The organism is Pseudomonas sp. S44 (assembly GCF_016624805.1).
GTDB classification, from domain to species: domain Bacteria; phylum Pseudomonadota; class Gammaproteobacteria; order Pseudomonadales; family Pseudomonadaceae; genus Aquipseudomonas; species Aquipseudomonas machongensis.
Window position 1 is genome coordinate 1 of record NZ_JACVTY010000015.1, and the last position, 106490, is coordinate 106490.

General features: G+C 62.1%; 133 protein-coding genes and 2 tRNA genes (1 of these 135 running past the window's edge). 53 read left to right on the forward strand and 82 right to left on the reverse strand.

The window, feature by feature from the left end; all coding sequences use genetic code 11:
* Nucleotides 1–250: 250 nt before the first annotated feature.
* Nucleotides 251–1534 carry an NAD(P)/FAD-dependent oxidoreductase gene (locus IAE40_RS13025; protein ID WP_200603304.1) on the forward strand — a complete coding sequence of 428 codons (1284 nt, stop codon included), beginning with the start codon at nt 251–253 and terminating at the stop codon, nt 1532–1534.
* 100 nt (nt 1535–1634) lie between these two features.
* On the opposite strand, the gene IAE40_RS13030 is transcribed toward IAE40_RS13025, so the two are convergent.
* The gene (locus IAE40_RS13030; protein ID WP_200603305.1) at nt 1635–2372 is read right to left on the reverse strand and encodes a peptidase C39 family protein; all 738 of its coding nucleotides are present in this window, start codon (nt 2370–2372) and stop codon (nt 1635–1637) included.
* 159 nt (nt 2373–2531) lie between these two features.
* Here IAE40_RS13030 and IAE40_RS13035 point away from each other — a divergent pair, with 159 nt between their 5' ends.
* Complete coding sequence (locus IAE40_RS13035) at nt 2532–2711, forward strand: hypothetical protein (RefSeq protein ID WP_197891267.1); 180 nt, start codon at nt 2532–2534, stop codon at nt 2709–2711.
* 62 nt (nt 2712–2773) lie between these two features.
* Here IAE40_RS13035 and IAE40_RS13040 read toward each other — a convergent pair whose 3' ends face one another.
* A complete protein-coding gene (locus IAE40_RS13040) occupies nt 2774–3526 on the reverse strand; it encodes a TerC family protein (protein ID WP_054892071.1) in 753 nt (250 codons plus the stop codon).
* A 15-nt stretch (nt 3527–3541) separates the two neighbouring features.
* Complete coding sequence (locus IAE40_RS13045; RefSeq protein WP_063545324.1) at nt 3542–3781, reverse strand: hypothetical protein; 240 nt, start codon at nt 3779–3781, stop codon at nt 3542–3544.
* 137 nt (nt 3782–3918) lie between these two features.
* On the opposite strand from IAE40_RS13045, the gene nhaR reads away from it, so the two are divergent.
* The 3 genes from nhaR to IAE40_RS13060 all read left to right on the forward strand — a co-directional run bounded on the left by nhaR (nt 3919) and on the right by IAE40_RS13060 (nt 6871).
* Nucleotides 3919–4812: a transcriptional activator NhaR gene (nhaR, locus tag IAE40_RS13050; RefSeq protein ID WP_063545325.1), complete on the forward strand. Its 894-nt coding sequence runs from the start codon at nt 3919–3921 to the stop codon at nt 4810–4812.
* Between the two features lie 132 nt (nt 4813–4944).
* Nucleotides 4945–6156 carry a serine/threonine transporter SstT gene (gene sstT / locus IAE40_RS13055; RefSeq protein WP_200603306.1) on the forward strand — a complete coding sequence of 404 codons (1212 nt, stop codon included), beginning with the start codon at nt 4945–4947 and terminating at the stop codon, nt 6154–6156.
* A gap of 67 nt (nt 6157–6223) precedes the next feature.
* The gene (locus tag IAE40_RS13060) at nt 6224–6871 is read left to right on the forward strand and encodes a YceH family protein (protein WP_063545327.1); all 648 of its coding nucleotides are present in this window, start codon (nt 6224–6226) and stop codon (nt 6869–6871) included.
* Nucleotide 6872: 1 nt separating this feature from the next.
* On the opposite strand, the gene IAE40_RS13065 is transcribed toward IAE40_RS13060, so the two are convergent.
* From IAE40_RS13065 to IAE40_RS13120, 12 genes are all read right to left on the reverse strand, one after another.
* On the reverse strand, nt 6873–7064 hold the full coding sequence (locus IAE40_RS13065) for a hypothetical protein (RefSeq protein ID WP_054892076.1): 192 nt from the start codon (nt 7062–7064) through the stop codon (nt 6873–6875).
* A 166-nt stretch (nt 7065–7230) separates the two neighbouring features.
* Nucleotides 7231–8793 (reverse strand): alkyl hydroperoxide reductase subunit F, encoded by a 1563-nt coding sequence (ahpF, locus tag IAE40_RS13070; protein ID WP_054892077.1) that lies wholly within the window; start codon nt 8791–8793, stop codon nt 7231–7233.
* Between the two features lie 125 nt (nt 8794–8918).
* Complete coding sequence (gene ahpC / locus IAE40_RS13075; protein ID WP_004375926.1) at nt 8919–9482, reverse strand: alkyl hydroperoxide reductase subunit C; 564 nt, start codon at nt 9480–9482, stop codon at nt 8919–8921.
* A gap of 152 nt (nt 9483–9634) precedes the next feature.
* On the reverse strand, nt 9635–12091 hold the full coding sequence (locus IAE40_RS13080) for a fimbria/pilus outer membrane usher protein (protein ID WP_200603307.1): 2457 nt from the start codon (nt 12089–12091) through the stop codon (nt 9635–9637).
* Between the two features lie 4 nt (nt 12092–12095).
* Complete coding sequence (locus IAE40_RS13085; RefSeq protein WP_063545329.1) at nt 12096–12839, reverse strand: fimbrial biogenesis chaperone; 744 nt, start codon at nt 12837–12839, stop codon at nt 12096–12098.
* Between the two features lie 58 nt (nt 12840–12897).
* Complete coding sequence (locus IAE40_RS13090) at nt 12898–13422, reverse strand: fimbrial protein (RefSeq protein ID WP_153774851.1); 525 nt, start codon at nt 13420–13422, stop codon at nt 12898–12900.
* 215 nt (nt 13423–13637) lie between these two features.
* Nucleotides 13638–14993 carry a glutathione-disulfide reductase gene (gene gorA / locus IAE40_RS13095; RefSeq protein ID WP_153774852.1) on the reverse strand — a complete coding sequence of 452 codons (1356 nt, stop codon included), beginning with the start codon at nt 14991–14993 and terminating at the stop codon, nt 13638–13640.
* A gap of 102 nt (nt 14994–15095) precedes the next feature.
* A complete protein-coding gene (gene galU, locus IAE40_RS13100; RefSeq protein ID WP_054892082.1) occupies nt 15096–15935 on the reverse strand; it encodes a UTP--glucose-1-phosphate uridylyltransferase GalU in 840 nt (279 codons plus the stop codon).
* A 48-nt stretch (nt 15936–15983) separates the two neighbouring features.
* Entirely contained in the window at nt 15984–17345 is a 1362-nt protein-coding gene (locus IAE40_RS13105) for a UDP-glucose dehydrogenase family protein (protein WP_200603308.1), read from the reverse strand.
* A gap of 95 nt (nt 17346–17440) precedes the next feature.
* Nucleotides 17441–18355, reverse strand: coding sequence for a c-type cytochrome (locus IAE40_RS13110; protein WP_200603309.1), 915 nt, complete (start codon nt 18353–18355; stop codon nt 17441–17443).
* Complete coding sequence (locus IAE40_RS13115) at nt 18352–19002, reverse strand: c-type cytochrome (protein WP_153774855.1); 651 nt, start codon at nt 19000–19002, stop codon at nt 18352–18354. The genes IAE40_RS13110 and IAE40_RS13115 overlap by 4 nt, the downstream gene beginning before the upstream one ends.
* A 145-nt stretch (nt 19003–19147) precedes the next feature.
* Nucleotides 19148–19507 carry a hypothetical protein gene (locus tag IAE40_RS13120; RefSeq protein ID WP_054892086.1) on the reverse strand — a complete coding sequence of 120 codons (360 nt, stop codon included), beginning with the start codon at nt 19505–19507 and terminating at the stop codon, nt 19148–19150.
* Between the two features lie 163 nt (nt 19508–19670).
* On the opposite strand from IAE40_RS13120, the gene IAE40_RS13125 reads away from it, so the two are divergent.
* The 7 genes from IAE40_RS13125 to csrA all read left to right on the forward strand — a co-directional run bounded on the left by IAE40_RS13125 (nt 19671) and on the right by csrA (nt 24381).
* Nucleotides 19671–19973 carry a DUF1883 domain-containing protein gene (locus IAE40_RS13125; RefSeq protein ID WP_153774856.1) on the forward strand — a complete coding sequence of 101 codons (303 nt, stop codon included), beginning with the start codon at nt 19671–19673 and terminating at the stop codon, nt 19971–19973.
* A gap of 8 nt (nt 19974–19981) precedes the next feature.
* On the forward strand, nt 19982–20152 hold the full coding sequence (locus tag IAE40_RS13130) for a hypothetical protein (RefSeq protein ID WP_172964765.1): 171 nt from the start codon (nt 19982–19984) through the stop codon (nt 20150–20152).
* A gap of 167 nt (nt 20153–20319) precedes the next feature.
* Nucleotides 20320–21078, forward strand: coding sequence for a molybdate ABC transporter substrate-binding protein (modA, locus tag IAE40_RS13135; protein WP_200603310.1), 759 nt, complete (start codon nt 20320–20322; stop codon nt 21076–21078).
* The gene (gene modB, locus IAE40_RS13140; RefSeq protein ID WP_063545336.1) at nt 21078–21758 is read left to right on the forward strand and encodes a molybdate ABC transporter permease subunit; all 681 of its coding nucleotides are present in this window, start codon (nt 21078–21080) and stop codon (nt 21756–21758) included. The genes modA and modB overlap by 1 nt, the downstream gene beginning before the upstream one ends.
* 1 nt (nt 21759) lies before the next feature.
* The gene (gene modC, locus IAE40_RS13145; protein WP_153774858.1) at nt 21760–22851 is read left to right on the forward strand and encodes a molybdenum ABC transporter ATP-binding protein; all 1092 of its coding nucleotides are present in this window, start codon (nt 21760–21762) and stop codon (nt 22849–22851) included.
* A gap of 54 nt (nt 22852–22905) precedes the next feature.
* Entirely contained in the window at nt 22906–23919 is a 1014-nt protein-coding gene (locus tag IAE40_RS13150; protein WP_197891252.1) for a DNA topoisomerase IB, read from the forward strand.
* Nucleotides 23920–24183: 264 nt separating this feature from the next.
* On the forward strand, nt 24184–24381 hold the full coding sequence (gene csrA / locus IAE40_RS13155) for a carbon storage regulator CsrA (protein WP_054892092.1): 198 nt from the start codon (nt 24184–24186) through the stop codon (nt 24379–24381).
* Between the two features lie 71 nt (nt 24382–24452).
* Here csrA and IAE40_RS13160 read toward each other — a convergent pair whose 3' ends face one another.
* The 3 genes from IAE40_RS13160 to IAE40_RS13170 are packed head-to-tail and all read right to left on the reverse strand — an operon-like array spanning nt 24453 to nt 27441.
* Nucleotides 24453–24812: a response regulator gene (locus IAE40_RS13160; protein WP_065862479.1), complete on the reverse strand. Its 360-nt coding sequence runs from the start codon at nt 24810–24812 to the stop codon at nt 24453–24455.
* Between the two features lie 12 nt (nt 24813–24824).
* Nucleotides 24825–26270, reverse strand: a complete 1446-nt coding sequence (locus IAE40_RS13165; protein ID WP_063545338.1) for an ATPase domain-containing protein — start codon at nt 26268–26270, stop codon at nt 24825–24827.
* A gap of 22 nt (nt 26271–26292) precedes the next feature.
* On the reverse strand, nt 26293–27441 hold the full coding sequence (locus IAE40_RS13170) for a two-component system sensor histidine kinase NtrB (RefSeq protein WP_200603311.1): 1149 nt from the start codon (nt 27439–27441) through the stop codon (nt 26293–26295).
* A gap of 136 nt (nt 27442–27577) precedes the next feature.
* On the opposite strand from IAE40_RS13170, the gene IAE40_RS13175 reads away from it, so the two are divergent.
* The 3 genes from IAE40_RS13175 to IAE40_RS13185 all read left to right on the forward strand — a co-directional run bounded on the left by IAE40_RS13175 (nt 27578) and on the right by IAE40_RS13185 (nt 28499).
* Nucleotides 27578–27790 (forward strand): hypothetical protein, encoded by a 213-nt coding sequence (locus tag IAE40_RS13175; RefSeq protein ID WP_197891244.1) that lies wholly within the window; start codon nt 27578–27580, stop codon nt 27788–27790.
* A gap of 106 nt (nt 27791–27896) precedes the next feature.
* Nucleotides 27897–27981, forward strand: a tRNA-Leu gene (locus tag IAE40_RS13180).
* Nucleotides 27982–28085: 104 nt separating this feature from the next.
* Nucleotides 28086–28499 (forward strand): DoxX family protein, encoded by a 414-nt coding sequence (locus IAE40_RS13185; RefSeq protein WP_054892097.1) that lies wholly within the window; start codon nt 28086–28088, stop codon nt 28497–28499.
* A 1-nt stretch (nt 28500) separates the two neighbouring features.
* On the opposite strand, the gene IAE40_RS13190 is transcribed toward IAE40_RS13185, so the two are convergent.
* Together IAE40_RS13190 and IAE40_RS13195 are read right to left on the reverse strand one after the other, a co-directional pair.
* Nucleotides 28501–28695, reverse strand: a complete 195-nt coding sequence (locus IAE40_RS13190) for a hypothetical protein (protein ID WP_054892098.1) — start codon at nt 28693–28695, stop codon at nt 28501–28503.
* Between the two features lie 112 nt (nt 28696–28807).
* A complete protein-coding gene (locus tag IAE40_RS13195) occupies nt 28808–28945 on the reverse strand; it encodes a hypothetical protein (protein ID WP_153774860.1) in 138 nt (45 codons plus the stop codon).
* Between IAE40_RS13195 and IAE40_RS13200 the strand changes: the two genes are divergently transcribed.
* Both IAE40_RS13200 and IAE40_RS13205 read left to right on the forward strand, forming a co-directional pair.
* Nucleotides 28932–29606, forward strand: coding sequence for a polysaccharide lyase family 7 protein (locus IAE40_RS13200; protein ID WP_151926200.1), 675 nt, complete (start codon nt 28932–28934; stop codon nt 29604–29606). The two genes, IAE40_RS13195 and IAE40_RS13200, sit on opposite strands and share 14 nt — an antisense overlap.
* A gap of 74 nt (nt 29607–29680) precedes the next feature.
* The gene (locus IAE40_RS13205) at nt 29681–29860 is read left to right on the forward strand and encodes a DUF2388 domain-containing protein (RefSeq protein ID WP_153774861.1); all 180 of its coding nucleotides are present in this window, start codon (nt 29681–29683) and stop codon (nt 29858–29860) included.
* A gap of 7 nt (nt 29861–29867) precedes the next feature.
* On the opposite strand, the gene IAE40_RS13210 is transcribed toward IAE40_RS13205, so the two are convergent.
* Together IAE40_RS13210 and IAE40_RS13215 are read right to left on the reverse strand one after the other, a co-directional pair.
* The gene (locus tag IAE40_RS13210; RefSeq protein WP_065862473.1) at nt 29868–30737 is read right to left on the reverse strand and encodes an AraC family transcriptional regulator; all 870 of its coding nucleotides are present in this window, start codon (nt 30735–30737) and stop codon (nt 29868–29870) included.
* Nucleotides 30738–30968: 231 nt separating this feature from the next.
* On the reverse strand, nt 30969–31262 hold the full coding sequence (locus IAE40_RS13215; RefSeq protein WP_153774862.1) for a hypothetical protein: 294 nt from the start codon (nt 31260–31262) through the stop codon (nt 30969–30971).
* Nucleotides 31263–31586: 324 nt separating this feature from the next.
* Here IAE40_RS13215 and IAE40_RS13220 point away from each other — a divergent pair, with 324 nt between their 5' ends.
* Nucleotides 31587–32369 (forward strand): EAL domain-containing protein, encoded by a 783-nt coding sequence (locus tag IAE40_RS13220; RefSeq protein WP_153774863.1) that lies wholly within the window; start codon nt 31587–31589, stop codon nt 32367–32369.
* Between the two features lie 1095 nt (nt 32370–33464).
* Here the strand turns inward: IAE40_RS13220 and IAE40_RS13225 are convergent.
* The 38 genes from IAE40_RS13225 to IAE40_RS13405 form a co-directional block, all read right to left on the reverse strand.
* A complete protein-coding gene (locus IAE40_RS13225) occupies nt 33465–33788 on the reverse strand; it encodes a hypothetical protein (RefSeq protein ID WP_200603312.1) in 324 nt (107 codons plus the stop codon).
* Nucleotides 33788–34081 (reverse strand): hypothetical protein, encoded by a 294-nt coding sequence (locus IAE40_RS25730; protein WP_234465136.1) that lies wholly within the window; start codon nt 34079–34081, stop codon nt 33788–33790. Before IAE40_RS25730 ends, IAE40_RS13225 begins: the two co-directional genes overlap by 1 nt.
* Before the next feature lie 143 nt (nt 34082–34224).
* Complete coding sequence (locus IAE40_RS13230) at nt 34225–34431, reverse strand: hypothetical protein (RefSeq protein WP_200603313.1); 207 nt, start codon at nt 34429–34431, stop codon at nt 34225–34227.
* 17 nt (nt 34432–34448) lie between these two features.
* Nucleotides 34449–34658, reverse strand: a complete 210-nt coding sequence (locus IAE40_RS13235; RefSeq protein WP_200603314.1) for a hypothetical protein — start codon at nt 34656–34658, stop codon at nt 34449–34451.
* A gap of 273 nt (nt 34659–34931) precedes the next feature.
* On the reverse strand, nt 34932–35201 hold the full coding sequence (locus IAE40_RS13240) for a hypothetical protein (protein WP_200603315.1): 270 nt from the start codon (nt 35199–35201) through the stop codon (nt 34932–34934).
* Nucleotides 35198–35560, reverse strand: coding sequence for a hypothetical protein (locus IAE40_RS13245; protein WP_200603316.1), 363 nt, complete (start codon nt 35558–35560; stop codon nt 35198–35200). Before IAE40_RS13245 ends, IAE40_RS13240 begins: the two co-directional genes overlap by 4 nt.
* On the reverse strand, nt 35557–36183 hold the full coding sequence (locus IAE40_RS13250) for a glycoside hydrolase family 19 protein (RefSeq protein WP_200603317.1): 627 nt from the start codon (nt 36181–36183) through the stop codon (nt 35557–35559). The genes IAE40_RS13245 and IAE40_RS13250 overlap by 4 nt, the downstream gene beginning before the upstream one ends.
* 59 nt (nt 36184–36242) lie before the next feature.
* Nucleotides 36243–37151 carry a phage tail fiber protein gene (locus tag IAE40_RS13255; protein ID WP_234465137.1) on the reverse strand — a complete coding sequence of 303 codons (909 nt, stop codon included), beginning with the start codon at nt 37149–37151 and terminating at the stop codon, nt 36243–36245.
* A gap of 11 nt (nt 37152–37162) precedes the next feature.
* Nucleotides 37163–38233, reverse strand: coding sequence for a hypothetical protein (locus IAE40_RS13260; protein WP_200603318.1), 1071 nt, complete (start codon nt 38231–38233; stop codon nt 37163–37165).
* The gene (locus IAE40_RS13265; RefSeq protein ID WP_200603319.1) at nt 38233–41334 is read right to left on the reverse strand and encodes a phage tail tip fiber protein; all 3102 of its coding nucleotides are present in this window, start codon (nt 41332–41334) and stop codon (nt 38233–38235) included. The genes IAE40_RS13260 and IAE40_RS13265 overlap by 1 nt, the downstream gene beginning before the upstream one ends.
* Nucleotides 41331–41729, reverse strand: a complete 399-nt coding sequence (locus IAE40_RS13270) for a DUF6950 family protein (protein WP_200603320.1) — start codon at nt 41727–41729, stop codon at nt 41331–41333. The genes IAE40_RS13265 and IAE40_RS13270 overlap by 4 nt, the downstream gene beginning before the upstream one ends.
* 2 nt (nt 41730–41731) lie before the next feature.
* Nucleotides 41732–42334, reverse strand: coding sequence for a hypothetical protein (locus tag IAE40_RS13275; RefSeq protein ID WP_065862450.1), 603 nt, complete (start codon nt 42332–42334; stop codon nt 41732–41734).
* Nucleotides 42334–42918, reverse strand: a complete 585-nt coding sequence (locus IAE40_RS13280) for a hypothetical protein (protein ID WP_200603321.1) — start codon at nt 42916–42918, stop codon at nt 42334–42336. The genes IAE40_RS13275 and IAE40_RS13280 overlap by 1 nt, the downstream gene beginning before the upstream one ends.
* A 55-nt stretch (nt 42919–42973) precedes the next feature.
* Nucleotides 42974–46198: a phage tail tape measure protein gene (locus IAE40_RS13285; RefSeq protein WP_200603322.1), complete on the reverse strand. Its 3225-nt coding sequence runs from the start codon at nt 46196–46198 to the stop codon at nt 42974–42976.
* Nucleotides 46199–46252: 54 nt separating this feature from the next.
* Complete coding sequence (locus IAE40_RS13290) at nt 46253–46888, reverse strand: hypothetical protein (RefSeq protein ID WP_200603323.1); 636 nt, start codon at nt 46886–46888, stop codon at nt 46253–46255.
* A 291-nt stretch (nt 46889–47179) separates the two neighbouring features.
* Nucleotides 47180–47518, reverse strand: coding sequence for a hypothetical protein (locus IAE40_RS13295; protein ID WP_200603324.1), 339 nt, complete (start codon nt 47516–47518; stop codon nt 47180–47182).
* A gap of 11 nt (nt 47519–47529) precedes the next feature.
* Nucleotides 47530–48027, reverse strand: a complete 498-nt coding sequence (locus IAE40_RS13300) for a hypothetical protein (RefSeq protein ID WP_065862445.1) — start codon at nt 48025–48027, stop codon at nt 47530–47532.
* A 54-nt stretch (nt 48028–48081) separates the two neighbouring features.
* A complete protein-coding gene (locus tag IAE40_RS13305) occupies nt 48082–48468 on the reverse strand; it encodes a DUF3168 domain-containing protein (RefSeq protein ID WP_200603325.1) in 387 nt (128 codons plus the stop codon).
* Nucleotides 48461–48961 carry an HK97 gp10 family phage protein gene (locus IAE40_RS13310; protein ID WP_065862444.1) on the reverse strand — a complete coding sequence of 167 codons (501 nt, stop codon included), beginning with the start codon at nt 48959–48961 and terminating at the stop codon, nt 48461–48463. The genes IAE40_RS13305 and IAE40_RS13310 overlap by 8 nt, the downstream gene beginning before the upstream one ends.
* 3 nt (nt 48962–48964) lie before the next feature.
* Entirely contained in the window at nt 48965–49147 is a 183-nt protein-coding gene (locus IAE40_RS13315) for a hypothetical protein (RefSeq protein WP_200603326.1), read from the reverse strand.
* An 8-nt stretch (nt 49148–49155) separates the two neighbouring features.
* Nucleotides 49156–49482, reverse strand: a complete 327-nt coding sequence (locus tag IAE40_RS13320) for a phage head closure protein (RefSeq protein WP_200603327.1) — start codon at nt 49480–49482, stop codon at nt 49156–49158.
* Entirely contained in the window at nt 49482–49781 is a 300-nt protein-coding gene (locus tag IAE40_RS13325; RefSeq protein ID WP_054902589.1) for a head-tail connector protein, read from the reverse strand. Before IAE40_RS13325 ends, IAE40_RS13320 begins: the two co-directional genes overlap by 1 nt.
* Nucleotides 49782–50138, reverse strand: a complete 357-nt coding sequence (locus tag IAE40_RS13330; protein ID WP_200603328.1) for a hypothetical protein — start codon at nt 50136–50138, stop codon at nt 49782–49784.
* Between the two features lie 49 nt (nt 50139–50187).
* The gene (locus IAE40_RS13335; RefSeq protein WP_065862439.1) at nt 50188–51387 is read right to left on the reverse strand and encodes a phage major capsid protein; all 1200 of its coding nucleotides are present in this window, start codon (nt 51385–51387) and stop codon (nt 50188–50190) included.
* Complete coding sequence (locus IAE40_RS13340; protein ID WP_065862438.1) at nt 51384–52025, reverse strand: HK97 family phage prohead protease; 642 nt, start codon at nt 52023–52025, stop codon at nt 51384–51386. The genes IAE40_RS13335 and IAE40_RS13340 overlap by 4 nt, the downstream gene beginning before the upstream one ends.
* Entirely contained in the window at nt 52012–53226 is a 1215-nt protein-coding gene (locus tag IAE40_RS13345) for a phage portal protein (RefSeq protein ID WP_200603329.1), read from the reverse strand. Before IAE40_RS13345 ends, IAE40_RS13340 begins: the two co-directional genes overlap by 14 nt.
* Nucleotides 53227–53228: 2 nt before the next feature.
* On the reverse strand, nt 53229–54914 hold the full coding sequence (locus tag IAE40_RS13350) for a terminase large subunit (RefSeq protein ID WP_200603369.1): 1686 nt from the start codon (nt 54912–54914) through the stop codon (nt 53229–53231).
* Nucleotides 54914–55459, reverse strand: a complete 546-nt coding sequence (locus tag IAE40_RS13355) for a terminase small subunit (protein ID WP_065862436.1) — start codon at nt 55457–55459, stop codon at nt 54914–54916. Before IAE40_RS13355 ends, IAE40_RS13350 begins: the two co-directional genes overlap by 1 nt.
* A gap of 154 nt (nt 55460–55613) precedes the next feature.
* Nucleotides 55614–55952 carry an HNH endonuclease gene (locus IAE40_RS13360; protein ID WP_065862435.1) on the reverse strand — a complete coding sequence of 113 codons (339 nt, stop codon included), beginning with the start codon at nt 55950–55952 and terminating at the stop codon, nt 55614–55616.
* Entirely contained in the window at nt 55952–56275 is a 324-nt protein-coding gene (locus IAE40_RS13365; RefSeq protein WP_200603330.1) for a phage holin, lambda family, read from the reverse strand. The genes IAE40_RS13360 and IAE40_RS13365 overlap by 1 nt, the downstream gene beginning before the upstream one ends.
* Before the next feature lie 142 nt (nt 56276–56417).
* A complete protein-coding gene (locus IAE40_RS13370) occupies nt 56418–56759 on the reverse strand; it encodes an antiterminator Q family protein (protein WP_054892293.1) in 342 nt (113 codons plus the stop codon).
* Nucleotides 56760–56769: 10 nt separating this feature from the next.
* Nucleotides 56770–57105 (reverse strand): hypothetical protein, encoded by a 336-nt coding sequence (locus tag IAE40_RS13375; protein ID WP_234465138.1) that lies wholly within the window; start codon nt 57103–57105, stop codon nt 56770–56772.
* Nucleotides 57099–58391 carry a tyrosine-type recombinase/integrase gene (locus IAE40_RS13380; RefSeq protein WP_200603331.1) on the reverse strand — a complete coding sequence of 431 codons (1293 nt, stop codon included), beginning with the start codon at nt 58389–58391 and terminating at the stop codon, nt 57099–57101. Before IAE40_RS13380 ends, IAE40_RS13375 begins: the two co-directional genes overlap by 7 nt.
* Complete coding sequence (locus IAE40_RS13385) at nt 58388–58801, reverse strand: VRR-NUC domain-containing protein (protein ID WP_200603371.1); 414 nt, start codon at nt 58799–58801, stop codon at nt 58388–58390. Before IAE40_RS13385 ends, IAE40_RS13380 begins: the two co-directional genes overlap by 4 nt.
* A 10-nt stretch (nt 58802–58811) precedes the next feature.
* The gene (locus tag IAE40_RS13390; RefSeq protein WP_065864970.1) at nt 58812–59108 is read right to left on the reverse strand and encodes a DUF1364 domain-containing protein; all 297 of its coding nucleotides are present in this window, start codon (nt 59106–59108) and stop codon (nt 58812–58814) included.
* Nucleotides 59109–59134: 26 nt separating this feature from the next.
* Nucleotides 59135–59818 (reverse strand): replication protein P, encoded by a 684-nt coding sequence (locus IAE40_RS13395; RefSeq protein ID WP_200603332.1) that lies wholly within the window; start codon nt 59816–59818, stop codon nt 59135–59137.
* Nucleotides 59815–60543 (reverse strand): helix-turn-helix domain-containing protein, encoded by a 729-nt coding sequence (locus IAE40_RS13400; RefSeq protein WP_200603333.1) that lies wholly within the window; start codon nt 60541–60543, stop codon nt 59815–59817. The genes IAE40_RS13395 and IAE40_RS13400 overlap by 4 nt, the downstream gene beginning before the upstream one ends.
* A gap of 827 nt (nt 60544–61370) precedes the next feature.
* The gene (locus IAE40_RS13405; RefSeq protein ID WP_200603334.1) at nt 61371–61610 is read right to left on the reverse strand and encodes a hypothetical protein; all 240 of its coding nucleotides are present in this window, start codon (nt 61608–61610) and stop codon (nt 61371–61373) included.
* Between the two features lie 38 nt (nt 61611–61648).
* Here IAE40_RS13405 and IAE40_RS13410 point away from each other — a divergent pair, with 38 nt between their 5' ends.
* From IAE40_RS13410 to IAE40_RS25735, 6 genes are all read left to right on the forward strand, one after another.
* A complete protein-coding gene (locus IAE40_RS13410) occupies nt 61649–62395 on the forward strand; it encodes a helix-turn-helix domain-containing protein (protein ID WP_234465139.1) in 747 nt (248 codons plus the stop codon).
* 691 nt (nt 62396–63086) lie between these two features.
* Entirely contained in the window at nt 63087–63938 is an 852-nt protein-coding gene (locus tag IAE40_RS13415) for a ParB/RepB/Spo0J family partition protein (RefSeq protein WP_200603335.1), read from the forward strand.
* Nucleotides 63939–63941: 3 nt separating this feature from the next.
* A complete protein-coding gene (locus IAE40_RS13420; RefSeq protein WP_200603336.1) occupies nt 63942–64325 on the forward strand; it encodes a response regulator transcription factor in 384 nt (127 codons plus the stop codon).
* A 20-nt stretch (nt 64326–64345) separates the two neighbouring features.
* Nucleotides 64346–64606: a hypothetical protein gene (locus tag IAE40_RS13425; RefSeq protein ID WP_200603337.1), complete on the forward strand. Its 261-nt coding sequence runs from the start codon at nt 64346–64348 to the stop codon at nt 64604–64606.
* Nucleotides 64603–65061 carry a hypothetical protein gene (locus tag IAE40_RS13430; RefSeq protein ID WP_200603338.1) on the forward strand — a complete coding sequence of 153 codons (459 nt, stop codon included), beginning with the start codon at nt 64603–64605 and terminating at the stop codon, nt 65059–65061. Before IAE40_RS13425 ends, IAE40_RS13430 begins: the two co-directional genes overlap by 4 nt.
* Nucleotides 65062–65142: 81 nt before the next feature.
* The gene (locus IAE40_RS25735; protein WP_234465140.1) at nt 65143–65304 is read left to right on the forward strand and encodes a hypothetical protein; all 162 of its coding nucleotides are present in this window, start codon (nt 65143–65145) and stop codon (nt 65302–65304) included.
* A 186-nt stretch (nt 65305–65490) separates the two neighbouring features.
* Here IAE40_RS25735 and IAE40_RS13440 read toward each other — a convergent pair whose 3' ends face one another.
* Nucleotides 65491–65775, reverse strand: a complete 285-nt coding sequence (locus tag IAE40_RS13440) for a hypothetical protein (RefSeq protein ID WP_200603339.1) — start codon at nt 65773–65775, stop codon at nt 65491–65493.
* A 106-nt stretch (nt 65776–65881) separates the two neighbouring features.
* Between IAE40_RS13440 and IAE40_RS13445 the strand changes: the two genes are divergently transcribed.
* Nucleotides 65882–66520, forward strand: coding sequence for a hypothetical protein (locus tag IAE40_RS13445; protein WP_200603340.1), 639 nt, complete (start codon nt 65882–65884; stop codon nt 66518–66520).
* A 28-nt stretch (nt 66521–66548) separates the two neighbouring features.
* Here IAE40_RS13445 and IAE40_RS13450 read toward each other — a convergent pair whose 3' ends face one another.
* Nucleotides 66549–67112 (reverse strand): hypothetical protein, encoded by a 564-nt coding sequence (locus IAE40_RS13450; protein ID WP_200603341.1) that lies wholly within the window; start codon nt 67110–67112, stop codon nt 66549–66551.
* A gap of 41 nt (nt 67113–67153) precedes the next feature.
* Here IAE40_RS13450 and IAE40_RS13455 point away from each other — a divergent pair, with 41 nt between their 5' ends.
* Complete coding sequence (locus IAE40_RS13455; RefSeq protein ID WP_200603342.1) at nt 67154–68077, forward strand: DNA cytosine methyltransferase; 924 nt, start codon at nt 67154–67156, stop codon at nt 68075–68077.
* Between the two features lie 62 nt (nt 68078–68139).
* Here the strand turns inward: IAE40_RS13455 and IAE40_RS13460 are convergent, their stop codons facing one another.
* Complete coding sequence (locus IAE40_RS13460; protein WP_200603343.1) at nt 68140–68712, reverse strand: hypothetical protein; 573 nt, start codon at nt 68710–68712, stop codon at nt 68140–68142.
* Between the two features lie 78 nt (nt 68713–68790).
* Between IAE40_RS13460 and IAE40_RS13465 the strand changes: the two genes are divergently transcribed.
* A complete protein-coding gene (locus IAE40_RS13465) occupies nt 68791–69153 on the forward strand; it encodes a hypothetical protein (RefSeq protein ID WP_200603344.1) in 363 nt (120 codons plus the stop codon).
* A gap of 69 nt (nt 69154–69222) precedes the next feature.
* Here IAE40_RS13465 and IAE40_RS13470 read toward each other — a convergent pair whose 3' ends face one another.
* On the reverse strand, nt 69223–69504 hold the full coding sequence (locus tag IAE40_RS13470) for a hypothetical protein (protein ID WP_200603345.1): 282 nt from the start codon (nt 69502–69504) through the stop codon (nt 69223–69225).
* A 118-nt stretch (nt 69505–69622) separates the two neighbouring features.
* On the opposite strand from IAE40_RS13470, the gene IAE40_RS13475 reads away from it, so the two are divergent.
* The 9 genes from IAE40_RS13475 to IAE40_RS13515 are packed head-to-tail and all read left to right on the forward strand — an operon-like array spanning nt 69623 to nt 73000.
* The gene (locus tag IAE40_RS13475) at nt 69623–69997 is read left to right on the forward strand and encodes a hypothetical protein (protein WP_200603346.1); all 375 of its coding nucleotides are present in this window, start codon (nt 69623–69625) and stop codon (nt 69995–69997) included.
* Entirely contained in the window at nt 69994–70245 is a 252-nt protein-coding gene (locus tag IAE40_RS13480) for a hypothetical protein (RefSeq protein ID WP_200603347.1), read from the forward strand. Before IAE40_RS13475 ends, IAE40_RS13480 begins: the two co-directional genes overlap by 4 nt.
* The gene (locus tag IAE40_RS13485; protein ID WP_200603348.1) at nt 70242–70430 is read left to right on the forward strand and encodes a hypothetical protein; all 189 of its coding nucleotides are present in this window, start codon (nt 70242–70244) and stop codon (nt 70428–70430) included. Before IAE40_RS13480 ends, IAE40_RS13485 begins: the two co-directional genes overlap by 4 nt.
* Nucleotides 70427–70822 (forward strand): phage protein NinX family protein, encoded by a 396-nt coding sequence (locus tag IAE40_RS13490; protein WP_200603349.1) that lies wholly within the window; start codon nt 70427–70429, stop codon nt 70820–70822. Before IAE40_RS13485 ends, IAE40_RS13490 begins: the two co-directional genes overlap by 4 nt.
* The gene (locus IAE40_RS13495) at nt 70819–71058 is read left to right on the forward strand and encodes a hypothetical protein (protein WP_200603350.1); all 240 of its coding nucleotides are present in this window, start codon (nt 70819–70821) and stop codon (nt 71056–71058) included. Before IAE40_RS13490 ends, IAE40_RS13495 begins: the two co-directional genes overlap by 4 nt.
* Before the next feature lie 42 nt (nt 71059–71100).
* Nucleotides 71101–71292: a hypothetical protein gene (locus IAE40_RS13500; protein ID WP_028698342.1), complete on the forward strand. Its 192-nt coding sequence runs from the start codon at nt 71101–71103 to the stop codon at nt 71290–71292.
* A 49-nt stretch (nt 71293–71341) separates the two neighbouring features.
* On the forward strand, nt 71342–71656 hold the full coding sequence (locus tag IAE40_RS13505) for a hypothetical protein (protein ID WP_200603351.1): 315 nt from the start codon (nt 71342–71344) through the stop codon (nt 71654–71656).
* Nucleotides 71657–71695: 39 nt separating this feature from the next.
* A complete protein-coding gene (locus IAE40_RS13510; protein WP_065863443.1) occupies nt 71696–71932 on the forward strand; it encodes a DUF4224 domain-containing protein in 237 nt (78 codons plus the stop codon).
* Nucleotides 71933–71935: 3 nt separating this feature from the next.
* Nucleotides 71936–73000 carry an integrase gene (locus IAE40_RS13515; protein ID WP_200603352.1) on the forward strand — a complete coding sequence of 355 codons (1065 nt, stop codon included), beginning with the start codon at nt 71936–71938 and terminating at the stop codon, nt 72998–73000.
* Between the two features lie 102 nt (nt 73001–73102).
* Here IAE40_RS13515 and IAE40_RS13520 read toward each other — a convergent pair.
* Both IAE40_RS13520 and sohB read right to left on the reverse strand, forming a co-directional pair.
* Nucleotides 73103–73176: transfer RNA gene (locus tag IAE40_RS13520), tRNA-Cys, on the reverse strand.
* Between the two features lie 145 nt (nt 73177–73321).
* Nucleotides 73322–74347 carry a protease SohB gene (gene sohB, locus IAE40_RS13525; protein ID WP_151926198.1) on the reverse strand — a complete coding sequence of 342 codons (1026 nt, stop codon included), beginning with the start codon at nt 74345–74347 and terminating at the stop codon, nt 73322–73324.
* Between the two features lie 199 nt (nt 74348–74546).
* Between sohB and IAE40_RS13530 the strand changes: the two genes are divergently transcribed.
* The 4 genes from IAE40_RS13530 (at nt 74547) to IAE40_RS13545 (ending at nt 77692) form a co-directional block, all read left to right on the forward strand.
* Nucleotides 74547–75260 carry a histidine phosphatase family protein gene (locus IAE40_RS13530; protein WP_153774865.1) on the forward strand — a complete coding sequence of 238 codons (714 nt, stop codon included), beginning with the start codon at nt 74547–74549 and terminating at the stop codon, nt 75258–75260.
* Between the two features lie 53 nt (nt 75261–75313).
* A complete protein-coding gene (locus tag IAE40_RS13535) occupies nt 75314–75631 on the forward strand; it encodes an SCP2 sterol-binding domain-containing protein (RefSeq protein WP_027920549.1) in 318 nt (105 codons plus the stop codon).
* A gap of 201 nt (nt 75632–75832) precedes the next feature.
* Nucleotides 75833–76900, forward strand: coding sequence for a phosphotransferase family protein (locus IAE40_RS13540; RefSeq protein ID WP_197891167.1), 1068 nt, complete (start codon nt 75833–75835; stop codon nt 76898–76900).
* A 24-nt stretch (nt 76901–76924) separates the two neighbouring features.
* Nucleotides 76925–77692, forward strand: coding sequence for an SDR family oxidoreductase (locus tag IAE40_RS13545; protein WP_063545458.1), 768 nt, complete (start codon nt 76925–76927; stop codon nt 77690–77692).
* Here the strand turns inward: IAE40_RS13545 and IAE40_RS13550 are convergent, their stop codons facing one another.
* A complete protein-coding gene (locus IAE40_RS13550; RefSeq protein ID WP_151926195.1) occupies nt 77693–78514 on the reverse strand; it encodes a class I SAM-dependent methyltransferase in 822 nt (273 codons plus the stop codon).
* 83 nt (nt 78515–78597) lie between these two features.
* Here IAE40_RS13550 and IAE40_RS13555 point away from each other — a divergent pair, with 83 nt between their 5' ends.
* Nucleotides 78598–78969, forward strand: coding sequence for a GFA family protein (locus IAE40_RS13555; protein ID WP_153774867.1), 372 nt, complete (start codon nt 78598–78600; stop codon nt 78967–78969).
* 39 nt (nt 78970–79008) lie between these two features.
* On the opposite strand, the gene IAE40_RS13560 is transcribed toward IAE40_RS13555, so the two are convergent.
* Nucleotides 79009–81102 (reverse strand): TonB-dependent siderophore receptor, encoded by a 2094-nt coding sequence (locus IAE40_RS13560; RefSeq protein WP_200603353.1) that lies wholly within the window; start codon nt 81100–81102, stop codon nt 79009–79011.
* A 150-nt stretch (nt 81103–81252) separates the two neighbouring features.
* On the opposite strand from IAE40_RS13560, the gene IAE40_RS13565 reads away from it, so the two are divergent.
* On the forward strand, nt 81253–82326 hold the full coding sequence (locus tag IAE40_RS13565) for a helix-turn-helix domain-containing protein (protein WP_153774868.1): 1074 nt from the start codon (nt 81253–81255) through the stop codon (nt 82324–82326).
* Between the two features lie 18 nt (nt 82327–82344).
* Nucleotides 82345–83043 carry a YoaK family protein gene (locus IAE40_RS13570; RefSeq protein ID WP_153774869.1) on the forward strand — a complete coding sequence of 233 codons (699 nt, stop codon included), beginning with the start codon at nt 82345–82347 and terminating at the stop codon, nt 83041–83043.
* 1 nt (nt 83044) lies between these two features.
* Here IAE40_RS13570 and IAE40_RS13575 read toward each other — a convergent pair whose 3' ends face one another.
* Complete coding sequence (locus IAE40_RS13575) at nt 83045–83395, reverse strand: hypothetical protein (RefSeq protein ID WP_125929493.1); 351 nt, start codon at nt 83393–83395, stop codon at nt 83045–83047.
* A gap of 91 nt (nt 83396–83486) precedes the next feature.
* Nucleotides 83487–84407, reverse strand: coding sequence for a LysR family transcriptional regulator (locus IAE40_RS13580; protein WP_054892115.1), 921 nt, complete (start codon nt 84405–84407; stop codon nt 83487–83489).
* Between the two features lie 187 nt (nt 84408–84594).
* On the opposite strand from IAE40_RS13580, the gene IAE40_RS13585 reads away from it, so the two are divergent.
* The 4 genes from IAE40_RS13585 to IAE40_RS13600 are packed head-to-tail and all read left to right on the forward strand — an operon-like array spanning nt 84595 to nt 90646.
* On the forward strand, nt 84595–84837 hold the full coding sequence (locus tag IAE40_RS13585; protein WP_200603354.1) for a hypothetical protein: 243 nt from the start codon (nt 84595–84597) through the stop codon (nt 84835–84837).
* A gap of 36 nt (nt 84838–84873) precedes the next feature.
* A complete protein-coding gene (locus IAE40_RS13590) occupies nt 84874–86031 on the forward strand; it encodes an efflux RND transporter periplasmic adaptor subunit (RefSeq protein ID WP_325167278.1) in 1158 nt (385 codons plus the stop codon).
* Nucleotides 86032–86046: 15 nt separating this feature from the next.
* Nucleotides 86047–89226: an efflux RND transporter permease subunit gene (locus tag IAE40_RS13595; RefSeq protein ID WP_200603355.1), complete on the forward strand. Its 3180-nt coding sequence runs from the start codon at nt 86047–86049 to the stop codon at nt 89224–89226.
* The gene (locus tag IAE40_RS13600; RefSeq protein WP_200603356.1) at nt 89219–90646 is read left to right on the forward strand and encodes an efflux transporter outer membrane subunit; all 1428 of its coding nucleotides are present in this window, start codon (nt 89219–89221) and stop codon (nt 90644–90646) included. The genes IAE40_RS13595 and IAE40_RS13600 overlap by 8 nt, the downstream gene beginning before the upstream one ends.
* Nucleotides 90647–90696: 50 nt before the next feature.
* On the opposite strand, the gene IAE40_RS13605 is transcribed toward IAE40_RS13600, so the two are convergent.
* The 10 genes from IAE40_RS13605 to IAE40_RS13650 form a co-directional block, all read right to left on the reverse strand.
* A complete protein-coding gene (locus tag IAE40_RS13605; protein WP_200603357.1) occupies nt 90697–92028 on the reverse strand; it encodes an OprD family porin in 1332 nt (443 codons plus the stop codon).
* A 111-nt stretch (nt 92029–92139) separates the two neighbouring features.
* The gene (locus IAE40_RS13610) at nt 92140–93495 is read right to left on the reverse strand and encodes an MFS transporter (protein WP_197891157.1); all 1356 of its coding nucleotides are present in this window, start codon (nt 93493–93495) and stop codon (nt 92140–92142) included.
* Between the two features lie 61 nt (nt 93496–93556).
* Complete coding sequence (gene dmpG / locus IAE40_RS13615) at nt 93557–94570, reverse strand: 4-hydroxy-2-oxovalerate aldolase (protein ID WP_197891155.1); 1014 nt, start codon at nt 94568–94570, stop codon at nt 93557–93559.
* Nucleotides 94571–94574: 4 nt separating this feature from the next.
* On the reverse strand, nt 94575–95510 hold the full coding sequence (locus IAE40_RS13620; protein ID WP_200603358.1) for an acetaldehyde dehydrogenase (acetylating): 936 nt from the start codon (nt 95508–95510) through the stop codon (nt 94575–94577).
* Between the two features lie 16 nt (nt 95511–95526).
* The gene (locus tag IAE40_RS13625) at nt 95527–95724 is read right to left on the reverse strand and encodes a tautomerase family protein (protein ID WP_054892124.1); all 198 of its coding nucleotides are present in this window, start codon (nt 95722–95724) and stop codon (nt 95527–95529) included.
* 14 nt (nt 95725–95738) lie between these two features.
* Entirely contained in the window at nt 95739–96542 is an 804-nt protein-coding gene (gene dmpH / locus IAE40_RS13630) for a 2-oxo-3-hexenedioate decarboxylase (protein ID WP_112898682.1), read from the reverse strand.
* Between the two features lie 12 nt (nt 96543–96554).
* The gene (dmpE, locus tag IAE40_RS13635; protein WP_065861828.1) at nt 96555–97337 is read right to left on the reverse strand and encodes a 2-oxopent-4-enoate hydratase; all 783 of its coding nucleotides are present in this window, start codon (nt 97335–97337) and stop codon (nt 96555–96557) included.
* Nucleotides 97338–97347: 10 nt separating this feature from the next.
* Nucleotides 97348–98808: a 2-hydroxymuconic semialdehyde dehydrogenase gene (locus IAE40_RS13640; protein ID WP_200603359.1), complete on the reverse strand. Its 1461-nt coding sequence runs from the start codon at nt 98806–98808 to the stop codon at nt 97348–97350.
* Nucleotides 98809–98828: 20 nt separating this feature from the next.
* Nucleotides 98829–99536 (reverse strand): class II aldolase/adducin family protein, encoded by a 708-nt coding sequence (locus tag IAE40_RS13645; protein ID WP_197891149.1) that lies wholly within the window; start codon nt 99534–99536, stop codon nt 98829–98831.
* Nucleotides 99533–100396, reverse strand: a complete 864-nt coding sequence (locus tag IAE40_RS13650) for a VOC family protein (RefSeq protein WP_200603360.1) — start codon at nt 100394–100396, stop codon at nt 99533–99535. Before IAE40_RS13650 ends, IAE40_RS13645 begins: the two co-directional genes overlap by 4 nt.
* A 106-nt stretch (nt 100397–100502) precedes the next feature.
* Here IAE40_RS13650 and IAE40_RS13655 point away from each other — a divergent pair, with 106 nt between their 5' ends.
* Nucleotides 100503–101402, forward strand: coding sequence for a LysR family transcriptional regulator (locus tag IAE40_RS13655; RefSeq protein ID WP_153774876.1), 900 nt, complete (start codon nt 100503–100505; stop codon nt 101400–101402).
* A 126-nt stretch (nt 101403–101528) separates the two neighbouring features.
* Nucleotides 101529–102308 (forward strand): TSUP family transporter, encoded by a 780-nt coding sequence (locus IAE40_RS13660; protein ID WP_112898686.1) that lies wholly within the window; start codon nt 101529–101531, stop codon nt 102306–102308.
* A gap of 69 nt (nt 102309–102377) precedes the next feature.
* Here IAE40_RS13660 and nudC read toward each other — a convergent pair whose 3' ends face one another.
* Nucleotides 102378–103208 carry an NAD(+) diphosphatase gene (nudC, locus tag IAE40_RS13665; RefSeq protein WP_054892132.1) on the reverse strand — a complete coding sequence of 277 codons (831 nt, stop codon included), beginning with the start codon at nt 103206–103208 and terminating at the stop codon, nt 102378–102380.
* Nucleotides 103209–103244: 36 nt separating this feature from the next.
* Entirely contained in the window at nt 103245–104057 is an 813-nt protein-coding gene (locus IAE40_RS13670) for a crotonase/enoyl-CoA hydratase family protein (RefSeq protein ID WP_054892133.1), read from the reverse strand.
* Nucleotides 104058–104256: 199 nt separating this feature from the next.
* Here IAE40_RS13670 and IAE40_RS13675 point away from each other — a divergent pair, with 199 nt between their 5' ends.
* The 4 genes from IAE40_RS13675 to IAE40_RS13690 form a co-directional block, all read left to right on the forward strand.
* Nucleotides 104257–104874 carry a dihydrofolate reductase family protein gene (locus IAE40_RS13675; RefSeq protein ID WP_200603361.1) on the forward strand — a complete coding sequence of 206 codons (618 nt, stop codon included), beginning with the start codon at nt 104257–104259 and terminating at the stop codon, nt 104872–104874.
* Nucleotides 104875–104951: 77 nt separating this feature from the next.
* Nucleotides 104952–105917 (forward strand): MBL fold metallo-hydrolase, encoded by a 966-nt coding sequence (locus IAE40_RS13680; protein WP_200603362.1) that lies wholly within the window; start codon nt 104952–104954, stop codon nt 105915–105917.
* 103 nt (nt 105918–106020) lie between these two features.
* Nucleotides 106021–106449: a DUF2231 domain-containing protein gene (locus IAE40_RS13685; RefSeq protein WP_197891139.1), complete on the forward strand. Its 429-nt coding sequence runs from the start codon at nt 106021–106023 to the stop codon at nt 106447–106449.
* Nucleotides 106446–106490, forward strand: the beginning of a protein-coding gene (locus IAE40_RS13690) for a PQQ-dependent sugar dehydrogenase (protein WP_197891137.1). It continues 1248 nt past the right edge of the window; the window shows 45 of its 1293 coding nt (coding positions 1–45); it begins with the start codon at nt 106446–106448; its stop codon lies beyond the right edge, outside the window. The genes IAE40_RS13685 and IAE40_RS13690 overlap by 4 nt, the downstream gene beginning before the upstream one ends.

Sequence of the window (106490 nt, forward strand, 5' to 3'; positions counted from 1 at the left end):
CCCCCACCATGTCAAGGTGGTGCTCTAACCAACTGAGCTATGTGCCTGTCGATGAGGGCGCATTCTACGCGCTAGAAAATCCCTGTCAACAGTTTTTTTCGAGCTAACCTACTGATTCTAAAAATGTTTGCGCCCATGGGTGGCAGTAACGCTCCTGTAAAGGATTTTCACCATACGACTAGCGGGTGTTTATTATTATTGATAGCATCGGTACATTCGTTAAAAATATAAAACACGAGGTTTTCCGAGCATGGCTAACACCCCCTACCCCCAGTCCTACTACGCCGCCTCGGCCAACCCGGTGCCGCCACGTCCGGCGCTGCAGGGCGAGGTGGAGACCGATGTATGCATCATCGGTGCCGGCTACACCGGCCTGTCGAGCGCGCTGTTCCTGCTGGAGAACGGCTTCAAGGTGGCCGTCGTCGAAGCCGCCAAGGTCGGCTTCGGTGCATCGGGCCGCAATGGCGGGCAGATCGTCAACAGCTACAGCCGCGACATTGACGTCATCGAACGCACCGTCGGCCCCAAGCAGGCACAACTGCTGGGCGAGATGGCCTTCGAAGGCGGACGCATCATCCGTGAGCGCGTGGCCAAGTACAACATCCAGTGCGACCTGAAAGACGGCGGCGTATTCGCGGCCCTGACCAGCAAGCAGATGGGCCACCTGGAGTCGCAAAAGCGCCTGTGGGAACGCTTCGGCCACACCCAGCTGGAGCTCATGGACCAGAAGCGCATCCGTGAAGTGGTGGCCTGCGACAGCTATGTAGGCGGCATGCTCGACATGAGCGGGGGCCACATCCATCCGCTGAACCTTGCCTTGGGCGAGGCCGCTGCGGTCGAGTCGCTGGGCGGCGTCATCTATGAGCAGACGCCTGCCGTACGCATCGAGCGTGGCGCCAACCCTGTGGTACATACCCCACAAGGCAAAGTGCGCGCCAAGTTCATCATCGTCGCGGGCAACGCCTACTTGGGCAACTTGGTGCCGGAACTGGCCGCCAAGTCCATGCCCTGCGGCACCCAGGTGATCACCACCGAGCCACTGGGCGAGGAACTGGCCCGCACTCTACTGCCACAGGACTATTGCGTCGAAGACTGCAACTACCTGCTCGACTACTACCGCCTGACCAGCGACAAACGCCTGATCTTCGGCGGCGGCGTGGTCTACGGTGCACGCGATCCGGCGAACATCGAGGCGATCATTCGTCCGAAGATGCTCAAGGCCTTCCCTCAGCTCAAGGACGTGAAGATCGACTACGCCTGGACCGGCAACTTCCTGCTGACCCTGTCGCGCCTGCCGCAGGTCGGTCGTATCGGCGACAACATCTACTACTCCCAGGGTTGCTCGGGCCATGGCGTGACCTACACGCACCTGGCGGGCAAGGTACTGGCCGAAGCCCTGCGTGGCCAGGCCGAGCGTTTCGACGCCTTCGCCGGCCTGCCACACTACCCGTTCCCGGGTGGTCAGATGCTGCGCGTACCGTTCAGCGCCATTGGTGCGTGGTACTACAGCCTGCGGGATCGCCTGGGGTTCTGATGTAGCACCGTATTGTTCTTTTCGCGGGTAACCCCGCTCCCACAAACGTGCATCTGTGGGAGCGGGTTTACCCGCGAAATGGAATCAGTACCGCCAGCAACTACTGCCCTAAGCTGCGCAGCGCCTGTTTCGCGGCAATCTCCTGGCCATCGCGCGCCAGCTCGTCGGCGGCCTTCAGCCAGCGCTGGCGATCGACCTGGGCCGGCAGGCGCTGCGGCGGTTGTACCAGCACAGCCCAGCTCCCCTCCTTGGCCCAGGCACTCTCGAAAGTGTCGAAGTCCAGCAGATGCCGCCGGGCCATCCCTGAACGCAGCAACACCCGCTGCTTGTAACGGTCGTAGCCAATCAACACCGCATAGCGTGGCTCGCCCCAGAGCGCCGAGCCGTCGTGATAACGCAACAGTACTGGATGACCGGCGGCCACCTGGGTGAGCAAGGCATCCAGGCGCTTGTCCAGCGGATAGACCACCATCCCGTACTCGCGGGCGACCCGGGGGATGCCGGTCTCCAACGACGCCGCGTCCTGCGGCAGGTTCAGTGACTTGTCCAGCAGGCCAGGCGTGATCGGCGCGCCCTGCTGCGAAAGCACGGCGGCCAGGGCCATGGAGCCGCTCAAGTTGGCATTGCCACGATAGAACGGCACGCTGCTGATCTCGACCCGCTGCGGCAGTTTGTCGAGCGCCGCCGGTGGAGAACCGGCGCAACCGGCAAGGCTGGCGGCCACCAGGCAGGCCGCCAGCAGGCGGCGCGGGCTCAGGGAGGTGAAGAAATGCTGCGACATGGACACTCGCTTGTTTCGACGCCCGGCAGACAGCGCCCGGCACTGGGCTCCGATCATAGGCGCCTGCGCGGCGCGGGTATAGCCCGCTTCGGGCTTGTAACGAAACGACCCAAGCAATAGACCTTCGGTCAATGGAACGTCACACGCCTGCGGCTAGACTAAGTAAGTGTCTGGAGGGAACAGCCCACAGCTGTCCCGAGAGAAGGAGGCACGCACATGAGCCTGACAATGGCAATCTTCATGCTGGTCGCGATGTGGTTGAGCGTCGCCACCGCCATGCTCTGGGGGGTACTGCGCATCGCACGACGCCATGCCCGACCGCATCACACCCAAGCGGCCACCATGCCCAAGCCGCAGCCGCTGCATCGCACCCGCCGGCACGCCGGGGCACATTGACCTGATCCGCAAAAGAACAAGGGGCTGCCTGGCAGCCCCTTCTCTTTTACCTCAGCCTGCTGTCAGCCTTGCGCCGCCTCGCGCTTCAGGCGTGCCCGGCGAACCATGATGTTGAGAATCTCGATCACCGTGGAGAAGGCCATCGCTGCGTACACATAGCCTTTCGGTACGTGGGCGCCGAAACCTTCGGCGATCAGCGTCATGCCAATCATGATCAGGAAGCCCAGTGCCAGCATCACCACGGTAGGGTTGTCGTTGATGAACTTGGCCAGCGGGTCGGCGGCCACCAGCATCACGATCACGGCACTGACCACGGCGATGATCATGATCGGCAGGTGCTCGGTCATGCCCACGGCAGTAATGATGCTGTCTACCGAGAAGACAATGTCCAGCAGCAGGATCTGGCCGATGGCCGCAGCAAAGCCGAGGGTCACGGTGGAGCCGGCCTTGGACTCTTCCTTCGCACCATGCGGGTCGACGCTTTCGTGAATCTCCTTGGTCGCCTTCCACAGCAGGAACAGGCCACCGGCGATCAGGATCATGTCCTTCCAGGAGAAGGCGTGGTCGAACACCTCGATCACCGGCTCCGTCAGCTGGACGATCCAGGCCACCGTAGAGAGCAACGCCAGGCGCATGATCAGCGCCATGCTGATACCGATGCGTCGCGCCTTGGAGCGGTAAGCCTCGGGCAGCTTGTTGGTGAGAATGGAGATGAAGATCAGGTTATCGATACCCAGCACGATCTCCATCGCCACCAAGGTAGCCAGGGCGACCCAGGCGGCGGGGCTCGCGGCAAGTTCCAGCAAGTATTCCATTTAGTGTTCCTTCGCTCAGATGTCCTGGGTGTCGTTCTTGTCTTGCTTGCTCTCGGGCTTTTGCCCTTCACCACCAAGAGTGTCGTTCAGCGCTTGCTGGGCCGCCTCGTTGGTCTTGTCGATCGCCTGCTTGGCCGATTCGGCAGCCTGGTTCAGCACCTGCTGCGCCGATTTCTCGGCCTGGTCGCACCCCGCCGTGGCCAAGAGCGCCAGCGCCAGTACCAACGGGGTGCCGATGGATTTCAGTTGTAGCATAGGGTCCTCGCTTATCGATATTCGGCTGGCGCGCGCACCGCGCCTGATGGAGTCGAATTCTAGAGAGGAGAACAGTTCAGGAAAATTCGTATTTTTAGCGGTTATACTTCGGTTTTTACGAATCGAGTAGCGTCTCCATGCTCAACTACCGGCAGCTTCACTATTTCTGGGTAGTAGCCCGCACTGGCAGCATCACCCGCGCCAGCGAGCAATTGAATCTCACGCCGCAGACCATCAGCGGCCAGATCAGCCTGTTCGAACAGACCTACAACCTGGAGCTGTTCCAGCGCGTCGGTCGCCAACTGGAGCTGACCGAAACCGGCCGCCAGACCCTCGCCTATGCCGAGCAGATGTTCCAGATCGGTAGCGAACTCGAGACCCTGCTACGGGCCGGCCCCCAGGAGCAGATCCTGTTCCGCGTCGGGGTCGCCGACGTGGTGCCCAAGTCCATCGTCTATCGCTTGCTGGCACCGACCATGGAGCTTGACGAAGTACTGCGCATCAATTGCCGTGAAGACAAGCTGGAGCGCCTGCTCGCGGACCTGGCGATCCAGCGCCTTGACCTGGTGATCTCCGACAGCCCCATGCCCAGCCACCTGGACATCAAGGGCTACAGCCAGAAACTCGGCGAGTGCGGCCTGAGCTTCTTTGCCACTGCGGCACTTGCCACTCGGTTGAAGCAGCCCTTCCCCGGTTGCCTCAACGACGCACCGCTACTGATCCCCGGCCAGGAAACGGTGGTGCGCAGCCGCCTGTTGCGCTGGCTGGCCGAGCAGCAGGTGCAGCCGCGTATCGTCGGGGAATTCGACGACAGCGCCTTGATGCAGGCATTCGGGCAATCGGGCAGCGGCATCTTCGTGGCACCAAGCGTGATCGCCGATGAGGTGTGTCGGCAATACGGCGTGGAGTTGATCGGGCAAACCGAGGCGGTGCATGAGTCGTTCTATGCGATTTCGGTGGAGCGCAAGGTCAAGCATCCGGGGATCGTGGCGATTACCGAGGGGGCACGCAGGGAACTGTTCAACTGGTGAGGCCATGCTGGCTTTTTCTGGCAGATTGCACCGCGATCGCTGCAGTGCGTCGGAGGAACAATACCGTCAGCCCTGTCCTACAGTGCCTGTGCTAAAGTCCGCGATTCGTTCAAACCCGAGACCCCGCTGCACATGAGCCCTGTTTTTCGCCTTCTCAACCGCACCAGCCTGGTGACACAGATCATCATTGGCCTGGCTGCCGGTATCGCCCTGGCGCTGGTCGCCCCGAGCCTGGCCCGGGATCTTGCATTCCTCGGCAAGGTGTTCGTCTCGGCCCTAAAGGCCGTGGCACCGATCCTGGTGTTCGTGCTGGTCATTGCCTCCATCGCCAACCACCAACAAGGCCAGCAGACCCATATCCGCCCTATTCTCTGGCTCTACCTGCTGGGCACTTTCGGTGCCGCGGTGGTCGCCGTGGTGGCGAGCATGGCGTTCCCTTCGAGTCTGGTGTTGAGCGCACATGAAGCGACGCTGAGCGCTCCCGGCGGCATTACCGAAGTGCTGCAGGGCCTGCTACTGAGCGCGGTGGACAATCCGGTGAGCGCACTGGTCAATGCCAACTTCATCGGCATCCTGACCTGGGCGATCGGCCTGGGCATAGTGCTGCGCAAGGCCGGCAAGGCAACGCGCGGTGTGGTCGACGACCTGTCCAACGGCATCACGCAGCTGGTTCGCGTGGTGATTCGCTTCGCCCCGCTGGGGATCTTCGGCCTGGTCAGCTCGACCCTGGCCGAGGCGGGCCTGGATGCCCTGCTCGGCTACCTGCACCTGCTGGGGGTGCTGATCGGCTGCATGCTGTTCGTGGCGTTGGTGATGAACCCGTTGATCGTGTTCTGGAAGATTCGTCGCAACCCTTACCCGCTGACCCTCCTGTGCCTGCGCGAAAGCGGTATCACCGCGTTCTTCACTCGCAGCTCGGCGGCAAACATTCCGGTGAACCTGGCATTGTCGGAGCGCCTGGGCCTGCATGAAGACACCTACTCGGTGTCGATCCCGCTGGGTGCGACCATCAACATGGCCGGGGCAGCGATCACCATTACCGTGCTGACCCTGGCGGCGGTGCATACCCTGGGGATCACCATCGACCTCCCGACCGCGGTGCTGCTCAGCGTGGTGGCTGCGGTATGTGCCTGCGGTGCCTCGGGCGTGGCCGGCGGGTCGCTCCTGTTGATTCCTCTGGCTTGCAGCCTGTTCGGCATTCCCAGCGAGCTTGCCATGCAGGTGGTTGCCGTCGGCTTCATCATCGGTGTGTTGCAGGACTCGGCGGAAACCGCGCTCAATTCATCGACCGACGTACTGTTCACTGCGGCTGCGTGCGAGGCCATGGAGCGGCGTGCTGCCTGAGCCGCAATTGCTTAAGCCAGACGCAAGGCCTAGGCTAATGGCCTTTTCCTAGTAACGAGACAGGGCCATGTCAGAACACGAAACCGCAGGCGAAGGCCGCCTGAACAGTATCGAGGTCCGTATCCTCGGCGCGCTGATCGAAAAGCAGGCCACCAGCCCGGAAAGCTACCCACTGACACTCAATGCGCTGGTCCTGGCCTGCAACCAGAAGACCAGCCGGGAGCCGGTGATGAACCTCTCCCCCGGCCAGGTCGGCCAGGCCCTGCGTGCACTCGAAGGCCAGGACATGGCCCGCCTGCAGATGGGCAGCCGCGCCGACCGCTGGGAGCAGCGGGTGGACAAGGCGCTGGAACTGGTGCCGGCACAGTTGGTACTGATGGGCCTGATGTTCCTGCGCGGGCCGCAGACTCTCAACGAATTACTGACCCGCAGCAATCGCCTGCACGAATTCGAAGACGTCGATCAGGTCCAGCATCAGCTGGAACGCCTGGTTTCACGTGGGCTGGCGTTGCACCTGCCACGTCAGGCAGGCCAGCGTGAAGACCGCTACACCCACGCCCTGGGCGATCCGGCCGAGATCGAAGCGATTCTTGCCGCGCGTCAGCAGGAAGGTGGTTCACGCAGTGCGTCAGGTGCGGCTTCGGACGAGCGGATCGAGGCGCTGGAAGCCCGGGTCGCGGCACTGGAAGCCCGGCTGGCTCAGCTTGAGGGCTGAGTCAGGGCTGGTCGGGTTCGGGGAAGTTACGGCAGCTCTTGCGCTCGGCCAACTCTCTGTCGCTGGGGCGCTGGTCGACGAACACGGTGCGGCCGTCGGGATAGATTTCCAGATAGCCCCAGTGCAGGTCCTGCTCCTGCTGGCCGGGCTTGGGTGGCACCAACCACCAGGGTTCTCGACTGATCGGGGTCATGACTGTACCTCCTGGGAGCGTCTGCAGTAATCATAGACACCCTCGGGTGATACTTGGTTTGGTCGGCCATATCACGGAAAAGCCCACCCCACCGGTAAAGCGCAGCTCTCGAGAACTTCGCTTTATCGGTGGGGTGGGCTTGTCCCGCGATGAGGCCCGCGCTGACTTACGCCGGCGCCGAAGTCCGGATCAGGTGGTCGAAGGCTGCCAGCGAAGCTTTGGCGCCCTCGCCCACGGCGATGACGATCTGCTTGTACGGCACCGTGGTCACATCACCGGCCGCGAACACACCCGGGATGCTTGTCTGGCCTTTGGCGTCGACGATGATCTCGCCGCGCGGCGACAACTCGACCGTGCCCTTGAGCCAATCGGTGTTCGGCAGCAAGCCGATCTGCACGAAGATACCTTCGAGCGCCAGTTCGTGGATCTCGTTGCTGGTCCGGTCTTCGTAGCGCAGGCCGGTGACCTTCTCGCCGTTACCCAGCACTTCCTTGGTCAGGGCGCTGGTGATCACCTTGACGTTCGGCAGGCTGTGCAGCTTGCGCTGCAGCACCGCATCGGCACGCAGCTGGCTGTCGAACTCGATCAACGTCACCTGAGCGACGATACCGGCCAGGTCGATGGCTGCTTCCACGCCAGAGTTGCCGCCGCCGATCACCGCCACGCGCTTGCCCTTGAACAGCGGGCCGTCGCAGTGCGGGCAGTAGGCCACGCCACGGGAGCGGTATTCCTGCTCACCGGGGACATTCATTTCGCGCCAGCGGGCGCCGGTGGCGAGGATCACGGTCTTGGCCTTGAGCGACGCACCGCTGGCCAGGCGTACTTCATGCAGACCGCCATCGGCGGCCGGGATCAGCGCTTCACCGCGCTGCAAATTCATGATGTCGACGTCGTACTGCTTGACGTGCTCTTCCAGCGCAGTGGCCAGCTTCGGCCCTTCGGTCTCCTGCACGGAGATGAAGTTCTCGATCGCCAGGGTGTCGAGCACCTGGCCGCCGAAGCGCTCGGCGGCAACGCCGGTACGAATGCCTTTGCGCGCAGCGTAGATGGCTGCCGCAGCGCCAGCCGGGCCACCGCCGACCACCAGCACGTCGAAAGCGTCCTTGGCGTTGATCTTTTCAGCCTGGCGGCTGCCAGCACTGGTGTCGATCTTTCCGAGAATCTCTTCCAGGCCCATGCGGCCCTGGCCGAACACTTCACCGTTCAGGTAGATGCTCGGAACCGCCATGACCTTGCGCGATTCGACTTCATCCTGGAACAGCGCACCATCGATGGCGACGTGCCGAATGTTGGGGTTGAGCACCGCCATCAGGTTCAGGGCCTGGACCACGTCCGGGCAGTTCTGGCAAGACAGCGAGAAGTAAGTCTCGAAGCTGAACTCGCCTTCCAGGGCCTGGATCTGCTCGATCACTTCGGCGCTGGCCTTCGAAGGGTGGCCGCCGACCTGCAGCAACGCCAGTACCAGAGAGGTGAATTCATGGCCCATGGGGATGCCGGCGAAACGCAGGCTGATATTGCCCCCGGGACGGTTGAGCGAGAATGACGGGCGACGGGCGTCGCTGCCGTCCTCGCGCAGGGTAATGAGGTTCGACAGGCCGGCGATCTCAACCAGCAGGTCGTGCATTTCACGGGACTTCGCGCCGTCGTCGAGGGAGGCAACGATCTCGATCGGCTGGGTGACCCGCTCCAGGTAGGTTTTCAGTTGCGATTTAAGCGTGGCGTCCAACATACGGGGCGATTCCTTTTTCAAAACTCGGATACAAAAACGCCCAGGCAAGGTCGCCCGGGCGTTTGACGGGGCAGTGAGTACTTCAGCTGTGGCGGCTGCTCACCGCCCTCGACTGGTGCATGGACTCAGATCTTGCCGACCAGGTCCAGCGACGGCGCCAGAGTGGCTTCGCCTTCTTTCCACTTGGCCGGGCAGACTTCGCCTGGGTGAGCGGCAACGTACTGGGCAGCCTTGACCTTGCGCAGCAGCTCGGCTGCGTCACGACCTACACCGCCGTCGTTCAGTTCGACGATCTTGATCTGACCTTCCGGGTTGATCACGAAGGTGCCGCGATCAGCCAGACCGGCTTCTTCGATCAGCACGTCGAAGTTGCGCGAGATGACGTGGGTCGGGTCACCGATCAGCGGGTACTGGATCTTGCCGATGGTGTCCGAAGTGTCGTGCCAGGCTTTGTGGGTGAAGTGGGTGTCGGTGGACACGCCGTAGATCTCGACGCCCAGTTTCTGGAACTCGGCGTAGTTGTCAGCGAGGTCACCCAGTTCGGTCGGGCAGACGAAAGTGAAGTCAGCCGGGTAGAAGAACACGACGGACCATTTGCCTTTCAGGTCGGCTTCGCTTACCTGAACGAACTCGCCTTTGTGGTAGGCAGTGGCGTTGAACGGTTTGACCTGGCTGTTGATGATTGGCATGAGAAACGCTCCTTCGAGGGTTAGTTAACTTGGGGTGGGTAACTTTCGATGGAGTAATCCTATCCAATGACCTCGACAATGGCTCATTGGTAAACCTCATGTTGGTGATTGGTTTTGGCTATAAGCTGCGCGACCGATAGATTTTTTCATTCCTATGCCTCGTCTGCCGGTCCTGAAGTGCAGGTCGAGGCTGCGCCCTCTGCGTAATCCAGCCAGCAGCTCGCATCTGCTTGCTCACCCCAGGAGACCCTTACCCGTCCTCGCGCGTCATGCGAGCGAAAATGCAGGCGGCTGCCCTGCCCCACCATCCCCACCTCGTCACCTTGCACATCGAATACCTGGGCACCGAACGGCAAGGCATGCCCGTGCTCGTTGCGAGCCTCCAGCATCAGCAAGCGACCGCTGCGCGTCGGATAGTGCAGCAGTGTCACCGCACCGGCTCGGGGCACCACCGACTGACCGCTGATCTGCAACTCCACATCCTGTGACATGCCCTTGGGATCCAGGTCGACGGTATTCACGCTGTAGGGGCTCAACGAGGGGACCACCGCAAAGCCCTGGGCATTCAGCCGCACACTCGGATGCTGTTCAATACGCGCCGCTTCAGCGAAGGGGGCATGGACGATAGCGAAACTTTCGCCCAACGGTTGCGCCAACAGTACACCTCCCGGATGGGCGACCACCGAGCCACGCGCGCCGAGTGCGAGCTGGCGGGATCCCTGGCGTTGGGCCACGACGCCGCTCAGCTCTCCCGTCGGGCTGCGATGCACCAGGTTGGCGTCGAGCCCTGCGCCGCCTTGCCTTCCCTCCTGGTACACACTGGACAGGCCATACCCCCATTGCCCATCCTCGCCGGCAGTCGCGCTCCAGCGCACATTCGTCCTGGCCCCGCCTTCGGAGTCGCGGCTCATGCTGGAGCTCAGCGATCCACGACGCTGCAGACCCAACGGCAAGCTCGCCGTCAGTGTCAAAGCGCTTACGGCCTGTCCGTTGCCTCGATACTCGCGCCCAAGCGTCATGCCGTAGGAGAGCGAGCGCAGATTGTTGTAATACCCCACGTTGTACTCACGATTGCCCACCCCAGATCCCCACTGCTTACCTGCGCTGGCCCTCAGGCTCAGACGACCGCTCCCGGGCAGGCGCTGCTGAAGTGTCAGCGCTGCCCGCCACTGCTGAGGCGAACGCTGATTTGTACGCTGCGTTTGCTGGCTGGTGCGGGCGAACTCGTCAAAGCTGTAGTAGCCAGCGTTATTGCGGTGGGTAAGGCTGGCGCTCAGGTCGGTGGCCGTTGCCTCCACCCGCTGGCGCCAACTGAAACGCAGCGCCTGCCCCTGCGCGGAGCGACCCTGGCCTAGCGATGCCTGCGCGTGGTATGCGGTCAATCCAAAAGCACCAAAGCGGCTGTTGATCGCCCCCCCCATGGCGCTGGCCAGATAGTCCTCTGCCAGCCAGGCGCCTCCATGTACGCTGAAGGTGTTGTCCACCCCTTGCTGCCAACTGCCTTGCACATGACCTGGGCCAGGACGCCCAAGGTCGTCGCGCCACACCCCCGCACTAAGGTCGAAACGGCTTGCCCCTTCTCGCAAGGCCAGTGGCGCGGCCTGATAGGGCAACGTGAAGCGTCGTACGCTGCCGTCAGCCTCCTCCAGGGTGACCTCCAGATCGTCGTTGAGGCCACTGGCATACAGATCGTCGATCTCGAACGGCCCCGGCGGCACCGTCGACTCATGCAGCAACATCCCTCGCTGGCGGATGCTCAACAGCGCCGTAGTATTGGCCACGCCCCTCACGACCGGCGCAAACCCCCGCTGTGCGCGGGGCAACATGCGCTCGTCGGTGGATAATCGCAGTCCGCGAAAGGCACTGCTGTCAAATACATCCCCAGCAGCGTAGCCATCGCCGAGAGTAAGCTGGGCCGACCACAAGGGAACATCGCGCCGTACCGACGTCGCACCCGGCTGGTACCGGGCTGCGCGCTTGTCGCTCATCTGCGCATTGCCTTCGTGGCGCCAATACCAATCCCCGGTATTGAATCCGGCACGCAGGCCGAGATAGCCCTGCTGGCTACGACTGCCTGCCTGCAGGTCGTGCTGCTCATGCACATTCAGGCGGTAGTCGACAAACCCTGCTGTGACACCTGCATCCCAGGTATGGAATGGCAAATTGTCCTGGGGTTGGCGACGCAGCAAAGACCGGTCAATTTCAAGGCGCAGTTGCAAGGCCCCAAAATCCAGGTCCTCGCTGGCGGCCACCAGCAGTTGAGGCAACATCATGCAGCTGTCGGGGATGATCAGTTGCTTGCGCGGCTGAGCCGCCAGCCTCGCTAGATCAAGCCCCAACTCTTCGAGCAGGATTCGGTCATAACAGGGCGCCGCCTGACCGGATGCATCCCGATTGCGCAGAAACACGGTGCGCCGCCCTATCCACTGCTGGTTGAGGATGATATCCAGGGCAAAGTCGCCCTGGGGAACCGAATCGCTGGCCTGGAAACGCTCGAGATTGATCGTGCTGCCCTGGCGCAACAGGCCGGGATCGAACTCCACGCCAGGTACAAGCCCGACATACCCTCCCGTCATACCGAGAATGGCCCACCACCGGCGAAAACTCATGGGTTTAACGGCCTTGAGGGAACTGCAGGATTGCAACAGCTTCTCGAGAGGCGCCGTAGTCATCCAGGTACTGATAGCGGACCTGGGAAACCGCATCGGGACGAGACGGCGCGGAGCTCAGCGCGAAACGGGCGCTGCTGAGGGGAGCAACATGGCCTACCGATGCTGGCAACGCCGAACCCGGATGGACAGCCTCGAGCTTGGCGAGATTGACGTGATAAGGCGTGGGATTGTCCGCATGCAGTACCCAGCCCTGGGATTCCCTGACCAGGCGCCAGGTAAGCCGAGCATGTGCATCGGCAGGTTTTGCGGCCAATCCCTGCGGCCGATAGAACAGTTTGATACGAGTCCTGAGGGAAATCTGCAGGCTGTTATCGCCACCACCTTTCGGCGGGACATCGAGTACATTCAGCCAGTACAGGCTCTCTCGATCCGTTGGCATGGCACGACTATCGTGAAACACCCTCAGGCTCTGGCGCTTGCCCGGGTCCAGGCGCAACAACCCAGGTGTCACGCTGAATGGCCCCTGTAACTCATCCTCGGCCTCTTCCGGCCCTCCCTCGTCGACCCAGACCTGCACCAGCGACGGATACCGTCCCTCGTTGCTCAACCTGACAGTGACCTCGGAGCTCTCGGCGGGATAGACGACCCGCGTGGTGGCAATCACCACACTGGCATTGGCCTGCGTGCACGACAGAAACGCGGCCAGCAACGATCCCCACCCCATGGCGCTGAGAGATAGCTTCATGATGTTCCACTCGAAAATTGGGAGCGGAGCAGCCCCGGACAGGGCTGCTCCATAGGACTCAGAGATAATCCAGCGAGTAGCGGATTCTGGAACTGACCAGGCCTGGGGTAGTGCGGCCTGTCGAGTAGTACTGGGCGTAGTAGCGCAGCGTCGCGTTACCGTCCACGAGGGTGACTTGCTGGGAGTTCTGCGAGCCTTTGGCTGCAGCGAGATTCATGACGCTCTTGGCGCTGTTGAGCAATTGCAGCTCGACGTTTTCACTGCCGCCGGCATCGACGATCAGACGCCCTTGATCACTGACGCTTGCACCTGGCTCGAAGTAAGTTGAAACTTGGCCGACATGGGTACAACCCGTCAGTTGCAATACGAAGGACGTTTCCCCTTCCACATCGCCTGGACGCACGAGTTTCGCGGCGTTGACATCCGGCAGGGTCACCGGAAGATTGCCGTCCCCCCCATTGATGATGCACGTCGGCGCCAGAACCCGCCCCTGAAAGCTGATTTCGCCATGGTCTGCCTGGGCCCCCCCAGCGATCAGTGACAAACCGCAGAGCGCAAAAACACTTTTGTAGAACCTGTCCATATCATCCTTCCTCAAGCTAGACGATCAGGCACATGCCGAACCGGCGCCGTAGAGCGGCGCGGCAACAGTATCTGCATCAGGCTTGGGAGGCTCTGTCGGTGATTGGTTGATCAGCGGCTAGCGACAACCATGACAGCGGTAGGATTCTCTACTATGCGATTGTGGGAACAATCCCCAGGCCTCATGCTTCGAGGCCCGGAGAATGCTGCGAACTATCAACGAGTTACAGTCCGCATCGTGACGAATTCCTCGGCGGCGGTCGGATGCACGCCGATAGTCTCGTCAAACTGCTGCTTTGTGGCGCCTGCCTTGAGTGCGATACCCAGCCCCTGGATGATCTCGCCTGCATCCGGCCCCACCATATGGCAACCCAGGACCTTGTCGGTCTCGGCATCGACTACCAGCTTCATCAGGGTCTTTTCCTGCAGGTCGGTCAGGGTCAGCTTCATGGCGCGGAAGCGGCTCTCGAAGATCTGGATCTTGTGGCCGGCAGCCAGTGCCTGTTCTTCGGTCAGGCCGACGGTGCCGATCGGCGGCTGGCTGAACACCGCCGTGGGGATGTTCTGGTAGTCCACCGAACGGTACTGCTCGGGCTTGAACAGGTGACGGGCCACCGCCATGCCTTCAGCCAGAGCGACCGGTGTGAGCTGGACACGACCGATTACATCGCCCAAGGCGAACACCGAAGGTTCGGTGGTACGGTACAGGTCGTCGACCCGGATGTAACCGCGCTCGTCGAGCTCCACGCCGGTGTTCTCCAGCCCCAGATTGTCGAGCATCGGACGACGACCGGTGGCGTAGAACACACAGTCGGCGATCAACTCCCGACCATCCTTGAGCGTCGCCTTGAGGCTGCCATCGGCCTGTTGGTCAATACGCTGGATATCAGCGTTGAACTGCAGGTCCAGACCACGCTTTTCCAGCTCCTCCTTCAGGTGGGTACGTACCGAACCATCGAAGCCGCGCAGGAACAGGTCGCCGCGATACAGCAAGGTGGTATCGGCGCCCAGGCCCTGGAAGATGCCGGCGAATTCGACGGCAATGTAGCCACCACCGACCACCAGCACCCGGCGTGGCAGCTCCTTGAGGTAGAACGCCTCGTTCGAAGTGATCGCCAGTTCCTTGCCCGGGATGTCAGGCACCTGTGGCCAGCCGCCCGTGGCGATGAGAATGTTCGCCGCGCTGTAGCGCTGACCTTCTACCTCAACCTCATGGGCACCGGTCATGCGCGCATGACCTTGCAGCAAGGTGACGCCGCTGTTGACCAGCAGGTTGCGGTAGATGCCGTTGAGACGCTCGATCTCGCGGTTCTTGTTGGCGATCAGGGTGCCCCAGTCGAAGTGACCTTCTTCGAGGGTCCAGCCGTAGCCGGCCGCCTGCTCCAGCTCATCGGCGACGTGTGCACCGTACACCAGCAACTTCTTCGGCACACAGCCGACGTTGACGCAGGTGCCGCCCAGATACCGACTCTCGGCCACCGCCACCTTCGCCCCGAACCCCGCGGCAAAGCGCGCCGCACGCACACCGCCGGAACCAGCACCAATCACGAACAGATCAAAATCGTAGGCCACTTTCCAGACTCCACAAAAAAAGCCACCCGAGGGTGGCTCTTTTCGTGACGCGCTGCAAGCGTCAGACAGCAAGAAAAGTGGCGCTGCAGCGCAGGCTCGGACTCAGTAGGCCTTGCCGGTCTTGTAGTAATTCTCGAAGCAGAAGTTGGTGGCGTCGATATAGCCTTCGGCGCCGCCGCAGTCGAAACGCTTGCCCTTGAACTTGTAGGCAATGACACAACCGTTCTGTGCCTGCTTCATCAGGGCGTCGGTGATCTGGATCTCCCCGCCTTTGCCCGGCTCGGTGTTGGCGATGATATCGAAGATGTCCGGGGTCAGGATGTAGCGGCCAATGATTGCCAGGTTCGACGGCGCATCTTCAGGCTTGGGCTTCTCGACCATGTTGGTCACGCGGAAGATGTCATCGCGGATCATGTCGCCAGCAATCACGCCGTACTTGTTGGTTTCCTGCGGATCGACTTCCTGGATGGCAACGATCGAGCAGCGGAACTGATTGAACAGCTTGACCATCTGCGTCAGTACACCGTCACCTTCAGGGTTGACGCACAGGTCGTCCGCCAGCACCACGGCGAACGGCTCGTCACCGATCAGGGGGCGACCGGTGAGGATGGCGTGGCCCAGGCCTTTCATTTCAGTCTGGCGGGTATAGGAGAACGAGCACTCGTCGAGCAGGCGACGGATACCGACCAGGTATTTTTCCTTGTCGGTGCCCTTGATCTGATTTTCCAGCTCATAGCTGATGTCGAAATGGTCTTCCAGCGCGCGCTTGCCGCGCCCGGTGACAATGGAGATCTCGTTCAGACCGGCGTCCAAGGCCTCTTCAACGCCATACTGGATCAGTGGCTTGTTCACCACCGGCAGCATTTCCTTGGGCATGGCTTTGGTAGCGGGCAGGAAGCGGGTGCCGTAACCGGCTGCCGGGAACAAGCATTTTTTGATCATATACATCCTTAAACAAGGGCTGGGCCTGTGGTATTCGGCGCAGTCTAATCAGGCGGCAGTCACCTTACAATGCCCCGCCTGTGGCCGACCGATGCCATGATAGAGATAACCCAGTGTAGATAGTTCCGATGGATCGTAAATATTACGCCCGTCGAACAGTACCGGCTTACGCATCAGGCCCCTGATCCGACGAAAATCCGGCTGGCGGAACTGCTTCCATTCGGTCACCAGTACCAGTGCATCCGCGCCCTCCACACAGGCATAGGGATCATCCCCCAACTGCAATTGACCACTTGCCAGCGCCTGCGGATAAGCCGCCGCGGCCCCCTCCAGCGCCGCCGGGTCACAGGCCCGCACCCGTGCCCCTGCCGCCAGCAGGGCGTCGAGCAGCACCAGGCTGGGTGCCTCGCGCAGGTCGTCGGTGCCAGGCTTGAACGCCAGGCCCCACAACGCCACATTGCACCCGCGCATGCTACCCCCGAAATGCTCCTGCAGTGCCTGGAACAACAAGGTCTTCTGCTGCGCGTTGCGCGCCTGGACCGCGCGCAGGATCGACGGCTGATAGCCATGCTGCTCGGCTGTGTGGATCAGCGCACGCACGTCCTTTGGAAAGCATGAGCCGCCATAGCCGCAGCCTGCGTAGATGAAATCGCTGCCGATGCGCCGGTCGCTGCCGATCCCGCGACGCACCTGTTCGATATCCACGTCCAGCTCGGCGCACAGGCCGGCCAGCTCGTTGACGAAGGAAATCTTGGTGGCAAGGAAGGCATTGGCGGCATACTTGCTGAATTCGGCGGCGCGCGGGCTCATGACCAGCACGCGCTCCCGGTTACGTACAAAGGGCGCATACAGGCGCTGCAAGCATTGAGTGGCGGCGTCACTGTCGGTGCCGATGATGATCCGCTGAGGGCGCATGAAGTCCTCGACGGCGCTGCCCTCCTTGAGAAACTCCGGATTGCTCGCCACCGACACCGTGAAACTGGCCCCGCGTGCGCGCAAGCCGCTGTTGACCTGGCGGGCAACCCGCTCGGCCGTGCCCACCGGCACGGTCGACTTGTTCACCACCAGGGCTGGGCGCAGCAGGTGCCGCCCGAGGCTGTCGGCCACCGCCAGCACATGCTGCAGGTCAGCCGAGCCGTCTTCATGGCTGGGCGTGCCCACGGCGATGAACGCCACATCGACCCGCGCCAACGCATGATCCCAGTGCTCGGTGAAACTCAACAGGCCACTGTGCAGCCCCTCCTGCACGAGCGCAGCAAGCCCGGGCTCGTAGATCGGACACTGTCCCTGACGCAACTGGGCCAGGCGCGCGCGGTCATGCTCCAGACAGACCACGCGATTGCCCATTTGCGCGAAACAGGCCGCCGTGACCAGCCCCACATACCCCGCCCCAATCACACAGAGTTCCATGGCCGCACTCCTTCAGGAAGATACGACATTGCAACCCGCAGGCGATTGCAGGGCCGTGACAGCGACACGGCGGGAATATGACAGGTGCTCGGTATTCAGCCGCCCGTGCCCTGCCCGATCAATACACCCTCGACCTTTTGCCCATACAGGTTGACGCCATCGTTGGCATGGAACTTCACCCGCGTCTTCTCGATGGAGCCCTCTACCAGGCGCGGATCCTGCGGGCGTTCGTGGCGGTTGATCCAGGCCGCGACATCCCATGCCTGCTGGTCACTCAGGCTGCCTGGCTTGCCCAGTGGCATGTTGTGCTTGATGAAGGACGCGGCGGTGTTGATCCGGTGCATCCCGGCCCCCCAGTTATAGGCATCGCGCCCCCACAACGGCGGCATGACGTACTCACCTGCAACTTTCTGCCCCTCGCCCTTGCCACCGTGGCAGATCGCGCATTGCTCGCTGTACACCTGCTCGCCACGCTTGAAGTTGTAGCCGTCCTTGGGTTGCGGCACCTCAGGATAACCGCGACCGGGCGTCTCCACGCCTGTGCGAGTGCCGGTCGCCAGCCAGTAGGCATAGACGCTGAGCGCGGTCATCTGCGGGCTGTCGGCCGCCGGGGGCTTGCCGTTCATGCTGAACTGGAAACAGCCCTGGATACGTTCGGCGTAAGTGTTGACCTTGTCGTTTTTCTTGCGATAGGCGGGATACATCGGGTAGGCGCCCCACAGCGGCGCGGAGTGGGCCATGCGGCCTTGGTCGAGATGGCAGTTGCTGCAGTTCATGCCATTGCCGACAGCCTCAGGCATCAAGCGGCGAGTATCAACGAACAGCGCATGCCCCTGCCGGACCATCTGGCCGAACGCGTTGTCCGGCAACTCGCTTTCTGCAGGAGGCACGAATACCGGAGTGGCCTGGCTGCCGGGCACCTTGAGCTGCGACTGGTCTTGCATGGCGATCTGCGTCGCCTGGGCGACGCCTGCGCCGAGCCACAATGCTGCGATCAGGACTTTTTTCATGGTGCGACCTCCTGGCGGGCGGCGTGGGCGAAGTAGTCGGCGATTGCCGTCACCTCGGCATCGGTCATGGCCTTGGCCACACCGACCATCAGTTGGTTAGGGTCGTTACGCCTGCTACCGTCGCGCCAGGCATTGAGCTGCGCAACCAGGTAAGCCGCCGGCTGTCCGGCCAGTGGCGGAAAGTGCTCGCCAACCCCCGCACCACCTGGGCCATGGCACTGCACACAACCGGGAATCTGCCGGCTCCAGTCGCCGTACAAGGCCAGGCGTTCGGTCGGATCGCTGGCCATTTGCTGACGGCGCGAACCCGTAACCGGGTCGGAAGGCTGCTCGGCCAGCCAAGCGCTGACCGAGCGGATCTCCTCGTCGCTCAGCGCCTTGGCAAGTGGCTCCATGACCGGCTGCTTGCGGCTGCCCGAGCGAAAGTCCTCGAGTTGCTTGCTCAGGTATCCGGCGGACAAGCCGGACAGGCGGGGAAAACCAGCGGCGGCGATACCCTTGCCGTCCGGGCCATGGCAACCGAGACAGGCCATGGCGGCGGGATTCTGCCCGCCCTGGGTGAAGATTTTCTGGCCATCGACGGCATGCGCCGCGGGCCAGGCCAGGATCAGCAGACTGCCGATCATGACGCGACTCATCGGGTTCATCAGGGACACTCCATTTCCTTGTTATAAGCTTAGTCTTAAAAGACATAAGGAAATGGATACTAGTCCGGATAACTAAAGCGGAACAATGTCCCTACAAGTCATAAGGTATTGAGCGGGCGTCTAACGACGTATTGCTTGCGCTGGATCAAGAACCGGAGATGCACTGGGTCGCTGCGGAGCGCACATCACCCAGACGCAGAGGGAAGTTGTTCAAGCGTTCATGCAGCTTGATGGCACTGCCACTGCCACGCTTGTCGACATCGACAAGCGCTGCCGGGCCGACACCGGCACTGAGTTTCTGCGGCACGATCAGGCGCAGGCCATCGCCACGCGCCTCTTCCACCAGCGGATCACGGCTGTCGCCCAGCTTCTGCTTGACACAATCGGCATACTCACGCGGCGTCTTGCCGGAGATCACATCCAGCGTCTCTCGCGACTGCTCCAGCTCCGAGACGCTGACGCAACCACCCAGTACCAGCGTCGCCGCCGCCATCACCCACTTCATCCGTTGCACCTCTGCCAATCAAAGAAATCGTTCGACAACGTCCGGGCGGTTTTGCTCCCTGCTTTGGCAGATTTCTCCCTGGCCCGGCCGTGCAGCCCGCCAGTGTACCCTGACATCGTGGTATCTTGGGCATTTGCAGAATCCCAACCTCGCGGAGCCCCACATGAAATTCGTCCACCAGCGCGAGCACCTCAACGAGGACGACATCGTCGTTATCGAGTGCTCCCAGCGCTGCAACATCCGCCTGATGAACGACGCCAACTTCCGCAGCTTCAAGAACGGCGGTCGCCACACTTACCACGGCGGCCTGTTCGACCGCTTCCCGGCGAAAATCACCGTCCCCAGCACCGGTTTCTGGAACATCACGCTCGATACCGTGACCGCCCGCCCGATCTCGGTGACGCGCAAGCCGACCTTCACCCACAAGATCAAGATCATCCGTCGCTCGTCGTCGAAACTCGGATAAGCCCTGCCATGACCCAGAACCTCAAATACGTGATCAAGTACAAGCTCGACGGCCAGCGCCGCTGGGACTTTGCCGTGATGCCCGATGCCTCTCAGGAACAAGCCCTGGAAGCGTTGCGCAAGATCCACGGCGAAGACGCCGAGAAAATCAGCGACATTCAGGTCAGCAAGGCGTTGTAATCCAACAGCCACAGCGCTCAGGGCGTGCCCGCCGCCCTGGGTGCCTGCACCGCCGATACAGGCCTGGTGCCCCGATAGCACCCTGCCATGATTTCACCTCTTCCCGGCGAACGGCTTATCGCTATATATTTCGCAATATAACGATAACCCTCCGAGGAGCCCGTTTCATGCGTATTCGCCTGTCCCACCTGGCCGCCAGCGCCCTGGCCAGCCTGATTTCCCTCAATAGCGCCTGGGCCGATGAAGTTCAGGTGGCCGTGGCGGCCAACTTTACCGCGCCGATCCAGGCGATCGCCAAGGACTTCGAGAAAGACACCGGACACAAGCTGGTCGCAGCCTTTGGCGCCACCGGACAGTTCTACGCGCAGATCAAGAACGGCGCGCCGTTCGAAGTGTTCCTCGCCGCCGACGACAGCACCCCTGCCAAACTTGAGCAGGAAAAGGAAATCGTCGAAGGCTCGCGCTTCACCTACGCCATCGGCACCCTCGCCCTGTGGTCCGCCAAGCCTGGTTATGTCGACGACAAGGGAGAGGTGTTGAAGAAGAACGACTTCAAGCACCTGTCCATCGCCAACCCCAAGGCCGCGCCCTACGGCCTGGCCGCTACCCAGGTGCTGGACAAACTCAAGCTGACCGAAGCCACCAAGGGCAAGATCGTGGAAGGGCAGAACATCACTCAGGCCTTCCAGTTCGTCTCCACCGGCAACGCCGAACTGGGCTTCGTCGCCCTGTCGCAGATCTACAAGGATGGCAAGGTCGAAAACGGTTCGGCGTGGATCGTCCCGTCCACCCTGCACGACCCGATTCGCCAGGACGCGGTGATTCTCAACAAAGCCAAGGATAATCCGGCGGCCAAGGCCTTGGTCGAGTACCTCAAGGGTCCGAAAGCCGCTGCGGTGATCAAGTCCTACGGCTATGAAATCTGATGCCACTCGACGCCAGTGACCTGGGGGCGATCTGGCTGACCGTCAAACTGGCCAGCCTGACCACACTGATCCTGCTGGTGGTGGGCACGCCCATCGCCTGGTGGCTGGCACGCACGCGCTCATGGCTGCGCGGGCCCGTCGGGGCAGTCGTGGCACTGCCCCTGGTGCTGCCACCGACAGTGATCGGTTTCTACCTGCTGATCGCGCTCGGCCCCCACGGCTGGCTTGGTCAGGCTACACAGGCGCTGGGCCTAGGCACCGTGGTGTTCAGCTTTACCGGGCTGGTGATCGGCTCGGTGGTGTACTCCATGCCGTTCGTGGTCCAGCCCCTGCAGAACGCCTTCAGCGCCATCGGCCAGCGCCCGCTGGAAGTGGCCGCAACGCTGCGGGCAAGTCCGTGGGACACCTTCATCCACGTGGTGCTGCCGCTGGCCAGGCCGGGCTTCATCACTGCCAGCATCCTCGGCTTTGCCCATACCGTCGGCGAGTTCGGTGTGGTACTGATGATCGGTGGCAACATCCCCGACAAGACCCGCGTGGTTTCGGTGCAGATCTTCGATCACGTCGAAGCCATGGCCTATTCGCAAGCGCACTGGCTGGCCGGTGCGATGCTGGTGTTCTCCTTCCTGGTGCTGCTGATGCTCTATGCCGGCCGCCGTGGCAAGGCTGGCTGGAGCTGAGATGAGTTCACGCATGCACGCACGCCTGAAACTGGCGCGCGACGACTTCACCCTGGATGTCGACCTCGACCTGCCGGGCCGCGGGATCAGCGCCCTGTTCGGTCATTCGGGCTCAGGCAAGACTTCCTGCCTGCGCTGCCTGGCCGGCCTGGAACGCGCCAGCGAAGCCTACATCGAGATCAATGGCGAGGTGTGGGAAGACAGTCGCCACGGCACTTTCCTCGCCCCGCATCGACGCCCGGTGGGTTATGTGTTCCAGGAGGCCAGCCTGTTTGCGCACCTCTCGGTGCGCGGCAATCTGGAATTCGGCTGGCGGCGGGTCTCAGCCGGCGAACGCAAGGTCGGACTGGACCAGGCCTGCCAGTTGCTGGGGATCGGGCACTTGCTCGAACGCAAGCCCATCACCCTCTCCGGCGGCGAAGCGCAGCGTGTCGGTATCGCCCGCGCCCTGCTCAGCAGCCCCCGGCTGCTGCTGATGGATGAGCCCCTGGCCGCCCTGGACGGCCCGCGCAAGCGCGAGATCCTGCCCTACCTCGAACGCCTGCACGACGAGCTCGACATCCCTGTGGTGTACGTCAGCCACTCCCAGGACGAGGTCGCACGCCTGGCCGATCATCTGGTACTGCTGGAGCAGGGCAAGGTCATGGCCAGCGGCCCGATCGGCCAGACGCTCGCGCGCCTCGACCTCTCGCTGGCGCAGAGCGAGGAAGCGGGTGTGGTGCTCGAAGGTGTGGTGATCGGCCACCAACCCGACTATGGACTGTTCGACCTGCGCTTGCCGGGCAGCGACGGTGCGCTGCTGCGCATCGCCCATCCCGACCTGCATGTCGGCAGCACCCTGCGCCTCAAGGTACACGCCCGCGATGTCAGCCTGACCCTCGCCCACGACGGCGCCTCGAGCATCCTCAACCGTTTGCCGGTGACCGTGCGTGAATGTCGCCCGGCCGAAAACCCGGCGCACGTGCTGGTCAGCCTCGACGCTGCCGGCAGCGCCTTGCTCGCGCGCATCACCCGGTACTCGGCAGACCAGCTCGGGCTGCAGCCGGGCCAGATGCTGTGGGCGCAGATCAAGTCGGTGGCGCTGTTGGCCTGAGCAACTCAGGCACTGTCGTTGTCCACAGATGACAACTGGTCGATGGACTGCGCCATGCCCGAGATCACCCTGCCCCGCACCCTGCACTATGTCGACGACACCCAGCCAGGCCTGAGCCGACGCCTTTGGCGTGGGCGCTTCATCTACCTCAGCCCTGATGGGGTGCGGGTGCGCGACACGGATACGCTGGCGCGTATCGCGGCGCTAGTCATCCCGCCCGCCTATACCGATGTGTGGATCTGCCTCGACCCACAAGGCCACCTGCAAGCCACCGGTCGCGATGCCCGTGGGCGCAAGCAGTACCGCTACCACAGCGAGTGGCGCACGTTACGCGACGAGCACAAGTACGGGCGCATGCTGGCCTTTGCGCAAGCGTTGCCAAGGCTGCGCCAGCACCTGGACCAGCACCTGGCACGCCCCGGGATGGACCGGGAAAAGGTCATGGCACTGGTGGTCAGCCTGCTCGACAACACGCTGATCCGCATCGGCAACCGTCAATACCTGCGCGACAACCAGTCCTACGGACTGACCACCCTGCGCAACCGACATGTCGAGGTCAGGGGCAGCACCATTCGCTTCCAGTTTCGCGGCAAGCGCGGCGTCGAGCACAGCATCACCGTGCGCGACCGGCGCCTGGCGCAACTGCTCAAGCGCTGCATGGAGCTGCCTGGCCAGGAACTCTTCCAGTACCTGGACGAGGACGGCCAGCGCCATCGCATCGGCTCCAGTGACATCAACCTGTTCCTCCAGCAACTGACCGGTGCCGACTTCACCGCCAAGGACTACCGCACCTGGGGCGGCAGCGCCCTGGCCCTGAGCCTGCTGCGTCCGCTGGCCTGGCAGCCTGAGGCCGAGGCCAGGCGCCAGGTTGCGGCCATCGTCCGCGAGGTTGCCACGCGTCTGGGCAACACACCGGCGGTGTGCCGACGCTGCTACATCCACCCAGCGCTGCTCGAGCACTTCCACCTGGGCCGCCTGGCCGAACTTCCGCGAGTGCGGGCACGCAAAGGCCTGGAGCAGGAAGAGGTGGCCCTGCTGCGTTTTCTGCAGGCACTCGAAGCGCTGTGAAGTTTCATTGACCAGAGCTATTTACGACATAAAGCAGAGAAATTTCCCATATTCGCTCCGGCCCCCTATCCTTGCCACCGAGCACCTTCGCCGATTGATCTGACCCGGTTGATTTCGGCACCTGCAACTGAAGACCGCCAACAGATTTTGTTCGCTCAGGAATTAATATCTTCCGAAAGCGTCTTTAATGAGAAGGAAGAGGGACAGGCTCCCACCGCTGCGGCACATGGCCCCACGGATTTCTACATCACCAAGGAGAACTACATGCTGATACTCACCCGCAAGGTTGGCGAAAGCATCGTCATCAACGATGACATCAAAGTCACCATTCTGGGCGTCAAGGGGATGCAAGTGAGGATCGGCATCGATGCGCCCAAGGATGTCCAGGTCCATCGTGAAGAGATTTTCAAGCGCATCCAGGCCGGCAACCCCGCTCCGGAGAAAGCCGACGACCAATACTGACCACCCTTCGCCTCAAGCCGCACGGACGCGCTTGATCGCACGGCACGTCCCCGCGGGATCCCGCCTGCGGCTCAGGGACTCAACAGTTCGCGGACCTTGGCGATCATGCGGTCCATGTCGAACGGTTTGTCGAACACCGCGCTGAACAGTTCCGGCAGCCTGTGCCCCTCGTAGGCTTGTGCGCCGCTCATGAGAATGACCGGCAGATCGGGCAGCTGCAGCTCATTGCGAATCGCCCTGACCAGCTCCTCGCCATTGAGCACCGGCATCATGTAGTCGGTGATCACCAGGTCCACCCGCTTCTCCCTCAGGGCCTCGAGCGCCTTGCGCCCATTGCTGGCCTTTTCTACCAGAAAACCCTCATCCTCCAGGGCGAATCCGAGGATGTCGGCGATCAGGTATTCATCATCGACGATCAGGATGCTGTTCATTGCCAGGTACCGTCAGCGGTCCCCCTGGGGTACGGCCGTGCCCGACAGCACACCGCTGGCCCCCGCGAATGCGTTGCGCAGGGTAATGCCATCGGCGCCGATAGCCAGCTCGTGGAGTGCCGGATCATAGTGGCTGTCACGGACCTTGAGAATCGACAACACACGCCGCAGCTGCGACTCCAGTTCGACGAAACGCATCAGGAACAGGTTGTCGACGATGCTCGACAGGTCCGGTGCCGGTGACGTGATTTCCGAGCCGAACAGGTCGCGCATCTCCCAGGTCAGCATCACACTGACACCCCGTGCGCGCAGCTCGCCGGTCAGGGCTCGGAAGAAACCGTTGAGCCGCGCCTGATCGAAAGCGAGTCGAGCGAAGGCGCCCAGGCTGTCAATCACCACACGCCTCGCCCCCAACGCCTGTACCTGCGCGAGCAAGCGTGCGCCAACCTGATCGAGCAAGCCCTCGGTGGTCGGTTGCCAGCTGAGCTGCAAGGCCCCCTGGCGTTCCATTTCGGCAAAGTCGTAGCCCAGCGAGGCAGCCTTCAACCTCAGGCGAGCAGGCGGCTCGTAGAAACCAAAATGCAGCGCCGGCGCCTCAGGCGTAGCCGCTGCAAGAAAGCCGAGCCCAAGGGATGACTTGCCCGCTCCCGACGGCCCCATGAGCAGGCTCACCGACCCTTCGGCCAGACCACCATCGAGCATCCCGTCCAACGCTTTCACACCCGTGGTGATACGCACCAAGGTGTCAGAACCCAGGTTGCTCGGGTGGCTGTACAACGCCTCCAGGCGCGGATAGACCTGCAGCCCTGCCTCGTTGATCAGGCATTCATGAACCCCCGACAGTGCACCGCTGCCTCGGGTTTTGCGCAACTGTATATGACGCACTGCGCGGCTGCCCTCGAGCTGTTCACCCAACTCGATGACGCCATCGACCATGGTGTGCTCCGGGCTGCCCTCATCGAGGCGAGCACTGGTCAACAGCAACACGGTGCAGCCGGCAAATGCCGCGTGCCCTTGCAGTTCGGCGACGAATTTCTTGGTATCGAGACTGGTTTCGGCCCGCGCCCGAGCATTGAGCAGGCCATCGACGATCAACAAGCTGGCCTGCTGCCTGGCGATCTCCTGGCGCAACAGACGCACCACAGCTTCCAGCCCTTCGTCCTGCAACGTATCGAAGGCACTGACGAACTGGATCTGGTCGCCCACCAGCGTCTGATCGAAGAACTCCAGGGTCGAGAGGTACTTGAACAGGCGCTCATGGGACTCGCTGAGCAGCGTCGCCACCAGCACCCGCCCGCCGTCACGCACATGGCCGCAGGCCAACTGGTTGGCGAGGATGGTCTTGCCCGCCCCGGGCGGCCCCTGGACAATGTACGAGGATCCGGCTACCAGGCCGCCCTTGAGCAGCGCATCCAGGCCCTCGATACCGGTCGCCAGTCGCTTGAGTGTTTCTACCATGACGTACTGTCCACCTCGTGTCTCAGGGTTCGGGCACTTTCGATGAAACCGGCAGGTAAAGGCTCATGCGCGTGCCCTCACCGACCGAACTTGCTACGCAGATCGCACCATTGCTCTGCTTGGCAAAACCATAGACCTGACTCAACCCCAGCCCGGTTCCCTTACCAAAAGCCTTGGTGGTGAAAAAAGGCTCGAAGATTCGCGGCAGCACCTGCGCATCGATCCCGTGGCCGCTGTCCTGCACATCGAAACGCAGGAAGCGCCCGTGCAGCGCCTCTACCTCACCCGCCAGTTCAACGACTGTCACGTCCAGGCCGATCGTCCCCTTGCCGCTGATGGCATCACGGGCATTGAACAGCAGGTTGAGCAAGACCATCTGCAACTGCCCGGCATCCACCTCGATCGTCGGCACCTCTGGCGCCACCTGCGCGATGAGGTCGATGCCGTCAGGCAAGGCGTGCTCCACCAGGCTGCGGGTGGACGCAACCAACTCGTCAGGGGAGATGGTGCTGACGTTCAGTTGCCGGTGGCGAGCGAAGCTGAGCAACTGGCCTGTCAATTGCGAGCCACGCTGTCCGGCCTCGAGAATATGTTCGAGCAGGCGCTCTATCCGCTGCGGATCGCCACTGGCACGCGCCAGGCGCGCCGAGCTGAGGATGATGGTCAGCAGGTTGTTGAAGTCATGGGCCAGGCCACCAGTCAGCTGCCCCAAGGCCTCGAGCTTCTGCGCCTGGAACAGCTGCGCTCGCATCGTGTCGAGCTGCAACGCCGACTCACGTCGATCCGTGATATCGCGCGTCACCTTGGCCAAGCCGATGATCTCGCCATGCTCATCACGCACCACATCCAGCGCCGCCAGGGCCCAGAACTGCGTACCGTCCTTGCGCACTCGCCAACCTTCGTCCTGCGCCACGCCCTGCTCCAGCGCCTGGCGCAGCAGGCGTGCCGGGCGACCGTCGGCGCAATCCTGTGGCGTGAAGAACAACGAGAAATGCCGACCGATCACCTCGTCGGCACAATGGCCCTTGATCCGCTCGGCCCCTGGGTTCCAGGACACGACGTGACCGGTCGGATCGAGCATGTAGATGGCGTAATCCACCACCGCCTGCACCAGCTGTTCGTAGCGATTGGCAGTCATGAGCGGCGGGGCGGGACGATCGGTCGAAACCATGCGGGCTCCACGAGCACGACAAGAGGAACTGTAGAAGAGCTTAGTGCACGGCATCAGTGTCCGATATATGGCGCAATGACAGCAAGCCGGGGATTACCCTATAGTACCCCAGCCCCTCACCCGTCATGGAACCTATATGGCCATCAATTTCCGTCTGCTGGGCCTGCAGGACGACCTGCGCCACACCGCCCGGCAGATCGACCACCTGTGCCAGGCACTCGATGGCCATACCCGTTTTCTGCGACACTCGGTGCATCAGGACGATGCCACCGCCATGGGCGAACAGGTGCAGGACCTTCGCCACAGCGCTGAAGACATGCGCGAAATCGCCCAGCTGATCCGGCCCTGAACCCGCAGCGCGGTTGACTCACCTATAACGATGGGTTATAAAGCGCGCTTGATTGTATGGCCCTTCAGCATTGAAGCGTGCCGGTCCCGGTGACCCGGTCAAGTGTGCGAGTGTGGTGGAATTGGTATACACAGCAGACTTAAAATCTGTCGGCGCAAGCCTTGTGGGTTCGAGTCCCACCACTCGCACCATATTCCTCGTCAAAGGCGCCTGAACAGGCGCCTTTTTCGTTCGTGCAGCAAAGGCTTGCGCACCTGCTAGAGTGGATGCTTACACTGTCCACCGGAGCACAGACATGCGCTACACCCTCTTCGACGGTCAACGCGATGCCATCATCCTTCTGGCGCGCATCCTCTTGATGATCCTCTTCGTCCTCTCTGGCTGGAGCAAACTCACCGGCTTCGAAGGCACCGTGGGCTATCTCGGATCCCTGGGCGCCCCAGCCCCGACGGTCGCGGCGGCGGTCGCAGTGATCATGGAGTTCTTCGTAGCCATCCTCCTGATACTCGGTTTCTACACCCGACCACTGGCTTTGCTGTTCGCCCTGTTCGTGCTCGGCACGGCGCTGATCGGCCACCCGTTCTGGAACATGGTCGAGCCTGCGCGCGCAGCCAACATGACCCAGTTCTTCAAGAACATGAGCATCATCGGCGGGCTGCTGCTATTGGCTGTGACAGGCGCCGGACGCTTCTCGCTGGACCGGCGCTGACTCAGTCGTCAGGGTGGTCATGCCAGGCGGGATGGTCTTGCTCGTCATCGTCGAGATCATCCTGTAGCGCCTCGTCTTCCTCGATCTCATCCTCGGCGCCCTGGGCATCGGCCTCAGGGTCGAAGTCCTCGTAGAGAAATTCGTGATCGAGCAAGTGATCGTGCTCAGGTTCGGGGAGATCGTCTTCTTCGTGCATCGCGCAGCTCCGTGTTGGGGGGCCTGTATAGGCTTATCGGAAGTCGCGGTCAATCATTGAACCGGGTTAACGCTCGCTTAACTGCGCAAGCCGTAATCTTGCGCTGCTCCCTTCAGAACGTCTTGCCCGCCGCCATGGCGGGCTTTTTTTGCCGCTCATGGATCAGCTGAAACTTGCGCCGCTCCTCCAGGTTCGCACTAGGTGTAGGACCTGTCTTTTTTGCAAGGAGAACAGCAATGGCCGTGAACATGGAAAACCTCATCATCACCACGCCCGTACCCAAGTCACCCAGCAATCCGGTGGCGCTGGAACTGACCGGGGCCCAGGCCCTGGCCACCCTCACCCAGGTAATCGCCCGCCTCAGCGACGGCTCGATCCGCATGAGCGCTCCGACCCGCGGCGCTTCGAGCAAGAGCACCCACCGCACCCGCTGCGAGTGGAAGGAAGCACGCTATTGGTCCCTGACCAGCGCTACCCGCCACAGCAATCATCAGCGCATGACCCTGGAAAAGGTCAATTCGGCGCAAAAAGTGGTGATTTCGCAGATGCACGTCAAGGACGACGACAGCCCCGTGATCAAGGTGTTCTGGAACAAGGGCAAGATCACCCTGGGGTTTCGCCAGGACTTCAACCAGCTCACGCCGCTGAGTAGCAACGTACTGACCGACGTGCCGCTGAACACCCCGTTCGAGATCAGCATCGAAGTCACCAGCGCCGGTGCGGCAACGGTCAGCGCCACCTGCAACGGCCGTACGGGCAGCACTGGCGTCCTGCAGATGGCCCAGAGCTGGAACGTCCGCGCCTTCAATTTCCATGGCGGCGTGTATAACCAGGTGGACTACAGCGACTCCACCGCCGCCGAAGACGGCTCGGTGTGCGTGATCAGCCGACTCGAACTCAGCCACATCTAGAAACAGTCTGTCGACATGCCTTTCACGAAATGCTGACATTCACAGGGGCATAGTGACCAGGCTTCGATACGTTCTTGAACCCGCCCAATGGCGGGTTTTTCTTTTTCTGCGTCGACGCACTCGCCTTCATCGGCTCCGACGGCGCCATTCGCGGAGCTCGCTTCGAACAGGCATGCCATGAATACCGCGCCAGCGCCACACCCCCCTTCATGAGCGACCGACAACTGGCGCTGGCGATCACCGCCACCTATTGATCAGCGCTCAACGCAGGGGGATGTAGATATCCGTCTGCCATTGCTCGAGCGGCGTCTGCGGATACACGCTCAAGTATTCGAAGTACAGCGGATGGTCGCGCAGTTCCTCACCACTGCCCGGCAACCAGTCGCGATAGACCGGATAGATCGTCTCGCCAATGGCATGCGGCGAGCCGACATGACGCACCACCGCACAACGCCCGGCAGGGATGATGAGCTCTCGCACCGCTTCGTCATCAGGCACCAGCGGCTGATTGATCTCGCCACAGATGGCAAAGCGAAAATCCTGCGCTGGTGTGGTGTCGGGGTTGCCGTAAGGGATGCCGAATGTGCGACTGCTCTCCACCGGCGACTGGCCCGTGCGCTTGCGCCAATCGATGAAGCGCCCGACGGTCTGGTCCAACAATGCCGGTGCACCATGGTGCTCCAGCGCTACAACCTTGACCTCGACAAAGTCCACGATCCTGACTTGCATGACGATACTCCTGGAAAAATGAGGAATGGCAAATACCGCATTCCACAGCTGCCAGCTCGGCGCCTGGCGAAAGGTGCTCGGCGACATGCCAAAGGCCCGGCGAAAAGCACGACTGAACGCCTCGGGGCTTTCGAAGCCGGCGTCCAACGCAGCGTCCAGTACCGAATGGCTGTCATCCCCCGCCAGTCGTTGACCAGCCCGACGCAGTCGCATCAGCTGCACGTATCGCGCGACGGGCACGCCGACATACGCAGTGAACTGCCGATGGAAGTGAAAGGTCGAGAAGTTCGCGATCTCGCTCAGGGTGTTCACCGACAGGTCACCCTCGAGATTGGCCTGGATATGGGTGAGCACCGCTTCGAAGCGCTTGGCGTAGATCGCGTTGGGAGGTGTGCAGGACATCGGTGGCAAGGCCCAGTGGTTGCGGTGAGGCAAGGATCGTCGATGCTCGGAAAGCGTACCTAGCCGGGTTTGCTCAATGCATCCGGCGGTGAGCACCCAACCACGCCGGGCATGGCTAGCAATGCGAGCAGTATTTCATGTATCCCCCTTTGAGAGAGCACTGTGGGGGCGTAGTGTCGCCAGATGCAAAAAGCCCAGCGCGGAGCTGGGCTTCGTGGTTAACCTCAAGGGTCATGCCCTGGCTGCAATCTTCCTGGGCACACCCTCCATCGCAATCCTCCTGGCGCGTCCCACACCCCATGCAAGAGCGCGGGTCATCGACTCTCCAGGACGTTCATCGTAGGCCTCTTCAAGAAGCCTGGCGCCTGAAGACGAGTAAACGCCGATGAAAAGCTGCGTGCCCCCTATTCGAGACAGCCTCGCCTGAACATCGATCACGGTTCCGTCATCCAGCGCCTCTACGTGATCGCGGTGATGCAGGGTCGGGTCGGCCCAGCCCCAAAACACCTCTCCTCTGATAATCATGCCGGCCTCCTTCGACATACGCGTTAATGTAAGTGACGTACCCACATTAGCGCTGCCTCCGGCGACATTCATAAAATTGGCGTCAAAATCCGTCGCAGTCTGACAGGCGGCCCTGAATCTTGTACGCCAGCGAAGACCATGTACAAGAAACAGGTTTCTAGCCCACAAATAAACTCCCGAAGGTCGACGCCGTTAGAACACAGTTCGCCCTAACGCCAGCTCACGGCAGACTGCCCCTGAGCCAAGGCGAGTGGGTACAAATTGGAACTTGTTGTGGATTCAAGCGTTCTCAACAGTCGTACTCACGCACCTCGGCGATAACCCATGAGCAAGCCCGTCTTCCCCCAGCCCTTTCTAGCGATTGGCTGCTCCCAATGTCGCGACCTTGCGAGCCTGGGTTTCGACATTACGATGGCCTTCCAGCCCATCATTCACGTTCCTTCAGGTAGGCCGTATGGCTATGAAGCATTGGTTCGCGGTCCAAGCGGTGAAAGCGCTGCGCAAATCCTGGCCAAGGTGTCGCCCGATAATCTGTACCGTTTCGATCAGGCCTGTCGAGTGAAGGCCATCGAGCAAGCGGCAGCACTAGGACTGGGACGGCATGCGGACTGTAAATTGAGCATCAACTTTCTGCCCAACGCCGTCTACCGTGCCAGTACCTGTATCCGAGCTACCCTGGAAGCCACCCGGACATTCGACTTCCCTGCCAATCAGCTCATGTTCGAAGTGACCGAGGGTGAGCGGATCGACGATACCGAGCACTTGAAAGCAATCTTCAAGGAATACGGCCGACAGGGCTTCACCACTGCGATAGATGATTTCGGCTCGGGTTACTCAGGCTTGAACCTCCTCGCAGAATTTCAGCCAGACGTACTGAAGCTGGATATGGCACTCACGCGGAGAATCAGCCAGGATCCGGTTCGGCAAGCCATCGTCGCGGGTATCGTTCTGGTAGCCGAACGGCTAGGCATTACACTGATCGCCGAGGGGATTGAGACAGATGCAGAGTGCCAAGCATTGGCAGCATTGGGGATTGATTTGATGCAAGGATTTCTGTTCGCTCGACCACAGGTAAATGCATTGCCATTGGTCGAACGACTTTCTTAGTTTGACCTGCTTGTAGCAGAAGGCATTCAGCGCAGCCCAACCCCGAGCCTTCGAGGCTCGACGGTTGGTAATGCCATCTAGCGGACCTGAGAGAGCGGGATGCGACAGCTAACGGCCTTCACCTGAATGCGGCTCGGCCGAAAGCAGCAGCCTGAAAGCTGTGCGTGTCAATCATGCTCAGCCGTTCTGACTCTGCACGTACTGTTCGACCATTACCTTTCCTTCGATAACTGCTTCAAACGGGGAGGAGAATGGTCGATTCACACGCATGGTGCGCGCCGTAGCGCCTGGTCTCCCTACTTCAACCAGCATCCCGGTGGGAAAATCAAGGCTAGCCTCCCACAGCACGTAGATAGATGCCTGGTACCCAAGGTAGGTGTGCTCGTACAGGTTATGGCTTATGGACTGAAGGCTCATCATTTTCTCCAATTGTGCGCCTCAAATGCGCCTCCGATGGAGATACGACTGATGTCTTTTCAAGAGCGTTCCGTTTTCCAGCATCCTTATCTGGAAGTACGTGAAGGCCTGCGTCCAGAGGGTTTAACTTCAAGGCCGGTAGGCGCAGGCGGAAAGCTCTCGGTGATCCAGTCCAGGGCGCGCTGCCGCCCCCATGCCATGGCCGCAGTCATGGTCTGACGCAATCTCCCTCCCTCACAACCTTTTTCAACTGCCGCGATATGGCCTTCTGTTGCGGGTCCGGTGTAGCGCATGCTCCATGCCTTTTGTTTCGGAACTCTTGGCTTTTCGGACCCATAAAGAAAAACCCCGCAGACGTTAATCTGCGGGGCTTTCGAATGGTGGAGGCCGAGGTCGGAATCGAACCGGCGTAGACGGATTTGCAATCCGCGATGCATTTCCTTTGATTTCAATACCTTACGAGATTTCAATTTCCGCACCGGCCTGATTCTAGATGGCCTGCGGCCCTTTAAAATCAAGGGGTCTGTATCGAGTTGCGGAACTGATTTTGATCCCTCGTCAGCGGTTTTCAAGACCGTTATACAAACCAAGGCGTGGCATGGACTGCAAGCCGAAATCAATTCCAAAACTAGGAAGAAACGGCACGCCTACAAGCCGCATACTGTAAGGGTCGCCGTTTCAGTTTTGGAACCGATTTTTCCGTATCTCCCGGCCGTCCTGGCCAATAACGATCCGTCCTGGTTCGTCCGCCTCCCACTCAGCTTTCGATTCAAATCTGAAGATCCCCAGCACCCAGGCTTCTTCATGCTCAAGCAGAGCCCACTGACGCGCCGACTCTACGAACTCGAGCATGTCAGAGAGCTCGCCCGCGCTCACCTCTTTCCGCCTGCGCGCCGCAAATGCCATCTCACGGAGCACTGCAGCGCGCCCGTCAGGGTCAGTGACAAGCTCGCTCTGGTCGCCAAGCTCATCAAGCCATGCCCGAGGAAGACCGATAGCCATCATTCGGACCTGCACCACCACGATTGCGCATAGAGCACGCCATCCACCTCCTCAACACCCGTGACGTTCATTCCGCCTTGGGCCATACCGGTCACGCGCGCGTCGTGTAGCCGCGGGATAACGTCGGGGCCTGGGGTTGGGTTGAACACCCAGGCGCCCAGGCACTGCCGACCGAGCACGGTACTGTGTCCGTACTCGATGTGAACGTCAGCCCGCAGCGGCTGGATTTTCGTGAGCTGTCCACTGGGGATCGCAACGCCGCGTACTCTGCGGCGAACAAGGAGGAAATACATACGGCACCAACACTGTATATCGATACAGTATTTGAGCACTGCATGCGCAGCCAGCGCCAGTACCGCCTGGCGGGCGATGCTTCGTGCTCTAGCAAGAGGGCGGGAAATGTGCGGAGCCAAGGACCGGAGCTGATAGCTCGTCTTCAGTGACGATTCAGCGGCGCTCGCCCCATGGCATTGGAATGGTACTGATGGGCCGCCTTGATCTGTGATTCCAAAATCAGCCGCAAGCGCTCCACCTCATCCGCAGGCAGGCCGGCCTCTTGTGCCTCAAGATGGCGCCTCATAGCCTCCTCAACATCCTTGTAGACCTGATGGTCTGGCATCACGACTTCGCGCTTGTCCTTCATGCTCGCCTCCATGGCGATCAGTGGATGATATGAGGTGCCTCGCCGACGGCGATGAGCTGATGCTCGGTCACCTGGCGGTAAAGCCGATCGGCCAATACTCGATGCCGCTCGACCTCCTCGGGGGACTCACCATCAGCCTCGACCTGCCGTAGGCGTCGATTGGCGTCGAGCGCCTGGCGAAGCAGCTCTTCACCTGCAGTAACCATCCCTTCTAGTGTCCGCTTCATTGGACCTCTCCTTCAATCAAACCATTAATGACTATCAGAAGGGACTGCATCAATAATGGAGCAGCGATACTCCTCAAGTTCTTTCGCAAGCCTCGCGGCCTCTTCCCGCAGGGCACGTATCGTGCACGCCGACTCACCATGTTCAATCGCTTCGCAATATCTCTCCAGTGCGTCTAGGCAGGACGAAACGAGCTGCTCGGCCTTGAGTAGTTGCGAAAGGTTTGTGCTATTTGGCATCTGGTTTTCATCGGCGTTGGGAGCTATATGTCCACTTTACCGGCAAACGGAAACGGCCGCCTCTAACATCTTCTCGTAACCAATACGCTGTCTGCGCTCAGCCAGCAGCGCCCGCGCCTTCACCTCCAGGCTGTCGGTCTTGCGCAGGCCGGCAGCTGCCCACGGCGGCACAGCCACCTCCGGCGCGCGACACGGCACCTGCACCGGCACCTCGACGCGCACGTAACGGATCTCCGGCGCAGGCCTCGCCGTACAGCCAGCCAGCAGCAGGCCGGCCAGCAGCACCTGCAGCACCTGCACGCTCATAGGCCAAGCTCCTTGTCGATGATAGAGGAAGCAGCGGCACACTGATCGCCACCTGTGCGCTCCTGCTGCAGGCGGTTCGCCGCCGCGTATTCGTCCTGTGCGCTGGCCCTGGCCTCACTCACCGCTTGCTCTGCCCTGGCCTGCCGCTCGTTCGCGGCCATGGTCAGGTCGCCCAGGGCCTTGCCCTGCTCCTGCGCCAGGCCAGCGAGGTTGTCTCGTGCCGTTGTGCACTGTGTGACCTGGTCCTGTTCAGCATCGAGCAACGGCCGGAAGTGCTTTGTGGTGGACCAGGTGCCAACGGCGATGCCCAGCAGAATCAGCAGGCCTGCGCTGGCGAGGCGAAGCAGCCAGGCTTTCATGCCAGCACCCCCACAGCCAGGTCATACAGCGCTTTACGCTCGGCAGCGCCATGCGGCACGCGCCCAGGCTGACCGGTGTTGATGATGCTGCCGATATCCTGGATGCGTCCGGCGTCGGCCAACTCATTCAGGCCGCGCTGTGACCACCACCAGGCTGCCGACTGCGCAGCGTGCTCGGGCTGCTCGAGCAGCTCAGGTTGTTCGAGCAGGGGCAGACCCAGGGCCTGGCCAGCGGCGCGGTAGTTGTCGCGACCGGTCAACTGGATCAGGCCGCGCCCGCGGTACCGCCAGCCGTCGCCAGAGGCCTCAGGACCATTACCCATGCGCCCGCCATAGACGCGGTTCGCGATCTTCTCTGGCTGCCGAGCGTAGGCGCCAGCGGCCTGCAGAGTGAACCGACTTGGCCAGGTGCGCACCAGGGCCTCGGCGCTGTAGTTGAGGTTCTCGACCAGCGATCGCAGCTGGCCAGACTCATGTCCGACCTGGGCAAGGAAAGCAGCGATGCGCAGGCGGCTATCGATCTTCCACCGCAGCATCGCTCGGTTCAGTGCAGGCACAAAAATGCCCGCGACTGGGCGGGCATTGGGGAGGATCTGCAGCAGCTGCTGCTCAGTGATCGGCATTCGGGTTTCTCCAGGCAAAAAAATACCACCAGCGGCGGTCTTCTTTCGGATGTGTAGATTTAGGCGATTGGTGTTTCTGGGGGCTCGGCGGGCAGGATCGCCGGCATCTGGAGCCGCACATCAATCCAGCTGTTGAGGGGCACATCGAGCGGGGCGCCTTTGCCCAGATGCATCTCGCCTTCCTCATCAAGTGTCCAGCGCTGCTTGAACAGGCGTACGGTCACGACGCCCTGCTCGTCCTGTTCGCTCTCTGTGATGCCGAGCGTGCGGCCGCCGTCAGGTGAACATGGGTCCTGTATCCGCCAACCTTCGACTGCCAGGCCGAGCGCGCCAGCGATCCGATAAACACCCGCATCGACTCGTGTGACGGTCACACCGCTCGCTTCACCGTTTGCTGCCCCCCACGGTCCGGCCGACTGGAATTCCTGCTCGAGGAGGTCACGTCGCTCGCTCTTCTCGACATCAGCGATGCGCACAACTGGCGATGCTGCCGACAGGGCACCACCTGAGCCAATCGTCGTGTTGCCGGTGTGATAAATCTTGCACCATGGCCCAGGGGCACCCTCGGCGCTGAAGTGACGGTAGCCAAGGTATGGATTCGAGAGCGACGCGGGCAGCGACATTGAAAGCTGCTGAATGTAGTTGCCACCCATCGAAGAAACGATGAGCGAGCCCTGACTGCCGTTCGGAGCACCCGCTGCGGAGGCGCTGTACTTGTAGAAACCTGACGTGAATGCGCTGTTTGGTGCGATGCTTTGGCCGCCACTGGTGCTACCCAAGCCGAACGCACCTACTTCCATCACATTTCCGGCGCTCGTGCCGACAAAGCGTGTTGAGGCCGATCCGAGCGTTGCAAGGAAGGCATAAAGGTCTGTGAAGTTGAAGTTGACCTTCGTGAAAGCGCTGCGGGGCGTGTCACCGCCAGCCCCGGTTGGGGTGGTGCCCAGGTTGATTATCTGCTGTGCCATGTTTACTCCAGTTATAAGTTTCGCATCGGCCTTGCTGCGAACAGCGTTCTTCCGTTTGCGCTAATACCTGTTGCCGGGCTGTTGGCATAATTCTGAGCATACATCTTGATTATGCTGCGATTGCCCGGTAGAAAACCGCCCCAATTAATAATTATTGGATTCTGCGTTTGCTGAATATTTGTATGGGAAAACAGAGCATTGGCTAAAACATAATCACCAAAGCTGCTAGTCCATGGCATACGCGAAGATGAATGATAGGTAGCACCAGCCTCAATTGGCTCACCGTCATTATAAAACGAGTTATTTGAAGGCTGGCTATTCAGGAGTGCAAGATTGTCAGTTGACGCAAAAACCCGATTACCTGATGCGTCTCGCAACAGCACGCCGTATAAACCAGCAGAGCTTGTTCGAGTCTGATAGCTGGCGAGAAACCATTTCATCTTCATATAGTCGGAGACTTGGAGGCCATGGTATTGATAATAAATACCAGCATGGCTTATCCCCCAGCCCGTCCAGCTCCCCGGTTGTCCTGTCACATAGAACCCGGACACCATCATATAGTCCTCGGCATTCAGAAAAACCAAGGGTCTTTCAAACGTCGTAACCGGCTCCGGAAACTCGTAATAAAACCCTGGAGAAATCTGCGCCTGCATTCCCGGACGCCAATAGACCCCAAACTCAAATGAACCGCTGTACCTAACACCTAGCACTCTATTAGCAGAATCTACCTGATTCAGGATTCCGTTATTCCTTGAACGGAACCCGTACTCACCTACCGCGCTGAACGGTTCTGTGCCATTAGATAAGATCATCACCTGCCATTGTCGAGACCCCGCCCCTCGCAAGTGCAATTGCCCATCTGTCCAGAAGGCCTGCGGGCTCCAGTTGCCCCCTGCTGTCCACAGTAGGGAATCCACAACAACGAAGGAATTGGCCTTGATATCTGGCACTGAGAAATACTGGTTGTAGTTACCATCGCCAGTGACAGTAAGCATTTTCAACGAGCGTATCGGCATAACGCTCGTATCCAGAGTGACCCGATTGGACTCATCGCGAGTCCTGAGCCCGTAGATATCTGCCATCAGGTTAGTTTCCCCAGCGCCGCACGCTCGATGTAGTTGAGGTCGTAGACATAGATGCCACCGTTGTTGATCAGCAACGAGCCATTACCATCTGCTCCCCGGAACGAGAACGTACCGTTCACCATGTTCAGCTCGATCAATGGACGACCGAAGGCATCAACTGCTTGAGACCGCAGCGTCATGCCCAGGATGATTTCCCGAATAAAGGCCGTATTGATCAACGCCTGGTTCAGGAACAACTGCCCATTCTGGAAGACAAACAGATTGCTCTCGGGTCCGTTGATGCCATTGATGATCGCGACTCGATCAGCCGACAGCAGGATTTCACCGACCTGGCCATCACTTCCTTGCACAATGCCTGTCGCGACTTGCTTGCCGTTGACGTTTGTCTCGGTCTTCCAGGAAGACATAGCCGACACTTTTCCGTTGAGCCCAACAACGGCCTGGTCTACACGCTGCACTGAAGCGTTCGTTTCCCCTTGCTGCGCTTGCACAACGTCGAGCCTGCGCGCAGTTGCAACGCCATCCTCAATTCGGGCGGATTGCTCCGACCACACGCCCACAAGGGTTTGCTCAGAACCTGCAAAGCCATCAGTCGTGCCTGCCAACGCCGGGTTCACCTGGACGTACACACCGTCCAGCCTCTCTGCGGTAGCGTTGAGCTTGCCGTCGATCGTCTCGACCTCGCTCTTCATTGAGCTGAGGCCGTTTGCCGTAGCAGTGAGCCCTGTGACAGGGTCATCAAGCTCACTGCGTACAGCAGCCAGACGCTGGGCATTAACCATGATGCGCCCGTCTTGCTCCTCGATCGACGCAGTGTTGCGCTCCACCTGTGCTGCGAGACCGTTTGCTGCTTCGACAACCTGGCCAATGTCGAGCCAGTAGGTCGGATTCGGCGGCGCGTTCTCCCCACCTGGAGCCGCAGGAACGGCCTGGATGGCCTGATACAAGCGCTGCCCTCGGCGCACGCTGTCGCCGTCTGCATAGGCCTTGTTCGGGTCGTAGGCCAGCGCGTCCACGAGGTCATCAATCTCATCGCGCAGCTCGCCGATGCGTTCATTCACCGAGCCCGGACCGTCACCGTCGATCAGGTCGATACGCTCCGCGAGCTCGGGATATAACTGACCCTCTCTGATCTGACCATCGAGAGCATCGAGCATGTTGCTCACGTCGTTCGAGGTTGAAGCCGGCACCTTCAAGTAGCCGCTGATCCCGTACGCGTTGCGCGCCCGGATGAAGTAGAAGTAGTTGGCGAAGAACGCCAGGCCAGTATGCGTCAGGCTCAAGCCCTGCCCGAGATACTCTGCCTGCCCTACCGGGGCGGATCCGTCGCGGGTGTAGAAGTACTCGTATGTCCCGCCATTGAGCTTGTGCTGAACGTTGGTTGGCGTGAGAGTTATGGTGTCCAACGAAGCCTGCACGATGCAGCCTTCTGGCACAGGCGGGCCATCGATGTTGACCGTGATGCTTGCCTCGCCCGACCGTGCCTGCGGCCCGAGTGCAGCAACGCTCATCGTATAGTTGCCCGAGGCCAGGCCGGCCAGCGGCACCTGAAGCGTGGTCTCCGGCACTTGCTGGGCCTGCACGGCCACACCGGCCTGGCGCACGGTCACTGCATAGCCCGTCACGATGCCGACCGGCGCCGACCAGTTCAGCACGCCCTGGGTTACCTCGGCGGTATCGTCCACGGTCCAGACCAACCCGGTAGGACTGCCCAGGCCGTTAGACGGCAGGCTGATGAAGCCGATCGGGTTGTAGGGCTTGCCCACGGCATCGTCGAAGATCGCCGGATCGTAGACCTGCAGGGATGCTGTGCAGCCCTCGCTCGTACCCATGGACCAGCCGGTGACGATGAATTCGCCCAGGATGTTCAGCGATGGCAGGTTCGCCCGCACCGCGCGACCCGGCCGGCAGTTGTAGCCGAGTAGGTTGAGCGGAACGTTGATCACCCCGCCCGCGCGGCGCCGACGTAGCTCGATATTGGCCAGGCGCTGGGCCTGGTACGGGTTGGTGACGTAGGAAAAGGTCAGCGTCTCCGCCGCCTCGCCACCATCCGCGACCACCCACTCGGCCACGCTGACTTCCGGGTAGTCCGTCTCCGTCCAGGACTGGGTCGTGTCGGTGAAAGTGCCACGGATCGTGTTGATGGCCGCGTCGTTCGTCGGCTCAGTGCTGCCGGTGATGGTGCCGATCACCATGTCTTCGGTGATTTCGAAGTCCCACGGACCGTAGTAGGCGCCAGCCTGGAACATCCAGCGACCGCCCACGCGAATGACCTTGCCACCGCACGCCGCCTTGAGCTTCTGCAGCACGTTGGTGCGCTGCTCGTCTGCACCAATCACGCAGCTGCTGCGGTAGCGCGGGCTGGTGGTGCCGTCAGGGTTGGCCACCGACTCATCGCACACGTTCGCACCACTGGCGAAGGTCTCGAAGACGATCTCGTCGTCCGGCACGCCGCAGCGTGTGCGCAGGAACCACAGGATGTGCAGCGCGGTATTCTCGCTGTATCCGGCCATGCCGGTGCGGGGGTCGTAGAGATCATTGCGCCCGCGCACGACGAACCGCGCATCCGGAATGCCCGATGGGAATTTCTCGGCGTTGTACCGCAGGGACAGGCGCACGAACGACAGGCCGCGGCCGATCTGCTCGTCCTTCCAGTCCGGGCAATTGGCCTTGAGGAACGCATTCACCTGGGTTGGGTTCACCACCAGTTCATAGGTGGCGTCGGCTCCGTAGGTGTTGATGACCTCCTCGCCCAGGTAGATCTCCTCCAATGCGTCGACGGCGCCCTCACAGAGCACGTACACCAGGTGCAACCACTCCCCATCACGCTGGGCGCCGGCCTCCTCTTGCGCCCACACCAGAACCCCGCCGGTACTGACTCGGCCCAGGATGAAGCGCGCCGGGGCCTTGGACGAGCGAACGGTCTGTGCTGATGGCTCGTTGTCGCGCAGCGGCGACTTGGTGTTGAGCTTCTCCTGCTGCTCCGAGGCGTAGAACGCCAGGCCCGCGCCGATCGCGGCACCGATCGGACCGCCCTGGGCGAAGCCGATGACCGCACCTACGGCGATCTGTGCAATCTTCCTGACCCCTCCGCTCATTCAACTCTCCACACTGCTGTCGGTTCGCACACCACCCGCGCGGCGCCTTCTTCGGTCGCTGCCCAGAACTCACCCGCCCAGAACACGGCGATGGCCTTGCCTTGCGGGCCGTCGTACATGGCGATGTCGCCACGCTGGATGAACGCCGGCGCCACCCGGGTGAAGCAGGCATCCCAGGCCGCCTCGAGGCTGCCGTGGTTCTTCTTCAGCGCCCTCTTCGCCCCCGCCTCGGTCTTGTACTTGCCTCGGTACGACGCCGCTGGATCAACCCCGCAAACCGCTACCGAGCAGTCAGCCGCGAACAAGCAGCAGTCGAATTCGCCCCATGAAAAAGGCCGCTCGGAGGCGGCCTTGATCACTTCGGTCAGACGTATCGTCCAGTCTCGATTGCGCATCGCTATTTCTCGTAGTTGAAGGTCGGCGCGTCCTTGCTGGAGCCCCAGTAGATCGGCCATTCGGACAGCTGAGCGACCGCATAGAAGAAGCGGTCACCCTGGTGCCGGGCGCGGTGGTTCTCGTCGGTGAACCGCTCGGTGCCGGTGCGGCTCCACTCGGCCATGCGATCGACGATGGGCACCATGATCTTGTTGCCGTCCTCGCCATTGCCGGCGTAGGAGAAACTCGCCGCGTCCATGCGCCCGGAGAACAAGATGTCGACGGCGTAGTTGCCCGCCTCGTCGAACACCACGAACAGCAGCTTGCCCGAGCGCCCACGACAACCGCGGATGTTCGTCTCGGTAATGATGTAGCTGTCCAGACCGTTAAGGCTCAGCTCCACGGACATGGGCGAGTTCGAGTTGTCGCTCTCCTGCGACTGGCCGACCTCGCCGAACTGCCCGACACCCAGGTAGGTGATGCCGTCGATCACCAGATCCCCGGTGCCCGTGTGCGCGTACACCGGGCCATCCTCGAAGTCGAGCTGGCAGGCGTACACCGTCATGAATCGGCCACGGGCGATGATGTCCACCACGCTTTGACTGAAAGGGAACGAAGTGGGCATCAGAAGGCCTCCCGGAATTGGTAGCTGCCATTGGACACGACCGGCTGAATGCTCCACTGATTGGTGTCATCCACCCGCCTCATCTCGCAGTAAGGGTTTCGGTATTCGACGGCGGTGCCGGCCGCAATGGTCTTGCGGACACGCTTGTTAACCTGGATCGTCGCAACGCCGCCGCTATCGGAATCGACGTGCTCCACCACTTCGAACATCTCACCGAGGATGGTGATGTGATCACCGCGGCTGAAAACCCTGACGCTGGGCGTCATGCCGCGCAGCTGAATCTTCGTTGACTGCCCTACTGCAGAAGCCACAACCGGGGCACCAATGTTGTCAGTCCTGATCCTGGTGATGGACGGAATGTTCACTGTCCCGAACATGCCTTGCAGGCGCCCCAGCAGCGAAGTCAGCTCGCGCTCATCCTCCTCGTAGAGCACGCCAAAGTTGAGCGTGCAGGTCCAATACGCACCGGGATGGGACGTGATCTGCTGCGCATTGGTCAGCGAGGAGGTGAAAGCCCGGTTGTTGTAGACCACACCCCAGGTCATATCAGTGGGCTCCAAGTCTTCGGGCCATGCTTCCGCCATTTGGCAGCTCCAATAAAAAACCCGCCGAAGCGGGTTGTGTGCTGTGTGTGCCGCGTTATCGCTTGCTCAGCAATTGCCGACCGGCACCGTTGGTTTTGAAGTCGCGCAGCATCATGTCGTAGCCACCCTTGGCCCCATCTAGAGCCACCTGCCGAATTTCTTCCTTGGTCAGCGATCCGGTTCCGCTGCCAAAGTGGAAATGCTGCGTGATACCACCAAAGGTGATCGGCGCCTGCTCTCCGCCGCCTCCACCCGCTCCCATCGCTACCACACCGAGAGAGCCATCCGGGCCGCGCGCCAGCGGCATGATCGCCTCCGGCCCAGCCTCGGCGAAGATGCCCGCGCCCTTGGCGAAAGCGAACATCTGCGGCGAGTCGTGCACCTGGTTCGAGAAGGATGAGAGGCTGGGCGAGTCATAGACGCCACCCTTGGCATTGGCTACGAATGAGCCCTCGCTGAAGCCGGTCATGGTGCCCTGCCCCAGGGCCGAGCCCCCGCCACCCAGGAAACCAAATGCCGAGCTGAGGAAGCCTGCAGCAGCCTGGCGCACCTGAATACGGATCAAGTCCTCGATAATCGCGTCGGCGAAGTCCTTGAACTGGAACTTGCCGGTCTTCACGAACTGGACCACTCCATCTTCCAGGTTGCTGAAAGCATTGGTGAACAACTCCTGCGTCTGGCCAGCCACATCAGAGGCGCTATCGAGGTAATTCTCGAAGGCGGCCGATGCGCCATTGCTCCAGTCAGATTGGGCGGCATCGATCTTGTTGAATGTGTCCTCCTGGACCTGCACAAGCTTCGCGCCGTACTCCTGCCTAAGCGCGATCTGCTTTTCGAGCTCCTGGCGCTGCTTCTCGTTCGAGGCCGTGGCCAGTTCGTCACGCAGGGCCAGGATCTTGTTGTTGTTCTCCTGTTCGAGCGCTAGGCGAGACTGAGCACGGCCGGCTCGCTTGTCGCCCATCCCAACCGCGGCCGCTGCGGCGTCTCCCTGCTGCTGGGCAATCGCCAACTGGCGCTCGAGGTCAGCTTGGTACTTCATGGCCTGGGAAAGGCCGGTAGAGGCCTGCACCGCCTGATTAAACTGACCCGCCAACGCCGCTATCGCACGACCGTACTCCTCGGTGGTGATCTTCTTCTGGGAGAGCAGAAGATCCAGCCCCTTAACCTGTTTCTTGAACTCGTCTGCCGCTGCTCCAACAGGGTCGTAGACCTTCTTCAACTGCTGGTAGGCAGTCTCTGCCTCTTTGAGCTGCTGGTTAAGCTTTGTCTGCTCCTTGGTGGCGTCCTTGGCCTCATCCTTGATCGCCTTGTTGGCTTTCTTGAGAACCTCAGCAGCATTGGCCGCAGACAGGATTGCAACGCGATCTGTTTCAGTGAGCTCAGTGTGTTCGGCGATATAGCGGTTGGCGATCTTGATTTGGTCGCCATTATCCTGCAGCGAGGCCACCTGCTTCTGCAGCGTCTCAAGATAAGTCTTGCCAGCGGTACTCATGCCGGTTTTCGCAGCATTGTTCCCTTCGGTAGAAGCAGTATTGCGATCAGTCTCATTGGTCAGCTCTGCAAGCTTGGATCGCAGGTTGACCAACTCGGTACTGAGGCCCGAGGCCTTGATCTGCCCCGTCTCGATGGCCTGGGCCATTGCCTCGGTGACGCCGGGCATTCCACGCACCTGGTCCGCCACGGCCTTCCAGTCCACCACTGCGCCGGTAGCAGCCTGATTCGCGGCCGCCCGCACCAAGTCGAGCGCTTTCTGCGCTTCTTGGGGCATCGGCGCCAGCCCAGCGATAAAGCCATCAACTCCTGCGGCACCCAGGCCGCGCAGGTCATTCTCGAACTTGTCAGCGATGGCCCCAGATGTCTGCCCCAGCTGGCTCTGCAGGTCATCGATCTTGCCTTGCAGTTCCCTCAGAGCAACCGCCTGAGTAGCTCTGTTGAGCTTTCCGAAGCGCTCCACCAGCTTGTCGAGCGGGTCGCTGAGATCGCCAAGCTTCTTCTCAAGTGAGTCAGAGTTGTCTCGCAACAGCAGGAAGCTAGCAGCCGCAGTGCCGGCCAGAATCGCCAACCCCATCGGGCCACCCAGGGCCGTCAGCAAACCGCCGGTAGCGGCACGTGTCAGGTTGGCCTGGGCAATGGCCAGCGCCTCGGTTGACGCCGTGAGGGCAGCTTGTTTTGGCAATAGCTGGGTCTGAACCAGGCTTAGCCGCTGCAGGCCAGTCGCAGCTGCTACCGACGCCTCCGCTTGTTGCACCTGCGCCTGAGCATAGATGCGCTGCGCCTCCGCTCCGCGCAACGCTGCGCGAGCGTTCTCCACTTCAGCTGCGCGCTGAGCCAATGCCGCTTTGGCCGCTGCATATGCTTTCGCGGTGTAGACTGTCAGGGCGCCGGCGCCAGCAGCGCCCATAGCCGCAGCGACGAGATCGATATGATCGGCCAGGACCAGCAAAAACTTAGAGAGACCTGCTACAGCTCCGGTTTGCTCCTCCAGCCCACCCAGGAAGGTACCAACTGCATTGCCGATGTTGTTCAGTGCGTCCTGCACGCTAGTCGACATGTCAGCAGCAGCCTTGCGGTTGACCTCGACAGTACGCAGAAGTCCAGCATTCAGGTCATCCAGGGAGAGTTTGCCCTGCACGCCTAGCTTGCGGATTTCATCAGCACTCTTTCCGGTACCAGATGCGATGGCGTCCACGATGGTCGGCATCGCGCTTTGAATAGAGACCCAGCCGTCAGCCTCGATTTTTCCTGTCTGCAGCGCCTTGGAGTATGCGTCGAGCGCGGAGCCTGCCTTGTCGGCTGACGCGGCGTTAGTCACAAGAAGAAAGCTAAAGCTGTCGGTGATATCTAGGGTCTGCTGGGTGTTGAAGCCTAAGCTACGCATCACGTCAGCAGTACGGATATACAGCTCCTGGGCTTCGGCCAAGGGGCGGTAGGTTTCCTGTGCAGTCTGGATGAGATGTTGTTGGACTTGCTGGTATTCGTCCGCGCTACCAGCTGCCGCTTTAAGCCGGTCGGACATCTGTCCATAAGCATCAACTTGCTTGATTATGCTGCCGATCAACCCCGCACCAGCAACTGCCGCGAAAGCGCCTCGGATCAAGGTTCCTGCCTGCTGCGCAGCTCCTCCCGCCCTGTCAAAAGCAGAATCCACAGTTGCCAGGTTTCGATCAATCGCCTGCGAACTGCGCGCAACCATCTGGTCTGCGCTCGCGAGCTCGCGGCGCAACTGGGCGGTGGTCGCCTCAATCTGAACAAGCATTCCCTGGATTTGTTGGTCAGCCATAATCGCACCCAAAAAAAAGCCCGGCATCAAGCCAGGCTTAGTAATTGATTTCTTTTAACTTGGGTTTATTGTCACATCACCCTTCCATTCAGTGTCAAATGTACAAGCAGCGCGCCACCTAACACTCACCCCATTTAGGTTCTTCTCTTCGAACCCGAGGACCAACCTAACATTACCGTTCTTGGCCTTATGGTAACTTGAGTCTGACAATGTATGAAAGCTCAGATTACTTGAAGCCCCGAGCTTATCACTTACTAGATCTTTACACTTTTCGATTGCGTCAGATCTACCTATAGATCTATCTGAGTTAGCTAGAATCGAACCGCTTCCCGCTAGATCTGAGCTTTTTACTTCAAAGCGCTCACCGTTCTCGCAATCCACCAGAAACTTCAAATTATCAAGCGAGCTTTCCCTGCGCATGAACAGAACACTTACTACATGCTTACATTTCTTGGCCACCATGGTGGCGACTTCATTTTTTTCTCTGTTAACGCGAGGAATATAATCTTTAAACTTTCCATAAGTCGGATCGGACGGATCACTCCCGATTACTATTGAATTGTCCTGATAGTCAGCAAGAATCCAATCGTCGATGATCCCCGCGGCTTCGGCGGCACTCTTGGGCTCAGGATCTCCTGCTCCACAGCCCGCGAGAATCAACATAGCCCCAGCACAAATCCATTCACGCATAACTTCCACCCCTCCAAAAATACGAAGGGTATCAAAATCAGTAGGCTAGTCACTGCGCCTTTCTTCCAGTCAGCGCAGCCCTCAGCTTATCGGCAACGCCTGCAGTACTTGGCTTTTCCTTCGTACCCTGTTGCTTCCCTGAACCGAACGGATTGGTCATCCTTGCCCACTCCACACGCGCATCCATGGCCAGGAACAGTTCGGGAAGTGGCGTGCTCCACGCCACGTCCGGTGCCCAGCCAAGCCAGCCTACGGCGACCGAATACATCCGATCGACGTAGCTGCCATCCTCTACGGCGCTGACTCCTTCGGTTCTTGCGGCTTTCCCGGCTCTCCGCCCCGTGGGTTGTAAAGCGCTCCCAGGAACCTGGTGGCGGCAAGCGTGAGGTCAGAAACACCGTGCTGCCAGACCTCTTCGGTCAACAGCTCGATACCCTCCCCCTCGATCCCTGCTCCAGCTGCGATCACGAACGCCACCGCGTCAACGCTGACCGCATGCAGTCCATGCGAAGCCGCACGCAGGCCGCCGAAGCGGCTCTCGATGGCACGCACCGCCTTCAAGGTTGGCTTCAGCACCAGGGTGCGCTCGCCCACCTTGACCTCAACAGTACCGTGAAGCGTCTTGCTCATGGCGCCCCCTGTTAGGCTGCAGCGGCCGGCAGCAGCTCGAGGATGTCCGAGTTGATGCCGATGGTGACGTTGCGACGCACGACGTTGTCGGCGGCACCTGGTGCGACGGTGTTGTTCATTACTTTCCCGCGCATATAGAACGTGGTGGGGTTGATCACCGGGGTAGCGGTAGGATCGCCGTCGTTGAGGGTGATCTTGATGTTGTAGTCGCCCTTGCTGCGGTCCTTGTGAGCGGTCTTCACCGCATTCTGGCCCGCATCGCCGTTGTCGAGACCCACGGTCAGGGTCAGGTCGCCAGCGTCGGCGGTACCCTTGTATTTGCGCACGCGGCCATCCTTGAGCGACGTGAAGGTCACGCTGCTGAAGGTATCGCCGAACTCGCCCAGGTCTTCGATCTCGCCGACCTCGACATAGGTGTCGGCCTTGTACTCGGTTTCGGTGTCGGCACCGGTCTTGCCGCCAATGGAGAAGCGGCAGCCGGCGGCTGTGTTGAGGTTGTCTTCGGCCATGGGGGTTCCTCCAAAGGCACATTGGATAAAGCCGCAGCGCGGCCGGTGGTTGAATCAGTGGGTGGTGATGACGCGGACCGTGATCGAGCCCTGGTAAGTAACGCCGTCAGCATCGCGCTGGGCGTCCGACTGGATGACGCGGACCGATACGGCGCGGCCAACCTCCAGCGGCAGCGGTCGCTCGTCCAGTGCGGCGATCACCTCGCCGGTGATGCGCTTCACTTCGGCCTGGCCGACAGCATCAGACCAGACCGACAGGTACAGCAGGCGCTGCTCGCGCTTGCGCCCGGAGATCGGGCTTTCGTTGACCGAGACCTCGCGGTCGATCGACACGTAGGGCATATCGGCGTTCATCGGCGCGCCGTCGTAAATCGGGCAACTGACCTCGGCGAGGAGCCTCGCAAACAGCGCCTCTTGCAACGCAACAGACGGATCAGCCATTACCTACCCCCTGGCTCGCTTTACGGAGCGTGCGCCGTACGGCGGTCTCGATGTCAGCCATGACGTACTCGCGGTTCACGTCGATGGAGGGCCGAAGCCATGGGTGCGCCGGCCGGGCCGGAATGTCCGGGTACTTGCCGAAGAAGTGCTCGCCGTCGCTCTTGTTGGTGGCTCGACGGTTGCGATTCCCGGCACGCTTGCCGCCGATGTAGCCCTTGGTGCCGTACTCGATGAACCGCAGGTAGAAGAACTTGCGGTTGTCGCGCTTGCCGCGGATTCCGATCTGCGCATCCAGGCCGCTGGGCGCGACGTAGATCTTCAGCGCTGCAGCGGCGGCCCCCGTGTCCTTGGGCATCAGCTGCTGCTGGGTGGCCAGGACACGCTCAGCGGCGTGGCGCATGGCCGGGGCCAATTCGTTGTCCATCGTCTTGTGGATGTTGCGCAGCGTTCGCCGAAGGCGGATATCGCCGCGCATCTTCGAGCGGCGCGCCATGGCCTACTCCTTGGCCTGATCAGCCTTGGTTGGCTTGGCGGTCCTCTCGGTGGCAACCTCGGTCACCTCCTCGGCATAGCCGCGGGCAATCAGCCCGGCGCCATACTCCTTGTCGACCACGAACTCTTCACCCTTCTCGCGATCGCCAGAGGCGCCGGAAAGAATGCCCAGTGCACGAATCTTCATGTTTCACCTCAAGGGTTTGGGACGCTGGAGCACAGTAGTCGCAGCATGTCCCGTTCGTTGTTGAGCAGTGGCGCCTCGATGGTGTAGGTGGCCCCGGAGCGCAGATCAGTGAATCGCCAACCAGCGACCACGTCAGCCCTGGGCCGGATACGAATCTCGGCACTGATCACTGCTTTGAGCTGTTCTGCCACTGGCATGATGCGACCGGTGGGCATCGTGATCTCTGCCCACACCTTGCCGACATCTACCCAGTGCCGGTCGTAGCCACCAGAACTGTTCTGGACGCGCTCCTCCTTGCTCAGGAGGCCACGGTGCCTCATAGGGCCTGCTTTCATCAGAAGCGCTTCCTGTACCAGAGCAGCCTTTCGACTGCGAGCGGCATGGCCGTGGCAATGGTGCCCACGGCCACAGCCTCACGGTTGGCGTACCAGTGCCCCACCAGCAGCAGGATCGCCTGCTCAACATCGCGGGTAAGACCCATTTGCTCTGGTTCAACTGGGTCGCCATCGACCAGCTTCCGGTCGCAGTGCTGCTCGACGTGCGCCTTGGCGGCTTCGACGTAGCCGCCGATCAGCAGGTCTTCATCGTCACCATCGACTCGCAAGTGCAGCTTCACGGTGGCCAGGTCCAGCATTTACTTGGCCTCGGCAGCGGCTTTGTCAGCAGCGGCCTTGTCAGCGGCTGCTTTGTCAGCTGCGGCCTTATCAGCAGCTGCTTTTTCGGCGGCTGCCTTCTCCGCTGCAGCCTTGTCGGCAGCGGCTTTTTCAGCAGCGGCCTTGTCCTCCTTCGACGCCGCGGGCTTAGTTTCCTTCGGCTTTGCCAGGCGAGGCTTGCCGTTGGCGTCGAGCTCTACCGCCAAACCTTTGCCGATCAGGGTGCAGGCGTACTCATCGTCGGCGTCATCGAAGGTTTCGCCGGCCCTCACCTTGTTCGAGGTGGCACCCAGCAGAGCACCATTGCCGACAAAGCCCCACAGAATCTTGATTTTCATGCTGCCTCCAGAAATGAAGAGGCCGGGAATGTGCCGGCCTTCGGTGGGGTTAGGCGGTCGGGAAGCGACCTTTCACCAGGGCTTCCTTGCGGCGCACGCCCAGGCCCAGGCGCTCCTCGACCAGCAGCGCACGTTCGTTCTTGATGAACTGATCGTTGATCAGGCCCATCTTGAACACGAACGACATACGGTCGAACAGCGTGGTGGAGCGAGCGAAGTTCGCCACCAAGAACTCGCCACCGGTGGTGCCGTCGCCCTCGTCCATGCTGTCGGAGGTGATCACCGGACGGCCCCACAGGATAGGAGTGACCAGGCCCTGCAGGTTGGCGAACAGGTAGCGGTTTTCGCCGTCCTTCTGCAGTTCGATGTTCATCCAGTCGAGCTCAGTCATCACGGTGCCGTCAGCGGACATCTGCGACTGCTTACGCACCTGGTAGATGGCACGGCGGACCAAGTCGATGGCGGTGTCGCCGGCTTTGCTGAGGGCGGCGTCGTAGGTGGTCGCCTGGGTCATCAGGCCAGGCAGGTTCTCGCCGGTACCGTCACCCTTGAGAATCTGCGCCTCCTCCTCAAGCTTCAGGTCATAGCGCAGCAGCTGCTGCAGGTAGGCGAACATCTGCGGAACATCGTCCAGCGCCTCGTCGGTCACCGGCATCCAAACCGCAATTTTCTTCACGCGGTCAGTCACAGTCTCGAAGGTGACGTTACTGGTTGGCTTCAGGCCGCCCTCCGCCACAGGCGCAGCGCCACGGGTGTGCAGCTTCTCGCGGAAGTAGGTGTAGCTCTGGCCGGCGACCGGGACGGAGGTCAGCAGGTCGCGGATACGCAGCTCCTGGCGAATTCCAGGCTGAATCACTGGATCGTAGACGGGCGCAACGATGCCAGCGCTGGTCACCTTCATTTCCTTCATGCTGGCCATGTCGGACTTGGTGACTTCGAGCTGTGCCAGCGCGGCGTTTTTCTGGCTGAGCGCTTTGTAGCCGTCGTCGCCCTTGATCAGGTCGATGAAGCTCTTGCCCTCGCCGGGCTGGCCGCGCAGCTTGACGCCCTTCTGCTCCAGATCCACGACCTGGTCGATGACCTTCTGCAGCTCGCCCTTCTGATCTTCGATCTGCTTTTTGAGATCACCGGCAACCTTGTTGCCCTTCTCGACCTCTTCCATGGCCGCGTCGTACTTCTTCTGCAAACCCTCGAAGCCGCTTTTCAGTTGCAGCTCGAGGGTATCTTTCAGCTCTTTCACTTCGCTCATGGCGATACTCCAAAATGGTGGGTGAACAGGGTGGAAATGTCTTTCAGCTCATCCACGATCGCCGTGGCCTCGCTACCGCCATCACGGCGTAGCGCGGTGTAGCCGAGCGAAGCGACTGCCGCCGCTTCCTTCTGCGAGAGGCCCATGCGTTCGCGCAGCGCCTTCTCGAAAAGCCTGATGTCCGACTTGACGCTGAGGACTTGGGCGTCGGGGTTCATGCCGAACGGTACGAAGGAAGCCTCCCAGAGTTCGGCCTCCTTGATGATGCGGACGCGCCGGCCGGCGCGATCCTCGAAATCTGCCTTGATGGTGTTGAAGCCGATCGACATGCTGTCGAGGACTTCGTCCTTCATCAGCTCGTAGGCGTCACGGGCGTAGCTGACCTTGAGGTTCACCTGGCCTTTCAGCAGCAGGCCATGGTCATCCGAGGTGAAGTCGGCGGCGCCAACCAAGCGGGTCAGGTCGTGGTACAGAGCCAGCTTGAGCTTGCCGCCGCGTGTTGCCTTTACCCGGGTGAAGGCTCCCGGCACGATCACGTCGTCGCCCAGGTCTACGTTATTGAATACCGCGGCGTAGCCCTCGAAATTGCCGGCTTCGTCAACGGACTTGAGTTCGAATGGGCATTCAAGACTCGCCATTTTTCTGAACCTCCCACCGGGTCACCCGGTTGTATTCTTCGCCTTCCAAGAGAGGCAGATTTTCCTTGGCGCGCGCTTCGTTGATGGTCATCCAACCAGAGCCACCCGAGCCGCCGAGGGCAGCCCCCAGGTAGGTAGCGCGGCCTGCGCTGTCGGCACGCAGCAAGCCCTCGACCACAAACTCCACGAAGCGTGATGTGTTGCCGAACAACTTGCTGTTCAGCTCGTCTTCAATGGTGTCGATGTAGGGCTTAAGGCCGAAGGTGATGAACCCGATGAGCTGCTGCTCCAGGTTCGAACCCATGATTGATGTCTTGCCAGCGCGGTTGGCCAGCCACAGCGGCACGCCGTATATGCCGGCCAGGGCTTCCTCCTGAAACTGCTGCGACTCGATGAACTGGGCATCTTTCTGGCTGATCCCAGCCGGCACGATCTTCGGGCCGCCCTGCAGAATGGCCATCTTGCCGATATCGTCGGTATCAGCCTTGCGCACATCAGGAAACCGCTTGAGCACCTGAGCTTGCTGCTGGTCGGTCAGGAAGTTGTCATAGATGACGTAACCACCAGTGAAGCCACCCTTCCTCATGAAGCGCGCCGACCATTGTTGGCCGGCCTTGGCCAGGCCCATGGTTTCTGACTGGTACTCAAGAGGCGAGAGACCGACTACACCGTCAAGGCTGAACAGCTTGAAGTGCAGCATGTGCTCTGGTGACACCGGGAAGGGATCGCCCTCGGATGGCGTCACGGTGTACAGCAGATCCTCCTCGGTATCGATCTTCACAGTCCGGCCGTCCAGCGGCACCAAGCCGATCACGTCGCCCTTGCCGTTGCGCTCGATCAAGGCGAAGGCGTTGCCGCGTAGCGCCATGTTCACGACGACGAACTTGAGGAAGTTGAGCATCGTCATGTACGGGTTTGGCTTTCGCAGCAGCTTGAGCACCCGATCGTTGCCGCTGATCAGCTTTCGACCGCCGCCCGTGTCGTCGTATAGCTTGAGCGGTAGGCCGCTCAGCGACTCGGAGAGGATCTTTACGCAGGACCAAACCATGCTGATGGAGAGCGCGGTCTTGGTCGTGATGCGAACGCCGGCCTTGGTTCTCTTGCCACCCACTTCGAGATCGGCTTCCACGTATTCCCCCGTGGTTGGGTCGGTATAACCGAAGAAGCCCCACGTCGCGGGGTTGTACCATTTGAATGCCATGGTCAGCCTATGAGGTCGAAGAAGCCGTTATTGAGGTAGTTGTCCATGCCGCCCTTCGCCTCCGGATTGAGCGCCATCAGCGTCACAGCGTTGAACAGCGCCATCAGCGGGTCGATCTTCGCCGAGCCGCTGGCCTGCTTTGTGATCAGGATCGAGTTGCCGCGAGGCTCGACGCGGGCGTTGCCGCAGCACCAGGCCATCAGGGGCTGGCCACCGTGCAGCAGCGTCCCCTCGGCCAGCTTGCGCTCGGCGGTCTTGATTGCTCCGCCCAGCCGCCACCCCTGCGAAATGCCGTCGATTTTGTCGCGCGGAATGCCTACCGCCTCGAGCGCATCGAGGATGGCGCCCACACCGGCCGGGTCGAGGCCGACTTTGTCCAGCAAGCCGGCCTGCTCGACCTTGGCCGCCAACTGAGCAACATCCTCGATGTCATCACCAATGCGCTGCACCAGGGTCAGGTGGCCGTCCTTGGCGAAGTCGCGGATGCGCGGCGCCTCGGACTTGCGCCGCTCCAGCACCGACGGGTGCGCCCAAGCATGCGTCCAGGTCAGCCAGCGACGGGTGCCGCGCTCACGGCCAATGACCGCCAGGCCCAGCAGGTCATCAAGCCCACCGCCGTCGATGCCAATGTCGATCACCTCGCAGCGCTCGACCAGGTCTTCCAGGGTGGCGCACTCCGCGGAGGCTTGCTGCTCCCAGAAATCAGCGCCTGCCCATCGATCCGAAAGCAGCGCCAGGCCAATCTCGACATTCAGATGCTTGGCCAGGAAGCCCCGGAACGACTCTTCGCCATCGAGCTGCGCCTGCGCATACCCGCGCTCGATGAATGGCTCATCGACCGACAGGCCCAGGTTCGGGTTGGTGATGTAGGCGTTGGAGAAGTCTCGGTGTGCACCGGCATCGAGCATCGCTTTGGGGAACTCGTAAAGCACCGGCAGGAACGACTTGTCGATGATCTCGCCGTCCCGCACCTTGCGGGCGTACATCAGCTTTTGCCGGAACACGCCCGCCGGTGGCGCATCGGACTGGGTGGTGGCCCAAATGATGAATCCCTCGGGTCGAGACGCCAGACCGCCAGTGGCCTCGCGCAGCATCGCCTCGGCGTTGGCACGCTTGCCGAACACCCACAGCTCGTCGACGAACACGCCGATGGCCTTCTTGCCCGACACCGTCTCGCTGTCGGCCGCCACCACTTTGAGCGTGGCGTTGGTCTGCCGGTGGGTGACCGTGCGAAGGTGGTCCTGAACCTTGAGCAGGGCGTCCAACTCATCGTCCGCCCGAACCATGTCGCGGATCGGGATGTATGAGTTGTCGGCGATCTCCTTCGTCGGCGCCAGGATGATGAACTCGCCGGATGGTCGCCAGTTGAGGACCAGGGCAGTGAGCATGATGCCCGCCGCGATGGTCGACTTGCCGTTCTTCTTGCTGATCAGCAGCATGAACTCGCTGACCAGACGCCGGCCCTCGTCCGGGTCATAGGCGCCGAATATGGCGGCGACGAACTGGTTGACCCAGTCGCGGACCGTCTCGCACATCAGTGGGCTGCCGGTGGCATCGACCATTCGCAGGGCGCCGAACACATCTAGCGCTTCCTCGGCTTCGGCCGGGAACAGCGGAGCGAACGGGATCAGGCTCTGGCGCGCAACAATGCGCTGCTCCCAATCGGGGCATGCGGTTGTCCACTCCATCATTTGACCGCCCTCAGCGGGCCGCGGCGCGCCCCGAACTTGCCGGTGCTGGCCTGCTCAGCTTTGGCCTGCGCCTGGTCCTTCTTGCCGCTCTCCCCTTTGCGGGGGTGCACGAACGGCATCAGCGCCTTGGCCGCATCAACGCGCAGCTTCGCCTCGGTGCCCATGTCGTTCATCACCGAAAGCAGGAAGTCTTTCGGATCGCGGTGCAGGAGGGCCTGGGCGAGGTCGAAACCGGCGGGCTCAGGTTCGGCGTGCTCATCAGGTGCAGGGGCTGATTCAGGCCCCGAATCGGCTTCGCTGGCGGCCTTCGTAGCAGGCCGGGCTTTAACATCCGCTTTAACATCGCCTTTAACATCTGGAGGCATCAGGCCGAGCGCTCGTAGCTTCATCAGCTCGGCCGCCACGTCCTTGTCCTTCACCAGTCGAGAGCCCGCCGCAGACGCTGTCTTCTCGGAATAGCCGGCTGCCACAGCCGCGTCCCGATTGGACGCACCTTCCCTCAGCGCGGCGATGAATGCGCGCTTGCGGGATGTTAAAGCCATTTAACAAAAATCCTGTGGGGGAAAAAAATCTGTACGTGGGGTCGGTGGCGGTCTAGCTAAGTGAGAACGGCTATATTTTGACCACCCCCGGGGTTGATGCACGTCAAAGGCGTGCTTCGAGCCGATTTCGTCCGCCTCTCCAGCCCACGAGCCATCAGCCGACCAGACCAGCAGCCTCCTCGGCCTGCTTGACCGAGTCGTGGCAGGGCTTGCACAGCGACTGCCAGTTGTCCTGGTTCCAGAACAGAACCTTGTCGCCTCGGTGCGCGACGATGTGGTCAACGATGAACGCTGCAGTGGTTCGGCCTTGCTTGGCGCAGTAGACGCACAGCGGGTTGTCCATCAGGTACTGCTCGCGCGCCTTCTGCCACTTGTAGTCGTACCCACGCTGCGAGCTGGTCATGCCGCTGCGCCAACTGCTGGGGTTCACCACCTTGACCCTGGAAGTGGTGCTCTCCTTTAGGCGCGGGCCGAGAGTCTTAAGCCTGGCCATCAGCCTTGCGCCTTGCGGGACAGGAACAGGTCGGAGTAGCCGCGAAGCTTCTCCACTCCCATGAAGCCGACAGCACCACCAGCGAAGGTGGCCATGCCCTGCGGCAAGCCCATCCATTCCAGCAACGGCACTAGGGCGAGCGTGATCAGGCCGCACAGGGCGCCCTCTAAGATCACCTGCCGTCGCGTGCCACCGCCATAAACCACTCGAAGAGCAGCGATCGCGACCGACAGGCCAGCGGCATACAGCTGGGGCTGGTGGGCCAGCACCCAGGCGAGCACAGCGGCCCACAGGCCAGGATCTTTCTCAGGCATGTTTGGCATCTCTATCCCTCCCTTTGCGGGGAGCAGAAACGAAAAAGCCCCGGCAGATGCCGAGGCTTATGGTGGATGTCGGTGATGCCGAGTTTGCTCTCGCGCACCTACCGCAAAGTAACACGAAAGATACGGGTGAGGACCGGGGATGTCAAGCGGCTTCACGTCGAACGTCGAGGGCGCCATCAACCCATGCCACACCGGCCTTCCACAATTGCCGGGTCTTCTCCTCGCCAAACCCCAGCTTCTTGCCCACATCACGTAGAGAAGTATCCCGGGAGGTGTAGTACTTCATGATCACGGCGCCGCACTCGGCGTAGCGCTGCAATAACCGACCAACCAGACGATCAACAAACAGCGCCTCGTCGTCGGTGATGATTGGGTCCAGGACCGTGTTCTCACGCGATGCACAGCACGACACGCCCGACCCCAGAACAACCCACCTCCCCCAATGCTCCAGCAGTTCCTCGGCACTTCTTTCCAAATGGCTCATGTCCTTCCCCTCAATCCCCGGTGTAGTTGGTGCCGCCAGCGCCGCGGCGATTGTTCTGTTGATACTGCTGCTCAGGGCCTGGTGCTGCCCTGTCTGTGCCGAGTAAGTGGCGAGCCTTCGCAATCTCGCTCAGTGCATCCTTCAGGCGGTGATTCAGCACTGGAACGATGTCGCTCAGTGGAAGCGTGGCCAGCGTGCGCCCACACACCCAGCCCGACCCCAAGCAGTGCTCGCACTCCAGGTAGTGAAAGATCCCAAGGCGCACTCCCCTGCCCAGGCAGGCGTTGCACTCGACGATGAATTTCAGTTCCCGCTGCTGGAGCGACCCGTGGAGCTTCTTCAGCATTTCGAATCCTCGCTTATGGTGGATACCGGAAGTCCGCCGAAACCCGCACGCTCTGCGGCCTTCGAGAGAATCCATGAATCCGTCGATCTATCACCGGTCAAGCCGTGAACCGACTCGAAACCCTTCTGGTCAAGGTGTGCATGCCACTTCTCCAGCGCCTCCCGCTTGCGGGCCATCACATCGGACTGGATGTACACCTTCACGTTGTGGCCCATGGCGTGGTTGATCAGCAGCTCACCCACAAGGTGGTCAACGCCCAGATCAGCCCAGCCGGTGCGGGCCAGCTTGCGCAGGTCGTGACTGGTCCACTCGCCCTGCCCCATGACGGTGAACACGGCTGATGCCTTGGCCTCGCTCATCGGCTTGCCCTGGCGCCCCGGGAACAGGAACTCGCCGTCGTAACCCTCGTTTCGCTGGATCTCGCGGTAGGCCATCAGCAGGAAGCGCACCTGGTCAGTCAGCGGCAAGCGGTGCTGCACGCTGGTCTTGGTGTGCTCAGCCGGAATGAACCACTCCCGCTCAGCCAGGCTGATGTGGCTCCAGCGGGCCAGGCGGGTTTCTCCCAGTCGGGTGCCGTGGCACAGCATCATCAGGGCCAGCACGCCATGCTGTGGACGGTTCGCCAGGGTGCTCTTCATGCGGGCCATCAGGTCCTCAAGGTGCACACCACGCAGGCGCGATGGCTTGACCGTAACCTTGGCCTTGGAGAAGTCACCGAAGCGGATGCCGGCCATGGGGTTGGAGGTGATCAGGCCCAGCTTGAAGGCTTGCCGGAACGACAGGGCCAGCAACTGGAAGACCAGCCGCACGTAGTCGATCGACAGCGACTCCTGCAGCGGCCACATCAGCTCCCGGTCGAGCAGAGCCTTGTCGATCTGGGCCAGCGGGATCTGTCCGAGACGCGGCACCAGGTGCTGCTTGATCGCCGACGCGGCAGTGCTCTTGCGCTTGCCCGACAGGTTGCGGTCACGGGACATGCGCTCCGCGAACCAGGCCAGTAGCTCGCCGGTCAGCAGCCAACTCGACAGGCTCGACCCCTCGCCCGCCTCCAGGCGCAGGCGGATATCCGGCAGCGCAGCGGCCACCTTGGCAGCGCTCAGCTCAGGGTAGGAACCGATCAGGTTCCACTTGCCCTTGTGGATCAGGTACCAGGACCCGCGCTCTCGAGAACGGTGGAACCGGAAGTACAGGCCGTGGTTACCCAGGGCGCGGAGGTCACGCACCTGGCCGGCGGCCTGCCGGCGAATCTCTGCATCGCTGATTTTCACAGCGGCGGTATTGGTCATGCTGCAACCTCCGTTTTTGGCAGTGCCAGGTACACCCTGAGGCACTCCATGGCGTCGAAATGCCCCCGGCACACAACGGCCAGGTAGCCTTGTTCGTTCAGCCGGCGAATGCACGCTTGCTGGCTGGGTGATACGGGCGCCGGATCGACTGTCGCCTTGAACTCGATGTACAGACCGAAATAGCCGCCTCGGGCCATGGCCAGCACCAGGTCCGGAATGCCGGCCTTCACGCCCTGCGCCTTGAGTTTGACCGCGACCTCTTTCAGCCGGTGTCCACCATTCGGAACGTGGTAAATCAGCTCGAAAACCTCGGGGTAGCACAGCTCGACCTCCCGCATCAGAGCGGCTTGCTCCGGCCCCTCACGATCGACGCGCTTGGCGCTGGCCTTCTTGGGCTTGTAACGGCGCAGCGCTGGGGCTTCATGCGATCAGCATCCCTTCCTGGAGCAGCACCGCCTGGGTGCGCATGACGCCCTCGGCGTGATACTGCCGGGCGGTGTCGCGGTCTATTGCACGGCTTCGCCCATCGCAGGCGTCATGGCAAGCGCTGCAGGACCATGCACCCTGCAGGTCGTGCGGCTTCTTGCCCACGCCGCAGGTTCCGGCCAGGCGGTAGTGGGCCAGGACTGTGGTCTCAGGATTTCCGTTGCATACGCCCGGGATGCGCACTTGGCACTCCCGGCCGCGCGCGGCCTTGGTCAGTTTGGTCTGGCGCACGGGTCGCCTCCTTACAGGTTGATTGATCAACGGCCAGCCAAGCGGGCGCGCATGGCAGCCAGAGCGGAATTGCCAACCTCTGGTGTGCGGCTTCCAGCAACCTCGGCAGGCAGCGCCAGTGGCATTTTTTGCAGCGGTTCCCCGGCCATAATCCGGCGAACCGCAATGGTGTAGTTACGTTCGAACAGCTTCGAGCTGGCGTCGGCGGGCAGCTTGTTCAGGTTCTCGAACCCGCATTCCTTGGCGGCGTGCCACACCGCGTCATGACTCCACTTGCCCTTCCCTGCCATCGCCGGGTGAGCATTGCGGGTAGCCTCGCGAAAGGCGGCTGCCTGAGTTGGCAAGCCGAGCATTTCGGGGGATGGTTGGCACCACCCGATGAACGTGCCTGGCGACGGGATGAACTCGCGGCCCGACTGACGGCAGCGCATCAGCCCGAACTGCAACTGTTCGGTGGTGTTGATGCCCGCCTCGAGGAAAGCCGTCAGCCACTGCTGCTTGGCAGCCTTGTACGTGCTCATATCGGGCCAAGCCTGTTTCCAAGCGCTGAAGATGGTCCGCAGGTCACGGAACAGCCGGTTGATCACGGCCGCGGTCTTGCGATCGAGTTCTGCCTTGATCTCGGCGGAAAGCGAGCCCGCAGCAGGGATGTGCTGACCGGTTTGAACTTTGGCCCAAAGGCCATGGGCGATGGTGGCTACCTGGGTCATTGGTCATCACCCCCGCTGAGCCATGAGGTGTCGTCGTCATCGAAGGAGCTCGATTGCTGCGCGGACGGCTTTCCGGTAGCGGATCGCGCCGCGCGGGCCAAGTCCGACTTCACCCAGTTGACCAAGGCCGCGAGCCATTGCTTCTCGGTCTGGGCCAAGCCCTTCGCGTCGTGGTGCAGCACGAACCCGGCGATTGCCTTGGAGCCGAAGTTGTCCAGAGTGAGCCCCGAACGGATTGCATACGCTTTGAGTAGGTCTTGATCCGGAATCCAGTCCAGGAACATTTCGAACGGCTCGCGTAGAGAGTGAGTAGATTGGTTAACTGACGTATTGGGTGCAGCTGCTGCACCCCGTTCTGCGTTTTCCTGCACCCCGTTCTGCCGTGAGCTGCACCCCGTGCGTTTTCCTGCACCCCGCTCAGCTCGAGGTGCAGCAGATGCACCCCGTTTCATTTGAAGGTCGTACACGACTGGGCGCCGGTCACGGCGATCAATGTAGGCTGCAGCGATGGCCTGGTTGCCTTCAGCGATCCAGCCAGCAGTGGCCAGTTCATCAAGCTTGAGCCGCACGGTGCGCTCGGAAAGACCAGTGTCTTCAGATAGCGTTGCGGCAGACGGGAAAGCACCGCGCCCATCGCTGCCTGCGTAGTTTGCTAAGCACAGCAGTACGTGTCGCGCAGCGGGGTTTTCAAGAGAGGACTTGGGCAAAGCAAGAGCCCATGTCATAGCCTGGACGCTCACTGGATGACCCTCAGTAATGGGTTGCCTGCATAGGTTGCAGCATGCATAATCGACCTCGATGTTGTTTCAGAAGACCGCCCTGCCAGGCGGTTTTTTTATGCCCGCAATTCGGGCGTTATGGGTGTCCGGTGCATCCGTGGTAGCTTTTTGCTTCCACACAACAAGGTCCAAGGAGACCGGACGTATGAAACCTAGGGAAGTGAGCTATGGATCGATCTGGGCAAAGGCCGTAGACGACCAGGAGCCGACGGCTCGTAAGAGCACCAGTAGCAACGAATCGTGGGATTCCCAGGCGTGCCGACTTGGCTTCGGCATCTACAAAACAAAGTGCTTCTGTGAGCGATTGGCTAGGGATTACTTTTCGCCTTGGTACCAGCCGACTGACGTAGAGGCTGGGCGCCTGTACCTGATCAACAAGCATCATTGGGCGCCTGGTGAGGTTAAGGACCTTCAAATCGTTGCACTGATGGTGCTTCTTCATGAGGAGCTCATTCAGATGAGGCTGACGAAAGAGGAATGGGAGCCTGTGCACAACTGGACTTCACACATGGACTGCTACCCGCTACTCGCTGAGTCGGCGCCTCTGCCTTGACTATTGGGAAGGCGCGCTCAACCGTCGCATCCAGATAGCTCAATCCTTGAGCGACCGACCTGGGAGCGCTCGTGCATGACACCTTGGGGGCACTCGCGTGGTGTTTGCGTAGGGCGTCCCTCAAGGCCTTCTTTCGCTTTCCCTTCATCTGCTCTCTCCTACTGGTTAAATTCACAGCTGGTTCAGTTCACTACTGGGTCAAGACTTGGTCACGCATACTTCACGCAGTCGACTTGACCGGAGCTATGTCAGCCAACAGTTGTTTTGCTTTGAACGGCTTTCCGTTGGCGCGGGCCAATTCAGCGATCTTTTCCGCGTAGAGGGTCTCACCCGTGTACTCGGTACGCGGCAGGCAGCCAGAGGCCAGCCATTTGTAAACAGCACGCGGTGTTTTCTCGCAGGCGACCGATACAGCGAACACTCCGCCAGCATCGTCGATCGCCTTCTTGAGCGCCGTCATAGGGCCTCCAGGCAAAATATGAACTGTAAGTACATAGTATGTCGGAACTGAAAGTACATGCAAGCGCATGCGATATTGAACCCATGGTTCATATCGAAGAGATCAGGGCAGCCTTTGCGGCGCGCCTCAAACAAGCACTCGCTTCCAGCGACATCCCTGCATGGGGTGCAGGTGCGCGCCTTGCCTCAATCGCAGGCGTCACACCAAAGGCAGCCAGCAAATGGCTGAATGGGGAATCCATGCCAGGTGGCGTGAAGATGCTTGCCCTCGCCAACGCGCTGAAAGTTCGCCTTGAATGGCTTGAGTACGGAAAAGGCGAAATGGTCGAAGACCGGCCAGAGTTTGACGCCAACGTTGAGCCGTCTGCAGGGCCAGTTCGCTACTACGAATACCCTGAGATCAGCTGGGTACAGGCCGGGATGCCTATGGAAGCTATTGAGCTATCGAACGTGGCCTCCTGCGAGGTGCACCCATCCGACGCGTGGGCGGGTCCAAACGGCTTCTGGCTGAAGGTCAAGGGCCCATCGATGACGTCCCCGAACGGCATGTCCTTCTCTGAGGGTATGGTCATCCTGGTAGCGCCAGGCTTCGATGTAGAAAATGGGCAATACGTCGTAGCTAAGCTACTTGACTCCAATGAAGCCACGTTTAAGCAATTCGTTTGGGATTCAGGGAAGGCATACCTGAAGCCTCTGAATGCAGCATTTCCGACAGTTGAGATGGATGGTGAATGGTGCCTGGTCGGTCGCGTCGTGGACGCCAAGTGGCCGCGCTCCTCACTTTAAGTTCTCTACACTAACTCCAAGGGCCCGCTTCTAGCGGGCTTTTTTACGCCCCAAGGAAAATTATGTACTTTTGGTACTTGACCAATGTGAACCTTCGGTACATATTTGTCTCGTCGCCGGATAGACACCGGCCGCAGCAAAGGCAGCGATGGACAGGCCTAAACAGTCCAGAGGGGTGGCAACTGCCCCGGGTGTGCAGGGTAAAGCACCGAGATCAGTTATCCGGCGGGAAGGTCCGCGGTCGGAGTCAACAACCAGAAGAGTGCCGCGCAACCGACTCCAGTAGAGGGCCGCGGCAAAGAACACCTGAATTAGCGCCCTGAGCCTCGGCATTGAGGGGCGTCGGACCTCATGCGATGTGCCGATTCATCCCACCCAGGCACAGGGCTGTACGTCGCATGTTGTATATGCCCAACGACCACGCCGGCAACGCTGCTGATCAAGCTGGAGTGAACAGGGAAGCCCACCGCCGCACCATCGATAGCCGAAACCTGCCATCAGCAGCGGGGAATAGGCACATAGGCTGTACCCATATCGTTGACGCAATACCCCGGCCTGTCGCCAGTAGCGAGGCCGGGCACCTTCGACTCACCAGGCTTCATCGGAGAGCCTTCCCGACCCTACATCGAGCATGTTCAGGGAGACAGGCGGGATCGGCTCTCCAATGCAGCCCCAACGGAAGTGAATTGCAATGGCGAAGTCGTTCAAGCAAATGATCAAGGATGGCGAGGTGCGACGCGCCGACGCCATGAAGGTACAGCTGGAAGATCTTCACGAGGAACCCGGCTTCAACCTTCGCACCGAGGGCGAAGCGCTCGAATCGAGCATCGACTCCCTTGCAGAGTTCATCGCCGCAGGTGGCCAAATTCCACCGCTGGAGGTTCGCCCCCGCGCCGAGGGCGGCGTCTGGCTTGTAGATGGTCACCGCCGCCGTCGAGCGCTGCTGAAGCTGGACACAGCAGGCCGTCTCCCAAGAACGCCGAACAAGGAAAACCCGGCGATTCTCGAAGCTTGGGTGCCGGTGATCGCGTTTGAAGGCAGCGATGCCGATCGGGTCGCACGCATCATCACCAGCCAGGAGAACGAGAAACTTTCCCCTCTTGAGCTGGCCGAGGGTTACAAGCGACTGAGGGCGTTTGGCTGGTCAGTCGAGCAGATCGCCAAGAAGGTCGCCAAGACCCGGCAGCATGTCGAACAGGTACTCACTGTCGGCAACGCAAACACCGACGTGCAGAACCTGGTCGCCGCTGGGCACGTCTCAGCTACCACCGCAGCACAGGTAGTGCGGGAGCACGGCGACGGTGCAGGAACGGTACTGGACGCGGAGTTGAAGAAAGCCCAGGCCAGCGGAAAGACGAAGGTCACCGCCGGGTCAATCAAAGGCCCCTCAATTCCAAAACCCCGCCTCGAAGCTGTTCACACAGCATCGCGCAATTTGATTGCATCGCTTGATGCAATCGACGAAGACAGCAGAAGCCTCACCATTTCCACCGCACTCGTCATCGAGCTGCGCAAGGCATTGGAAAGCGCACAACCGAGATAACCCATGGACACGATCACAAGCGGCTCTTGGATGGGCCACCTTGGGCGCGGCCTCGCGCCCCGCGAGCTGGAATGCGTTCTCGATGTTGCCCAGGGCATGACATCGAAGCAGATCGCCAGACACTTCGGCATCAGCGAGGGCGGCGTCGAGAAGCGCATCGCCGCCGCAATGTTCAAGCTCGAAGTGCCCCGCCGAGCCGCCCTAGTCGCCGAGGCCATGCGCCGCAACATCATCAGCCCGATGTGCTTCCTGCTCGTAGCACTTGTCGCAACTCACGCCGCCATCGGCGACAGCGACCCGATGCGCCGCGATCGCCGAGCACCCGAACGCCGAATCGCCCAGGTCCGCGTTCTCCGCAAAGCCGAGTCATTCGACTACCACGCCTGATTCCCCACGAGGAACATCCCATGCAGACAGCAATGCACCCCGCTTTCGCGGAGAAACTTGCCGTGCTCGCCGTTCTACTTGAGCGAGGCAAGACGCTGCGGGCAGAAACCCGCGAGAAGATCGGCGCGCCACGCTTCCAGGTCGCAAGCCATGGTCAAGCATGGGACGTGGTAGAGGTGGCCACCGGCGCCGTTCAGGGCTTCGCCTTCACCTACCAAGCCGCGCTGCGCTTCGCATCTGCGATGGAGGCAGGTACCGCCACCAAAGGCGTGCGGCAATGAGCAAGCGCAAACCCCACAACATGCGGGCGCGCCTGGAGCGAACCTGTCGGGCACTGGTCTCCGCCAATCATGCGGCCGTGGTCAATATCGACCCCAGCGGCCAGCAGGTGCTGATCAACTGGAAGAACCTCAAGCAAATCCGCGTGCGACAGGTCGTCGACGCCGTTTGCGATATCCCGCACCAGTGGACCATCTACTTGAGCGTGCTTTGCCGGACAGAGTTTGGCGAGCGATACAACAAGTCGATCGAGGTCGCGCCGCAGGGCAACTACCGGGCCGAGCACCTGACCGATGTGATCGAGGCCACCTACACCGATCTGCGGGCGACTGCCAACCCTAATCACTTGGTGGCATCCGGCTGGATCGCCATCCCGACCGACACAACGCTCGACGAAGCAGAGGCAGCCAAGATCTTTGCCGCTGTCGGCGCCTGGAATCAGCAACAAGCAGCATGAAACGCACCACCTCACGCGCCCGGCACGGCCGGCGCCAGCAACAAATCAATCTGCCGCCCAGCGGCTTGGGAGGTATCGACGATGGCCGAGGAAAAGACCGGTGTCGCGAAGCACTCGGCGGACTATCGAGCGCGGCAGAAGGAGCAGGCGAAGAAGCTAGGCATAGAGAAGGTGTTCTTCAACATGCCGGAAGGGATCAAGGCTGCGATGGCTGCCGAGATGGAACGCCACGGCTATGGCTAGGTGCAGGAGCTCTGGCAGGATCTGGCCTTGTCGTGGATTGCGCAGGATCCTGAGGAGCGGGCGCGTCGTCTTGAACGACCTGACGCGCCAGATTTTTGCATCTCGCCAAAACTAGCGCGTCAGTTCGAAGCGGCCAGCATGGCCGAGCTGAAGCGCAACCCCGGAGACGAAGTGGTCAGGCCGGAATCAGAAGGATGTGCTTGCCCAGAAATTAGCGGTTGAGAAGCCTTTCGATTTTGCGACTTCGATGTCATCAGTGATGATCGACTCGGTTGCGACGCTGTCCTTTATTTTCTTGCCAGTGCTCATATCCCACACCGAACTCTCGACTTCAAAGAAAGTGTACGAGGGCACTTCCGGGCTATCTGGGGTCGCCGGCTTTAACTTCGACACGAAGGGGCCGCGCACTCGGACGACCAGTCTGTATCGGCTGTTGTATTGCTGTTCGAACGTCTGCCAATCACTACTCATAAAACCACCTCTCAATCATTACTGACCCCCTGTCATACCCCATCCCAAACCAAATTGCCACCATGCCGCCACCAGCACGGAGGGCGGCGCATGCATGGAGAAAGCCATGAGCCAGTTCTACCTTCAGGACAGTCGCAGCCACGTCGGCGACGGAATGATGTTCTGGGCCAAGGAAAGCCGCGGCTACACGACAAATCTGGACCAGGCCGAGCTGTTCACCTTCGATGAGGCATGCCGCCACCGTGACACCGATATTCCCTGGCCGAAGGAGTATATCGACGCCCGGGCGCACTACGGCGTCGACTGCCAACTGATGGAAGACAGCAAGCGCATCGCTGGGCTACAGGCCTGCGCCCGCGTCTACGTGCACGTGCCAGGCGACTGGAACGGTAACGATGTGTACTGGGTTAGCGAGCAACGCGGCAAGGTGACCGAGAACCTGCAGCAAGCGATCTGCATGGATCTGGAAAACGCCCAGTTCACGTATGCCAATCATGCCGGCCAGGGCACTCGAGTATTCTGGCCAGCAGCCTACATAGAGGAGATCCGCCGGCGTCTGGTGCATCGCCAGGACGTCGACCATAAGCTGGCCCTGCGAGTGGCCGGCGTAAAGATGCCCAGACCGCCCAAAGTCGCCAAGCTCCGCCAGCCGATGCTCAATTGCTGCGGCTGCGGACGGTTCATCAGCTGGGACGGCCGATTCCTCAACAACTGCCAGAACTGCGGCGCGAACAACTGCCCCTGACGCGTCGGCACCGCAAGCCTCTTAAAGCCTATGCCTTAAAGGAGTCCTCTATTTCGGAATGGATTCCGTTCCCCATTACGACGTTTCCGGCGTGAAGGGAACCGCTACCGTCATCGATAGCGAAAGCCACGGCGTATTTCAACAATATTTCGCGGAGTTCGGCTAACTCAAAGGGATCTGAGGGCTGTTTAACTAAAATCGTGCCAGCTCCGGCACCTTCAACCGATTTCGGGCTGCTTCGAATGAGAGCCTCATAGCCTGCTAATTTCGCCATGAGGCTCTCGTAACCACCAATGACAGCACCGTTTCGAGCGAGTCGCGCATGCACAGTCCATACGACTGCGTAATTAGCGATAACGGCATCAGGAGGAGATGTCTCCTGCCATTGATCTCCTGGGCGACTTTCAATCCAAAATGGCCCGTCACCAAAGAAATCAGAATGCTTATCTGCGACGTGCGCCACCTCATAAGCGGACTTTATGGATGAGCCTATTTCGAAAACTGGACTTGTAATCGAGACCACGAACAGTGAAGCGGCGGCCAGTTTTCTCAAGTAAGCCAACAAGTCCTTTTTCTCAACCCGCTCTTTCATACCAGCCTCCATTTTTTGAATTATATCTTCGGGATATTTTCATGACCACAGCAATCGACCTGTTCGCCGGCCTCGGCGGATGGAGCACCGGCGCGCGCGCCGCAGGCGTCCAGGTTCTCTGGGCGGCAAACCACTGGCCGGTAGCCGTTGAATGGCACAGCGCAAACCACCCCGAAACGCAGCACGTTTGCCAGGACCTGCACCAGGCACGCTGGGAGCAGGTGCCGGCGCACGACATCCTGCTAGCCTCGCCCTGCTGCCAGGGTCACGCCAAGGCCCGTGGCAAGAAGTCGGGCAACCCTGAGCACGACGCATCGCGCTCAACGGCCTGGGCGCCGGTAGCGGCTCTTGAATTCCACCGCCCCCAAGCGGCAGTGATCGAGAACGTTCCAGAGTTCACTGACTGGGTGCTCTACCCGGCTTGGATGCAAGCGGTGCAGGCGTTGGGGTATCAGGCCGCGCCGCACATCGTAGACTGCGCCGACCTCGGCGTGCCGCAGCACCGCGTACGGTTGTTCATCGTGCTGACGCGCAGCAAGGCGCCACTCATGCTTCAACTGCCGAGAGAGCGGCATGTCCCGGCCGCAAGTTTCCTCGACTTCGACGCCGGACGCTGGTCAAAGATCGAGAAACCAGGCCGGGCCCAGGCCACCCTCGACCGAGTACGCAACGGGCGCCAGCGCTTCGGCGACCGCTTCATAATGCCCTACTACGGCAAAGGCTCCGGCACCACCGGCCGCGACATCCACCGGCCGATCGGCACCATCACCACCCTGGACCGCTGGGCGTTGGTCGACGGTGACCGCATGAGGATGCTTAGCGCCGACGAGGCCCTGGCCGCGATGTCGTTTCCAGCCGACACCCTGCGTCCGGACAACCACCGGCTTACTATGCACATGGCCGGGAACGCGGTGCCCCCTCTAGCCGGGCAGCGCGTTATCGAGGCATTGATGAAAGCCGCCTGACTTCCAGTGCTGCAGGTCAGCTCCGCGCCAACGTTGACAGCCGGCCCCTTGAGCCAACAGCGTCAGTTAACATCCGCACTGTCCTTTGGCTTAGTGAATATGCTCTTTAAAGCCCATCCGGACAACGCAATGACCGCTGCGCCAATCGAAGTAAGCAATAGCATTAAGATCCCCCAAAGCCGATCATAGTCCAACTTAGCTGCGACTACGGAGTCTTTAAATTGCTTTGCAAGCAACTCATGATCTTTGCGGAGCATAGGAACTACCAGCGCTTTCTCAGGATCGCTGGAAATGGCATTTTCCAAAACTTTTAATCGCCGCGCTAAGTCATCAAGCTTTCCGTCCAACACTGACAAATCCATGCTTGGATAGCTTTTGTCCGCTGAAACCCTCATTGATTCAATTAAAGCATTAACAGACTTCAGCTCAGAGTTCATTTGATCAAGCTTTTCTTTTTCAGAAGCGCTCAGTACTGTTGGGCGCATCAAAATCTCTAACCAGTCAGAGTTTTGTCTCTTTGTGTCAACAAACTCCTTTAAGGTGAAGTAAGAAGATGCGATTGTCATCAACATTACTGCTAACACCGAAACGGCTGACAGCGCCTTGTACTTATTTAGATAGCTCTCTGAGATCATCACCAAACTCGCCAAATTCACCCTATTCCTGCCAGCAGTTAGCCAGCAGTCGTGCAGCATACAAAAATTGGTATCCCCATGCCCACAGAAAACCGATCCAGCAACACAGAGATGGTCAGTGTGCCGCGCGACGAGCTCGAGCGCCTGGTCAAGCTCCTTTCCTACCAAGCCCACCCATACCCCTCGCCGCATGCCGAATACTGGCAAAGCGTGCTTGATCAGCCCGTCGAGGATCGGCTGGGGAATCCAGTGTGGTACATGATCGAGAGCGGTCTGAGCGTGATGCACGCGAAGCACAAGGAACAAAGCGACCTGCAGGGCTGGAACACTAGCGCCTACAGCATTCCCCTCTACGCCATCCACAAGCCCCAGGAGTGCGCCCGCTGCGAAGGACGGATCAAATTAGTTGCTGGTTCTTGCCCAAAGTGCGGATGCTTCTGATCGGCGCCCCAGAGCCGTAAGAGCACATTTGTACTCCACCCAGCTGTAACCCCTCTCCCCTCTATTCACTCAGCGAGGATGGAGGCTCTGCTCCAATACCCAGCCCTTGGCGCGCTCCAGCGCCCATGCCATGGCAGCAGTCATCGTCTGTCCCTTGCAATTTGGGTAGCTTTCTTCAAGAAGCATCAGACCATTCTGGCCATAGATACCGAAGAAGAGCTGGGTGACGTTCTCTTTGGAGGTGCGGACCTGGATGTTGATGAGGGTGCCGCAGGCAAGGCGCTCATCGTAGTTGCGAAAGTGCAACTCCGGGTTGGCCCAATCCCAGTAAACCGTACCGCGATTACGCATGGCTGGGCCTAGTAGTGATGAAGTGTCATTACAGGCTACAGCATGCCCGGCCAATAGCTATCAATTTCCCAATCACTGAATCAATTCACTGCCGCGATATGGCGGCCAAGGAATGCCTGTGTCCGAAGTAGACGAACGCGACCTCGAACTGCTCAAGCTGGCCGCTAAAGCAGCACGCCTTGAGATCGAGCCATGCACCTGCCGCGACCCGAAGTGGCCATTCCGATTGAAAGGTCAGTCGGGTGTACGTGCTCACTGGAACCCGCTGATCAACGATGGTGACGCACTGCGCCTGGCCGTACTCATGGGACGGGGCGATCGCCTGGGCATCCAGATCCACATTGTCGAGCCATTTGATGGCGATACCGACCCGTACACAGTCGTGGATGCCGAGCGATTCGGCGAGTTCGACATCTACCACGGCGATGATCCCTTCCGGGCCACTCGCCGGGCGATCGTAGAGGCGGCTGCATCCATCGGGAGCAGATCATGACCCGCCTCGCCCTCTTCCTCGCGCTGCTGGCCACCGGCGCCAGCGCCCAAGAGAACGTCATCGACGTGCAGCACGACAGCCAGCGCGGCGTCACCTGCTACATCCTCAACCACGTCGGCATCAGCTGCATCCCCGACAGCCAGCTCAGCGCAGGCAACGAGCGCCAGCTCTCCCCGCACGAAACCCAACCCGAACCTACACCCGCTGCCTCGCCGGCGGCATGGATTGATGAGAGGTATCAGCTGTGAGCAAAACAGTCATTCTGACCGGGAAGGCGGTAGTGAACTTCCGGAAAGTCATGGAGAACGTGCCGGATGATGAGGTTCAAGACTTGGTGAGCATGAGCGACACCAGGGAGGACCAGATCACTGAGGACGATCTGCTCGGCATTGAATGGATTCATGACGACGTTGCGATTGAGGTGAAGGAATGACCGACCTGATCGAAGTGAGGGTATCCAACCTGGCCGGCGCGGCGCTGGACTGGGCTGTGGCCATTGCTGATGGCTTCGGCTCAGACCCCGAGTGCAGGACCACAATCTGGCGCACCCGAACCGACCCTACCAGCGTCAGCATCCGCGGTGCGGCCGAGGGCTTCGGCTATCGCCCTTCCAGTAACTGGGAGCACGGCGGCCCGCTGATCGACAAGCACCGCGGCAGCGTCCATAGCTATCCAGGCATGGTCGGGGATGCCGGCCACAGCGGCGGCCCGGAGGGTGCGGGTATCTGGTGCTACGGCCCCACAGCCCTGGTCGCGTTCTGCCGAGGATTCGTGCGGTACAAGCTGGGCGAGTTCGTCCAGGTGCCCAAGGAGCTATGCCAATGAGAGATATCAAGACCCGCGAAGGCTATGACCTCTGGGACAAAGCCCACAAACTCCCCAGGTTCAACTTCTGGCGTGGCGGTGATGATGAAAAAGGCAGCGTCATCCGCGTTCCAGACAAGCACGGCAACTGGATCAACTTCGACGACCTGGCCAAGCTGGCCGATGAGTATCAGGAGGAAATCAACTCGTTGCGCGATCGCCTGGCTAGGCTTGAGCCAAAGACGGTGGAATCATGATCGCCCTCGCCTACATGGCCTACCTGATCGCAAGGGGCCGCGATGAGCAAAAACTGCAACACCTGCAAGTGGCTGGAATGGGTTGACGGCGAAAGCGAGTCGGACACCGGCTTCACGTGCAATAAGCGTCATCAGCAGATGTGGGCCGACGGCCGCGAGCAAGAGCTGCTCGACAACCTGGAGCGCGACGATTACCGCGCGCGCTACAAACGCTGCTTCGAACCAGAAGCCTAACCCCTCCCCCAACAACTCAAGCCCGCCGACTGCGGGCATGGAGAGACTCATGTTCAATTTCTTGGCCCGCCTGTTCAAGCGCAAGAAGAAGCCAGCACAACGCGCCGCGCTCGGCCCTACCGGGTATGCCCGCGGCCACAGCCCCGCATCTGGCCGGCAAGACCCGATGCTCGACCCGCTCAACCCCATGAGCCCAGTCAGCCCTATGCATCCCATACATCTGGCGGACAGCTACGAACCGGCTCGCTCGAGCAGTTCGTGCAGCAGCCGGGACTACAGCAGCTACGACAGCGGCAGCAGCTTTTCGTCGAGCGACAGCAGCAGTTCCGGCGACAGCGGATCCAGCTCCAGCAGCTGCGACTGACCACAAAACTGCCGCCACCGGCGGCGTGGAGACCATCCCATGGAACATGCAAGCGAGTTTCTCGACGAGGAAGAGGTGATCCGCATCACCGGCTACCAGATCCCGAGCAAACAAATCGCCTGGCTGGCCAACAACGGCTGGCAGTACACGCTCACCCGGGCCAGGCGGCCCATTGTTGGCCGGGTATACGCCAGGCTCAAGATGGCCGGTGTGAAGCCAAACGCGACGAATGCAACAACTGAAACCTGGACATTGGACTTATCGCGCGTGGGGTAAAGGATGCGCAACAGGAAGGCATCGAACAAGGACCTGCCGCCCAGAATGCTGCGGCGGGTCCGCAAGCTAAAAAGCGGCAAGCTGTGGGTTGGCTACTACTACGACGGGAGGGATGCTGAAGGGAAGCGGCAGGAAGTGCCGCTGGGGACTGACCTCGCTGAGGCCAAGTTGGAGTGGGCCCGCCTGGAGCACAGGGCGAAGCCGAAAGTGATGGCGACGATGGGCGAGCTGTTTGACCGTTACGAGCGGGACATCATCCCGGGCAAGTCCCCACGCACGCAAAAGGACAACAAATACGAGCTGGAGCGCCTGCGCAAGGCGTTCGCTGACGCCCCCATTGAGGCGATCAACCCGCCTGTCATTGCCCAGTACCGGGACGCCCGCAGCGGGAAGACCCGGGCAAACCGGGAGATCGCCCTTCTATCCCACGTCTTCACCATGGCTATGGAATGGGGATTTGCAGAGCGCAACCCATGCCTGGCGGTTCGCCGCAATAAGGAGAAGGTGCGCGACTTCTACGCGGCCGACGAAATCTGGGATGCGGTGTATGCCGAAGGCGACCAGGGCCTCAAAGATGCCATGGATCTGGCCTACCTGGCCGGGCAGCGCCCAGCAGACACCCTGAAGTTCAGCACCGTCGATCTGGACGAGGACTACCTGTGGGTCGATCAGAACAAGACCGACAAGAAGCTGCGCATCCGGCGGCACGTCAACGGTGAGCTCACCGGCCTTGGCCTGTTCATCGAGGCGCTTCTGGAGCGGCGAAAGCTGCAGGGTGTGCGCAACTCACGCCTCATCACCAACGACTCAGGCCTGCGCATGAGCTGGGAAATGCTGAGGAACCGCTTCAGCGAAGCCCGGGACAGGGCTGCGCGCAAGCTTACTGCCGACGGAAACACAGACCTGGCCATCAAAGTTCGGCAGTTCCAGTTCCGCGATATCCGACCGAAGGCGGCGTCGGAGATTGAAGACATCAGCCACGCCAGTCGGCTGCTTGGGCACTCCAAGGAGGAAATCACCAAGCGCGTTTATCGCCGCGTCGGCGAGGTGGTCAGCCCGACCAAATAGAGGGCTGATGCGGAAACGATGCCTAAAGATGCGGAAACGATCTGGATTTTCTGCGCACAAAGAAAAGCCCCGCAGACGTTAATCTGCGGGGCTTTCGAATGGTGGAGGCCGAGGTCGGAATCGAACCGGCGTAGACGGATTTGCAATCCGGAGCATAACCACTTTGCTACTCGGCCTCAAAGTTCGGAGTCAGCTTTCGCTATCTCCTTGAAACTGCTCAGCTTTTTCAAGTGAGCTGCGTTTCGATGGACGCCATTATGTCGGCATTCCCCTCACCTTGCAACCCCCCTGAAGAAAAAAATCTTCAAGGGGTTCAAGGTGTTAGCGCAAGCGGCCAAGCCTGCTCCAAAGCCCTACCAAGGTGTTCTCCACGGCACCGCTGGCGGCCACGCCGATGCGCTCCTGCAGGGATTTACGCTCGGCGTAGCGGACGTGGAACAGGTTGGCGTCGTGGGCGCGGTCGCTGAGGTATTCGTCACTGGTGCGCAGCTCGTCGACCAGCTTGCGGTTGAGTGCGGCAACACCCAGCCACACTTCGCCGGTGGCGACTTCGTCGATGTGCAGCTGTGGGCGGTAGCGGGCGACGAAGTCCTTGAACAGCTGGTGAGTGATATCCAGGTCTTCCTGGAATTTCTCCCGGCCCTTCTCGGTGTTCTCGCCAAACACGGTGACGGTGCGCTTGTATTCGCCGGCCGTGAAGACCTCGAAGTCGACGTCGTGCTTTTTCAGCAAGCGATTGACGTTGGGCAGCTGCGCGACGACGCCGATCGAGCCAAGTACGGCGAACGGCGCACTGACGATCTTCTCGCCGATACAGGCCATCATGTAGCCGCCGCTGGCCGCGACCTTGTCGATGCACACGGTCAGCGGAATGCCGGCCTGGCGGATACGCGCCAGCTGCGAGGCAGCCAGGCCGTAGCTGTGCACCAGCCCGCCACCGCTCTCGAGGCGCAGCACCACTTCGTCACGTGGGGTGGCGAGGGTGAGCAGCGCAGTGATTTCGTTGCGCAGGCTCTCGGTGGCGGAGGCCTTGATGTCGCCGTCGAAATCCAGCACGAAGACCCGGCCCTTTTCCTCGGGCTTGGCCTTGCCTTTCTTCTTCTGTTTTTCCGTCTTGGCCTGCTGCTTGCGCAGGGCCTTGAGCTCGGCCTTGTCGAGCAGGCCAGCTTCCAGGCGCTCGCGCAGCTCCTTGTAGAAGGTGTTGAGGCGAGTGACCTGCAATTGCCCGCCGGGCTTGCGTCGACCCTTGCCACGCAGGTTGGCGATACCCGAAAGGATGACCAGGATGGCGATCACCACAGTGGCGGTTTTGGCGAGAAAGCTTGCGTATTCGGCAAGAAACTCCACATTGACTCCTTAATGAACCTGCGCCTGCACGACGCGAAACTGATGCAAGCATACCGGTGCGCCTGGGCTGCCGCCAGCATGGGAAAATGCTGGCAACACAGTTCAAACAACCTTTTCAAACGCTTGTATGTTTTTTCATTGACAGCCTCTCTGGCGCATCCTAACCTCGCAGCAACCTCCATCCCGGCCGGACATTCCAGTGGGCAACATCTACCTGATCCGACATGGCCAAGCCTCCTTCGGCGCCGACGACTACGATGTCCTGTCGCCGCTGGGTGTGCGCCAGAGTCAGGCGTTGGGTGAGCACCTGGCTCAACTGGACCTGCACCTGGATCGCTGCGTGGCCGGCGACCTGCGGCGCCAGCAGGACACCGCGCGGCTGACGCTCGACGCAATGGCCGCTACCGGCTGCGCGATCCCGGCCATAGAGACCGACGCAGCCTTCAATGAGTTCGATGCCGACGGCGTGATCCGCGCCCTGCTCCCTGCCCTGCTGCCAGACGAGCCCGAGGCGCTGCACGTGCTGCGCAATGCTGCGCAGAATCGCAGCGAGTTCCAGCGTCTGTTCGCGCTGATGGTGCAGCGCTGGCATGACGGCGAGCACGAGGCTCACGATGGCCTGGAGACCTGGACCGCGTTCACAGCGCGCGTTGGTGCCGGCCTGCAACGCGTCCTGGCACAAGCCTCAAGCCGTGACAACATTGCCATCTTCACCTCCGGTGGCAGCATCGCCGCCCTGCTCCACCTGGTCACCGGAATCACCCCAGCCCAGGCGTTCGCGCTGAACTGGCAGATCATCAACACGTCGCTCAGCCACCTGAAGTTCCGTGGCCGCGACGTGGCATTGACCTCCTTCAACAGCCAGGCCCACGTGCAGCTGTTGCGGATGCCGGAGCTTCTCACCTATCGATGAGCCCGGCCTGTTGTGCCCCGTGCACGCGACTTTCACCCAACAAGGAATACACCATGAGCGACGTAGCTAAAGCAGTCGAAGCGATGAAAGCCAAGTTCAACCCTGCCGCCGCCGCCGGCCTGGACCTGGTGTTCGGCTTCAACATCACCGACGAAGACAAGCACTACGCCCTGCTCGTCAAGGACGGCACCTGCGAGATCCAGGAAGGCGAGAACCCTGACGCCAACTGCACCCTGGTTCTGGACAGCGAAACCCTCAAAGGCATCGTCAGTGGCGAGACCGATGGCATGCAGGCTTTCATGGGCGGCAAGCTGCGCGTCGAAGGCGACATGATGCTGTCGATGAAGCTGAGCGAGCTGTTCCCGTCCTGAGTGATGCGAACACGCGCTTGAAGAAAACCGAGGCCTGACCGGCTTCGGTTTTTTTTTGCCCGCAGCCTGCATGCACCATTCATCAGGGGCAGTGATCGCGCAGCAACACCCGCGTCGATATGACGTTTGGCACGCTTGTCCCAACCCAGGTTGGCCATTAGATTAGCCAATGATCCTTGCGACCGAGAATAAGGAATACGCATGACGCTCACCGACCAGTCCACCCAGGTCCGCCCCGGCGAAGAACTCGATGCAGCCATCATCGATCCTTACCTCAAGGCGCATATCCCGGGCCTCGCAGGCACCCCGAGCATCAGCCAGTTCCCCGGCGGCGCCTCCAACCTCACGTATCTGGTCGCCTACCCCGAGCGCGAGTTCGTGCTGCGTCGTCCGCCCTTCGGGCACAAGGCCAAGTCGGCCCATGACATGGGCCGCGAGTTTCGCATCCTCAACCAGCTCAACGACGGCTTCCCGTTCTGCCCCAAGGCCTATGTGCACTGCACCGACGAATCGCTGATCGGCGGCGAGTTCTACGTGATGGAGCGGGTCGAGGGTGTCATCCTGCGCTCGGACCTGCCCCCGGAGCTGAACCTCGACGCCAGCCGCACCGAGGCGCTGTGCAAGAGCTTCATCGACCGTCTGGTGGAACTGCACCAGGTCGACTACAACGCCTGCGGCCTGGCCGACCTGGGCAAGCCCGAAGGCTATGTGCAGCGTCAGATCGAAGGTTGGTCGAGCCGCTACGAAAAAGCCCTGACCCCGGATGCGCCGCGCTGGGAAGAGGTGATCGCCTGGCTGCGCGAGAAGATGCCCGCCGACCACGCGCGCCCTGGCATCGTGCACAACGACTACCGCTTCGACAACGTCATCCTCGATGCCAACAACCCCATGCGCATCATCGGCGTATTGGACTGGGAGATGGCGACCATCGGTGACCCGCTGATGGACCTGGGCAACAGCCTGGCCTATTGGATCGAGGCCAACGACCCGGCACCGGTGCAACTGATGCGCCGCCAGCCGAGCAACGCCCCCGGCATGCTGACCCGCCGCCAGTTCGTCGACTATTACGCCGAGCGCGCCGGCATTCGCATCGACAACTTCGACTTCTATTACTGCTACGGCCTGTTCCGCCTGGCCGGGATCGTCCAGCAGATCTACTACCGCTTCTTCCACGGCCAGACCCAGGACAAACGCTTCGCCCAGTTCATCCACATGAACCGGCTGCTGGAGCAGATGAGCCTGCAACTGATCGGCAAATCCACCCTGTAACCGGCGACAACAAGGAAAACCAGCATGTCCAAGACCCAACTGTTCGACCTTGACGGCAAGATCGCCTTCGTTTCCGGCGCCAGCCGCGGCATCGGCGAAGCCATCGCCCATTTGCTGGCTCAACAAGGGGCCCATGTGATCGTCTCCAGCCGCAAGCTCGACGGCTGCCAGCAGGTCGCCGACGCAATCATCGCAGCCGGCGGCAAGGCTACGCCGGTGGCCTGCCATATCGGTGAGCTGGACCAGATCCAGCAAGTGTTCGCCGGCATCCGCGAGCAGTTCGGACGCCTGGATATCCTGGTCAACAATGCCGCCACCAACCCGCAGTTCTGCAACGTACTCGACACCGACGTCAGCGCCTTCCAGAAGACCGTCGACGTGAACATCCGCGGCTACTTCTTCATGTCGGTGGAAGCCGGCAAGCTGATGCGCGAGCACGGCGGTGGCAGCATCATCAACGTAGCGTCGATCAACGGCGTGACACCGGGCTTGTTCCAGGGCATCTACTCGGTGACCAAGGCTGCGGTGATCAACATGACCAAGGTCTTCGCCAAGGAGTGCGCGCAGTTCGGCATCCGCTGCAACGCCCTGCTGCCGGGCCTGACCGACACCAAGTTCGCCTCGGCACTGGTGAAGAACGACGCCATCCTCAACGCCGCCCTGCAGCAGATTCCGCTCAAGCGCGTGGCCGACCCGAGCGAGATGGCCGGCGCGGTGCTGTACCTGGCCAGCGACGCGTCGAGCTATACCACCGGTACCGCACTCAACGTCGACGGCGGTTTCCTTTCCTGATCAGCCCTTGCGCGCCTGCAGCGTGTAGCTCAACGGCAGGCGCTCGGGCCGCTCGGCCAGGCGCCACTCGCCGTCGGCGCCCTTGAGCATCTGCCCAGGCAACGCCTCCCACGGGATGCTCGGGTGCTCGACCAGGGCGGTCAATTGCATGCCTTGTTCAAGCAGCGCCGTGATGATTTCGCCAAGGCCGCGGTTCCAGGAATGGGTCTCGGTCTGCGCCAGGCGATGTTCGCTTTCGACGTAGGTCTGGTCGCTGTGGAAGATGAGCGGCGCCTCATGCTCGAAGTACGGAAAGTCGACCTGCAGGCGATCGGCGTGGGTTTCGTCGAGCGTCCACAACATCGGGTGCCCCTCACGCAGGAACAGCCGTCCGCCCGGCTTGAGCAATGCCGCGACATTCTGCGCCCAGCGCTGGATGTCCGGCAGCCAGCACAATGCGCCGATCCCGGTGTAGATCAAGTCATAGCTCGCCTTGGGCAGCACGTCGCTGGCACGGTAGACATCCGCCTCGACATAGTCGATATCGGTGCCACAGCGCTCTGCCAGCAACCGCGCCTGCGCCAGCGATGCGGGCGAAAAGTCCAGCCCGCTGACCTGCGCGCCCAGCCGCGCAAGCGACAAGGTGTCGGTGCCGATGTGGCATTGCAGGTGCAGGGTCTTGAGGCCCTGTATATTGCCCAGGCGCGGCAGGTCGAAGCGCACGACTTCCGAAAGATGCGTGGCAGACTGCACGAAGCATTCGACTTCATAGCCCGGCGAGGCGGCGTGCAATGGCGCCCGCTCGTCCCAATTGGCGCGGTTGAGTTCCAGTGACGGATTCATGGACACTTCCCTGTGCGAAAAACCGCCACGTTAACCGGCCAGGGGGCAGGCCGACAACCAGCCTTCAAGGAGAGAACGCCAGCATGAAGACCTACAAGGGCGGCTGCCTGTGCGGTGCGATCCGCTTCGAGGCCGATGGGCCAGCGGGCAATCCCCACCACTGCTCGTGCCGCTGGTGCCAGCAGCACACCGGAGCACTGGTGGCGAGCTGGGTGGAGTTCGATCGTGCGCAAGTGCGCTGGGTAGGTGTCGGCGGTGCGCCTGACACCTGGCGCTCCTCGGATTATTCCAGCCGGGCATTTTGCCGAAGCTGCGGCAGTTCGATAGGAGCAATCGACGATGCACCAACGGTGGCGTTGCTGCTGGGGTGTTTCGATGAGATCGACGACGAGCACCTGGTGCCGACCGGGCACTCGTTCGAGGACCGCTGCCCGGGGTGGATGCAGCGGGGTTGATGAGGGGCTTGGTTCGGGACCGCTTTGCGGTCCCTCAGGTTACAGCGACAGACTCATGCTCACACTCAGGTTGCGCGGCTCGCCCGGCATGTTCCACGCCGCGTTATAGCCGCGCTCGTAGTACTTGCGGTCGAAGACGTTGTTCAGGTTCACCCCGAAACTCAACTGCTCGCTGGCCTTGTAGTGCGCCAGCAAGTCCAGCGTGCTGTACGCCGGCAGGCGCAGGTCGCCGCCCGCCTGCCCGGAGCGCTCACCCACGTAGTTGGCCGAGGCGCCGACATCCGAGCCACGCAGCCAGCCGTTCTGGAACTCGTGCACCACCATCAGGCTGCCGCTGTGCCGAGGAATGCCCAGCAGGTCGCTGCCCTTGGGCAGTGCGGCATCGCCCTTGGTGACCTCGGCATCGATATAGGCATAGGCACCGATTACCCGCACGGCCTCGGTGAGCTGACCGCTGAACTGCACGTCCAGCCCCTGGCTGTGCGCCTTGCCCGCGGCGATGCTTTCACCAAAGGCATCGGTGGTGACGACGTTTTCCTTGTCGATGCTGAACAACGCCACAGTCGCACCGAGCCGGCTGTCGAACAGGTCGAGCTTCAGACCCGTCTCGTAGCCCAGCCCCTTCTCCGGCTTGTACACCTGGCCTTGGGTGCCGATGGCGTTGGGCTTGAACGAGGTGGAAGCATTGGCGAACACCCCCACTTCCGGCGTCCATTGATACAACAGCCCCACTCGCGGCGTAGCGACTTCCTTGACCTGGCTGTTGCTTACCCCGGTGGCACGGTTCAGCGCCGTCTGCTCGACCCGTTCCAGGCGCACGCCGAGCAGGCCACGCCAGCGCTCGTCGAAGATGATCTGGTCTTGCAGGTTGAGCGCCTGGCTTTCGGTGCGTTCGAAGAAGTCATTGGGGTTGATCAGCGGCGGCTTGGGCTGGCCGTAGACCGGCTGGTAGATATCCAGCCCATAGCCGAGCGACGTAGCGCTCTGTGGGTATTTCTGGCTGTTGCGGTAGTTCTCGTACTCCAGGCCGATCAGGCTCTGGTGCTGCCAGCCGAGGAAATCGAACTGCCCGTGCAGTTCGGCCTGGGTAATGTTGTCGTTCCACTCGAAATTGCGTTCGCGGTAGAAACGGCTGATCGCCTGGCCGACCACCCGCGACGGCTCCGAACTGTTGCCGCGCAGGTGGCCCTGGGTGTAGTGGTTGGCCAGGCGCAGTTTCCAGCTGTCGTTCAGGTAGCGTTCCAGGGCCAGGTCCAGGGTCTGGTTGTCGTTGCGAATGTGGCCGTCGTTGGGCTCGCCGAGAAAGGTCGAGCGCTTCACGGATCCCAACTGGTTGTTGACCGCCGGAATACCCCGGTCGAACACCGACTCGGTGCGCGAGAATTCGGCATCCAGCAACAACCGTGTGTCAGGGTCGAGTTGCCAGCTCAGCGACGGGCTGACGATCTGTCGGCGGCTGTCGACGTGATCGCGAAAGCTGCCGTTATCTTCCACTGCCAGATTGACGCGCGACAGCAGGCGCCCCTCCTCGTCCAGCGGCGTGTTGACGTCGAGGCTGCCGCGGTAGCGATCCCAGGTGCCGGCGCTGGCCTTCAGGCGCGTGAACGCCTCCTCCTGCGGACGCTTGCTGACGATATTGACCAGGCCACCCGGATCGCCGCGCCCGTACAGGCTGGCGGCCGGGCCCTTGAGCACCTCGATGCGCTCGATGGTCGAGGTGTCCGGTGCACTGTAGCTGCCGCGGTTGATGGCAAAGCCGTTCTTGTACAGCTCGCCGGTGGTAAAACCGCGCACGCTGTAGTTGAGGAAGGTCAAGCCACCGAAGTTGTTCTGCCGGGTGACGCCACCGGCAAAGTCCAGGGCACGGTCGATGCGCGTACTGTTGAGGTCTTCAAGCACCTGACTGGGCACCACGGCGATGCTCTGCGGCGTGTCGCGCACATCGGTATCGGTGCGCGTCGCGGTGCTCGAGCGGGTGGCGCGATAGCCCTGCACAGGGCCGTCGGCGCGCTCCTGCAGATGACTGTCGCTGACGGTCAGGGCCTCGAGTATTACAGGTTCGGCTGCATTGCCAGGCAGGCCGAACACAGACAGGGAAAAACCCAGGTAGAACCGGGCGGGGGAAACTTTCATCAACGACGCTCCTAAATTTCATGTAATAACATAACAATTTATGAACGATGCGAGGAGTACCCGGATGAGAAAAAACCGCATTTGCCCGTCAACCTGAAGTTTACGGCTCGGGTATACTCGCGTTTCCGGCCCGCTTCCAGGAACCGCCCCATGGTTGAAAACAGCTTTGCCTTTCGCCTCAAGGAATTGCTCGAACACCACAAGCTGACCCTGCAAGCCGTGGGCACCGCCCTGGGCATTTCACGCACTGCGGTGCACAAGTGGACTCGCGGTGGCGAAATCGACTACGACAACCTGCGCAAGCTCGCCGCCTTTCTCAAGGTCAACTGGATCTGGCTGCGCTACGGTGAAGAAGCCTTGCAGAGCGTGCAGCAGGCCGAGGTGGTAGAGCTGCCGATGACCGACGTGCGGCGCCGCTACACCGCCGAGATCATGGAAAGTGAAACCCGCATGAAACTGGCCCAGGAAGGCGCACGCATCGTCACCTGGGAGTGGAACCTGGTCACCGATGAAGTCACCTACTCGCCCAACGTCGAGGCGGTGTATGGCTGGCCCGTGCAGCGCAACGAAGAGTTCTGGGCACATATCCACCCGGACGACATTCCGCCGATGCAGGCCATGTACGCTCAGGCCGTCGCCGACGGCACCGGTTGCGAATGCGATTTTCGCATCACCCGCCCCGACGCCAGCCAATGCTGGATCGCCTCGCGCGCCACCGTGCTGGCCGACAGCGCCGGGCGCGCGGTGAAGATGGTCGGCATCAGCATGGACACCACCGAACGCAAAGTCGCCGAAGAAGAATTGCGCCAGAGCGAGGCGCGCTTTCGCACCATCTTCGAGTTCGCCTGGGGCGCGCTGGCCTACATCGATCCCGACGGCAGCTGGCAGCGGGTCAACGGCAGCTTCTGCGAACTGCTGGGCTACCGCGAAGACGAGCTCTACGGCACCACCTTCCAGCAATTGACCCATCCCGACGACCTGCCGCACAACCTGCACTTGCTGCAGCGCCTGCTTGACGGCGAGATCGACCGCTACGAAGTGGAAAAGCGCGTACGCCACAAAAACGGCCACTACCTGTGGGTCCGCGCGCGTACTTCGTTGCAACGCCAGGCCGACGGCCAACCCGAGCACCTGATCAGCGTATTCGCGAACATCACCGCCGAACGCGAAGAACATGAACGGCTGCAAGCACATATCGCCAGGCTCGAGGCACGGCTGGGCTGATTCAGGGGGAGAGCTGCGATGCTACCGGGAAGTGCGTCACTCGACAGCCAGCGTCAACAGCGGGTACAGCGCCGCGGCACGGTGGGGCTGTATTTCGTTGCCGCCTTGTCGGTACTCGCCGGCATGACCGATGCCATCGGCTTCATGGCCACGGGCGATTTCGTTTCGTTCATGAGCGGCAACACCACGCGCCTGGCGGTCTCGCTGGGCAGCGCCGAGCTGGGGCCGGTGCTGCGCCTGGCGCTGGTGATCGCGGCGTTCGTGCTGGGCAACGCACTGGGGGTGATCGTTGCCGCCAGAAGCGGCCGGCGCCACTGGCCGTTGCTGGGTGTGATCGCCCTGCTGCTGGCGGTCGCCGGCATGCTGCCAGAGCCCATGCAACTGCTCGCGCTACTGGCGGCGGTGACCGCGATGGGCATGATCAATGCGGTGGTCGAGGAAGTGAACGGCCTGCCGATCGGCCTGACCTACGTCACCGGCGCGCTGTCGCGGTTCGGCCGCGGGCTGGGCCGCACCCTGTTGGGCCAACAACGGCTGGGGTGGCGCGTACAACTGGTGCCCTGGAGCGGCATGTTCATCGGCGCAGTGCTGGGTGTGCTGCTGGAGCAACGCTTCGAGCGAGCGGCGCTGCTGGCCAGCGCGCTGACCGCCCTGCTGCTCGCCGTGGTCTCGTGGAAGATTCCACGGCGCTGGCAACTGCGCTACATGCCTCGCTGACTCACAGGCAGGTTGCCGCAGCAGCCTTGCGCTGCAGCGCAACCATGTCGTTCTTGCGGGCGTAGTAATCGACCCGGGTCCCGCCAGCCTGCGGGTAGACGTCAACGAAGGATTCCGCCTCGCGGGTGTACACCGTCAAGCCACCACCCTTGCGCGTTTCCAGGTAACCACTGGCGTCAACGCCGAAGCGCGATTCTTCCTGCCAGCTGAACTGGATGCACTGGGCCACCAACTCCGGCGCTTTCTGCGAGTCGAGGCGCGCGCTGGGCTGGCCGTTGCGCGCGGCCTCCATGGTCGACGAAGCGCAGCCAATCAACATCAGGGCTGCAGTCATCGGCAGTAGTGCTCGCATGTTCCATCCTCGGGGCAAAAAAGAAGCGACTGTAGCACTGGCGGTGATCGCGCGTGAATGCTCGTGCAGCGCAGCGGCATTCAACCCGACGCTACCTGACCGGTGCCCACACCGGATCCTCTGCCATCAGCGCCGTCACCCAGTCGGCGAACGCCCGGACCCTCGCCGACAACGCCCGGGTCGGCGGGTAGACGAACGACATCGGCATGGTGCCCATCTGCCAATCGCTCAGCACCTCGACCAATTGCCCGCTGCGGATGTGCACCTCAGCCTCGGCCCTGGGCAGGAAGGCCACGCCCAACCCGGCGACCACGGCAGCGGCCGTGGCGCTGCCGCTGTTGAAGTACATGGCCGGTGGATGGTCGAGGGTGAAATGCTCGTCGCCGCGAGTGAGGGTGGGGATGTAGCGGCGATCGGTCGCCGGGAACTTGAAGCCCAGATGGCGATGGCGTGGCAGATCAGCCGGTACCTGGAGCGGCGGTGCCGAGGCAAGGTAGGACGGCGCGGCGCAGAAGCAGAACCGCATCACCCCGATTGGCCGGCAGACCAGGTCCTGGTCTGCCACGTGCCCGCCACGGATCGCACAATCCACGCCCTCCTGCACCAAATCCACCACGCGTTCACTGCAACGCACATCCAGCACGATATCTGGAAACCTGGCGGCGAAATCCGGCAATGCCGGCACCACCAGCAAGATCCCCACCGGCGACGGCATCTCGACCTTGACCCGCCCACGTACTGCGCCACAGCTCTGCGATGCCGAGGCCTCCAGCTCGTTCACATCCTCGAGGATGACCCGTGCACGCTGGTAGTAGGCCGCACCTTCAGTAGTGGTCGAGACCTTGCGCGTGGTGCGGTGCAACAGCTTGATGCCCAGCAGGTTCTCCAGCGCCTGGACCTGGCCTGAAACCGTGGTCTTGGCGAGGTTCAGCGACTCTGCCGCGCGGCTGAAACTGCCCACTTCGACGATGCGGCAGAAGGCGCGCATCGCTTCCAGTCGATCGAATGCCATTGTCCGAGATCCCGTAAGAATAAAACGAATTCAGCTAGTTTATCCGTGAAACACCTTCTCTTAAAGTGCGCTCGTCTGCGTGGCAGATGATTGACCGGCCCTGATAAACGCCCTCATCGACCGCCTGCCACTCCACCTACCGAATCCTATCTAGCGCCTCGCTGTGCGCGTCATTTGAGAGAACGCCATGAAAAACAGTTTCAAGGTCCTTGTCCTGCTGGCCTCTGCCCTGCCCTTCTTCGCCCAAGCCTCCGACGGTGGCGAAGCCCTCGAACGCTTCCATGAACGCTTGCGCGCCACCTTTGCCGAGCAAGCCAAGGACATTGAAAGACACAAGCAGCAGGAGGCACTGCAGGCCGCCGAGCAGCAGGCCAGGCAAAAGCAGCCTGCCGCCGACGATAGCCAACCACGCACAGCGCCTGCGTGCTGAGTCCCGCCCATCAATCCCCTCGTTAAGGATGATCCTGTGCGCGCCCGATTAGTCGCCGTTACCGGAATGATCGCCACGGCCTTGCTGGTCAGTGGCTGCAACCCAGAATCCAGCCAGGCCGCCAGCGCCAGTGCCCCCGATGTCGAAGTGATCCCGGTCACCCAGCAAAGGGTCAAGACCTGGGACACGTTCAATGGCCGGGTCAGCGCCACCGAGACGGTAGCGATCCTGCCCCGCGTCGGCGGCTACATCACCCGGGTGGCCTACCGCGAAGGCGCCGAAGTCAGAAAAGGCGACCTGCTGTTCGTCATTGACCAACGCCCCTACCGCAACGCGCTCGACAGCGCCCGCGCCCAACTGGAACGGGCCCGGGCGTCGCTGGCGTTCGCCAGCCAGCAAGACCTGCGCGCCCAGCAACTGCTCAAGAGCAGCGCCGTTTCCCGTGAAGAAGCCGAACAGAAGCGCTCGGCCCGCGAGCAGAGCCAGGCCGAGGTTCGCGCCGCCGAATCCGCCGTCGCCACGGCGGCGCTGAACCTTGAGTTCACCGAAGTGCGCGCGCCCATCGACGGGCGCACCAGCCGTGCTCAACTGACGCTCGGCAACCTTGCCGTCGCCGACCAGTCCGTGCTCACCTCCGTGGTTTCCCAGGACCCGGTGCACGTCTACTTCGACCCCGACGAACACAGCTTCCTGAAATACCAGAAAGCCCTCAGGCAGGCCGCCAGCACCGAGGTGCGCATCGGCCTTGCCAGCGACGACGACTATCCCTACAGCGGCGAGCTGAGCTTCATCGACAACCAGGTGAACGCCAGTACCGGCACGCTGCGCGCCCGTGCGACCGTGCGCAACCCCGACCGCCTGCTCACCGCCGGGCTGTACGCGAAGGTCCAGCTGGCCGTGGGCGAACCGGCGCTGGCCACCCTGGTGCCAGACCGGGCGATCCTCACCGACCAGGACAAGCAGTACGTCTACGTGCTTGGCAGCGACAACAAGGCCGAACGCCGTTACGTCGAAACCGCTCAGCGCATCGAGCGCCAGCGCGTCATCCGCTCGGGGCTGGTCGCAGACGACCGCATCATCGTCTCGGGCCTGCAGAACGTGCATGCCAGCGGCAGCCCGGTCACCCCCCACGCACTCTCCGGCGACACCCGCGAACTTCAGGTTTCCAGTGCCGCGCAACACGACAAGCAATAGCCAGGGGTTCCAGCCATGGACTTTTCCAAGTTCTTCATCGACAGGCCGATCTTCGCGATCGTCCTGTCGATCATCATTTTCGCCGCGGGCCTGGTGGCCATCCCGCTGCTGCCAGTGGGTGAATACCCCGAAGTGGTGCCCGCCACCGTCGTGGTGAAAGCCACCTACCCCGGTGCCAACCCCAAGGAAATCGCCGAGTCCGTCGCCGTGCCGCTGGAAGAAGCGATCAACGGCGTGGAAGACATGATCTACCTCAAGTCCGTCGCCAGCTCCAACGGCACGCTGCAGGTGGTGGTCACCTTCAACGCCAAGGTCGATCCGGACACCGCCGCGGTGCGGGTGCAGAACCGGGTGAGTCAGGCCCTGTCGCGCCTGCCCGAGTCGGTGCGCCAGTACGGAGTGACCACCCAGAAGCAATCGCCGACGCCGTTGATGTTCGTCGACATGTACTCGACCAACGACCAGTTCGACGCCCTGTACCTGCGCAACTACCTGCGCCTGCATGTGAAGGACGAGTTGTCGCGCATTCCCGGCATCGGCGACGTCATCCTCTACGGTGCGGGCGACTACGCCATGCGCATCTGGCTCGACCCGCACAAGCTCGCCGCGCGCAACCTCACCGCCCAGGACGCCATTGCCGCCATCCGCCAGCAGAACGTGCAGGTCTCGGCCGGGCAACTGGGGGCAGAGCCTTCGCCGCAGGACAACGACTTCCTCATCTCGATCAACGTCCAGGGCCGCCTGAAGACCGAACAGGAATTCGCCGACATCGTGCTCAAGAACGGGCGCGACGGACAGGTAACGCGGCTGTCGGATGTGGCGCGGGTGCAGCTGGACTCCGGCGACTACACCCTGCGCGTGTTCCGCGGCAAGAACCAGGAAGTGGCCGTGGGCATCTTCCTCACACCCGGCGCCAACGCCATCGAGGTGGCCAACGCGGTCTACGCCAAGCTCGACAGCCTATCGAAGGACTTCCCCGAAGGCGTGAGCTACACCAGCGTCTGGGACCCGACGGTGTTCGTCCGTGAATCAATCAGCGCCGTACAGCACACGCTGTTCGAGGCCATGGTCCTGATCGTGCTGGTGGTGGTGCTGTTCCTGCAGACCTGGCGCGCCTCGATCATTCCGCTGATTGCCGTGCCAGTGTCGATCGTCGGCACCTTCGCCTTCCTCTACCTGCTCGGATACTCGGTCAACACCCTGACCCTGTTCGGGCTGGTGCTGGCGATAGGCATCGTGGTGGACGACGCCATCGTCGTGGTGGAAAACGTCGAGCGCAACATCGAGCTGGGGCTGACGCCGCTGCAGGCTGCACACCAGGCCATGCGCGAGGTGTCGGGGCCGATCCTGGCAATCGGCCTGGTATTGTGCGCAGTGTTCGTGCCGATGGCCTTCATGAGCGGCGTCACCGGGCAGTTCTACAAGCAGTTCGCCGTCACCATCGCCATCTCCACGGTGATCTCGACCATCAACTCGCTGACCCTGTCGCCGGCCCTGGCAGCCAAGCTGCTGCGCCACCATGACACGCCACCCGACCGCCTGACGCGCCTGATGAACGCCGCCCTGGGCTGGCTGCTGCGTCCGTTCAACCGTTTCTTCAACCGCAGCTCGCAGCGTTATGAAGGCAGCATCGCCCGCATCCTGCCGCGACGAGGCCTGGTGTTCGTGGTCTACGCCGTACTGCTGGGAGCCACGGGTGTGCTGTTCAATGTCATCCCCAACGGTTTCATCCCCAATCAGGACAAGCTGTACCTGTTCGCCGGTGCCACCCTGCCGCCCGGCGCCTCGCTGGCCCGCTCCGATGCGGTCGCCAGACAGATGTCGGCCATCGCCTCGAGCATCGAAGGGGTGGCCTACGCCAACTCCTATGTCGGCTCCAACGCCCTGCAGAACACCACCACGCCCAACCTGGTGACCTCCTACGTGCTGCTCAAGCCATTCTCCGAACGCACACGCAGCGCCGCAGACATCAACGCCGAGCTCAACCGCAAGTTCGCCGCGATCAAGGATGGCTCGGCCTACGCGCTGCTGCCGCCGCCGATCCAGGGCCTGGGCAACGGCTCCGGCTACTCGCTGTTCCTGACCGACCGCGGCGGGCTGGGCTACGCCGCCCTGCAGAAGGCGCTCGAGCGGTTCCAGGCCGAGGTGGCCAACACCCCGGGCATGACCTTCCCGGTCAGCTCCTACCAGTCGGACATTCCGCAGCTGCAAGTGAAGATCGACCGCACCAAGGCCCAGGCCCAGGGCGTGGAACTGACCGCAATCTTCGACACCTTGCAGACCTACCTGGGCTCGGTCTACGTCAACGACTTCAACATGCTCGGCCGCGTGTACCGCGTCGTGGCCCAGGCCGACACCCCGTTCCGCCAGAACGCCGCGGACATCGGCAGCCTGCGCGTGCGCAACCTGCAGGGCGAGATGGTGCCGATCAGCGCGGTGGTCGATATCGTGCCGACCTTCGGCCCGGACCCGGTGATGCGCTACAACGGTTACCCGGCCGCCGACCTGATCGGTGATGCCGACCCGCGGGTGCTGTCCTCGGGCGAGGTCATCGCGAAGCTCCAGCAGATCGCTACCCGCACCCTGCCGCGCGGTATCGAGCTGGAATGGACCGACCTCAGCTACCAGCAGGTGACCCAGAGCAACACCGCAGCGATCGTCTTCCCCGTCGCCGTGATGCTGGCCTTCCTGGTACTGGCGGCCCTGTACGAGAGCTGGACCTTGCCCCTGGCGGTGATCCTGATCGTGCCGATCTGCATGTTCGCCGCGCTGACCGGCGTGTGGCTGGCCGGCGGTGACAACAACGTGTTCGTGCAAGTGGGCCTGGTGGTGCTGATGGGGCTGGCCTGCAAGAACGCCATCCTGATCGTGGAGTTCGCCCGCGAGCTGGAGATGCAGGGCCAAGGCACCGTCGAGGCGGCGTTGCAGGCATGTCGCCTGCGCCTGCGCCCCATCATCATGACCTCGGTAGCCTTCATCGCCGGCGCCGTGCCGCTGCTGGTCGGCACCGGCGCGGGCAGCGAAGTGCGCCATGCCACGGGGGTCACCGTGTTCTGCGGCATGCTCGGGGTGACGTTCTTTGGTCTGTTCCTGACACCGGTGTTCTACGTGGTGCTGCGCAAGCTCGGCGCCACCATCCCCAACCATCCGTCGCACATGGCGCCGAACAGCACCGAGGGCCTGATCCATGAGTAAGCCGGCAAACTGGTCGCTGGCAGCGGTGCTGGCCCTCCTGCAGGGCTGCGCCGTAGGCCCGGACTACCATCGCCCCCCGACCCCGCAGGTACCCGACAGCTTCTCCCAGGCAACGGCCACGCCTGCCGTGCAGCCACAGGCCAGCGCTGCCGACGACGCGTTCTGGACGCGCTTCGACGATCCGCAGCTCACAGCCCTGGTGAATACGACACTGGCAAGCAACTACGACCTGCGCACAGCACTGGCCAACTACGACGCTGCCAATGCCCTGCTGCGCCTGGCCCGCTTCGACCAGGCCCCGACCGTCACCCTGTCGGCCCAGGCCGGTCACCAGCGCCTGGCCAGCGACGAGGCCAACGGCGCCAGCCGCAGCCACGACCTGTACGCCAACAAAGCCGTGCTGGGCTGGGAGCTGGACTTCTTCGGGCGCGTGCGCCGTGCAGTCGAATCGCAGCAGGCCGAGACCGCCGCCCGGGCAAGCGATCTGCAGGCCATGCAGGTTGCGGTGGTCAGCCAGGTGGCGACGACCTACATCGACCTGCGTGCAGCGCAGCGGATGCTCACGCTGACCAACGCCAACGCCGAAAGCCAGCGTCAGACCCTGGCCGTCGTGCAGGGGCGCCTGCAGGGCGGGCGTGGCTCCAGCTACGACCTGTCCAGGGCCCAGGCCCAGCTCGACACCACCTTGTCGCGCATGCCGCAGTTGCAGGCGCGCATCGCCGTCGACAAGCACCGCCTTGCAGTGCTCGCCGGGCTCGCGCCAGCAGCGCTCGATGCGCAGCTGCAGCATGTGGTCGACATGCCACGGATACCGGCGGCCATCGAGCCGGGCACCCCGGCGCAGATTGTCCGGCGCCGACCGGATGTCGCCACAGCCGAACAGCAATTGCACGCCGCCACCGCCCGGGTGGGTGTCGCCACTGCCGACCTGTTCCCGCGCCTGAGCCTTGGCGCCGCGCTTGGTACCTATGCCTTCACGGGCACAGGTCTGTATGGCGGCGCCAGCGAATCGAACCTGGCTCTGCTGGGCATCGATTGGTCGTTCCTCGACGTGGGGCGGGTGAACAGCCGCATCGCAGCGGCCGACGCCGAAGCGGCCGGTCGCCTGGCGGGGTATCAGCAGACCGTGCTGGTCGCGCTGGAGGATGTCGAGAATGCCCTGGTGCGCCTGGCCAGGAGCAAGGAGCAGACGCTGCGCCTGACCAGCGCGGCCGATGGTTGGCAGAACGCGGCCAACCTCTCCAGTGCCCGCTACGAAGCTGGTGCCATCGAGCTGTTCGAGCTGCTGGACGTACAGCGCTCGCTCTACGAAGCGCAGCTCCAGCAAGCCGACAGCCAGGCGGGCAGCACCACCCGCGCCGTGGACCTGTTCGTCGCACTTGCCGGCGGGTGGCCACAGCACCCGGTGCAGCAGGAGTAGCGCCCGTTCACGAGCAAGCCCGCGCCCACGAAAGTGGCGCGGGCTGTGCCTTAGAACAACGGCAGGCTGTAGGTGATGTAGAGACGGTTCTCGTCCAGGTCACGCTGGTTGGCGTAGGTGCTGCGCAAGCTGGCGTTGCGCCAGGAGAACGACAGCCCCTTGAACATCTCGCCCTGCACTGCGTAGGTCACCCAGAAATCGCGCTCCCACTCATGCTGGTCACCCTGCGCCGACTTGATGTTGTCGCCGCGCTGGTAGGCCAGCAGCGTGGTCAGGCCCGGAATGCCGACAGCGGCGAAGTTGTAGGTGTGCTGCGCCACCCAGGTCCGCTCGCCGGCTTTCTGGAAACGTGCACCGGTCTGGCGGTCGGTGATCAGGTAGGTGGCCGAGCCATCGCCCTGGTTGACGAAGGGAAAGTCGCTGTCGCCTTCAAGCTGCTGGTAGCCCAGGCTGAAACCGTGGCCGCCGAGGCTGTAGGTGAACAGCCCGGCAAACGCCTGGTTATCGACCTTGCCGTTGTTGCCGAAACCAGCACTGCGGTAGCCCTCGGCACGCCCAGCCACGCTGCCGTTACGCCCCGAAGGGCCGCTGTCGAAATAGCGCAGGTCGGTCTTGAGGCTGCCCACCGGCAAGGCCAACTGGTGCACCAGGCCGACGAAGTGCTGGCGATAGAAGTCCTCCAGCTCACCGTAGTAGTACTGCAAGGTCAGGTCGCGGCTTACGGCATAGTCGACGCCGAAGAAGTTGAACGCATTGCTGCGTTTGCCGAACGGCCCGCCCGCCCCGGCAATCGCCATGCCTTCGTTGTTCGACGAGTTGCGGCTCTTGACCCGCTGGATCTGCCCACCGGTAAACGTGAAGTTGTCCAGGTCGCGCGAGGTGACCTGCAGGCCTTCGAAGGTTTCCGGCAGCAGGCGACCGTCGTTGAGGGTCAGCACCGGCATTTTCGGACGCAAAGTGCCGAGCCGCGCCTCGGTCTTGGCAACGCGCAGCTTGCCAGTCATGCCCAGGGTGCTGAACTCGTCCACCGCACGGCCATCGCTGTCGGTGGGAAACACCAGGCCACCGCGGTTGGTGCTCTGCGGGTTGTAGTGGGTGCCCTTGCCCGAATCCAGACGAATGCCAAGCATGCCCAGGGCATCGACACCGACACCGACGGCGCCCTCGGTGTAGCCGGAAGTGAAGTCGAACAGAAAGCCCTGGCCCCACTCCTCCTGCTTGGACGGGTTGGCGCTGCCGCTGCGGTTGTCCTGGTTGAAGTAGATGTTGCGCATTTCCAGGCGCGCATGGGAATCCTCGATCAGGCCAGCGGCCTGGCTGGTCAGGGGGGCCAGCGCCAGGGCGATCAGCCCGGGAGCGAAAGAAGACCGTTTGCAAGACATGCTGTGTGCTCCTCGTTTCTTGTTGTTATGTGCAGCGCGAACGCCGGGCGCAGGCAAGCCGTGCCCGACGCCGCTTCTGTCAGGAAGCGGGCGCTGGTACTCGTTCAGGGATCAGGAGTGCGCGGGAGGTGCTTCAGCCGGCCAGGCCGCAGATGGCCGGATGCTCAGCCGGTACAGCACGAAGATCGCCGCCGCACCTGCCACCACTGGGATGGCCAGCCAGTGGAAGAACACCACCGGCGTACCGGCCGCGGCGATCAGCCAGGCCCCCAGGGTCGAGCCGACGATGGAGCCGGAACGCCCGCAGGCCATGGCCCAGCTGACCCCTGTGACGCGGGCCGTGGTCGGGTAGAGGGTCGCCGACACCAGGTTCAGGCCGTTTTGCGCACCGGCCACGCCGAAACCGATCAGGAACACCGCCGCCGCCAGGCCATAGATATCGCCCATCAGGTAACCGGTTACCGCGATCACCACCGCCGCCCCCAGGTAGGAGCAGGCCAGCACACGGTACGGCCCGACACGGTCCATCAGCAGCGCCAGCAGGATCGCCCCGACCGTGCCGCCCAGCGGAACCATCGCACCGACACGCGCGGCATGGGCGATGTCGTAACCGGCGTCCTTGAGCAGGCTCGGCAGCCAGCTGGTCAGGAGGTAGAAGACGAACAGCGAGCAGAAGAACGCCAGCCACAACAGCAACGTGCGCACCGCGCGGCCCTCGATGAACAGGTGCGAGATCGGCGAACGGACCTGCGCCGGGCGCTCGTCGTCGAGGATGGTCACCCCGGCATAGCTATTGCCGGTGATGCGCTCGACCACCTTGCGCAGGGCATCGCCATGCTTGGGGCTCGAAGCCATGAAGCGCACCGATTCAGGCATCAGCCAGGCCAGCAACGGCAGCATGGCCAGCGGCACGATACCGCCGATCATCAGCACGCCACGCCAGCCGAACAGCGGGATGATCTGCGCCGCAAGCATGCCGCCCAGCGCAAGGCCCGCGGTGAATCCGCTCCAGCTCAGGGTGACCATGATCATCCGCCGCCGCGCCGGTGAGTACTCCGAGCTCAGGGTGATGCAGGTGGGCATCGCCCCGCCCAGGCCGATACCGGTGACGAAACGCAGTGCGGTCAGCGACTCGATCGAGTGGGCATAGGCCGAGGCCAGGGTGCCGACGCCGAACACCAGCACCGACACCAGCAGCACGCGCTTGCGCCCGATGGCATCGGCGATGGGCCCGAACACCAGGCTGCCGACCAACAGGCCGAACAGACCGGCACCGAAGGCCGGCGACAATTGTGCCGGTAGCAGGCCCCATTCCTCACGCAGGGCCGGAGCGATGTAGCCGATCGCAGCGGTGTCGAAGCCGTCGACCAGTACGATCAGGAAACACAGGGTAAGAACGATGATCTGGTAAGGCGAGATTCGTGCGTTATCGATGATCTCGCCGATTCGGGCAGTGTGCTGGCTCAAGGTATTTCCCCTTTTTATTAGGCTTGTGGTTGGGGCAAAGCAATGGCAAGGCGTTGTGGTTTCAGGGTCGCAGCAGGTCCAGGGCAACGTCGACGATCATGTCTTCCTGACCGCCCACCATCTTGCGACGGCCGAGCTCGACGAGGATGTCCACGGTGTTCAGGCCGTAGCGGCGGGCAGCGACCTCAGCGTGGCGCAGGAAGCTGGAATACACCCCGGCGTAGCCGAGCGCCAGGGTTTCGCGGTCGACCCGCACCGGGCGATCCTGCAAGGGCCGGACGATATCGTCGGCCGCATCCATCAGCCGATACAGGTCGGTGCCGTGATTCCAGCCCAGGCGTTCGGCGGCCGCGATGAACACCTCCAGCGGCGCGTTGCCGGCACCAGCCCCCATGCCGGCAAGGCTGGCGTCGATGCGATCGCAGCCCGCCTCCACCGCGGTGATCGAGTTGGCCACGCCCAGGCTGAGGTTGTGGTGGGCGTGCATGCCGGTCTCGGTGGATGGGTCGAGCACCGCCTTGAACGCCTGGAAGCGCTCGCGTACATCCTGCATGTTCATCGCGCCGCCCGAGTCGGCCATGTACACGCAGGTGGCGCCGTAACTTTCCATCAGCCTCGCCTGCTGCGCCAACGGCTCGGGCGCCAGCATATGGCTCATCATCAGAAAACCCACGGTGTCCATGCCCAGCTCGCGGGCGTACTCGATGTGCTGGCGCGAGACATCGGCTTCGGTGCAGTGGGTGGCGATGCGCACCACCCGGGCTCCAGCGTTGTAGGCATCCTTGAGATCATGCACGGTGCCGATGCCGGGCAGCAGCAGCGTGGTGATCTTCGCGTGGCTGATGACCTCGGCCACCGCTTCGATGTACTCGAGGTCCGAGTGCCGGCCAAAGCCATAGTTGAAGCTCGAGCCCTGCAGGCCGTCACCGTGGGCGACCTCGATCGAATCGACCTTGGCCTGGTCCAGCGCGCGGGCGATGTCGCGGGCCTGTTGCAAGGTGTACTGATGGCGGATGGCATGGCTGCCGTCGCGCAGGGTGACATCGGAAATATAGAGTTTCTTGCCGGCGTTCATGTGTTCAACCCTCCACGAACTGGGTAGCGGCGATGCGCTCGGCACAGGCCACGGCCGCCGAGGTCATGATGTCCAGGTTGCCGGCGTAGGCCGGCAGGTAGTGCGCGGCGCCCTCGACCTCGAGAAACACCGAAGTCTTCAGGCCGCTGCGCAGCCCCAGCCCCGGAACATTCACCGGCTCGTCTGCCGGGATCACCTCGAACTGCACCTGCTGTTTGAGACGATAGCCGGGCACGTAGGCCTGCACGGCCTCGACCATGGCTAGGATCGAGCGCTCGACCGCCGCCTGGTCTGCCGGCTCCGACAGCACGAACACGGTGTCGCGCATCATCAGCGGCGGCTCGGCGGGATTGAGGACGATGATCGCCTTGCCCTTCTGTGCCCCGCCGAGTTTCTCGATGGCATGGGAAGTGGTCTCGGTGAATTCGTCGATATTGGCCCGGGTGCCGGGGCCTGCCGACTTGCTGCTGATCGAGGCGACGATTTCACCGTAATGCACCTTGGCCACGCGCGACACCGCAGCGACGATCGGTATGGTGGCCTGGCCGCCGCAGGTGACCATGTTGATGTTCGGCGCGGCCAGTTCGGCATCCAGGTTGATCGCCGGAATGGTGAACGGGCCAATGGCGGCGGGCGTCAGGTCGATGACCTTGACCCCGTGCTCCTGCAACAGCGCGTTGTGGCGACCGTGGGCACCGGCGCTGGTGGCGTCGAAGACGATACGGATATCCTTGAAGCCCGGCAGCGCCAGCAGGCCCTCGACACCCTTGGCGGTGGTCGCCACGCCCAGGCGCTTGGCCCGCGCCAGGCCATCGGAGGCCGGGTCGATGCCGACCATGGCGCCCATCTTCAGGTGCTGGCCGTTGCGCAGGATCTTGATCATCAGGTCGGTGCCGATATTGCCCGAACCGATGATGGCAACGCTGATCTTGTCGTTCATTGTCGTGGTCCTGTGTTCAGGCTTTGGCGCGGCGTTCGGCGAGGGTCTGGCCACCGGCGGCCCACTGGGTCTCGGGGATTTCCTGCAACAGGACGCGCACGCTCTCGACCGGTACTTCGAGGCTGTCGGCGATGGCCAGGGTGACCTTGTCCAGCAGCGCGCGCTTCTTCTCGGGCGTGCGGCCTTCAGCGATATGGATGATGGCAATAGGCATGTCAGGTACTCCTGTCAGCGTTGGCCGGACGAGGTGAAGCGCATCGACACGCTGCCCAGGTGTTGGTAGCGCACGGTGACGTTGTCGCCCGCCTGCACTGCAATGGCCTCGGTGATGCCGCCGGTCATGATGAAGGTGCCCGCCGGCAGCTCGCGGCCCTTGGCGCCGAGCATGTTGGCGAGCATCGCCACGCTCTGCGCCGGGTGCCCGAGCACCGCGGCACCGGCTCCGGTGGCGACCACCTCGCCGTTCTTTTCCAGCACCACGCCCAGGCACTTGAGGTCGATGCCCTCGACCCCGGACATGCGCCCGCCCGTGACGAAACGTGCCGACGAGGTGTTGTCGGCAATCACGCTCTTGAGGTCGAAACGGAAGTTCTCGTAGCGCGAATCGATCACTTCGACCGCCGGCACAATGAAGTCGGTGGCCGCCAGCACGTCGCCAACATGTACACCCGGCCCCTTGAGCGGGTGCTTGAGGACGAAGGCGATCTCGGCCTCGACCTTGGGGTGGATCAGGCTGTCGACATCGATAGCCGCGCCGTCGAGGCTCGAGCCGTAGTCGGTGAGAAAGCCGTGGATCGGATCGGTGACGCCCATCTGCTTCATCTTGGCGAACGAGGTCAGGCCCATCTTCAGGCCGGCGATACGCACGCCACGGGCCTGCTTGCGGGCGCGGATGGCGTCCTGGATGGCATAGGCGTCGTCCCAGTCCATGTCGGGGTGGGCGTCGGTGATCTTGGCCACCGCCTCACGCTTGAGTTCGGCGTTTTCCAGGTGTTCGGCCAGTTGGGCGATGGTGGCTTGGGACAGGTTCATAGGGGTTTTCCTTCAAACGAAGCGAACAGCGGCCGAGCCGATGCCGCCGAGGCTGATACGCAGTTGGTCGCCGGCCTGCACCGGCACCATGGCCGCCAGCGAACCGGAGAGAATCACCTCGCCCTTGTTCAGCGCGATGCCGAGGCGGCCGAGGGTGTTGGCCAACCAGGCCACGGCGTTGGCCGGATGGCCAAGCGCGGCGGCACCGGCGCCGGTGGCGACGATCTCGCCGTTCTTTTCCAGGGTCATGCCGACACAGGCCAGGTCCACGTCACGCGGATCGACACCGCGGTCCCCCAGCACGAAGGCAGCGGCCGAGGCGTTGTCGGCGACGGTGTCCTGGATGCGGATCTTCCAGTCGCGAATGCGCGAGTCGACGATCTCGAAGCACGGCATCACATAGGCGGTGGCGCGCAGCACATCGGCGACAGTGACGCCCGGACCCTGCAGAGACTCCTTGAGCACGAACGCAATCTCACCTTCGGCTTTGGGCGCGATGAGGCCGTCGATAGCGATGGCCGCGCCATCGGCGTGGAGCATGTCGCTGAGCAGGTGGCCGAAGTCAGGCTGGTCGACGCCGAGCATGTTCATCACCACCTGGCTGGTGACGCCGATCTTCTTGCCCAGCACCCGCTCGCCCGCGTCCAGGCGCGGCTGGATCATCGCCAGCTGCACCTGGTAGGCCTGCTCCAGGGTGATATCGGGGTGAGTTTCGGTCAGCGGCGCCAGGGCCTGGCCACACGCCAGGGCCTGGTGCAGTTGCTGGCCAGCGCGCTGGATGTCGTTCAGGTTCATGATGTGCTCCTCACAGGCGGACGCAGACGTTTCGCAATTCGGTGTAGAACTCCAGCGAGTGCACGCCTCCCTCACGGCCGATGCCCGACTGCTTGGCGCCGCCGAAGGCGGTACGCAGATCGCGCAGGAACCACGCGTTGATCCAGCAGATGCCGACATCCAGCGCGCTGCCCAAGCGGTGGGCGACCTGCAGGTCGCGGGTCCAGACACTGGCGGCCAGCCCGTAAGGGGTATCGTTGGCCAGGGCCACGGCCTCTTCTTCGGTGTCGAACGGCGCGATGTGGCAGCAGGGGCCGAAGATCTCTTCGCGGATCACCGCCGAGGTTTCCGGCAGGCCGGTCCAGATGGTCGGTTCGAACCAGGCGCCTTCGGCCAGGTGCGCCGGCACCTGGGGAATGCCGCCGCCGCACACCACGGTGGCGCCATCGGCGACAGCCTGACGGGCGTAGGACAGCACCTTCTCGCGATGGCCGAGGGAAATCAGCGGCCCCATGATGGTGCCATGGGCGTTCGGATCGCCCACCACGATGCTCGCGGCGTGCGCCTTGAAGGCCTCGACGAAGCGCTCGAACAATGGCCGCTGCACGTAGATGCGTTCAGTCCCCAGGCACACCTGCCCACTGTTCTCGAACACTGCGCGCCCCAGCCCCTTGACCGCTTTCTCAAGGTCGGCGTCGGCAAAGACGATACCGGCATTCTTGCCGCCCAGCTCCAGCGACACCGGACGAATGCCCTTGGCCGCAGCCTTCATGATGACCTCGCCAGTCCCGGTCTCGCCGGTAAAGGTCACGCCATCGACATCCGGGTGCGAGGTCAGGAAGGCCCCCGCCGAATCGGCGCCAAAGCCATGCACCACGTTGTACACGCCCGGCGGCACGCCGGCCTCGTTCATCACCTCGCCGAGCAGCGTGGCAGTGGCCGGGGTTTCCTCGGACGGCTTGACCACCACGGTGTTGCCGCAGGCCAGGGCCGGGCCGACCTTCCAGGTCATCAGCAGCAGCGGCAGGTTCCACGGACAGACCACGCCGATCACGCCGCGCGGTGCTCGCACGGCGTAGTTGACCGCCTTGCCGCCGTCCGGGGTGTCCATCACGAAGCTTTCGGTTGGTACGTTGCGGATCAGGTCGGCGAACACCTTGAAGTTGGCGGCGCCTCGCGGAATGTCGAGGTGCCCGGCCAGGTGTGCAGGCTTGCCGGTGTCGGCCACTTCGGCCGCGACGAACTCGGCGTGGCGACGCTCGATGCCCTCGGCGACCTTGTGCAGTAGCGCAGTACGCTGGGCAACCGTCATCGTCCCCCAAGGGCCTTTGAGGGCGGCACGGGCAGCGGCCACGGCGGCATCGACTTCGGCTTGCCCCGCTTCGTGGACGAGGCCGATGACACTGTTGTCGGCAGGGTTGCGGTTTTCGAAGGTGCGGGCACTGCTGACCCACTCGCCATTGATGAAATGACGAAACGTTTGCGCAGGCATGATCGGTAGTCCTCTGTTTTTTATTCGAATACGGTGTCGCTGGCTTCCGGATCGCCGACAGTGAGGTATTCCCACATCCGCTCGTAGATCCGCCCGCCACGGGTGGCGCGTTGCGCGCAGGCCTGGGCATCGAGCAACGGGCCGCGCTCGGCCAGGCCTGCGGCCTGCAGCTGCAGCTCGATGCGCGCGGCATCCTCCAGGTACCAGGTCAGGGTCAGCGCCTCGACCAGGGATTCGCCGGCGACGATGGCACCGTTGCCGCGCATGGCCAGGGCCTTGCCTTGGCCGAACAGCTCAGCCAGCGCGCTGGCCTGGGCATCGTCACGCAGCAACTGGACGTCGTCCCACAGCGGGATCGACGGTTGGAAGTAACTGCCCATGCCGTGCCGCGGCAGTGGCGTGAGACCGGCGCAGGACAGCGCCATCACCTGCGCCGGCATGCTGCGGATCACTGCGCCCAGGTCGGCGCGGCGGCGGTAGAGCTGCTGGTGGATACGCACCTCGCCCAGCACACCGTCTGGCAGCGGCCCATGGACCGGCACCACGGTGCCCGGCTCGCCCACGCCGATCAGGCCCATCGGGCGCGCTGCACAGACCAGGAAGTGCTCGGCGTCCAGACGCAAGCTGCAATGCCCGTAGGCATGCGCCAGGCCGGCGCGACCCAGCGCCCGGGCCGCCATGCGCACCTGGCGTTGCTGCGCCTGGCTGGCGAGCGGTGCGCAACTCATGACTTGAACTCCGGGATATCGGGTTTAGAACCCCAGGCGCAGTACGAAGACGATACGCCGGGGAACTGCCGTGGCTGGTGGCTGGAGTCGTCTTCGGCGCTGATGTGGCTGACCCCGGTGGAATACTCGTAGGTCATGCCGTCCGGCCCTTCGAAGTACAGGAACACGGCACCCGAGGTCGGATGCCGACCCGGGCCGAAGAGGATCTTGATGTTGCGCTCGCGCAGGAAGTAGTAGGCGCGCATCACGTCGTCGATGCTCTCGACCTGGTGGTTGATGTGCTGCACCCCGGCGTGGCTGGAGGGGAACAGCGCGATCTTGTGGTGCACCTCGTCGATACGCAGCAGCGGCGCCTCGCCGATGCGATCGCTGACCCGTGCGTTGGCCAGGCGGGTCCAGAAATCCTCGTCGCGGCGGGCGTCGGTGGTGCGCAGTCCGATATGGCTGAAGCCGGTGATGCCAGCGTCGCGGCTGGGGAAGTAGCGGCTGCCGCTGGCGTGGGGGCGCAACACCAGTTCGATGTTGTTGCCGCTGGGGTCCTTGAAACGGATCAGCTCGTTGACGTGGCGCACCTCGGCGTCTTCACGCGAGCCGTGCACCACGCTGAAGGCATTGCGTTCGAGCAGCACGGCGGCGTGCTCCAGCTCGTCGCTGCTGGTGACCTCGAAGGCGGTTGTGGTTTCGCGCGGGTCACCCTCGTAGTAGCACAGGGTGTGATCGCGGCTGTCGGAGCGAAAATACACCGCACCGCTGGCCTCGCGGGCCACCTGCAGACCGAGGATCTGCGTCGCGTAGCGGCGTGCATCGTCCAGGTTGGCGGTACCCAGGCGCACGTAGCGGATATCGTGCAGGTTGATCATGGGTGGAGTCCCTTGGTTTTATTTTTGTCTGGACTCATCCTCGCAACCGGCGCTTAATCGCAGAAGCTAATTCTCTTTATTTGCACTATTTGATTTGGTTATAGAGATGCGCACCGACCTCAATCTGCTTCGCGTCCTGCTGGCCGTCTACGAAACCGGCAACGTCACCGCTGCGGCGAAACAGCTGGGTATCAGCCAGCCCGCCGCCAGCGCCGCCCTCGCCCGTCTGCGCCATTCGCTGCAGGATCCACTGTTCATCCGCTCCGGTGCCGGCATGGAAGCCACGCCACGGGCCCAGGGCATCATCGAGCGCACCCGCGAAGTCATCGAAATCATCGACCGTGACATCCTCAGCAGCCCGACCTTCGACCCTGCCACCGCCGAAGACGAGTTCGTGTTCTGCCTGAGCGAGATCGGCGAGGTGGTGTTCCTGCCGTCGTTGTTCCAGAAGCTGCGCCAGCTCGCGCCACGCATTCGCCTGCGCACGCTCAGCCTGGCACCCGATGCGCTCACCGACAGCCTGCATGACGGCAAGGTCGATGCCGTGCTGGGTTACTTCCCCGACCTCACGGCCCCCAACATCTATCAGCAACGGCTGTTCTCCCACGACCTCACCTGCATGCTGCGCCGCGGCCACCCACTGGCCCGCGAGCGCCTGGCGCTCGAAGATTTCGCCCGCATGGAGCACCTGCAGGTGCGCGACGGCAGCCGCCGCCAGGAAATGTTCGAGGCGCACCTGAACGAAGCGGGGATCAAGCGCAACATCGTGCTCGAGACCTCGCACTACATGAGCGTGCCCTCGATCATCGAGCAATCCGACCTGGTGGTGGTGCTGCCACGCACCGTGGCCAATCTGTACCTGGATACCGTGAACGTGCAGATCGTCGAGCCGCCGGTGGAGATCCCGTGCTACGACCTCAAGCAGTTCTGGCACGCACGCTTCCAGCAGGCGCCACGCAGTGTGTGGTTGCGCAGGGTGATCAGCGAATTGTTTGCGCAGGGCTAGGCACGACGGATTCCCAAGCTCCAGCCACGCTAGCGACTCTGGCAAGGGCGCGCCCCGAGGGCTACCATGTGCAGCCTCTGGCGCGACCTTTTGCCGCGCCCTCGCCTGTAGCCTGAAAGCCGTCCCATGCCCTTCGAACTCACCGTAGAACCGCTTACCCTGTTGATCCTCGCCGCAGTGGCCTTCGTCGCCGGTTTCATCGATGCCATTGCCGGTGGCGGCGGCCTGCTCACCACCCCCGCCCTGCTCACCGCCGGCATGCCGCCGCACCTGGTGCTGGGCACCAACAAGCTCAGCTCGACCTTCGGCTCGGCCACCGCCGGGTTCACCTACTACCGGCGCAAGCTGTTCCACCCGGCGCAGTGGCGCCTGGCGATCGTCGGCACCCTCAGTGGCGCGCTGATCGGCGCGGTGATCGCGCACTACATGCCCGCCGAATGGCTGAACAAGATGCTGCCGGTGATCGTCTTCGCCTGTGGCGTGTACCTGCTGTTCGGCGGCACCCCCAAGGCGCCGCTGGATGCCGATGCACCGATCAGGAAAAAATGGCAGTTCCCCCAGGGTTTCAGCCTAGGTTTCTACGATGGCGTAGCAGGCCCCGGCACGGGTGCGTTCTGGACGGTAAGCACACTGCTGCTCTACCCCATCGACCTGGTACGTGCCAGTGGTGTGGCGCGCAGCATGAACTTCGTCAGCAACATCGCGGCGCTGACGGTGTTCGTGATTTCCGGGCAAGTGGACTACATCGTCGGCCTGGCCATGGGCGTGTCGGTGATGATCGGTGCATTCTTCGGCGCCCGCACCGCGATCAGCGGCGGTAGCAAGTTCATTCGCCCGGTGTTCATCACCGTGGTGCTGGCGCTGACCGTGCGCCTGGCCTGGCAGCACTGGTTCGGCCAGGCCTGAGCGGCCCAGCCCTCATCTGGTTTAACCACGATAACAACCCCGTCGTGGTTGCACGCGGAACAGCCCTGATCAGGTCGGCAGCACCGGCTCTGCCAGCCCCAGACGCCGCGCCACGTACAGGTCGATCAGGTAGCGGGCGATGGAGCGCCCGGCGGGCAATGGCGGCAGGTCGTGCACGCTGAACCACTGGGCATCCTCGATCTCGTCAGGCTGCATGACGATCTCGCCGCCAGCGTACTCGGCGTGGAAGCCCAGCATCATCGAATGTGGGAACGGCCAGCACTGGCTGCCCACGTACTGGATATTCTTGACCTGCACCGCCACTTCCTCGCGCACTTCGCGCACCAGGCAATCCTCCGCCGACTCGCCCGGTTCGGCAAAGCCGGCCAGGGTGCTGTACACCCCGGTGACGAAGCGCGGCGAGCGCGCCAGCAGGATTTCGTCGCCACGGGTCACCAGCACGATCATGCTGGGCGAGATGCGCGGGTAGCTGCGCAGGTCGCAGGCCTGGCAATGCATCGCCCGCTCCCAGCGAATCTGCGTCATCGGCTGGCCGCAGCTGCCGCAGAAACGATGCTCGCGCGCCCAGGTGCCGATCTGTGCGGCGTAACCCAGCAGCTTGTAGGTGTCGAAGTCGCCTTCGAGCATGAACTGGCGCAGGCCGCGCCAGCTCATGCCCGGCAGTTCGCTGGCAGTGCGCAGCTCCAGGAGGAACACCGGTTCGCCGTCGAAATGACCGATACCGTGCTCGCAGAGCACGTCCAGCTCCTGGCGCTTGAGCCAGTCCCGCGGGAACAATGCACCGTTGTCGTCCACCAAGAACCCCGCAGGGCTGCGGGCGACGGCCAGGCCGCCAGCGGTCTGCGGGTCGAGTACTGCGGTAGTCCAGCGTGCTGACATGTTCGGATCCCTTCAGGCGCGTGCGCCGTCGGGAAGTCAGTCGGCGAACGTCGGTTTCTGTTTGTTCATGTGGGCCGCCACCGCGACCCGCAGGTCTTCTGACTGCAGCATGGCGGCGTTCCAGGTGGCGATGTACTGCAGGCCATCGTCGATACGATGGTCGCGCATGTAGCTGATCATTTCCTTGGTGCCGGCCACGGCGATGGGCGATTTTCCTGCAATTTCGCGGGCGATGGCAAAGACACCGTCGAGCAATGCAGCCTGGTCGTCATAGACCCGGTTGACCAGGCCGATGCGCAATGCCTCGGTGGCGTCGATCATACGCCCGGTGTAGGCCAGCTCACGCATCATGCCGTCGCCGATGATACGTGGCAAACGTTGCAGGGTGCCGACATCGGCGGCCATGCCCATGTCGATTTCCTTGATCGAGAACTGCGCATCAGCGCTGCAATAGCGCATATCGCAGGCCGACACCAGGTCGATGGCCCCGCCGATGCAATAGCCCTGAATCGCCGCCAGCACCGGCTTGCGGCACTTGTCGACGGCCGTGAACGAGCTTTGCAGGCGCAGGATGGTGCGGCGCAGCAGGCGCGCATTGCGGCCGGCGTCCTTGCCCATCTGGCCGGCCAGCGAGGCCAGCATCATCAGGTCGATCCCCGAGGAAAAATGCTTGCCCGCGCCGCTGACAACCACCGCCCGCACCGCCTCGGTGTCGTCGATCCACTGGAAGATCTCGACGATTTCCTCCCAGAAGGCCGCGTTCATCGCGTTGATTTTTTCCGGGCGATTGATCTGTACATGGGCGATGTTGTCGGTCAGTTCGACCTTGAACGCGGTGTACTCGGTCACGGGCGGCACTCCTGTGGGGAAAGGGTTCACGCGCCGGACTATAACGCACCTGCAAGGCCGTGCTTATGCCAAAGGCGGGACTGATCGCCGCGGGTAACGAATGGGCTGTCGATTCACGCCTTGCCCGTTCGACCAATCTTCAGGAACCGCAGTGACCTATTCTTCCACTGCCCCGAACACCCCTCGCGAGGACATCCCCATGCGCACACTCAGCGTTGCCGCGTTCGTCAGCCTGGACGGCGTCATGCAGGCCCCTGGCGGCCCGCAGGAAGACACCAGCCAGGGCTTCGGTTTTGGCGGCTGGCTCGTGCCCTATGCCGACGAGACCTTTGGCCGGGCCATGCAGACGCTGTTCAGCCAGCCCTTCGAACTGCTGCTGGGGAGGCGTACCTACGACATCTTTGCCGGCTACTGGCCCAAGGTAGAGGCCGACTCGGACAACGCGCCCATGGCCGAGCTGTTCAACAAGGTGCCCAAGCACGTCGCCACCCACCACCCTGACACCCTCGACTGGCAAAACAGCCGCGCCCTGGGCGCTGATGTGATCCAGGCCGTCCGTGCGCTCAAGCAGCAGGACGGCCCGGCACTGCTCACCCAAGGCAGCGCCGAACTGGTACAGCAACTGTTGGCTGCCGGGTTGGTGGACGAGCTGCGCCTGTTGATCAACCCGGTAATGCTCGGGCACGGCAAACGGCTGTTCGCAGACAACGCCCAACCGGCAGCGCTGAGCCTGGTGGAGTCCTTGAGCACGCCACGCGGGGTACTGCTCGCCCATTACCGGCGCAGTGGCGCGGTGCAGACCGGCAGCTTTGCCTGACACAGCGCCCAACCCGGGTTGTGCCCACCGGCGTGTCGCGCCTTAGAATAGGCCGACACTCTCTGGAAGCATTTCATATGGACCTGCTGTTCCTGGGCACCAGCGCCGGAGCGCCCACCAAGGCGCGCAATGTCAGCGCAACGGCTGTCATCGACACGAGCGGCAGCGGCTGGTATCTGGTCGACTGCGGCGAGGCCACCCAGCACCAGCTTCTGCACACGCCGTTGTCGGTGCGCGACCTGCGCGCGATCTTCATCACCCACGTGCATGGCGACCACTGCTTCGGCCTGCCCGGCCTGCTGGCCAGCGCCGGTATGTCCGGGCGCAGCGAGCCCCTCGAGCTGATCCTGCCAACTGCCCTGCACGACTGGGTGCGCCTGAGCCTTTCGGTCAGCGACACCTACCTGCCCTTCGAGCTGCGCCTGCACGCTGCTGAAACCTTCGGCACCTGGAGCAACACCAGCCTGCAGGTCAATGCGGTCGAGCTGTCCCATCGGGTGCCGAGCCGTGGCTATGTGTTCACCGAGATCAACCCCGAGCCACGCCTGGACATCCCGCGCCTGGAGGCCGACAGCATCCCGCGCGGCCCGTTGTGGGGCGAACTGGCCAAGGGCATTGCCGTGGTTCACGAGGGCCGCACACTCGATCCACGGCACTACCTGCGCGCCTCCCGGCCTGCGCGACGGGTCATCGTCTGTGGCGACAACGATCGCCCCGAACTGTTGGCAGAGGTTGCCAAGGGCGCGGATGTACTGGTGCACGAAGCGACCTTCACCCAGCCACTGATCGAACGCACTGGCATCAGCTTTGGGCACAGCAGCGCCGAGGCGGTGGCGCGCTTCGCCCAGGCCGCCGGAGTGAAGAATCTCGTGCTCACGCACTTCAGCGCGCGCTACCAGGGCGATCCACGACGCAGCCCGTGCATCGACGACATTCACGCCGAAGCCCAGGCCCACTACGACGGTTGCTTGATCTTGGCGCGCGATCTCCAGCGTTATCACCTGGACCGAAACGGGCAGCTGGTACGCGAACAAAATACTTGAACGCGAAATTGCACTGAACCAACCGACCACCCGCGCGATCCTTCCCTAGGCGCAGCCAGCGTAAAAAATCGCTGGCTTTCATCGCCAACGACAAGGAGCCGCCATGAGCACGACCGTCCACGACCCCTACCGGTGCACGCCCGGGCCGCTGCATGCGACCCTGCTGGCCGGCACCGTGCCGCTGTTTCTCGGTGCACTGATCAGCGACATCGCCTACTACCAGACCTTCCAGATCCAGTGGAGCAACTTCGCCGCCTGGCTGATCGCCGGGGGGCTGTTGTTCTGCGGCCTGGCGTTTTTGTTCGCACTGGCCAACCTGGTGCGCGCCGAACGCAAGGCTGGGCGCCCGGTACTGTATGTACTGCTGTTGCTGGTGACCTGGCTGCTGGGGCTGGTCAACGCCTTCGAACATGCCAAGGATGCCTGGGCGGTCATGCCCTCGGGGCTGGTATTGTCGGTGATCGTCAGCGTGTTGGCATGCATCGCCACCTGGGTCGGCCTGACCAACCTGCGCTCGGGAGGTGCAGCATGAAGACACCTCTTGCGCTGTCGATCCTGAGCATGAGCCTGCTG

Excerpts from the sequence above, each read along its gene's own strand:
- ahpC (WP_004375926.1), bottom strand. The coding sequence starts at position 9,482 with ATGCCAATCATCAACAGCCAGGTCAAACCGTTCAACGCCACTGCCTAC.
- IAE40_RS13545 (WP_063545458.1), top strand. The coding sequence starts at position 76,925 with ATGTCCAAGACCCAACTGTTCGACCTTGACGGCAAGATCGCCTTCGTT.
- modA (WP_200603310.1), top strand. The coding sequence starts at position 20,320 with ATGCGTATTCGCCTGTCCCACCTGGCCGCCAGCGCCCTGGCCAGCCTG.
- IAE40_RS13150 (WP_197891252.1), top strand. The coding sequence starts at position 22,906 with ATGCCCGAGATCACCCTGCCCCGCACCCTGCACTATGTCGACGACACC.
- IAE40_RS13605 (WP_200603357.1), bottom strand. The coding sequence starts at position 92,028 with ATGTCTTGCAAACGGTCTTCTTTCGCTCCCGGGCTGATCGCCCTGGCG.
- IAE40_RS13460 (WP_200603343.1), bottom strand. The coding sequence starts at position 68,712 with ATGATCTCAGAGAGCTATCTAAATAAGTACAAGGCGCTGTCAGCCGTT.
- IAE40_RS13060 (WP_063545327.1), top strand. The coding sequence starts at position 6,224 with ATGTCAGAACACGAAACCGCAGGCGAAGGCCGCCTGAACAGTATCGAG.
- IAE40_RS13585 (WP_200603354.1), top strand. The coding sequence starts at position 84,595 with ATGAAAAACAGTTTCAAGGTCCTTGTCCTGCTGGCCTCTGCCCTGCCC.
- IAE40_RS13640 (WP_200603359.1), bottom strand. The coding sequence starts at position 98,808 with ATGCCTGCGCAAACGTTTCGTCATTTCATCAATGGCGAGTGGGTCAGC.
- IAE40_RS13685 (WP_197891139.1), top strand. The coding sequence starts at position 106,021 with ATGAGCACGACCGTCCACGACCCCTACCGGTGCACGCCCGGGCCGCTG.
- IAE40_RS13675 (WP_200603361.1), top strand. The coding sequence starts at position 104,257 with ATGCGCACACTCAGCGTTGCCGCGTTCGTCAGCCTGGACGGCGTCATG.
- IAE40_RS13540 (WP_197891167.1), top strand. The coding sequence starts at position 75,833 with ATGACGCTCACCGACCAGTCCACCCAGGTCCGCCCCGGCGAAGAACTC.
- IAE40_RS13455 (WP_200603342.1), top strand. The coding sequence starts at position 67,154 with ATGACCACAGCAATCGACCTGTTCGCCGGCCTCGGCGGATGGAGCACC.
- modC (WP_153774858.1), top strand. The coding sequence starts at position 21,760 with ATGAGTTCACGCATGCACGCACGCCTGAAACTGGCGCGCGACGACTTC.
- IAE40_RS13575 (WP_125929493.1), bottom strand. The coding sequence starts at position 83,395 with ATGCGAGCACTACTGCCGATGACTGCAGCCCTGATGTTGATTGGCTGC.
- nudC (WP_054892132.1), bottom strand. The coding sequence starts at position 103,208 with ATGTCAGCACGCTGGACTACCGCAGTACTCGACCCGCAGACCGCTGGC.
- IAE40_RS13365 (WP_200603330.1), bottom strand. The coding sequence starts at position 56,275 with ATGCCAAACATGCCTGAGAAAGATCCTGGCCTGTGGGCCGCTGTGCTC.
- IAE40_RS13440 (WP_200603339.1), bottom strand. The coding sequence starts at position 65,775 with ATGAGTAGTGATTGGCAGACGTTCGAACAGCAATACAACAGCCGATAC.
- IAE40_RS13400 (WP_200603333.1), bottom strand. The coding sequence starts at position 60,543 with ATGACATGGGCTCTTGCTTTGCCCAAGTCCTCTCTTGAAAACCCCGCT.
- IAE40_RS13110 (WP_200603309.1), bottom strand. The coding sequence starts at position 18,355 with ATGAAAAAAGTCCTGATCGCAGCATTGTGGCTCGGCGCAGGCGTCGCC.
- IAE40_RS13510 (WP_065863443.1), top strand. The coding sequence starts at position 71,696 with ATGGAACATGCAAGCGAGTTTCTCGACGAGGAAGAGGTGATCCGCATC.
- IAE40_RS13310 (WP_065862444.1), bottom strand. The coding sequence starts at position 48,961 with ATGGCGCGCCGCTCGAAGATGCGCGGCGATATCCGCCTTCGGCGAACG.
- IAE40_RS13030 (WP_200603305.1), bottom strand. The coding sequence starts at position 2,372 with ATGATCGGAGCCCAGTGCCGGGCGCTGTCTGCCGGGCGTCGAAACAAG.
- IAE40_RS13335 (WP_065862439.1), bottom strand. The coding sequence starts at position 51,387 with ATGAGCGAAGTGAAAGAGCTGAAAGATACCCTCGAGCTGCAACTGAAA.
- IAE40_RS13480 (WP_200603347.1), top strand. The coding sequence starts at position 69,994 with ATGACCCGCCTCGCCCTCTTCCTCGCGCTGCTGGCCACCGGCGCCAGC.
- modB (WP_063545336.1), top strand. The coding sequence starts at position 21,078 with ATGCCACTCGACGCCAGTGACCTGGGGGCGATCTGGCTGACCGTCAAA.
- IAE40_RS13380 (WP_200603331.1), bottom strand. The coding sequence starts at position 58,391 with ATGACCAATACCGCCGCTGTGAAAATCAGCGATGCAGAGATTCGCCGG.
- IAE40_RS13245 (WP_200603316.1), bottom strand. The coding sequence starts at position 35,560 with ATGAAAGCCTGGCTGCTTCGCCTCGCCAGCGCAGGCCTGCTGATTCTG.
- IAE40_RS13340 (WP_065862438.1), bottom strand. The coding sequence starts at position 52,025 with ATGGCGAGTCTTGAATGCCCATTCGAACTCAAGTCCGTTGACGAAGCC.
- IAE40_RS13555 (WP_153774867.1), top strand. The coding sequence starts at position 78,598 with ATGAAGACCTACAAGGGCGGCTGCCTGTGCGGTGCGATCCGCTTCGAG.
- csrA (WP_054892092.1), top strand. The coding sequence starts at position 24,184 with ATGCTGATACTCACCCGCAAGGTTGGCGAAAGCATCGTCATCAACGAT.
- IAE40_RS13515 (WP_200603352.1), top strand. The coding sequence starts at position 71,936 with ATGCGCAACAGGAAGGCATCGAACAAGGACCTGCCGCCCAGAATGCTG.
- dmpH (WP_112898682.1), bottom strand. The coding sequence starts at position 96,542 with ATGAACCTGTCCCAAGCCACCATCGCCCAACTGGCCGAACACCTGGAA.
- IAE40_RS13395 (WP_200603332.1), bottom strand. The coding sequence starts at position 59,818 with ATGACCCAGGTAGCCACCATCGCCCATGGCCTTTGGGCCAAAGTTCAA.
- IAE40_RS13280 (WP_200603321.1), bottom strand. The coding sequence starts at position 42,918 with ATGGCGGAAGCATGGCCCGAAGACTTGGAGCCCACTGATATGACCTGG.
- IAE40_RS13220 (WP_153774863.1), top strand. The coding sequence starts at position 31,587 with ATGAGCAAGCCCGTCTTCCCCCAGCCCTTTCTAGCGATTGGCTGCTCC.
- IAE40_RS13550 (WP_151926195.1), bottom strand. The coding sequence starts at position 78,514 with ATGAATCCGTCACTGGAACTCAACCGCGCCAATTGGGACGAGCGGGCG.
- IAE40_RS13660 (WP_112898686.1), top strand. The coding sequence starts at position 101,529 with ATGCCCTTCGAACTCACCGTAGAACCGCTTACCCTGTTGATCCTCGCC.
- IAE40_RS13225 (WP_200603312.1), bottom strand. The coding sequence starts at position 33,788 with ATGGCTATCGGTCTTCCTCGGGCATGGCTTGATGAGCTTGGCGACCAG.
- IAE40_RS13290 (WP_200603323.1), bottom strand. The coding sequence starts at position 46,888 with ATGCGTGAATGGATTTGTGCTGGGGCTATGTTGATTCTCGCGGGCTGT.
- IAE40_RS13370 (WP_054892293.1), bottom strand. The coding sequence starts at position 56,759 with ATGAGCCATTTGGAAAGAAGTGCCGAGGAACTGCTGGAGCATTGGGGG.
- IAE40_RS13300 (WP_065862445.1), bottom strand. The coding sequence starts at position 48,027 with ATGGCCGAAGACAACCTCAACACAGCCGCCGGCTGCCGCTTCTCCATT.
- IAE40_RS13560 (WP_200603353.1), bottom strand. The coding sequence starts at position 81,102 with ATGAAAGTTTCCCCCGCCCGGTTCTACCTGGGTTTTTCCCTGTCTGTG.
- IAE40_RS13345 (WP_200603329.1), bottom strand. The coding sequence starts at position 53,226 with ATGGCATTCAAATGGTACAACCCCGCGACGTGGGGCTTCTTCGGTTAT.
- IAE40_RS13595 (WP_200603355.1), top strand. The coding sequence starts at position 86,047 with ATGGACTTTTCCAAGTTCTTCATCGACAGGCCGATCTTCGCGATCGTC.
- IAE40_RS13315 (WP_200603326.1), bottom strand. The coding sequence starts at position 49,147 with ATGAAGATTCGTGCACTGGGCATTCTTTCCGGCGCCTCTGGCGATCGC.
- IAE40_RS13125 (WP_153774856.1), top strand. The coding sequence starts at position 19,671 with ATGAAATTCGTCCACCAGCGCGAGCACCTCAACGAGGACGACATCGTC.
- IAE40_RS13375 (WP_234465138.1), bottom strand. The coding sequence starts at position 57,105 with ATGCTGAAGAAGCTCCACGGGTCGCTCCAGCAGCGGGAACTGAAATTC.
- IAE40_RS13420 (WP_200603336.1), top strand. The coding sequence starts at position 63,942 with ATGGACACGATCACAAGCGGCTCTTGGATGGGCCACCTTGGGCGCGGC.
- IAE40_RS13275 (WP_065862450.1), bottom strand. The coding sequence starts at position 42,334 with ATGCCCACTTCGTTCCCTTTCAGTCAAAGCGTGGTGGACATCATCGCC.
- IAE40_RS13040 (WP_054892071.1), bottom strand. The coding sequence starts at position 3,526 with ATGGAATACTTGCTGGAACTTGCCGCGAGCCCCGCCGCCTGGGTCGCC.
- IAE40_RS13445 (WP_200603340.1), top strand. The coding sequence starts at position 65,882 with ATGAGCCAGTTCTACCTTCAGGACAGTCGCAGCCACGTCGGCGACGGA.
- IAE40_RS13465 (WP_200603344.1), top strand. The coding sequence starts at position 68,791 with ATGCCCACAGAAAACCGATCCAGCAACACAGAGATGGTCAGTGTGCCG.
- IAE40_RS13415 (WP_200603335.1), top strand. The coding sequence starts at position 63,087 with ATGGCGAAGTCGTTCAAGCAAATGATCAAGGATGGCGAGGTGCGACGC.
- IAE40_RS13330 (WP_200603328.1), bottom strand. The coding sequence starts at position 50,138 with ATGAAAATCAAGATTCTGTGGGGCTTTGTCGGCAATGGTGCTCTGCTG.
- IAE40_RS13565 (WP_153774868.1), top strand. The coding sequence starts at position 81,253 with ATGGTTGAAAACAGCTTTGCCTTTCGCCTCAAGGAATTGCTCGAACAC.
- IAE40_RS13120 (WP_054892086.1), bottom strand. The coding sequence starts at position 19,507 with ATGAAGTGGGTGATGGCGGCGGCGACGCTGGTACTGGGTGGTTGCGTC.
- IAE40_RS13500 (WP_028698342.1), top strand. The coding sequence starts at position 71,101 with ATGAGCAAAAACTGCAACACCTGCAAGTGGCTGGAATGGGTTGACGGC.
- IAE40_RS13405 (WP_200603334.1), bottom strand. The coding sequence starts at position 61,610 with ATGACGGCGCTCAAGAAGGCGATCGACGATGCTGGCGGAGTGTTCGCT.
- IAE40_RS13175 (WP_197891244.1), top strand. The coding sequence starts at position 27,578 with ATGGCCATCAATTTCCGTCTGCTGGGCCTGCAGGACGACCTGCGCCAC.
- IAE40_RS13025 (WP_200603304.1), top strand. The coding sequence starts at position 251 with ATGGCTAACACCCCCTACCCCCAGTCCTACTACGCCGCCTCGGCCAAC.
- IAE40_RS13680 (WP_200603362.1), top strand. The coding sequence starts at position 104,952 with ATGGACCTGCTGTTCCTGGGCACCAGCGCCGGAGCGCCCACCAAGGCG.
- IAE40_RS13230 (WP_200603313.1), bottom strand. The coding sequence starts at position 34,431 with ATGAAGGACAAGCGCGAAGTCGTGATGCCAGACCATCAGGTCTACAAG.
- IAE40_RS13410 (WP_234465139.1), top strand. The coding sequence starts at position 61,649 with ATGTCGGAACTGAAAGTACATGCAAGCGCATGCGATATTGAACCCATG.
- IAE40_RS13215 (WP_153774862.1), bottom strand. The coding sequence starts at position 31,262 with ATGATTATCAGAGGAGAGGTGTTTTGGGGCTGGGCCGACCCGACCCTG.
- IAE40_RS13270 (WP_200603320.1), bottom strand. The coding sequence starts at position 41,729 with ATGCGCAATCGAGACTGGACGATACGTCTGACCGAAGTGATCAAGGCC.
- IAE40_RS13350 (WP_200603369.1), bottom strand. The coding sequence starts at position 54,914 with ATGGAGTGGACAACCGCATGCCCCGATTGGGAGCAGCGCATTGTTGCG.
- IAE40_RS13285 (WP_200603322.1), bottom strand. The coding sequence starts at position 46,198 with ATGGCTGACCAACAAATCCAGGGAATGCTTGTTCAGATTGAGGCGACC.
- IAE40_RS13160 (WP_065862479.1), bottom strand. The coding sequence starts at position 24,812 with ATGAACAGCATCCTGATCGTCGATGATGAATACCTGATCGCCGACATC.
- IAE40_RS13240 (WP_200603315.1), bottom strand. The coding sequence starts at position 35,201 with ATGAGCGTGCAGGTGCTGCAGGTGCTGCTGGCCGGCCTGCTGCTGGCT.
- IAE40_RS13320 (WP_200603327.1), bottom strand. The coding sequence starts at position 49,482 with ATGAAAGCAGGCCCTATGAGGCACCGTGGCCTCCTGAGCAAGGAGGAG.
- dmpG (WP_197891155.1), bottom strand. The coding sequence starts at position 94,570 with ATGAACGCCGGCAAGAAACTCTATATTTCCGATGTCACCCTGCGCGAC.
- IAE40_RS13620 (WP_200603358.1), bottom strand. The coding sequence starts at position 95,510 with ATGAACGACAAGATCAGCGTTGCCATCATCGGTTCGGGCAATATCGGC.
- IAE40_RS13580 (WP_054892115.1), bottom strand. The coding sequence starts at position 84,407 with ATGGCATTCGATCGACTGGAAGCGATGCGCGCCTTCTGCCGCATCGTC.
- IAE40_RS25735 (WP_234465140.1), top strand. The coding sequence starts at position 65,143 with ATGGCCGAGGAAAAGACCGGTGTCGCGAAGCACTCGGCGGACTATCGA.
- IAE40_RS13505 (WP_200603351.1), top strand. The coding sequence starts at position 71,342 with ATGTTCAATTTCTTGGCCCGCCTGTTCAAGCGCAAGAAGAAGCCAGCA.
- IAE40_RS13235 (WP_200603314.1), bottom strand. The coding sequence starts at position 34,658 with ATGAAGCGGACACTAGAAGGGATGGTTACTGCAGGTGAAGAGCTGCTT.
- IAE40_RS13645 (WP_197891149.1), bottom strand. The coding sequence starts at position 99,536 with ATGAGTTGCGCACCGCTCGCCAGCCAGGCGCAGCAACGCCAGGTGCGC.
- ahpF (WP_054892077.1), bottom strand. The coding sequence starts at position 8,793 with ATGTTGGACGCCACGCTTAAATCGCAACTGAAAACCTACCTGGAGCGG.
- IAE40_RS13210 (WP_065862473.1), bottom strand. The coding sequence starts at position 30,737 with ATGTCCTGCACACCTCCCAACGCGATCTACGCCAAGCGCTTCGAAGCG.
- dmpE (WP_065861828.1), bottom strand. The coding sequence starts at position 97,337 with ATGAACCTGAACGACATCCAGCGCGCTGGCCAGCAACTGCACCAGGCC.
- IAE40_RS13305 (WP_200603325.1), bottom strand. The coding sequence starts at position 48,468 with ATGGCTGATCCGTCTGTTGCGTTGCAAGAGGCGCTGTTTGCGAGGCTC.
- IAE40_RS13495 (WP_200603350.1), top strand. The coding sequence starts at position 70,819 with ATGAGAGATATCAAGACCCGCGAAGGCTATGACCTCTGGGACAAAGCC.
- nhaR (WP_063545325.1), top strand. The coding sequence starts at position 3,919 with ATGCTCAACTACCGGCAGCTTCACTATTTCTGGGTAGTAGCCCGCACT.
- IAE40_RS13490 (WP_200603349.1), top strand. The coding sequence starts at position 70,427 with ATGACCGACCTGATCGAAGTGAGGGTATCCAACCTGGCCGGCGCGGCG.
- IAE40_RS13165 (WP_063545338.1), bottom strand. The coding sequence starts at position 26,270 with ATGGTAGAAACACTCAAGCGACTGGCGACCGGTATCGAGGGCCTGGAT.
- IAE40_RS13065 (WP_054892076.1), bottom strand. The coding sequence starts at position 7,064 with ATGACCCCGATCAGTCGAGAACCCTGGTGGTTGGTGCCACCCAAGCCC.
- IAE40_RS13260 (WP_200603318.1), bottom strand. The coding sequence starts at position 38,233 with ATGGCAGATATCTACGGGCTCAGGACTCGCGATGAGTCCAATCGGGTC.
- IAE40_RS13105 (WP_200603308.1), bottom strand. The coding sequence starts at position 17,345 with ATGGAACTCTGTGTGATTGGGGCGGGGTATGTGGGGCTGGTCACGGCG.
- IAE40_RS13200 (WP_151926200.1), top strand. The coding sequence starts at position 28,932 with ATGGCCGTGAACATGGAAAACCTCATCATCACCACGCCCGTACCCAAG.
- IAE40_RS13170 (WP_200603311.1), bottom strand. The coding sequence starts at position 27,441 with ATGGTTTCGACCGATCGTCCCGCCCCGCCGCTCATGACTGCCAATCGC.
- IAE40_RS13535 (WP_027920549.1), top strand. The coding sequence starts at position 75,314 with ATGAGCGACGTAGCTAAAGCAGTCGAAGCGATGAAAGCCAAGTTCAAC.
- IAE40_RS13355 (WP_065862436.1), bottom strand. The coding sequence starts at position 55,459 with ATGGCTTTAACATCCCGCAAGCGCGCATTCATCGCCGCGCTGAGGGAA.
- IAE40_RS13425 (WP_200603337.1), top strand. The coding sequence starts at position 64,346 with ATGCAGACAGCAATGCACCCCGCTTTCGCGGAGAAACTTGCCGTGCTC.
- sstT (WP_200603306.1), top strand. The coding sequence starts at position 4,945 with ATGAGCCCTGTTTTTCGCCTTCTCAACCGCACCAGCCTGGTGACACAG.
- IAE40_RS13035 (WP_197891267.1), top strand. The coding sequence starts at position 2,532 with ATGAGCCTGACAATGGCAATCTTCATGCTGGTCGCGATGTGGTTGAGC.
- galU (WP_054892082.1), bottom strand. The coding sequence starts at position 15,935 with ATGATCAAAAAATGCTTGTTCCCGGCAGCCGGTTACGGCACCCGCTTC.
- IAE40_RS13045 (WP_063545324.1), bottom strand. The coding sequence starts at position 3,781 with ATGCTACAACTGAAATCCATCGGCACCCCGTTGGTACTGGCGCTGGCG.
- IAE40_RS13085 (WP_063545329.1), bottom strand. The coding sequence starts at position 12,839 with ATGAAGCTATCTCTCAGCGCCATGGGGTGGGGATCGTTGCTGGCCGCG.
- IAE40_RS13255 (WP_234465137.1), bottom strand. The coding sequence starts at position 37,151 with ATGGCACAGCAGATAATCAACCTGGGCACCACCCCAACCGGGGCTGGC.
- IAE40_RS13450 (WP_200603341.1), bottom strand. The coding sequence starts at position 67,112 with ATGAAAGAGCGGGTTGAGAAAAAGGACTTGTTGGCTTACTTGAGAAAA.
- IAE40_RS13625 (WP_054892124.1), bottom strand. The coding sequence starts at position 95,724 with ATGCCTATTGCCATCATCCATATCGCTGAAGGCCGCACGCCCGAGAAG.
- IAE40_RS13470 (WP_200603345.1), bottom strand. The coding sequence starts at position 69,504 with ATGCGTAATCGCGGTACGGTTTACTGGGATTGGGCCAACCCGGAGTTG.
- IAE40_RS13185 (WP_054892097.1), top strand. The coding sequence starts at position 28,086 with ATGCGCTACACCCTCTTCGACGGTCAACGCGATGCCATCATCCTTCTG.
- IAE40_RS13295 (WP_200603324.1), bottom strand. The coding sequence starts at position 47,518 with ATGAGCAAGACGCTTCACGGTACTGTTGAGGTCAAGGTGGGCGAGCGC.
- IAE40_RS13600 (WP_200603356.1), top strand. The coding sequence starts at position 89,219 with ATGAGTAAGCCGGCAAACTGGTCGCTGGCAGCGGTGCTGGCCCTCCTG.
- IAE40_RS13130 (WP_172964765.1), top strand. The coding sequence starts at position 19,982 with ATGACCCAGAACCTCAAATACGTGATCAAGTACAAGCTCGACGGCCAG.
- IAE40_RS13325 (WP_054902589.1), bottom strand. The coding sequence starts at position 49,781 with ATGCTGGACCTGGCCACCGTGAAGCTGCACTTGCGAGTCGATGGTGAC.
- IAE40_RS13250 (WP_200603317.1), bottom strand. The coding sequence starts at position 36,183 with ATGCCGATCACTGAGCAGCAGCTGCTGCAGATCCTCCCCAATGCCCGC.
- IAE40_RS13360 (WP_065862435.1), bottom strand. The coding sequence starts at position 55,952 with ATGGCCAGGCTTAAGACTCTCGGCCCGCGCCTAAAGGAGAGCACCACT.
- IAE40_RS13080 (WP_200603307.1), bottom strand. The coding sequence starts at position 12,091 with ATGAGTTTTCGCCGGTGGTGGGCCATTCTCGGTATGACGGGAGGGTAT.
- IAE40_RS13115 (WP_153774855.1), bottom strand. The coding sequence starts at position 19,002 with ATGAACCCGATGAGTCGCGTCATGATCGGCAGTCTGCTGATCCTGGCC.
- IAE40_RS13430 (WP_200603338.1), top strand. The coding sequence starts at position 64,603 with ATGAGCAAGCGCAAACCCCACAACATGCGGGCGCGCCTGGAGCGAACC.
- IAE40_RS25730 (WP_234465136.1), bottom strand. The coding sequence starts at position 34,081 with ATGTATTTCCTCCTTGTTCGCCGCAGAGTACGCGGCGTTGCGATCCCC.
- IAE40_RS13195 (WP_153774860.1), bottom strand. The coding sequence starts at position 28,945 with ATGTTCACGGCCATTGCTGTTCTCCTTGCAAAAAAGACAGGTCCTACA.
- IAE40_RS13655 (WP_153774876.1), top strand. The coding sequence starts at position 100,503 with ATGCGCACCGACCTCAATCTGCTTCGCGTCCTGCTGGCCGTCTACGAA.
- IAE40_RS13570 (WP_153774869.1), top strand. The coding sequence starts at position 82,345 with ATGCTACCGGGAAGTGCGTCACTCGACAGCCAGCGTCAACAGCGGGTA.
- IAE40_RS13090 (WP_153774851.1), bottom strand. The coding sequence starts at position 13,422 with ATGGACAGGTTCTACAAAAGTGTTTTTGCGCTCTGCGGTTTGTCACTG.
- IAE40_RS13265 (WP_200603319.1), bottom strand. The coding sequence starts at position 41,334 with ATGAGCGGAGGGGTCAGGAAGATTGCACAGATCGCCGTAGGTGCGGTC.
- IAE40_RS13650 (WP_200603360.1), bottom strand. The coding sequence starts at position 100,396 with ATGATCAACCTGCACGATATCCGCTACGTGCGCCTGGGTACCGCCAAC.
- IAE40_RS13190 (WP_054892098.1), bottom strand. The coding sequence starts at position 28,695 with ATGCACGAAGAAGACGATCTCCCCGAACCTGAGCACGATCACTTGCTC.